92 protein-coding genes, 1 tRNA gene and 2 pseudogenes (1 of these 95 only partly in view) are annotated in these 115,343 nt (G+C 45.5%); 40 read left to right on the top strand and 55 right to left on the bottom strand.

What is annotated here, in order from left to right; genetic code table 11:
- Nucleotides 1–170 precede the first annotated feature (170 nt).
- The 17 genes from Q1V85_RS03275 to Q1V85_RS03195 form a co-directional block, all read right to left on the bottom strand.
- Entirely contained in the window at nt 171–1,880 is a 1,710-nt protein-coding gene (locus Q1V85_RS03275) for an alkaline phosphatase family protein (RefSeq protein ID WP_300597417.1), read from the bottom strand.
- Nucleotides 1,881–1,938: 58 nt separating this feature from the next.
- The gene (locus Q1V85_RS03270) at nt 1,939–3,960 is read right to left on the bottom strand and encodes a discoidin domain-containing protein (RefSeq protein WP_300597415.1); all 2,022 of its coding nucleotides are present in this window, start codon (nt 3,958–3,960) and stop codon (nt 1,939–1,941) included.
- Between the two features lie 37 nt (nt 3,961–3,997).
- Complete coding sequence (locus Q1V85_RS03265) at nt 3,998–5,911, bottom strand: DUF4983 domain-containing protein (protein WP_300597413.1); 1,914 nt, start codon at nt 5,909–5,911, stop codon at nt 3,998–4,000.
- 32 nt (nt 5,912–5,943) lie between these two features.
- Nucleotides 5,944–7,614: a DUF5008 domain-containing protein gene (locus Q1V85_RS03260; protein WP_300597411.1), complete on the bottom strand. Its 1,671-nt coding sequence runs from the start codon at nt 7,612–7,614 to the stop codon at nt 5,944–5,946.
- Between the two features lie 7 nt (nt 7,615–7,621).
- The gene (locus Q1V85_RS03255) at nt 7,622–8,353 is read right to left on the bottom strand and encodes a hypothetical protein (RefSeq protein ID WP_300597409.1); all 732 of its coding nucleotides are present in this window, start codon (nt 8,351–8,353) and stop codon (nt 7,622–7,624) included.
- Nucleotides 8,354–8,398: 45 nt separating this feature from the next.
- Nucleotides 8,399–9,871, bottom strand: a complete 1,473-nt coding sequence (locus Q1V85_RS03250; protein WP_300597407.1) for a RagB/SusD family nutrient uptake outer membrane protein — start codon at nt 9,869–9,871, stop codon at nt 8,399–8,401.
- 144 nt (nt 9,872–10,015) lie between these two features.
- Nucleotides 10,016–13,186 (bottom strand): SusC/RagA family TonB-linked outer membrane protein, encoded by a 3,171-nt coding sequence (locus Q1V85_RS03245; protein ID WP_300597405.1) that lies wholly within the window; start codon nt 13,184–13,186, stop codon nt 10,016–10,018.
- An 80-nt stretch (nt 13,187–13,266) separates the two neighbouring features.
- Nucleotides 13,267–14,181, bottom strand: a complete 915-nt coding sequence (locus Q1V85_RS03240; RefSeq protein ID WP_300597403.1) for a DUF5007 domain-containing protein — start codon at nt 14,179–14,181, stop codon at nt 13,267–13,269.
- A gap of 166 nt (nt 14,182–14,347) precedes the next feature.
- A complete protein-coding gene (locus tag Q1V85_RS03235; protein ID WP_300597401.1) occupies nt 14,348–15,040 on the bottom strand; it encodes a hypothetical protein in 693 nt (230 codons plus the stop codon).
- Nucleotides 15,041–15,069: 29 nt separating this feature from the next.
- Nucleotides 15,070–16,569 (bottom strand): RagB/SusD family nutrient uptake outer membrane protein, encoded by a 1,500-nt coding sequence (locus tag Q1V85_RS03230; RefSeq protein WP_300597399.1) that lies wholly within the window; start codon nt 16,567–16,569, stop codon nt 15,070–15,072.
- A gap of 124 nt (nt 16,570–16,693) precedes the next feature.
- Nucleotides 16,694–19,633, bottom strand: a complete 2,940-nt coding sequence (locus tag Q1V85_RS03225) for a SusC/RagA family TonB-linked outer membrane protein (RefSeq protein WP_300597397.1) — start codon at nt 19,631–19,633, stop codon at nt 16,694–16,696.
- Between the two features lie 835 nt (nt 19,634–20,468).
- Nucleotides 20,469–21,794, bottom strand: a complete 1,326-nt coding sequence (locus Q1V85_RS03220; RefSeq protein WP_300597395.1) for an alpha-L-fucosidase — start codon at nt 21,792–21,794, stop codon at nt 20,469–20,471.
- 63 nt (nt 21,795–21,857) lie between these two features.
- Complete coding sequence (locus tag Q1V85_RS03215) at nt 21,858–23,174, bottom strand: IPT/TIG domain-containing protein (protein ID WP_300597393.1); 1,317 nt, start codon at nt 23,172–23,174, stop codon at nt 21,858–21,860.
- 45 nt (nt 23,175–23,219) lie between these two features.
- Nucleotides 23,220–25,085 carry a RagB/SusD family nutrient uptake outer membrane protein gene (locus Q1V85_RS03210; RefSeq protein WP_300597391.1) on the bottom strand — a complete coding sequence of 622 codons (1,866 nt, stop codon included), beginning with the start codon at nt 25,083–25,085 and terminating at the stop codon, nt 23,220–23,222.
- A gap of 23 nt (nt 25,086–25,108) precedes the next feature.
- Entirely contained in the window at nt 25,109–28,543 is a 3,435-nt protein-coding gene (locus Q1V85_RS03205) for a TonB-dependent receptor (RefSeq protein WP_300597389.1), read from the bottom strand.
- 240 nt (nt 28,544–28,783) lie between these two features.
- Nucleotides 28,784–29,926 carry a FecR domain-containing protein gene (locus Q1V85_RS03200; RefSeq protein WP_300597387.1) on the bottom strand — a complete coding sequence of 381 codons (1,143 nt, stop codon included), beginning with the start codon at nt 29,924–29,926 and terminating at the stop codon, nt 28,784–28,786.
- 36 nt (nt 29,927–29,962) lie between these two features.
- Nucleotides 29,963–30,508: a sigma-70 family RNA polymerase sigma factor gene (locus tag Q1V85_RS03195; protein ID WP_300597385.1), complete on the bottom strand. Its 546-nt coding sequence runs from the start codon at nt 30,506–30,508 to the stop codon at nt 29,963–29,965.
- 1,100 nt (nt 30,509–31,608) lie between these two features.
- On the opposite strand from Q1V85_RS03195, the gene Q1V85_RS03190 reads away from it, so the two are divergent.
- From Q1V85_RS03190 to Q1V85_RS03170, 5 genes are all read left to right on the top strand, one after another.
- Nucleotides 31,609–32,370, top strand: a complete 762-nt coding sequence (locus Q1V85_RS03190; protein ID WP_300597383.1) for a helix-turn-helix transcriptional regulator — start codon at nt 31,609–31,611, stop codon at nt 32,368–32,370.
- Nucleotides 32,371–33,081: 711 nt separating this feature from the next.
- Nucleotides 33,082–35,337 (top strand): excinuclease ABC subunit UvrA, encoded by a 2,256-nt coding sequence (locus Q1V85_RS03185; RefSeq protein ID WP_300597381.1) that lies wholly within the window; start codon nt 33,082–33,084, stop codon nt 35,335–35,337.
- Between the two features lie 671 nt (nt 35,338–36,008).
- The gene (locus tag Q1V85_RS03180) at nt 36,009–37,499 is read left to right on the top strand and encodes a hypothetical protein (RefSeq protein WP_300597379.1); all 1,491 of its coding nucleotides are present in this window, start codon (nt 36,009–36,011) and stop codon (nt 37,497–37,499) included.
- A gap of 218 nt (nt 37,500–37,717) precedes the next feature.
- A complete protein-coding gene (locus Q1V85_RS03175; protein WP_300597377.1) occupies nt 37,718–38,290 on the top strand; it encodes a basic secretory protein-like protein in 573 nt (190 codons plus the stop codon).
- Between the two features lie 272 nt (nt 38,291–38,562).
- Nucleotides 38,563–38,814: a hypothetical protein gene (locus tag Q1V85_RS03170; RefSeq protein WP_300597375.1), complete on the top strand. Its 252-nt coding sequence runs from the start codon at nt 38,563–38,565 to the stop codon at nt 38,812–38,814.
- A 215-nt stretch (nt 38,815–39,029) separates the two neighbouring features.
- Here the strand turns inward: Q1V85_RS03170 and Q1V85_RS03165 are convergent, their stop codons facing one another.
- The 4 genes from Q1V85_RS03165 to Q1V85_RS03155 form a co-directional block, all read right to left on the bottom strand.
- Nucleotides 39,030–39,644: a cupin domain-containing protein gene (locus Q1V85_RS03165; protein WP_300597373.1), complete on the bottom strand. Its 615-nt coding sequence runs from the start codon at nt 39,642–39,644 to the stop codon at nt 39,030–39,032.
- A gap of 172 nt (nt 39,645–39,816) precedes the next feature.
- Nucleotides 39,817–40,647: a helix-turn-helix domain-containing protein gene (locus Q1V85_RS03160; protein ID WP_300597371.1), complete on the bottom strand. Its 831-nt coding sequence runs from the start codon at nt 40,645–40,647 to the stop codon at nt 39,817–39,819.
- A gap of 404 nt (nt 40,648–41,051) precedes the next feature.
- Nucleotides 41,052–41,168 (bottom strand): type II toxin-antitoxin system HigB family toxin, encoded by a 117-nt coding sequence (locus Q1V85_RS25150; protein ID WP_366913997.1) that lies wholly within the window; start codon nt 41,166–41,168, stop codon nt 41,052–41,054.
- Nucleotides 41,169–41,427: 259 nt separating this feature from the next.
- Nucleotides 41,428–42,636, bottom strand: coding sequence for an NAD(P)-dependent oxidoreductase (locus Q1V85_RS03155; RefSeq protein WP_300597369.1), 1,209 nt, complete (start codon nt 42,634–42,636; stop codon nt 41,428–41,430).
- Between the two features lie 256 nt (nt 42,637–42,892).
- Between Q1V85_RS03155 and Q1V85_RS03150 the strand changes: the two genes are divergently transcribed.
- The 10 genes from Q1V85_RS03150 to Q1V85_RS03105 all read left to right on the top strand — a co-directional run bounded on the left by Q1V85_RS03150 (nt 42,893) and on the right by Q1V85_RS03105 (nt 50,994).
- Nucleotides 42,893–42,976: transfer RNA gene (locus tag Q1V85_RS03150), tRNA-Leu, on the top strand.
- A 205-nt stretch (nt 42,977–43,181) separates the two neighbouring features.
- Nucleotides 43,182–44,255 (top strand): site-specific integrase, encoded by a 1,074-nt coding sequence (locus Q1V85_RS03145; protein WP_300597367.1) that lies wholly within the window; start codon nt 43,182–43,184, stop codon nt 44,253–44,255.
- Nucleotides 44,252–44,953, top strand: coding sequence for a hypothetical protein (locus tag Q1V85_RS03140; protein WP_300597365.1), 702 nt, complete (start codon nt 44,252–44,254; stop codon nt 44,951–44,953). The genes Q1V85_RS03145 and Q1V85_RS03140 overlap by 4 nt, the downstream gene beginning before the upstream one ends.
- 566 nt (nt 44,954–45,519) lie before the next feature.
- Nucleotides 45,520–46,575: an AAA family ATPase gene (locus tag Q1V85_RS03135; RefSeq protein ID WP_300597363.1), complete on the top strand. Its 1,056-nt coding sequence runs from the start codon at nt 45,520–45,522 to the stop codon at nt 46,573–46,575.
- Between the two features lie 173 nt (nt 46,576–46,748).
- Entirely contained in the window at nt 46,749–47,573 is an 825-nt protein-coding gene (locus Q1V85_RS03130; RefSeq protein ID WP_300597361.1) for a BT4734/BF3469 family protein, read from the top strand.
- An 11-nt stretch (nt 47,574–47,584) separates the two neighbouring features.
- Nucleotides 47,585–47,896: a hypothetical protein gene (locus Q1V85_RS03125; protein WP_300597359.1), complete on the top strand. Its 312-nt coding sequence runs from the start codon at nt 47,585–47,587 to the stop codon at nt 47,894–47,896.
- A gap of 3 nt (nt 47,897–47,899) precedes the next feature.
- On the top strand, nt 47,900–48,130 hold the full coding sequence (locus Q1V85_RS03120; protein ID WP_300597357.1) for a hypothetical protein: 231 nt from the start codon (nt 47,900–47,902) through the stop codon (nt 48,128–48,130).
- Nucleotides 48,131–48,167: 37 nt separating this feature from the next.
- Nucleotides 48,168–48,425 (top strand): hypothetical protein, encoded by a 258-nt coding sequence (locus Q1V85_RS03115; RefSeq protein ID WP_300597355.1) that lies wholly within the window; start codon nt 48,168–48,170, stop codon nt 48,423–48,425.
- A gap of 339 nt (nt 48,426–48,764) precedes the next feature.
- Complete coding sequence (locus tag Q1V85_RS03110; RefSeq protein ID WP_300597353.1) at nt 48,765–49,643, top strand: hypothetical protein; 879 nt, start codon at nt 48,765–48,767, stop codon at nt 49,641–49,643.
- Nucleotides 49,644–50,493: 850 nt separating this feature from the next.
- Nucleotides 50,494–50,994: an SHOCT domain-containing protein gene (locus tag Q1V85_RS03105; RefSeq protein ID WP_300597351.1), complete on the top strand. Its 501-nt coding sequence runs from the start codon at nt 50,494–50,496 to the stop codon at nt 50,992–50,994.
- A gap of 59 nt (nt 50,995–51,053) precedes the next feature.
- On the opposite strand, the gene Q1V85_RS03100 is transcribed toward Q1V85_RS03105, so the two are convergent.
- Nucleotides 51,054–51,284, bottom strand: a complete 231-nt coding sequence (locus Q1V85_RS03100) for a hypothetical protein (protein ID WP_300597349.1) — start codon at nt 51,282–51,284, stop codon at nt 51,054–51,056.
- Nucleotides 51,285–51,694: 410 nt separating this feature from the next.
- On the opposite strand from Q1V85_RS03100, the gene Q1V85_RS03095 reads away from it, so the two are divergent.
- The gene (locus Q1V85_RS03095) at nt 51,695–51,904 is read left to right on the top strand and encodes a hypothetical protein (RefSeq protein WP_300597347.1); all 210 of its coding nucleotides are present in this window, start codon (nt 51,695–51,697) and stop codon (nt 51,902–51,904) included.
- A 301-nt stretch (nt 51,905–52,205) separates the two neighbouring features.
- Here the strand turns inward: Q1V85_RS03095 and Q1V85_RS03090 are convergent, their stop codons facing one another.
- Nucleotides 52,206–52,664, bottom strand: coding sequence for a hypothetical protein (locus Q1V85_RS03090; RefSeq protein ID WP_300597345.1), 459 nt, complete (start codon nt 52,662–52,664; stop codon nt 52,206–52,208).
- Between the two features lie 62 nt (nt 52,665–52,726).
- Here Q1V85_RS03090 and Q1V85_RS03085 point away from each other — a divergent pair, with 62 nt between their 5' ends.
- From Q1V85_RS03085 to Q1V85_RS03060, 6 genes are all read left to right on the top strand, one after another.
- Complete coding sequence (locus Q1V85_RS03085) at nt 52,727–53,503, top strand: hypothetical protein (protein ID WP_300597343.1); 777 nt, start codon at nt 52,727–52,729, stop codon at nt 53,501–53,503.
- 801 nt (nt 53,504–54,304) lie between these two features.
- Entirely contained in the window at nt 54,305–55,090 is a 786-nt protein-coding gene (locus Q1V85_RS03080; RefSeq protein ID WP_300597341.1) for a hypothetical protein, read from the top strand.
- Nucleotides 55,087–55,482 (top strand): hypothetical protein, encoded by a 396-nt coding sequence (locus Q1V85_RS03075; protein ID WP_300597339.1) that lies wholly within the window; start codon nt 55,087–55,089, stop codon nt 55,480–55,482. Before Q1V85_RS03080 ends, Q1V85_RS03075 begins: the two co-directional genes overlap by 4 nt.
- Nucleotides 55,483–55,602: 120 nt before the next feature.
- Nucleotides 55,603–55,887 (top strand): hypothetical protein, encoded by a 285-nt coding sequence (locus tag Q1V85_RS03070; RefSeq protein ID WP_300597338.1) that lies wholly within the window; start codon nt 55,603–55,605, stop codon nt 55,885–55,887.
- Between the two features lie 35 nt (nt 55,888–55,922).
- Entirely contained in the window at nt 55,923–56,735 is an 813-nt protein-coding gene (locus Q1V85_RS03065; protein ID WP_300597336.1) for an energy transducer TonB, read from the top strand.
- Between the two features lie 204 nt (nt 56,736–56,939).
- Nucleotides 56,940–58,001: a hypothetical protein gene (locus Q1V85_RS03060; protein ID WP_300597334.1), complete on the top strand. Its 1,062-nt coding sequence runs from the start codon at nt 56,940–56,942 to the stop codon at nt 57,999–58,001.
- Between the two features lie 833 nt (nt 58,002–58,834).
- Here Q1V85_RS03060 and Q1V85_RS03055 read toward each other — a convergent pair.
- The 7 genes from Q1V85_RS03055 to rbsK all read right to left on the bottom strand — a co-directional run bounded on the left by Q1V85_RS03055 (nt 58,835) and on the right by rbsK (nt 69,139).
- On the bottom strand, nt 58,835–59,110 hold the full coding sequence (locus Q1V85_RS03055; protein WP_300597332.1) for a hypothetical protein: 276 nt from the start codon (nt 59,108–59,110) through the stop codon (nt 58,835–58,837).
- A 148-nt stretch (nt 59,111–59,258) separates the two neighbouring features.
- A complete protein-coding gene (locus Q1V85_RS03050) occupies nt 59,259–60,212 on the bottom strand; it encodes an alpha/beta hydrolase (protein ID WP_300597330.1) in 954 nt (317 codons plus the stop codon).
- Nucleotides 60,213–60,285: 73 nt separating this feature from the next.
- On the bottom strand, nt 60,286–62,058 hold the full coding sequence (locus Q1V85_RS03045) for a RagB/SusD family nutrient uptake outer membrane protein (protein WP_300597328.1): 1,773 nt from the start codon (nt 62,056–62,058) through the stop codon (nt 60,286–60,288).
- 18 nt (nt 62,059–62,076) lie between these two features.
- Complete coding sequence (locus Q1V85_RS03040) at nt 62,077–65,211, bottom strand: SusC/RagA family TonB-linked outer membrane protein (protein WP_300597326.1); 3,135 nt, start codon at nt 65,209–65,211, stop codon at nt 62,077–62,079.
- 47 nt (nt 65,212–65,258) lie between these two features.
- Entirely contained in the window at nt 65,259–66,260 is a 1,002-nt protein-coding gene (locus Q1V85_RS03035) for a GRP family sugar transporter (protein WP_300597324.1), read from the bottom strand.
- Nucleotides 66,261–66,292: 32 nt separating this feature from the next.
- Entirely contained in the window at nt 66,293–68,137 is a 1,845-nt protein-coding gene (locus tag Q1V85_RS03030) for a beta-L-arabinofuranosidase domain-containing protein (RefSeq protein ID WP_300597322.1), read from the bottom strand.
- A gap of 54 nt (nt 68,138–68,191) precedes the next feature.
- The gene (rbsK, locus tag Q1V85_RS03025) at nt 68,192–69,139 is read right to left on the bottom strand and encodes a ribokinase (protein ID WP_300597320.1); all 948 of its coding nucleotides are present in this window, start codon (nt 69,137–69,139) and stop codon (nt 68,192–68,194) included.
- A gap of 168 nt (nt 69,140–69,307) precedes the next feature.
- On the opposite strand from rbsK, the gene Q1V85_RS03020 reads away from it, so the two are divergent.
- The 4 genes from Q1V85_RS03020 (at nt 69,308) to Q1V85_RS03005 (ending at nt 74,069) form a co-directional block, all read left to right on the top strand.
- Entirely contained in the window at nt 69,308–70,789 is a 1,482-nt protein-coding gene (locus Q1V85_RS03020) for a hypothetical protein (RefSeq protein WP_300597318.1), read from the top strand.
- A gap of 102 nt (nt 70,790–70,891) precedes the next feature.
- Entirely contained in the window at nt 70,892–72,130 is a 1,239-nt protein-coding gene (locus Q1V85_RS03015) for a sterol desaturase family protein (protein ID WP_300597316.1), read from the top strand.
- 224 nt (nt 72,131–72,354) lie between these two features.
- A complete protein-coding gene (locus Q1V85_RS03010; RefSeq protein WP_300597314.1) occupies nt 72,355–73,608 on the top strand; it encodes a replication-associated recombination protein A in 1,254 nt (417 codons plus the stop codon).
- Nucleotides 73,608–74,069, top strand: a complete 462-nt coding sequence (locus Q1V85_RS03005; protein WP_300597312.1) for a GNAT family N-acetyltransferase — start codon at nt 73,608–73,610, stop codon at nt 74,067–74,069. The genes Q1V85_RS03010 and Q1V85_RS03005 overlap by 1 nt, the downstream gene beginning before the upstream one ends.
- A 962-nt stretch (nt 74,070–75,031) precedes the next feature.
- On the opposite strand, the pseudogene Q1V85_RS03000 reads toward Q1V85_RS03005, so the two are convergent.
- From Q1V85_RS03000 to Q1V85_RS02990, 3 genes and pseudogenes are all read right to left on the bottom strand, one after another.
- Nucleotides 75,032–75,130: pseudogene (locus Q1V85_RS03000) on the bottom strand (hypothetical protein); the annotation flags it as partial.
- A gap of 672 nt (nt 75,131–75,802) precedes the next feature.
- Nucleotides 75,803–76,225, bottom strand: a pseudogene (locus Q1V85_RS02995) (M56 family metallopeptidase); the annotation flags it as partial.
- Between the two features lie 551 nt (nt 76,226–76,776).
- A complete protein-coding gene (locus Q1V85_RS02990; protein WP_300597310.1) occupies nt 76,777–77,139 on the bottom strand; it encodes a BlaI/MecI/CopY family transcriptional regulator in 363 nt (120 codons plus the stop codon).
- 139 nt (nt 77,140–77,278) lie between these two features.
- Here Q1V85_RS02990 and Q1V85_RS02985 point away from each other — a divergent pair, with 139 nt between their 5' ends.
- The 3 genes from Q1V85_RS02985 to Q1V85_RS02975 all read left to right on the top strand — a co-directional run bounded on the left by Q1V85_RS02985 (nt 77,279) and on the right by Q1V85_RS02975 (nt 80,222).
- Complete coding sequence (locus tag Q1V85_RS02985) at nt 77,279–77,770, top strand: redoxin domain-containing protein (RefSeq protein WP_300597308.1); 492 nt, start codon at nt 77,279–77,281, stop codon at nt 77,768–77,770.
- A 333-nt stretch (nt 77,771–78,103) separates the two neighbouring features.
- Nucleotides 78,104–79,732 carry an alkaline phosphatase PafA gene (gene pafA, locus Q1V85_RS02980; protein WP_300597306.1) on the top strand — a complete coding sequence of 543 codons (1,629 nt, stop codon included), beginning with the start codon at nt 78,104–78,106 and terminating at the stop codon, nt 79,730–79,732.
- 232 nt (nt 79,733–79,964) lie between these two features.
- Nucleotides 79,965–80,222: an acyl-CoA-binding protein gene (locus Q1V85_RS02975; RefSeq protein ID WP_300597304.1), complete on the top strand. Its 258-nt coding sequence runs from the start codon at nt 79,965–79,967 to the stop codon at nt 80,220–80,222.
- Here Q1V85_RS02975 and Q1V85_RS02970 read toward each other — a convergent pair whose 3' ends face one another.
- Nucleotides 80,223–81,659 carry an ATP-binding protein gene (locus Q1V85_RS02970; RefSeq protein ID WP_300597302.1) on the bottom strand — a complete coding sequence of 479 codons (1,437 nt, stop codon included), beginning with the start codon at nt 81,657–81,659 and terminating at the stop codon, nt 80,223–80,225.
- Nucleotides 81,660–81,948: 289 nt separating this feature from the next.
- Here Q1V85_RS02970 and Q1V85_RS02965 point away from each other — a divergent pair, with 289 nt between their 5' ends.
- A complete protein-coding gene (locus Q1V85_RS02965; protein WP_300597300.1) occupies nt 81,949–82,992 on the top strand; it encodes a hypothetical protein in 1,044 nt (347 codons plus the stop codon).
- Between the two features lie 6 nt (nt 82,993–82,998).
- Here the strand turns inward: Q1V85_RS02965 and Q1V85_RS02960 are convergent, their stop codons facing one another.
- From Q1V85_RS02960 to Q1V85_RS02940, 5 genes are all read right to left on the bottom strand, one after another.
- Complete coding sequence (locus tag Q1V85_RS02960; protein WP_300597298.1) at nt 82,999–83,508, bottom strand: DinB family protein; 510 nt, start codon at nt 83,506–83,508, stop codon at nt 82,999–83,001.
- 129 nt (nt 83,509–83,637) lie between these two features.
- Complete coding sequence (rpsG, locus tag Q1V85_RS02955; RefSeq protein ID WP_300597295.1) at nt 83,638–84,105, bottom strand: 30S ribosomal protein S7; 468 nt, start codon at nt 84,103–84,105, stop codon at nt 83,638–83,640.
- Nucleotides 84,106–84,147: 42 nt separating this feature from the next.
- On the bottom strand, nt 84,148–84,522 hold the full coding sequence (rpsL, locus tag Q1V85_RS02950) for a 30S ribosomal protein S12 (protein WP_026310044.1): 375 nt from the start codon (nt 84,520–84,522) through the stop codon (nt 84,148–84,150).
- Nucleotides 84,523–84,807: 285 nt separating this feature from the next.
- Nucleotides 84,808–85,419: a hypothetical protein gene (locus Q1V85_RS02945; protein WP_300597291.1), complete on the bottom strand. Its 612-nt coding sequence runs from the start codon at nt 85,417–85,419 to the stop codon at nt 84,808–84,810.
- 155 nt (nt 85,420–85,574) lie between these two features.
- A complete protein-coding gene (locus tag Q1V85_RS02940) occupies nt 85,575–86,639 on the bottom strand; it encodes a branched-chain amino acid aminotransferase (protein WP_231008434.1) in 1,065 nt (354 codons plus the stop codon).
- Between the two features lie 81 nt (nt 86,640–86,720).
- Between Q1V85_RS02940 and Q1V85_RS02935 the strand changes: the two genes are divergently transcribed.
- The 5 genes from Q1V85_RS02935 to Q1V85_RS02915 all read left to right on the top strand — a co-directional run bounded on the left by Q1V85_RS02935 (nt 86,721) and on the right by Q1V85_RS02915 (nt 90,011).
- Nucleotides 86,721–87,266, top strand: a complete 546-nt coding sequence (locus Q1V85_RS02935; protein ID WP_300597287.1) for a hypothetical protein — start codon at nt 86,721–86,723, stop codon at nt 87,264–87,266.
- On the top strand, nt 87,263–87,856 hold the full coding sequence (gene rdgB, locus Q1V85_RS02930; protein WP_300597285.1) for an RdgB/HAM1 family non-canonical purine NTP pyrophosphatase: 594 nt from the start codon (nt 87,263–87,265) through the stop codon (nt 87,854–87,856). The genes Q1V85_RS02935 and rdgB overlap by 4 nt, the downstream gene beginning before the upstream one ends.
- A gap of 85 nt (nt 87,857–87,941) precedes the next feature.
- Complete coding sequence (locus tag Q1V85_RS02925; RefSeq protein WP_235556017.1) at nt 87,942–88,535, top strand: RNA polymerase sigma factor; 594 nt, start codon at nt 87,942–87,944, stop codon at nt 88,533–88,535.
- Nucleotides 88,519–89,364: a hypothetical protein gene (locus tag Q1V85_RS02920; RefSeq protein ID WP_300597281.1), complete on the top strand. Its 846-nt coding sequence runs from the start codon at nt 88,519–88,521 to the stop codon at nt 89,362–89,364. The genes Q1V85_RS02925 and Q1V85_RS02920 overlap by 17 nt, the downstream gene beginning before the upstream one ends.
- A gap of 197 nt (nt 89,365–89,561) precedes the next feature.
- The gene (locus Q1V85_RS02915) at nt 89,562–90,011 is read left to right on the top strand and encodes a thioesterase family protein (protein WP_300597279.1); all 450 of its coding nucleotides are present in this window, start codon (nt 89,562–89,564) and stop codon (nt 90,009–90,011) included.
- A 104-nt stretch (nt 90,012–90,115) separates the two neighbouring features.
- On the opposite strand, the gene Q1V85_RS02910 is transcribed toward Q1V85_RS02915, so the two are convergent.
- Nucleotides 90,116–92,023, bottom strand: a complete 1,908-nt coding sequence (locus tag Q1V85_RS02910; RefSeq protein WP_300597277.1) for a DNA topoisomerase IV subunit B — start codon at nt 92,021–92,023, stop codon at nt 90,116–90,118.
- Between the two features lie 460 nt (nt 92,024–92,483).
- Between Q1V85_RS02910 and Q1V85_RS02905 the strand changes: the two genes are divergently transcribed.
- Complete coding sequence (locus Q1V85_RS02905; RefSeq protein WP_300597275.1) at nt 92,484–93,248, top strand: hypothetical protein; 765 nt, start codon at nt 92,484–92,486, stop codon at nt 93,246–93,248.
- 106 nt (nt 93,249–93,354) lie between these two features.
- Here Q1V85_RS02905 and Q1V85_RS02900 read toward each other — a convergent pair whose 3' ends face one another.
- Nucleotides 93,355–93,609, bottom strand: a complete 255-nt coding sequence (locus Q1V85_RS02900; protein WP_300597273.1) for a hypothetical protein — start codon at nt 93,607–93,609, stop codon at nt 93,355–93,357.
- Between the two features lie 121 nt (nt 93,610–93,730).
- A complete protein-coding gene (locus tag Q1V85_RS02895; protein ID WP_300597271.1) occupies nt 93,731–94,546 on the bottom strand; it encodes a DUF6624 domain-containing protein in 816 nt (271 codons plus the stop codon).
- 304 nt (nt 94,547–94,850) lie between these two features.
- On the opposite strand from Q1V85_RS02895, the gene Q1V85_RS02890 reads away from it, so the two are divergent.
- Entirely contained in the window at nt 94,851–95,489 is a 639-nt protein-coding gene (locus Q1V85_RS02890; RefSeq protein ID WP_300597269.1) for a hypothetical protein, read from the top strand.
- Between the two features lie 217 nt (nt 95,490–95,706).
- Nucleotides 95,707–96,231, top strand: a complete 525-nt coding sequence (locus tag Q1V85_RS02885; RefSeq protein ID WP_300597267.1) for a DUF4943 family protein — start codon at nt 95,707–95,709, stop codon at nt 96,229–96,231.
- Nucleotides 96,232–96,487: 256 nt separating this feature from the next.
- On the opposite strand, the gene pyrR is transcribed toward Q1V85_RS02885, so the two are convergent.
- The 5 genes from pyrR to prfB form a co-directional block, all read right to left on the bottom strand.
- Complete coding sequence (gene pyrR / locus Q1V85_RS02880; RefSeq protein ID WP_300597265.1) at nt 96,488–97,015, bottom strand: bifunctional pyr operon transcriptional regulator/uracil phosphoribosyltransferase PyrR; 528 nt, start codon at nt 97,013–97,015, stop codon at nt 96,488–96,490.
- A gap of 51 nt (nt 97,016–97,066) precedes the next feature.
- Entirely contained in the window at nt 97,067–98,698 is a 1,632-nt protein-coding gene (gene pruA, locus Q1V85_RS02875; RefSeq protein WP_300597263.1) for an L-glutamate gamma-semialdehyde dehydrogenase, read from the bottom strand.
- Nucleotides 98,699–98,733: 35 nt separating this feature from the next.
- Nucleotides 98,734–99,309 (bottom strand): nucleotidyl transferase AbiEii/AbiGii toxin family protein, encoded by a 576-nt coding sequence (locus tag Q1V85_RS02870; protein ID WP_300597261.1) that lies wholly within the window; start codon nt 99,307–99,309, stop codon nt 98,734–98,736.
- A gap of 8 nt (nt 99,310–99,317) precedes the next feature.
- A complete protein-coding gene (locus tag Q1V85_RS02865; protein ID WP_300597259.1) occupies nt 99,318–99,617 on the bottom strand; it encodes a hypothetical protein in 300 nt (99 codons plus the stop codon).
- Nucleotides 99,618–99,620: 3 nt separating this feature from the next.
- Nucleotides 99,621–100,710 (bottom strand): peptide chain release factor 2 gene (prfB, locus tag Q1V85_RS02860; RefSeq protein ID WP_300597257.1). Its coding sequence is split into 2 segments (ribosomal slippage): nt 99,621–100,649 and nt 100,651–100,710, totalling 1,089 coding nucleotides; the frame shifts between segments, so codons are not numbered across the junction.
- A 305-nt stretch (nt 100,711–101,015) separates the two neighbouring features.
- Between prfB and Q1V85_RS02855 the strand changes: the two genes are divergently transcribed.
- Both Q1V85_RS02855 and Q1V85_RS02850 read left to right on the top strand, forming a co-directional pair.
- Entirely contained in the window at nt 101,016–102,347 is a 1,332-nt protein-coding gene (locus Q1V85_RS02855; protein WP_300597255.1) for a cytochrome ubiquinol oxidase subunit I, read from the top strand.
- A 129-nt stretch (nt 102,348–102,476) separates the two neighbouring features.
- Nucleotides 102,477–103,490: a cytochrome d ubiquinol oxidase subunit II gene (locus tag Q1V85_RS02850; RefSeq protein WP_300597253.1), complete on the top strand. Its 1,014-nt coding sequence runs from the start codon at nt 102,477–102,479 to the stop codon at nt 103,488–103,490.
- 259 nt (nt 103,491–103,749) lie between these two features.
- Here Q1V85_RS02850 and Q1V85_RS02845 read toward each other — a convergent pair whose 3' ends face one another.
- From Q1V85_RS02845 to Q1V85_RS02810, 8 genes are all read right to left on the bottom strand, one after another.
- Complete coding sequence (locus Q1V85_RS02845) at nt 103,750–104,316, bottom strand: YdcF family protein (protein WP_300597252.1); 567 nt, start codon at nt 104,314–104,316, stop codon at nt 103,750–103,752.
- Between the two features lie 894 nt (nt 104,317–105,210).
- Complete coding sequence (locus Q1V85_RS02840; RefSeq protein WP_300597250.1) at nt 105,211–106,797, bottom strand: DHA2 family efflux MFS transporter permease subunit; 1,587 nt, start codon at nt 106,795–106,797, stop codon at nt 105,211–105,213.
- 120 nt (nt 106,798–106,917) lie between these two features.
- Nucleotides 106,918–108,033: an HlyD family secretion protein gene (locus Q1V85_RS02835; protein ID WP_300597248.1), complete on the bottom strand. Its 1,116-nt coding sequence runs from the start codon at nt 108,031–108,033 to the stop codon at nt 106,918–106,920.
- 33 nt (nt 108,034–108,066) lie between these two features.
- Nucleotides 108,067–109,404: a TolC family protein gene (locus Q1V85_RS02830; RefSeq protein WP_300597246.1), complete on the bottom strand. Its 1,338-nt coding sequence runs from the start codon at nt 109,402–109,404 to the stop codon at nt 108,067–108,069.
- A gap of 34 nt (nt 109,405–109,438) precedes the next feature.
- The gene (locus Q1V85_RS02825) at nt 109,439–110,077 is read right to left on the bottom strand and encodes a TetR family transcriptional regulator (RefSeq protein WP_300597244.1); all 639 of its coding nucleotides are present in this window, start codon (nt 110,075–110,077) and stop codon (nt 109,439–109,441) included.
- A gap of 422 nt (nt 110,078–110,499) precedes the next feature.
- Complete coding sequence (locus Q1V85_RS02820) at nt 110,500–111,777, bottom strand: amidohydrolase family protein (protein ID WP_300597242.1); 1,278 nt, start codon at nt 111,775–111,777, stop codon at nt 110,500–110,502.
- A 17-nt stretch (nt 111,778–111,794) separates the two neighbouring features.
- Nucleotides 111,795–114,842 carry an amidohydrolase family protein gene (locus tag Q1V85_RS02815; RefSeq protein ID WP_300597240.1) on the bottom strand — a complete coding sequence of 1,016 codons (3,048 nt, stop codon included), beginning with the start codon at nt 114,840–114,842 and terminating at the stop codon, nt 111,795–111,797.
- A gap of 327 nt (nt 114,843–115,169) precedes the next feature.
- A protein-coding gene (locus tag Q1V85_RS02810) for an ammonium transporter (RefSeq protein ID WP_300597238.1) crosses the window boundary here: on the bottom strand, nt 115,170–115,343 show its 3' end. The gene runs 1,146 nt beyond the window's last position; 174 of the gene's 1,320 nt are visible here — the last part of the coding sequence; its start codon lies beyond the right edge, outside the window; it ends in the stop codon at nt 115,170–115,172.

Genomic DNA, 115,343 nt, shown 5'->3' with positions numbered 1-115,343 from the left:
CTCATCGCGACCTTTGTGAATCCTTTGCGGACATTGCGGTAAAAGCCCAACCACCATCAATTGTCAAAAGCCTTTTCATAACAACTATCACAAAGGTTCCAAAAATGTATGCGATCGCCTTAGGCCATGAAATCATGCTCGTAACACCTGCGGGGTTCGAGCAATGATCGTTATTTTATTTCGGCCGAAAAATTACTAAGCCACGAGTTAGAAAGGCCAACGGTCATTGCTTTCAGGTTCATCCAATACTTCATGTGTGCTGCAATATCGGTTACTGCGGCGTTGATAGAAACAGTAGCATCCGGCGGAGCCGGGGTTCTGCCCGGAGGCACATTGGGATCCAGTTTCACCCAGCGGAACGACCCGTTCAAAACCATATCGGACCCTGTAAGTGCATAGTTGTACACCACATTCCCCGTGGCGTCATCCAGCGGCCACCAACCGGTCAGGTTTTTATAATAAGGATGCCGGCTAAAATCAGCCAGGTTTACGTAATTCTTAATAATGCTGTCCGGCAGGGCCGTATTAAAATAGACCAGGTCCGACGCATAAAACTGCATGGGTGCAAAAAAGTTATCCACTCTTCTATAGCCCAGTTTTAGCGGCTCTGCAGGATTACTGAAATCAACATTTCCAATATCAAACACGCTCCCTTTGGGATTACCATCTACAAACATCGACACATTCCGGTTGGTGGCACTGGTAATCTTTACCCGCATCGTATAGGTATGCCATTCGTTAACATTAAAGGCCCCTGTATTGGTAGAATTATACTTTTTGGTTCCGCTACCCAAGTTGGGTTCATAATTAACATTTCCGCTGCCCACATTTAGCCACATCCAGCCTTTAATACTTAAATCGTCATTTTTCATTTTGGGAGTAGATTTGGAGAGCAATCCCGGATACTGAACCCCATTTAAATTGTAAGTACGTACCTGCACGGTAAACTCATCCGAGAATTTGGCATCATATAACTGGGGGTTGGGCACATAAGCGTAGGTACTGGTATCATCATTAAACAGTACTGTAGAATAGCCTACTTTTTTTACCTCCTGACTCGTAAAAGAGGGATATGCGCAGATTAAAAAACCAGGCAGCGGATTGGCAACCGCTCCGGGCCCCGAAGTAATCATTACCAGCCATTGTTCCTGGCTTTTACCGGGCCGGGCGTTCATGGCCTGTAAAATATTGCCAATATATCCGTCGGCCTTTTCAAGGGCTGTTTTATACGCAGGGTTGGAGAGCGAATAATTGCCGGCAGCTTTACCGGCCAGCGCTACCTCGTTGAAATTAACAACCAGTAGCGAAAGGCTTGTATCCCGTTTCAATAAACTAACTGCCGAATCCTTTACCACGGCATCATTTAATACGCCATAGCTGTAAGTGGCCGTTCGTGCAACATACCTGGCCAGGTTGGCCCAGGGGCTAACCAGGGCTGAAGTATAACTGGGTTTGTTAACATTTAAGATCCTGAAAATATCCATTGCATACGGCACCCTTCCGTCGGAGGATGCCGGGTCTGTATTATTAAATTCAAAACTACTATCGGTAATGCCATGGGTAGCCGGTATTACGCCCGTTAACAGGGAAGCCCAGCTGGCCCCGTCTGTAGCAGGTTTGGAAAGCCGGGCCTCTGCATAACTGAACTTAGCCGTTTTTAGAAGCGTGGCAATATTATTGAGCCCGGTTGCTGCTTTTAACTCATTACCCGGCAAACCATCAATACTAATGACCAGTACCTTGCGTTTAACACTGTCGGCATTTAATTCCTGTTTTTCAAAAACAGGGGGCACACTGGGATATTTTTTACACCCGGCCGCCAGTGCAACAGCAATCCCCATTGCGATGCAATACTTCCCTATGATCAATTGTCGTTTCATCCGCATATTTTTTCGATGGTTTAACAAAAGTCTGCCACCTCTTATTTAATGACTTTATTTAAAACGCCTGTATCTCTGCCATAACCGCATACGTGTCACTATAACCGCTTGCAAATACCAGTTTTATAAACCTACCCGTTACAGCGGTCGTAAAATTAACCCGCTGGGTGCTGTTATTATTCTGGAAAACACCCTGCGCAGCCAGGGTCATACCGGCCTCATCTGTAGTATTTCCAATATAAATCTTATAGTCCTTCGGTATATTCCGGCAACAATCACTTTGCCGCGGGGTAAATATCATCCCGGAAACAGGGAGCGTCTCATGCATATCAATCAGGAACCAGTGTGGAAATACGGGACCGCCTCCCTGCCATTGCGTGTGCCAGAAAGTAGCCGGATTGCCATCAATGGCGGAGATGGGCCAACCATTGGGAGCTCCCTCTCCGCTGGGCTCATAAGAATCTGCCGAAGCCGTCCATAAAGCCCTGGAAAAGGGCAGTCCCGGCAAATTGAGCACGGTAGAATCGCCCCCGGTTTTGGTAAGGGGATTATACTGCCATACATTTTTGGTGAGCATAACCGGGTACTTTAAAGCCATCTCCGATTGCTTTGCAGGACTTATACCGATCCCCCAGGCCCTGAAGAAGAAAATGCAGTTCAGGCCGGTATATTCACAAAGCGCTTCGTATACAAAATCCTTGCGGGCATCATCATTAATAAATATACGGAGCGGCGTATCACGGGTCTTTTTAAAAATATAGGTCATAAACCCATAACCATCTGATTTATTGTCGGCACTTTTAAGCTTTTCAAAGATCTGCAGGAAGGGTATGGTTTTCCGGATAGCGCTGTTCAGCCGGGAATCGTTATCAAAATTTTTAACCAGATTGGTATTGGGATCAATGGTGGGATCGTTCGAAAAACGTAGTGCTTCATTGACCACCTGCGCATCCAGCAGCTGCGGGTTAAACCCGGCCACATCGGTAACATTAAGCCTCTTGGCGCGCTCAAACAAAAACAGGTTGCCAATGGAAGCCTGGTACAATCCTCCCCATATCCACTTGGGCTGTGCATACAATGACCCCAACGCCGTAACCATATCCCACGACTGGCTGACCCCCGTTATCGTTTCGTCATTTACCGCAAGCAGTTTACGCATCCATTCGTCGGTATTTAATGCAAACAACGGATAGGCCCCGGTAAGATAAGAGGGCTGGGCATCAAGCGCTGTACGCCAGGGAAACTGTGGCGACCGGTGCGCCGGATCAACCGCCGCGTCTGTAAGCCCCGCCCAACCATTAAAGTCGGTTTGTATCATACGATCCCATAGCTGCATCACCTGCACGGGGTCAAAGTCTGGATGCTGGGTCAGGTAATCCTTCATTTTATCCACCGGCAATGTTAGCACCATCGTGGAGGAAGCCAGCTCAAACCAGGGCACTCCTGAACTTTGGATCGCCTGTTTCCATGCGGCGGCGGTAGTAGTACCCAATATGAAATCGGGGCTTTTACAAGCGCCCGAAATGCCAAGGGCCACCGGGTTCGCTACCGGGTAAGATGGCAGTATATACACATGTCCTCCAAACAGGTTTTTGACCTTATTAACCCCAGGGAACAGATCCTGTTTTGTAATGATGCGCGAATAACGCATGTTGCCCGTTATGGTGTTGGCCCAAATCCCTACCTGGCAGCTTAGCCCTGTAACGCCGGCCGGCACTGTAATGGTTATTTCCCCGCCTGGCGGTGCATACATACCTGTGCTGTAAATACGGCTGGTGCTATAACCCGGCTCCACATACATCATCAGGTAACTTCGCTGTGCTTTAAGGTAGTTGAGGTTAAGCACCACCTGTGTATTCTGCAGTCTTTCCTCACCCGACGCTACGAGGCCCGGAAACATCCGCACGTGCTGCAGAAAACTGTTATCTTCATTTTTACCGGAAGTATCAATGGTCACATTTGTTTTCAACGAGTCTACATTATATCCATCCGGTATATTAAACCCATATTTCTTACAACCCGATATAAGGATGACAGATACAGAGAGGATAGCCACTAATAAGCCATGTACCCTTTTCATTCTATTATTTTTAAATTAAATAATTCGTTTTTACCAGTTATTGCGGAGGTACAACATCTGTATACCCGGTGCTCCATATCCTGCCACCCAGTCCCCATGAGTTTGGTGTACCAAAGCCCATCCATTGGTAAATGAGCATGGGAACATCCAGCCCTGTAATGGTTGCTTTATAAAAATTGCCATTCGGATCGGGACATACTCCTTTGGCCGTTTCATTAAACGTTGTAAAATTGGCTCTTTTAGATGGGTCTACCACTATGGCATCCTGACCGGTGGGTGACAAGTCTTTTATCGCATTGCCGGAGAGTTTATTCAGCTTGTAGTAGGCCGCCAGTTTATCCAGGTAAGGATGGTCGTCCGGGATATAGGATTTGCAGGAGTATTTGGCTACGTCTGCATCTGTGAACGCCACATTCCAGTACCGCAGGTCTGTGATGTAACAATTATCAGAGTAAATATTCATTTGAGGGAGCGCGTCTGTGGGAGGGCCGATATAAAACTTACCTTTTGAAACAATGCTGGTAGCGTTTCCTGCATCATACTCTCCTTCCGTAGTAGCACGGGAGCCCTGCCGGTCATTAATGGTACGCAAGGTACCATCCATATAAAATTTAAACTTGATCAGATTGCTGTTTGCCGGCCAGTTAATGACCAGTGCAATATTATGCCACTGGCCATCATCCCCCGGTCTTTCTGCATCATACTGACCGTTATTACCTTCATCATGCCGGTCGGCCGTTGCAAAATTGATGAATAGCTTGGTATTGTTACACCAGCCGGCACAGGTCATAATATGCCAGCCTGCTGCCTGGTTATCGTTATTGGTTTGTGCCCTGAGTGTACCAAAAAGATTATAAAAGCCCTGACCACCAATCTCCGTTTTATAATTGGTTGCGGGTACCTTTAATTTAAATTCAAGGGTACGCTGGGTTCCTTTAACCAGGTCAAAAACATGTTTATCGTCATTACCATATACCCGTACCTGGTTAGCGCCTGCTCCCTGAAGCTGCAGTACCGAGTCGATATAATTTACATAACCTGCCGTAGAAACCGGTGCGCCATTGGGGTTTACCTGGAGTGCTTTAAACCGGGGGCTGCTGAATATAACAAAGTTGTTGCGCCGCGAGTCTCCAAAATAAGTAGCCGCTGCCGCCGTACCTGCATATTTGTTTACTGCTCCGTTTAAATTAGAGGCTACAACAACCAGCCAGTTCTCCTGTTTATAGCCTGGCCGTTTTTTTAATGTGGCCAAAATAGCCCCAATGTAATTGTCTACCGTAGTTACCGCATTGGAGTATTCCGTCGTAGCAGCCAGGTACCCGTATCGATCACCGGCGGCCGCAATGCTGTGAAACTGGCCTACCACAATGGTTGCATCCGGCTTGCCCAATTCACCCATCACATTTTGCGTTACCTGCTCATCGTTATTCTCAGTAAGCGTATTTACCGTAGCATCTTTTAACAGATACTGGCTAAACAAGGCAGACGCGGCAAAGCCCGCAGTACGGGTACCTGCTGCCATTGTTTTTATTCTTGAAATAAACGTTGGAAACTGGCTAAAATTGGCCGACTGAAAATCTGCGCCCACATTGGTTTTATCCGTAGGAATTCCGGTCATCATATTGGTCCAGGTAGCCGGCAACGTAGAGTCCGGAGGAAGGCCACCACTAACCCCTACCCAGCTGTATACGCCGTTGGCAAGCAGGGAACGGATATTGGGCGGGTTCAATGCCTGTATTTGTTTGCCCTCTGCCCCATCCAGGATCAGGTACAGTACTTTCCTGTTAAGGGCAGTCCCCTGGGCTGAATCGGGATAATCCGTCCTCAACTGGTTACCCTGCTCAGGAAATGTCCGGTTACAGGACATTATTGCATACAATGAAAGAAAAGCAGCCATAACAGCAAGGGTTACACCACTCTTTATCTTTTTATTTCTTTGATTATTCTGCATATCTAACCGCTTATAAATTGAATAAAATTGCACTATGGTGCTATTTTCAGCTGCACAATATTGCCCACCCGCGTATTGTCGAATAAGCTGATCGATCCAAAGATCATGAGTTTATCGGCGGCTACTTCATAAATGCCATAAATAGCTCCGGCAAAAGCTCCGGAGTTATTATAGCCGCTGGCCAGGGAGCCATCCGCATTTACAATTGCAAAGCCCTGGCGTACCACACCATCATACTTATTAAAGTAGCCGGAAAGAATAATCTTGCCGTTGCTAAGCTGACCGGCATAATTAATAAGCCCTCCCTCATACGATTTCAGGTTAAAAGTCGGATCCACTGTACCATCTTCATTGAGCATCACCACTCCCTTGGCCGGCCGGTTATTAAACTGTGTAAAATTGCCCGTCAGCAATATCTTTTTTGTAGCGGCATTATAGGTAATCTTAGTGATGTAACCATTGGCGCCCGAACCAATGGCCGAGGCAAAGGCGGTATTGATGCTGCCGGTACCGGTGAGCGCCATAATGCCGGGAGCAGCTGTAACCGGGGCTGCTGCATTCGATGGTGTATTGAACATGGTGAATGAACCGGCAACAACAATCGTTTTATCTGCCAACTGCACGGCATCATAGATATCCCCGTTCAGGTTGGGATCAAATTTTCCGGTTAAAAGGTCGTGGCTATAATTATAGGTAGTATCAAGGCGACCCGTTTCTGTTTCGCTCAGATTCATCCGTGCAAAATTCCGGATGCCCCTGTAATAGGGGTAATAATTCCCTTTTACAGAGTTGGCATAATCCACACGATAGTAAAGATCAAAATTGCCTACCGCTATTATTTTATTGGGATCTGCATCCGGGAATATACGCACCACGTTGCCGTTAAACAAACGGGCATTGAAATTGGCCACGGTGTCCGTATTGTTTTGCGGGGTATTTTCAGGATCGGGGTTTTGCACAGCCACCGTAACACTGTCGATCGAAAGATTGGTATTGATCTGGGTAATATTGGACACAAGAAAACGAGCGGAATAATAACCGCCAAAATTACCACCGATAATATACCGCGTTTGGCCCAGGATCGTTACCGGAACTAAGGACGCAATTCCGCCCGATGCCCCCAAGCCAGCTTTAGTGGTCATAAAACTACCGCCGGGGCTTATTTGAACGATACGGCCAACAGGAACACTTTGATTATTATAATTGGTAAACCCTCCCATCAGCAGGTAATTGTTATCCGAGTTTTTAAATACCGTACTTACATAACCATTGGCTCCCACAGTGGAAGAAGCGTTATTAAAATCAGGGTCTATAGACACCTTGCCGACAATGGTGATCGTAGGGCCGTAATAAAACTGCCCGTCGGCGGTGGCAATGCTTCCGGCCCCGGAGGAGGCACTGGGGGGTATTTTTACAGACAGGAGACTGTCTGTTGCACTTACAATAGTAGCCGAAACACCATTCAACAAAAACCGGTAGCCCGTTGCAAGTTGTTTGATGCCGGTTACCTGCAGCGTAATGGTATCCCCCTCGCTTCCCTGTATAACAGTTCCCGGCTTGCCATAAAAATTAATCAGGGGCTGGGGATGCGGCGGGTAAGGCTCTCCGGATAATTGGGCATTCTTAACGCAGGCGGTTACCAATAACAGCAATAGTCCTGCTGCTATTAAAGGTATTACACATATTCGACGGAGCGTATTCATTTTAAAATTATTTTTTTGAGTAGTCGAATCCAAAGTTTTGAGCGCTTACCATGAAATCGCTCGGTGAAAATCCAAAAAAGAAGGCATCCGAATAATTAAGCGCGTGCACAATTCCATTCGTGGGATTAATATCGACAGTGGCAACGCGAAAAATTTCCGGCAGTCTTCCGGCCGGTGGTGTATCGCCCTCCGGATACCCGATATATAACTGCCGGTACCCGGCGTACTGTACGCCTCCCGCATTATTAAACACCGCGCCTATCAGCATATTTTTGCCCATGTAGGAGGTATAGTACTCCCCCCCATAAACGCGAAAGTTATCAGGATCGAGCTGCGGGTAATCGCTTAAACGCCGTAACCCTTTAAAAAGATATTTTGAAAGCTGCTGCTTCAAAAAATCAGGATGCAGCTGTGCAAGATTGGAAATCGTATCTCGCCCCTGCGCCAACAAAGATTGGTTTAAAATCCGTATAGAATTAATGATCGATGGATCTGCGGGCGCAAAAAAAGTAATTTGCTCTTTCTGAAAAACATCTTCCATACCCGAAAGTTTTATAATCCTTAACAGGGAGTCGAAGAGGTGATAACGGTTACTTTGCAGATACTGTACTACGGTACCATCGAATTTGGGATTAATCGTCTTTGTATCTTCATAGTAATTGTCTTTTTTACAGCCGGCCATGCAGAGCAGCGCCGCAACTCCTAACATATAAATCGAAAGAAACTGAATTCTTTTCATGGTTCTCATTTTAACGTCCCAATTAAAAGTCCCTTTAAATACCTTTTATTGCCAATAATTGTTCAACCGCATACCCGGGTTCTGCGTGAGGGCCGAGGAACTGATGGGCCAGGTCCATGCCCCCAATGCAAAATCATTTTCGGAAATAGGATGATAACAAAATTTCGGATCGAGTATCCGGCCCGTTCTTACCAGGTCAAAATAATAATACCCCTCGCCAAACAGCTCTTTACAACGCTCGTAATAAATGGCATCCGACAGGTCAAGTCCCGGCGTTTCGCCTTCTACATATAAATCGGCCCCCGATCTCTTCCGCACCATATCGAGAAGCGTGATCGCCTTTTGTTTTTTAGCGCCGCCTATATTGGCACAGGCCTCTGCCTGCAGCAATATTGCATCCGGCAACCGGAATATCATCTGGCAGTCATCGGGGTTTACATCCTCACCCGGCACCGCGTAAATGTTCAGGAATTTAATACACTGTAACCGGTGCGGATCGGTATTGCCCTGTGGCTGGTAAAAAAACAGGCTCCACCGAAGGTCGTTCTTGTTGGTCGGAAACAACTGCTGCATAAATGCCGGATTATAGCCTGCATACGTGCGGGTGGTTCCATTGGGTTTATAAGGCGCTGTAAGTACGTTATCCGCAAAGGAGGCAAACAGGCCGAAGCGTTCGCCGGTATTCAGGTTCTGTCTTATTTCAAAAAGACTTTCCGGCGTACCGCCTTTAAATACTTCATGCATTTGGGTAATGGGCATTAACTGGTACGATCCATTGTTTTGGGTAAGTAATACCTCACCCAACGAATCGGTTTGCTTCCAGTATTTCTCCTTGTTCTCCTTATCAAAGCCGGCACACCACATATTAATGTTCATCATCAGATCCAGGGCACTTCCACGCATGGCCCGGGCTCCTTTGTCAACCGGATCGATGTAGGTCCAGGGCATATTGTTTACAACCGTACCCAGGTCTGCCAAACACTTTTGCAGTACCGGAACCATTTCCTGGCGTGGTTCTGCATTCCGGTTAAACGCATTGGTGTAATAAGGAATATCGCCATACAGGCGGGCCATCATAAAATAAACAAGGTTGCGCAGGAAAATAGCTTCTCCCAAAAACTGATCCCTTTTATCTTTCCGCAATACGTCTTTGTCGTTAGTTACTGCGTCTACCATAATATTGCAACCGGCTATAATATCGTAAAACGGCCCCCATTCGGTAATGCGCCCAAAAGTACCTGACCAGTAGTTATTGTTATAGCTGCCCGTGAGTGTTTTAAGGTCATTATTGGCCGCCAGCGTAATATAAGCCCTGCCGCCAGCGTCTACTCCAACAACGGGCGCACAGCGAAAGTCCCCCACTGCAGGAAAAAACTGGATATCACAGCAATCCAGCCCCGGGCCAGACTGCCCCATCGTTTTCCGGCGAAACTTGGCATAAAGGCCTGCGATGTATTGGTCAAAATCATCGGTAGTTTTCCAGAAATTGTTACCCGAAAGCGCCAGGGGCGGGTTCACATTTAAAAATCGTTTGCAACCGCCAATACCGCATACCATTGCAAGCACAAGGCATGTTATGGTGATTGTGCATATTAATTTATTCATCATACCGGTTTTAGAATTCATAGTTTGATCACTGTATTTTACAAATCGGTTCATTCCTTAAAATGAAATATTGACCCCGATAGAATACCGTTTGGGGTTGGGATAGGCCCCCTGGTTATCGAAGCCCAGTGTGGAAACGTTTTCAGGATTTGCACCTGAATATTTTGAAATAATAAACACATTCTGAAGTACCCCGTAAATACGCGCCGAGCTTACCCTGAACTTGCGCAATAGTTCACTCTTGATCATATAATTTAACGCGATCCGGTTCCATTTCCAATACGATCCGTCTTCCAGGAACAGGGATTGGTTGTACCGGTAAGGGTCGATGGTTCCATTCGTGCGGTAGTCAAAGGGGTTCGGATAGCGGGCTACATCACCGGGCGCCTTCCAGTAATCATATTGGTCAATGGGTATTGCCGCACCGCTTTTATACAGATCAAAACCAATCGGGTTATAAAACGTACGGAATTTATCGGCAAGAGCGGTATTGAGCACATCCCTGAACAAGGTATAGGTTACATCGGCATTAACGCTCCATTGTTTGTATCTGAAGTTTAGAAAAATACCTCCATTTACCTTGGGCAGCGGATCGTACAGGGCGGTCATGTCATTTTGATCAATAATATAGTCGCCGTTCAGGTCCGTCCACCGGGGACTGCCTCCCCGTAAAAAAACGTTGCCCACTCTTACGGGTTTACCGGTAACAGGGTCTACCTTTACATCTCTATCGGTTGCGTACACACCTACCGTATTATAGGCAAGCGTGGTAATGGGTTTGCCCCCAACCGTTACGAGGATGGGAAAATCAATATCTTTTTCCCTTAAAACAGTGGTAAACTGGCTAAGGCCGTTTTCCAGCTTGGCTACATAGTTTTTATTATAAGCGCCATTTATGGTAAGGTCCCAGCTAAAATCGCCCCGGTTTCCAGACCGGTAAGTGATCGCCAGTTCATGACCATACTTTACCAGCGACCGGTCGTTTACCTTGATGGAGCCAAACCCGGTCGTATTCGCCAACCCGATAGCAGCAACATCATTATCAATGGAAGTGTAATAAAAATCGTACACCAGCGATAACCGGTTCCTAAAAAACTCACCGTCATAACCAAAGTTGAACGTTGTATTGGTAATCGGCTTAAAGTCTACATTGGGAAGGGCATCCCGGTTGTACACAATGGTGGGTTTACCCACATAGGTAAATGCATAGGGTTCCAGCTTGCCATATACATCAAAAATACTACCGGTAGGTATCAATGTGTTACCATAACTTATCCTGAAACGGCTTTCATTGGCCCACTTAAAGTTTTTAAACCATTTTTCGCGGTGCAGGTTCCAGGTAAAACCGATATTGGGTGTTTTAACAAACCCGGTATTGGGCCCGTTGTTCGAAGATCCTTCTGACCGGTATTGAAAGTTCAATACATATCTCCGCTTATAATCATAGGTAAATACGCCGCCATATCCTACCGATCTGCGGTCAAATAAATTATTGATCACACCGTCTCTTGTGTTTACAAAATCGTAGGTAACGGGTCCATATAAATTATCATTGCCGGCACTATTTATCAGGTAATAATTTCCCCGGCTCACCGCCCTGGTAATTTCATTAAACAGGTAAAGACTAAACGTATGCACTTCTTCTTCATCTTTAACCAGTGACTTAACATAGTTCACATCAGTTAGCAGGTTCAGCATATTGTCTTTCTGGTTGCTGGTAGTATACGATGGCCGCCCCGAATTAATGAGTGAGGGCTTGAAGTTATCATACACATTTGAATTTAAAGAATAGTTAAACCGGGTATGCAGCACAAGGCCTTTAAGCGCGGTAAGCCTGATATCAAGATTGGGCGCTACTACCAGTCCCTTATTGTCGTTTTTTGACGCAATACCTGCAACCGCACTGGCATTTTCAGAAAATGCGGAAGGTGGCGGTAACAAAGAGGATGCGGCTTCAGCTGCGGCAATACCCCGCTGAGAATAAGCAGAACCAGACCCCACCTGCTGGCGGGTAATTCCGGAACTGACGTTAAAAATCACATTCAGTATTTTGTTATCATACCCCAGGCCGGAACTGATACTATACCTTGTAAGCCCGGTATTTTGCAGGATACCATACTCCTGGTAATAACCAAGATTAATTTTATATTTAAAGTCCTTCATCCCCCCGGACACATTCAGGTTCGTAGTAAAATTGGTAGTGGGCCTTTTAAAGATCGATTGCCAGTTTACACTGTTATTGAAAAACCGGTTCAAGCTATCGGAATAATACGGATACCGGTTAATATCTGCGAGCCCCTGCCAGTTGGCAAAAGAAGTGTCGTATGCTAAAATTTGCGCCAACCGGATATCTCTTTCTCCCCGTCCCCCGATCACCCGTCTAAGCTGGGGCACCGAATTATAAAAAACATTGGACGAAAAATTAAAAACAGGCCGAGGTCCCTTACCGGTTTTGGTGGTAATCAGGATCACACCGTACGCACCCCTTGAACCCCACAAAGCGGTGGATGCCGCATCCTTCAACACTTCAATTTCCTCGATATCATCAGGCGGAATAATGGATAACGGACTGGCGCCCTGGCCGCCGGCGGCATTTGCGTATTCAAAGTTCGTATTCATGTCGAAAGGCACACCGTCAATTACAAACAAGGGCGACGTGGGCGTTAAAATAGCGTCTGTACCCGATCCCATAATGCCGGTTGAGGACAAACCCCGCAACTGTACCACGCTACGTACACCCGGACTGCCGGAGATGTTTTGCACGTTAAGACCCGGTACCCTGCCCTGCAGCAGCGATTCCACACTGGATGCAGGCTGGTACCTGAGCTGCTCTCCGCTGATCTTAACCGTTGATCCCACATTGCGATCCTTGGAAACCTTTCTATAACCCTGTACCACGATTTCATCTACCTTCTTGGAGTCGGAGTCCGGCTCCTCCATTTCTATCGTTTGAGGCGATCCCAATACGGCCTTCAGGGTTTTATTCTGATACGATATATGCGTAACTGTAATAGAAGCGCCTTCAGCTGCAGCAACCGAAAAGTGCCCGCTTGAATCTGTAATACCCAGTACTTTTGAATCGCTACCAGCCAGGGCAATAGAGGCGCCCTGAACCGGCTGGCCCGTTGCTTTATCTATAACCACTCCTTCATATTTGCCTTTGTTTTGCGCAACCGTTGTAGCGGAAAAAACGAAACAGCAAAGCATGGCTAACAAAATATATCGCATAAGCAAAATTTCTCTTATAAATTCTCTCAACAATAAAGTTTTACAAACATTCCAGGTTCCCGGTGTTCCTGCCCTTAGCATCATCCATCCGTAAACCGTGGGTTATCCCGTTTAAACCAAAAGATGATCTGCCAGTCGCCCTTTTCATAAATCGCAAAATCAAACAGGATCTGCGCCAATAGGCGCTGATTGCCGAAACCCATCCGGTCCCAGCTGATTTCAGCATGCGCCATTGTTCCCGCTGAATTTGTATACTTTGTAGGGTACTGTGTGAGAAGCGGTATAGGGTATGCCACGCTGTATTTAACAGCAGTATCTGAAAGCTGCATATCAAAACCATGTACCAATGTGGCCCATTTGGTAAGATCAAATTTGTGGGGATCGATCGGCTTTTGGATGGTGTCTAAAAATTTAAACGTAAGGGAATTACCGTTCCCGGTCTTTAAAAAAATAATGTTCACATCACTTTCACTTAACCGTCCGCCCCGGCTTTCACCAAACACATTACTTACCAACCCGGGCGTAATCGCCCCTGAAGTAACCTGGCCTGTTAAGCGATCGAACCTGTTGGGCTCATAGGGCAGCTGCCGGAAGGGCTTCAGGCGCATGCCCGAAATAAACTTAGAGCCACCGGCATTGCTCACCTCCACATCAAAAACATATCCAGAATCGGGCTGGCACCTTATTAAATTGGAATTGGCCTCGGACCTCATAACAAACTGTCCGGAGTGCGATCTTATTTCAAATAACCGGTTGGAAGTGGTGACCCGTTTGTCTTCAATCTCCTTTAAAGAAGTTTCATTGCCGGTATAAAGTTCCTGCCAGCTTTTCACTTCAAAAACATTTTCAAGTTCCGGAGCCGGTTTATTATCATATGTGCGCAGGTTCAGAATTTTAAACGTAAGCGGCTGTGTTGATCCATCAAAATTAAAATCGGAGGTAAGCGTCACAAAGGATCTTCCGAGCGTAGGCTCCAGCACCGTTTGCTTAAACATTGCGTTCGTATTGTTGAATCGAACACGATCCTCCGGCACAAACTTTTTAACGCATGCTATAAAACAACCGAAACAAACCAGCAGCAAAAAAATCACCGTCGAAAACTTTATTTTCATTTCAAATATTTTAATCAATGTATTAAAAGGCCTCAGGCCGGTGTTATGATTATGTGTTTAACAATCTTGACAAAAATTCACCAAATCCAAACACATGGCCTGGCGAAAGATCAAATACAATTCCATTGGAGGCATTAATACCAGACACTACCGTGAATGTAGTAACCCAGAACCTGCTAAAAATTGAATTTTTAATATCCACAAATGAAAGTTCCAGTGGCCCGCCCTGCACATATCCGCCGGCGCTTTTCTTATTATAAATCACTTTCATTGTATACCCGTAGCGCAGCGAAGGAAAATTCAAACCTTCAAAATATTGTGTAAGCGAATCGATATTCACCGCGCTGCTCAGTACATACCTGCATAAAAGCGTATCCAGGTGTTTTTGGTCGATAGTGGACAACGAAAGCGCCGGCTTGCTTTGAAGCGCCCGCACCTGGTTAAGCCCTTTAAGTGCTGTGGCAAAGCTGGAATTATCGATTGCAAAAAAAGAAATACCGCTTTGATGCTGCAGTGAATCTTTGATTGCAGGCACCCGGTCGAGCACTAATAACAGCGAGTCAAAATGCCCCGCAGGCTGCTGCTTCAAATACATATAAATATTATCCTTGAACGTAGTACTATATTCAGCCGTATAATACGGGCCATTTGCTTTCTTGCTGCAACCGGTTCCCGCAACCACAATGATCAGTAGCAACAAGAAGCTGAAAGCTGCGGTTTTATATTGCCTAAGATTTTTCATAATCATTCATTTTTTTCAGATTAACGCAACTATTTATTGGTCCAATAGGGATACTGTTGAATGGAAGGGTTACTGGCAAGGACCGCTTTTGAAACCGGGCAATAAATACCCCCTTCGTCAATAAGCTTATTAAAGCCGGCGTTATTGCGTCTTAGCTTATAATAGCGTACCTGATCATACCATCGCCAGGCTTCACCAATCAGCTCCCGTCTGCGCTCCTTAAAAATAGCTTCCAAAAGATCACCGTCCTTGGTAGCGGAATAAGTATTGGCGCCCCGGCTGATCAATTGCTCGTTCAGCGCAGCTATTGCCCCATTGGTATTGCCAATTGCTGCGCTGGCCTCTGCCTTTAAAAGACGCATTTCATCCAACCGTGAAAAGGTAATATTGGAACTGTATACGGCAAAATTGACAGATCCGTCGGCATTGCTTCTGCCATTGTTGAATACTTTTATCTTGCTGAAAATAGGCGTGGACGAAAAGAAATTTTTAAAATACTCCCCGGCGGTAACAATCCTGAGGGTGCTGTCCACCACAGAAGTACGCACGGTATCAAACCGGAATCGCTGATCTGTAGGACTGGTGAAAACAGCAGTAATTAAATCGGCCGGAACGTACAGATCAGGAATCGATTTGGAGGTAAAGGGAGCAGCCATGGTCCAGCTTTCAATATGCCCATCTCCGCTGGTGCCAGATTCACCAAACTGCCAGGATAAAGGGAACCCCATCAACACCCTGGGGCCTCCATTTTCGGCACCCCGGTCATAAAAAACACCATTAGATGCCGTAAGCTGCCCCGTAGTGGCATAATCCAACTGTCCACTGCTTCTGCGATCGATTACAAACTGCGCGTATACTTCTGCATCGGCGTAATGTCCCTGCCATGCTGCAATATGCGCCAGCAAACCGTAGGCTGCCAATCTTCCAAAAAGCATCGTTCTATATTGATCAGAAGTTTGCAAATGAAAGTTACCCGTTTGCAGGGGATCTGATCCGCCATATATATAAGGCAAAAAGTCTACTGCTTTTAATACTTCTGCTTCGCAAAATTCAAGAATCTTCCGTTGGTCCGTTCTTGGAACCTGAGGAAATGCGCCGTCAAATGAACTGGTAAGAAAAGGTACATCCCCCCAGATACGCACCATCATAAAATACGCCCATGCACGCAGGCAACGCATATGCGCGATATCAAGGTTGTTCATAACCCTTGTATACCGGGTATCAACCATCGCTTCCCCTGAGCGCTCTATGTATAAATTGATGGCGTTAATTACGGCATAAAACCTTCTCCAGTCCTTCATTTCCTCCAATATCGGGAACTGGGTATTCAGCTGCCCTTCAATAACCGCTTTAAGATCAGCGCGGGCACTTGACAGGAAATCGCCATTGCGCAGTTCTCCCCATAACAAATAGTTATTATTGGTGGCCAATGCCGTTCTAAACAAGCTATAAACACCAAAAAAGTTACTGTTAATATCGTCGTAAGAATCCCATGCCACGGTTTCACCGTACAGATGTTGGGAATCCATATCAAGCTTTTTATTGCATGACAATGTGATCGCCAGAAAGAAAAAACCTGTAAATGCAATTTTCGTAAACCGGTTTGTTGAAAACTTTTTATACATAAGATTGCTATTTGATGGATCTGCCATTTTAATGTTTAAAAGAAACCCTTGCGCCCAGCGTAATGGTGCGTGGCAATCGCTGCGCATAACCGGTATAATAGCCCTGGTAATTGACAAGCTCGGGATCGCCATTTTTAAAGGGCGATACGGTAAACAGATTGGTTCCCGAAAGATATACTTCCAAATTAGAGAATACATTCTTGTGGCCGTTGCCAAAACGATAGCTCAGTGTTACGGCCCTAAGCTTTACGAAGGAGGCATTTTGAAGAAACAGATCCTGTTCAGACTGAAATGGGTCCACATTGCTCCAGGGATTGTATAAAGGGTAGTCGGACGGATTGAAGTTTTTTTGCCAATAGGTAATTTCTTTTACGGTTGACAGGTTATTGCTGTTATCATTATTAGCAAAATTCAACCGGTTCGAAATTTCCTGGTTTAGCAGTTTTTGACCCGCAGCAAAAAACAGGTTAATGCTTAATGAAATTTGTTTATAAGAAAACTCGTTGATAAAACCTCCCGATACTACCGGCAACGAATGCCCGGTTAAAACCTTATCATTTTCATCAATTATATTATCGCCGTTGTCTTTCCATTTTGGATCTCCGGGGCTAAGCGCAATTCCATTAAAGGTTTGAATGCGCCCGTCTTTTACCGGTATTTCGGACTGGGTATTATAAATGCCCTGGTTTTGAAGCAACCAGTACCCATCGATGGATTCACCGACCTTAAGCAACCGGTTGCCGATCACTACAGATTGCTTTCCATCCGGCAGTGCGGTGAGTTTATTTTTATTGAAATTTACATTAATGGCAGATACCCAGTTTACTGACCGGGGATTTGCTAAAAGGGTGGCTTCAATTGTTGCATCAATACCCCGGTTATTAACAGCCATGCCATTTTTGTAAACGCCTGAATATCCCGTTTCTCTTGGAGCCGGCATTAATAGCAACAGGTTTTTGCTGTCGTTATTATAAATATCCAATGCAAGACTTACCCTGTTGTTCAGCACACCAATATTCAATCCCAGGTTTGCCTTATGTGCCTTTTGCCATTCAACTCCGTAACTCACCCACCCCAGGGAATAGGGCCTTGCCGCTACACCGGAGCCTATATAGGACGGAATGACCGGATCGCTGGGCCAGCTGATACCAGAGGAGACATAAATGGGGCCCTTGCTGTAATAATCGGTGGAATAAGGCATACCGATGACACCATAAGATGCTTTTACAACAAAATTGCTAAAGGCTGCCTGTTCTTTCAACAGCGCATCTTTCAGGTTCCAGGATGCACTCAATATGGGTGAGGTAATCCATCGTTTATCGGGCTGAATGAATGATCCTCCGTCCCGGCGCACAATAGCGCTAACGTCAAAGGTTTTTTTGTATGAATAATTCAAACTACCATATATGGAGCTCACCCCAATCCGCTGCTTGTCGCTGGCAACGAGAAAATATTGAAAAGGCTGCTCGTTTATTTTATTAGGATCTATGTCGATGGGGCGTACTTTGATGTTATCATTGGGCGTATTGTACCCATACCCGTAATCATATTTTTGAACATCTGATTGATACGACTGACCGGCCTCAATGGTAAAACGGCTGTTTTCATCGAGCGGATACGCATAACGAAATGCATTGGTGATCAGTACCCGCTGGTTGTAGCCGAAGTAGTTGGATGTAAAGTTATTTTTTTCCAATAAAGCGCGCGGCCAGAAAGCGTCCCTGGTATTTTCGTTATAATCGATATTAAAGGTTGAAATAAACTTCAGGGCACGGGTAAGATCTGCATTGATCTCAGCCATTGCCTGCAATGCATTCACCTGGTTATCGTCGTGCGGTTCTTTACTTGCTGCAGAAAAAATATCCAGGTATTGCTGGTACGCCGCTTTATTCGGTGGCAGGGGGCTGCTTAATGAAGGCGTATACCGCACTTCCGAAAGGCGCTCCCTGAAGCTCCTGTTGCGATAGCGATCTAAATGTGTTCCGTTAAACAACGCTGTAAACGTCATCCAGTTAAATGGTTTTAAACTGGTGCGGGCCGAAAAGCCTGACTTTTTCAGCTTTGCATTATCCTGCCCTGAGCCATCCGTGGTGTGATTCACAGAAAGGGCAACATTTGCCCGCGGATGCTTTCCCAATAGCATGCCTGCACTTGCCGAATAGATGGGAACCGACTGATAATATAAATCAGTCCAGTTAGCGGGGCCATAATAATTCCCGTCTGCTATATCTCTTAAATAAGTAGGAATCACACGCAGATTTTCCGGCGAAGCATACTTGTCATAAAAAGGCTTTCTCCAGGCCGCTTCATATGCTGCATTAACCGGCGTTACGCGTTCATTAGATGCATATCCAAAATAAGTGCTTGCAAAGGATTCATTACTTCCTTTTTTTGTATTTTTTGTAGTAATCCATATAGCGCCATTTGCAGCAATGGGCCCTAACCTGGCAAGGTCTGCCGGATCCTTCAATATTTTAATGCTTTCGATATTCCTGCTGTCTATAACAGATAAGAAATTGGTAGCCGGTCCAATACGGGTATAATCAGTTACCTGTATATCAAACACCATATTGTTATCCGGTATCAGGGGAATACCGTTTACAAATACGGTAGGCTGCTGTGCATACAAATCCTTTTTGGATAAAAGCGGTGCCTGTAATCCACGAATGAACATATACTGCTCAGTGCCCGGTTCCCCGGAAGGTTCCTGCACATATACGCCCGCAACATTCCCTTTCACCATTTGCTGTATAGAAACATAGGGCTGGCTTCTGAAATACTTTAGGGGCAGTATTCCGGTTTTATAGGCTGAACTCCAGCTTACAGAATCGGATGTTTCCATTGTCAAACTGCTATCGGCGACCGATAAAGAATCTTCCGGAAGCTCCTGGCCATAGCTATACCCCGCGGTACATGCCAGGCACAAAGAGGATAGCGCAATAATGAGATAATAACCTTTTTTGCTCACAGTTAAATTAGCTTAAAGATGAAACACAAATTAAAGTTGCCTAAAAACGCCGCGACGCGCCTCAGCGCAGAATATAATTTCCGGCCATGATAGTTGATTTATGGTTTAAGTTTTTGTTTATGGTTTATTACAGGTCTCCATAGGGAACATTCCCCGGCCAGGCAATCACTACCGTCATTTTCCAGACATGGTGGTTATCGCCGTTTTCATATTCGCTCAACAATCTCTATCTACCTGCCTTGCGCATTCGTTTGAGCAGACAGGTTCAATACATCAACGCAAAAAACGGAGTTTCATATTTACCGTTCCTGCTTTACTTTTAATCAATCAAAAAAAAATCCAGGCTTAATGGGCAGCACATCGTTTGTTTAATATTTTCAATTTTATTTTTAGCAATCGAAAACAAATCTCTTAGGTCGAATCTTACACAAAATATAAAATTTTTTTAAAAAAAAAATATATTTTTTCAGCCGGGGTATTAATTTTTTTTTAGTAAGCCTGCCAACAGTATCCAACCCCTGTTTTTTGCAAGATGAATCAGCGCGTTTGTAAGCGCCGTTGTATATGAACGCCAGATCATAAAAACTTTTAGGCCAACTAAAATGACGAAACTCTTCAAATGGAAGAACTGGTGTTGTATGTTATTAATCAGTGCTCTTTTATTAAAGCACGCAAGCTCTGTAAGACTATTGAAGATACACGTACAACGGCTGTTGTAATAAGACAGCCTTACAGGAAATAAAAAAAACGGCCTTGCCGTTTTTTTTGTATTTAAAGTTTTGTACTACTGGCATTGGCGGCCAGGCGCTCATTGCGGTTAAAACGAAATGTGAAGCTAATTTAAAGACAGCCACCCGTTAAACCGAAAGGGTTTATCTAAACGGAGCGCTACTACCGGTATCAGTTCACCCTCATTTGCCGGCGGTAATTTTACTGAATATCCGGTAGCTGTTTTTATCAATGTCAATGGTTTTCCGGTGCCGGCATCTTTTGCCGACAAAATGCTATACCCCTTTAATGCACGGATCGCAACTTCATCCATATCCTTCCGCAGATGCAGGAACAATTGGTTGCCCTTATAAGTACTACCGCCCCAATCGCCCTGCCGGAACGGGCCGCCGCTGGTATTATAAATGGCTTGCTTGTTTTTTAACACCCAATCCGACAGCTCTAAAAAACGGGCAGTAAGGGGCTGGGGTAATGTACCATCCCGGTCGGGCCCGATATTCAATAAAAAATTTCCGTTCCCGCAAACCACCTTATCAAACATGGTGATCAGCTCTTTTTTGCTCTTCAACGGGGCAGCAGGATCATACGCGTATACCGGGTAGCTTACACTGGTACAGGCTTCCCAGGGATAAGCAGGACCTTCCGATGTTTTGGCTTCAATACACAGGTAGTCACCGGCAGATCCATCCGGTACAAAAACATCTTCATCATTCACTCTTGTCGACGACAATCCTCTTGACAAGGTATTTGGCTTTGTCTTTTTGATATCGGCATACAGTTTTCTTCCATCTTCATTTGTCCAGTATTGTTTCAGCCAGTATCCATCAAACCACAAGATATCCGGTTTATATTTTGTAAGCAGCTCTTTTACCTGGTTGTGCGTAAACTGTACAAAGTTCGCCTTGCCTCCCCTGGGTTCCGGCATAGTACCAATATCGAACGGCATCTTATCCCATCCCATCTGTTCAATATCAAGAATGGAATAATAGATCCCGAAAAGCAATCCCCGCCGGTGTGCCTCCCTGCCCAGTTCGCCCAGGATATCTTTTTTAAATTTCAGCCTTTCCTGGTCAAAAGAAGTATACCGGCTATCCCAGATGCAGAACCCGTCATGGTGCTTGGAGATTACCGTAATGTATTTACAACCGGCGTTTACTGCAAAATCCACGATCGTCTTCGCATTGAATTTTTCAGGGTCCCATGCCAGTGAAATAGAATCGGCAACCCGCTTGGGCGTTTTCCGACCAATTTCCCAGGAATCACCGGTAGCCGGTGTAAAACAAGCCATCCAGTGTACAAACAAACCCAGCTTTGCATCCTGGAACTGCTTCAGCAATTTTTTATCCGTACGTGGATTAACCAATGTTGTTTGTGATGACCCGGTTATGGTTATAAGGCAGAGTGCCGCCATCACCCATACTTTATTTATCATTGTTATTGTATAAGAAGTGAACTATATAAGTGTTATTTTTTTCTGCCGTAACCGCCTGGCCGGTTATTCGGAAACGATCTTCCGGACTGCATTATTCGTTTTGTCTAATACATACACGGCGCCATTTTTATCTACCGCAACCCCGATAGGACCGGAGAAGGTAGCTGCTCCGCCCACTCCATTGGTAAAACCGGGCGTACCGCTTCCGGCAAACGTGCTTACCTCCCGGGTATCGGCTTTTATAAACCGGATCGACTGGTCGGCATTCGCGCCTCCATCCCCCGTTCCGTTTCCGGCTACGTATAAATTGCCTGCATCGTCAGCGGCCAGCCCCCAGGGATTGGTAAAGCGCGCAGCGGTACCAATGCCGTTCACGTACCCTGCTTCGTTGTTCTTTGCCCCGGCGATAATGGATGTCTTCCATGTATTTGCTTCAATTTTCCATATTGCCTGGTTGCCCATTCCTACTGTATAAATGTTCCCGTCAGGGTCGCAGGCAAGACCTGTGGCCCATGTAAAGCCCCCTGCGATCACATCATGAAAGGACTGGTCTTTTTTTAACTGATATATCTGAGATGCCCATATGTTTGAATAATAAATATCTCCCGTTGCTTTATTTACGGTCATGTTCCAGGGCTCGTTCTTTGTCCAGGCGATAGTGGTAGCGGTTCCGTCCGGTGTAATTTTACGGATATCCCAGTTAATGGCGTCCACACAATATACATTATCGTCTGCATCGAGCCCCAGTGAAAACGGCCAGTAAAATTTTGCACCGGTGCCCTTGCCGTCGGCATGCCCCGGGTTACCAGGTGATCCTGCAAATACGGATACATTACCGGCGGAATCGATCTTGCGGATGCAGTTATTCCCCGCATCTGTTACATATACATTTAAAGACCGGTCTACCACGATCCCCGAAGCACGGATCCAGTTGTTGACCGGATCATAGAAATGAAACTCCGCATTGGTGCCATTGCCGTTTGCAAAACCCGGCGTTCCGCTTCCCGCCAGCGTAGAAACAACATGCACATATTGATAAGTGAAAACATCCGTACTGGTAGCGCTTTGTCCGCCCACCGTTACCGTAACCGAACCCGAGCCTGTTTTTTTGGGAACAATCGCCATGATCTGGTGATCATTGGACGCAATGATCTTCAGGCGCCTTCCGTTAATGGATACAGCGAGCTTCGAAGTATCCGCACTAAAGTTCTTCCCGTTAATAAGCATTTCTGTAGTGCTGCCTCCCTGCGTGGGTGTAAAGCTTTCAATACTCGGAGCGCCGCCCGCTATTTCCGGATCGTTTTTTTTACAGGCGGTAAAAAGAACCGATACTATTATATACCCGGCTATTGCTATAGAAGTAATAAATCTCTTTTGCATATCGTTTTTATTAAAGACCAGTTTAACTGCATTTAAAAGTCAGGATTACCATCCCGGATTCTGCACCAATCCTTTGGCATTATCCATCTCCGTTTGTGAAATAGGAAACAAATACATTTTATTGGCCCAGTACCGGGTTTCGAATAAATTACGGTTATAAAAATCCGTAAACCCGAAACCCTGGTTGTTATCATTGGCATTTACATTCATCCGGTAAATGGCCAGTTGTTTAGGATCGTTCATCATCAGCCGGCGTACGAGTGTAAAGTAGCGGTCTCCTTCAAAACACAATTCTATTTGCCGTTCCCGTAATATTGTTTTACGCATGGCCTCCTGGTTGCCCACAGAAGCGGGGTAAACCGTTTCAAATGCCGGCAAACCGGCTCTTGACCAAATCGCATTCAGGTATTTTAAAATATCGGGATTGCCCGGATCGTATTCGTTCAGTGCTTCAATATAATCCAGCAGTATTTCGGCATACCGCATATGGATATACGGGCGGTACGAAACCTGGCTGTTGCGGATATTACTGGCGGGGCTTACATATTTCTGTACCAGGTAGCCCGTCATATCCGGGCGGTTAGTGATCGGGGCACCTGATTTCCCGGAGTAATAAAATTCTGTTCTCCCGCGTCCGTCTGTATTTTGTGTTGAAGAAAAAAAGTTGCGGTCATCCGTCGTTGGCGCAGCCACAGCCGGCTTACCGTTGTACATGACTGATGCGTAAAACCGGGCCTCACGTCCTGCATACATATTACTATTGCCTTTCACATAACCTCGATTCACCCCATCTTTTGCAGTGCCCCACTGAGCAGGATCATCTTGCTGAACAAGCCCCTGTTCTGTATAACCAGAGCCGGGATCATCGATGGTACGGCCATTGCGCATATAAAAAGCATCTACTACGTTTTGTGTAGCACATTGCATATTGAAGCCGGCAGGCCCCGGAGCGCACCGTACTTCCATGCCCCATATCCATTCATGCCCGGCCAGGTTGGATGAAAAAATGATCTCCTTGTTCCAGTTAGAAACAAATACATTGCGGTAAGAGACCAACGGATCAAAATTGCCATCCCCGTCATCCGTGTTCCGGTATATTTTATAGGCATCCAGATCGATTACCGCTTTTGCCGCGTCTGCAGCCACTTTCCATTTGGCGGCATCATATGCCAGAGGAGCAAGGGCCGTGCCGTCATGATTCTTAAAACCGGCAAACATCGGGTTGCCATTCCACAACGGGCTTGCTGCCAGTAAGGCCAGCTGTGCCTTTACGGCCCAACAGGCACCCTTGGTGGCCCTTCCATAATTGGAAGTACTGGCCCATGCTGCCGGAAGCCCCGCTGCGGCCCGGTCCATTAAACGGTTGATCTCGGCCACACAGGAATCAAAAGGCGCACGGGTATACTGACTATAGTTTTCATCCAGGCCCAATGTACCTCTTAACAATACAAAGGGGCCATACTGGCGCAGCAAACGCCAGTAAAACCACCCTCTTAAAAACAGGGCCTCACTTTTATATTGTTGTTTTAACACATCGCTGAGCTCTTCAGACGGCACCTTGTCAATATGCTGATCAAACACAATGGACTGACGGATGCCCGCATAATAAGTGGGCCAGTAATTCCAGTAATTGCTTTGCACGCTCCAGTTGCCCGTTACCATTTTACGGATATCAACGTTGGGCAGGCTGCAGGAGGTTTCATCGCTGCCCCCCAGCGTTGTATAGTCGTCCGGCTGCAGGATCACACGGCTGTATACCTGATTCAGATAAGATTCTGTTGTGGATCTTTTTTGCCAGATCAGATCGGAGGTCAGCAGGTTATCCGGCTTTTCATCCAGGTATTTTGCACAGCTCCCCAGCAGGATTGCCGTACAGCAAATAAAAAAGAGGTATAAAAAAAACTTATTCATGGTAGATTCAGATTAAGAGTGATTTAAAACAACGCCCTGATCCCAAAAGTGCCCATTTTTGTGATCGGGTATTTGGCGCCGTTGGATCCCAGCTCGGGGTCCCATATTTTAAACTTGGAAAAGGTAAACAGGTTTTGTCCGCCTACATATACATAGAGGGAGCTAAGACCGATCTGTTTCATCTTATTGGAAGAAAAATTATAACCAACAGAAGCCTGCTTTAAACGGAGATAGGAACCGTCCTTCAGCCACCAGGAACTATTAAGATAATTATTATCCCCGGTACCGGCAATGGTCAGGCGGGGGTAGGCTGCATCCTGCCGGGGATTATCTGGTGTCCAGCGGTCCTTGATCACACTTAAAGAGTTGTTCGGATATTGCCCCATGCCTGAAAAAGGGATCGGGCCTACACCCGGGGCACCAAGCCGCCCGTCAATCATGTATCCATTAGCCATTATCCCTACATCTGCAATGCCCTGGAATAAGGCAGACAGATCAAAATTGTGATAGCTTACGGTAAAGCCGGTACCATACAACCATTTGGGGAACCAGGATTTACCCAGGTAGGTCCAGTCATTGGCATCGATCACGTTATCGCCGTTCAGATCTTTATAACGGATATCGCCCGGCGCTACCACGCCAAATTGCTGCACTGGACGACTCTTGATATCGTTTTGATCTACAAATAGCCCATCGGCAACATAACCCCTAAATTCTTCAAACATGTGACCGGCTCCTACCTGGTAGGCATTCTGACGGGCCGGTTCATCCGCATATATTTTTTTATTAACGGCGTAGGTAAAATTACCGTACAGGCGCAGTCCCACATTACCGAACTGGTCATTATATTCAATATTTCCATCTACGCCCCTGTTTCTTGCCTCTCCCAGATTTGCATATACCAGGGATCCAAAATACCCGGCTATATCCGCTACTGTCTTTCGCTCTACCAGTATATTTTTCCGGTGATCTACAAAATAGTCGGCCGTGATATTGATCTTCTTAAATAAGCCCAGCTCAATCCCCAGGTTGGTTTTATAAGAGCGTTCCCAGGTCAGGTTCTGAATACCGATGACGCTTTCTGAAATTCCGCCTGCCACTCCGCCGTTCAACCCAAAACCGGTACCGCGGCTGCCGTCCATTTGGGTAAAGTAGGGGAAACGGGCACCAGTACCGCCAATATTATCATTCCCCACCACACCATAGGATGCCCTGAATTTTAAAAGTGAGAAGGCATCCGAAACGCCCTCAAAGAATTTTTCTTTAGACACTACCCAGCCGCCCGATACGGAAGGAAAAAAGCCGAACCGTTTACCGGGCTCAAAATTCTCTGAACCGGTATAGCCGGCATTCAATTCCAGCAGGTATTTATCCAGGTATCCGTAATTGATGCGACCGGCAATGCTCTGATTTTTATACGGGATAGAACCAATCGCCGTACCAGCCGTACTTACAAGATGGTTGCGCATGTTATACAGCACCATGCCGCCAAACCGGTGCGGGCCAAATGACCGGTCGTAATTGATATTGGCCTCCAGGTACATCGTACGGTCGCCTTTCGCCTCCTGGGAGTAGTTGAGGAACTGCTGTCCTACCCGGTTCTGGTTATAGATCAGGTTACCATTCTCATCCCGCCCCAGGGCCTGGTACAGGTCATTTGTTCCCGTGCGGCGGTTATCAAACTCGCCGTAACTGTCAAACGCAAAACGACCGTAGGCAGATAATCCTTTCGTAATAGCGTCTAATTTTTGTGTAACGGTAAATACGGATTGCACCGTGGGGTGAAACTCTTTCGAATAACCATTATTCTGTACTTCGTTCAATGGGTTATTGCCATCTCTTGGGCCCGCCCATTTGCCATCGGGATATTGGATAGGAAATCCTACCGGTGTGGTGGCAAAAGTAAGGTACCAGATATTGCCCGCTGAAATACCGGGAAACCGCTGATTCACCAGCATGGCATCCAGGTTCAGCTGCATCAGTGTGGAGGGCGTTACATTAATGTCCAGGTTGGTTCTGAAGTCGTACCTTTTAAAAGAAAGGTTCGGGTTGTAATTATTAACGCTGTGCACCTTGTAGGGCCCTTCCTGGTCATAGAATGAACCCGATACAAAATAACGCACGTTCTCGCCGCCGCCTGTTACATTTAAGTTCACATTCGTAAGCGAGGAATGTTTTTTATATACTTCATCCATCCAGTTCACATTGGGATAGATATAGGGATCGAGCCCGCTGGCGGTTTTCTGGATCTGGTCCCGGGTATACACTTCGGTAAGTCCCATATTTCTCCGCGCTTCATTATAAAGCTCCATATAGCTGATGCCATCCAGCATCTCCGGCCTGAAGGCAAAACCCGTCAGCCCCGTTTCCGCTTTCAGGGAGATCCGGGGCTTGCCGGCAACACCTCTTTTTGTAGTGATGATCAGCACTCCATTAGCGCCCTTTGCTCCGTACATAGCGGTAGCAGAAGCATCTTTCAGCAGACTGATGCTGGATACATCCTCAGGGTCTATATTATTGAAAGCGCCGCCGTACGAACCGTTTACATCATCGCGCTGCACACCGTCTACAATGATCAGCGGGGAAACATTGCCGGTAAAACTTCCGATACCGCGAATGGTAAAAGTGGGATTATCATACCCCGGTTCCCCGCTCGATTGTACGGAGATGACACCGGCCACTTTTCCTGCCAGGGCATTGGTCAGATTGGGCACCGGAGTACGCATGTCGTTCATATTTACAGATGAAACAGCCCCGGTAACCGTTATCTTTGACTGTTTCCCGTAGCCGGTTACCACTACGTCTTTCATAGCGTCGGTCTTTACTGTTAGCGTAACTTTTACAATGCCTTTGTTGGGGATCACTACTTCCTGCGGGTTCATGCCCACCATCGACACTTCCAGTACATCACCGGGGCGGGCATCTACCAGGAATACGCCCATATCGTCGGTTGCGGTGCCCATTGTTGCGTTGCCTTTCCGGACAACAGTAGCCCCGGAAATGGGTGCACCGTCCACATCAATTACCATCCCCCTTACCAGATCGGTATCTTTTTGATGCATGATCCTTTGCTCCGGTACCGGCTCCTTTTTTGCCGGCGCCATTTCCGGTTTACGGCTTAATAATATTTTCTTTCCGCGTACCAGGTAAGTAATATCCCTGTCGCGAAACAGGTAATCCAGCACCGTTTCCAGGCGTGCGTTTTGAAAATTAACGCTTACTTTTTCTTTATCATTCAGCACCTGGTTGCTGTAAAAGAAAACGTAGCCGGTTTGTTTTTTGACCGATTGAAATACCTGGTAAAAAGTGGCACTTTGCAATCGTACCGTAACAGATGGCTGCGCCTCCCCCGATTGTGCAAGGCTGTTGGAAACAGCTAGCAGCCAAAGGCAGCAACAGCAAAGCAATCGCAGCATTGTACTGCGCAACACCTTACTTTTGATGTGTAGTTTACCCATAAAACATTTTAATTCGATGAATGAAACAGGAGGATGACAAGCACTCCTTTTGTATGAATACAAAAAACTGAAAAAACGGGTGAATCGGGTAAACGTTTTTTTTTAAAGTATAGAAAATACCTGGCAGATGCTATTTCCGGAGCTTCCGGGTTTAAGCTGAATGCTGGCAGCCCGCCCCCTTGTTCAAAAGGATTTCAGCGCTCTTTAAAGCTGTTTCCCGGGGAAACGCCGGCATAAACCCTAATAAAGATGCAGTGTCTGGCCTGAATAATAATACTTAATACCCAGTGAGGTCTTAAGATCATCCAGCAGCTCCGGAAGATTGTTCTTATCCATTACACCGGATACGGATTCCCCCGAAAGTGCAGCCTTATCTACAGATATGGTTACCCCATAGGCGCGCGACATCATAGTGATCAGCTCATGGAACGGCAGGTCGTGAAAATAACAGACGCCTTTCATCCACGCCACCACGTCGTCCGTATCAATCGGTTCAATTTTAAATCCGCTGGATGCATTGTACACAGCGGCATGCCCGGGTAGTAACGGCTGTGCCGTTCCTCCGGGCGTTCCCGTAAGCACTTTTCCTTCGATCAAGGCCGTTGCAACCGTTCCGGCCTTATAAGTATTTACATTAAACTCCGTACCCACTACTTCTACTTCGGTAAGAGCAGTATGCACGATAAACGGGTGTTTGCTGTCTTTGGCCACTTTAAAATACGCCTCGCCCTCCAGGTAAACATCCCGGGTTTGCCCCCAGAAACGGAAAGGGAACCGGAGCCTGGAATCTGCATTTAAGGTTACTGTAGTTCCATCCGACAAATGCAGTGTATAATTTTCGCCCCTGGGGATCGTAAGCAGGTTGGAAGCCGTATCTGCCGAGTGAAAATCAAGACTGTTGGAATCCACGTTTAGCACCGTTTGTCCCATCGTTAGTTCTTTTGGAGACCGGTTTAAATCGATCGATTCACCGGATCCCAACCGGAGGCTAACCGCCCCCCGGTTTCCACGGATCAGGGAGGCAATAGTTCCCCTATCGGTGATCTTTTTGTCTTTCCATAAAAAATATGCGGTAAACACAAGTACCAGCAGCGCTGCCGCCGCTGAAATCATCCATCTTATATTACGGGTGCGGGTAGCTTTTACCGGCACCAACGGCCGCATCTGTTCTTTTAAGGTCTGCAGCTCTGCTTCCGGATCCAGGTCTTTCAGGAACTGCTGCATTTCGGGGGCCTGCCCTTCCTGTTCCAATTGTTCCCATATCCTTTTAACGGCTCCGTCTGTTTGAAGCTGCTGACGGAGCAGCAGGGCATCTTCAGGACTGATGGTTCCTGTCAGATGCTCGAGGTAGAGTACCACTATTTTATCATAATCAATGGTCATGCTCAATAAATACAACAAAAACCCAAACCGGGTTAATTATTTTTTTCCGATCATTCCTAATCTTAATGTCTTTAATGCACTTTTTAAGTGCGTTTTCAGGGAATTAACGCCAATTCCCATTTCCTCCGCTGCCTCACTGTACTTTTTCTCTTTAAAGTACACCATGGTCAGCGCCGCCTTTTTTTGTCCTTTCATTTCTGACAACAGGACTTCCAGCCGGTCCTGGTGGTCAGAAACCGCATCGGGGTCTTCCGGCTTCTGAAGCTGTTCATCCAGGAACCGGTTAAACGATTCCGCCCGCGCATCTTTTACCTTCCGTCCCTTTATAAAATTCAGGCACCGGTTTTTCACTGCCAGGAAAAGATACCCCTTCACCTCTTTATGAAAATGCTCGTATAATTTTTTCTCCCATATATCCAGGAATAATGTTTGCACCAGGTCCTTGGCTTCATTTTCGTTTTTCAAATACAAAAAGGCATTGGCACAAAGGACCTTAAAGTATTTTAAATACAGTTCGTCAAACGCAGCACTGTCGTTCTCTTTTAAACGGGCAATCAATAAAATGTCCTGCTGCTGCGACATAAAGCACATTGGTTTAATCTAACGAACCGGAGATCAGCTGCCTGCACCTTCCGCTTTTCGTATGACACTGATGCCATCAGTCTTTATACTGTTGCGCTGTTTCAGTAAGGCCCGGGTACGGTTTTACAAGCTGTTCTCCCCAAATATAATCATAAGATCTCATCCAAAACGGATGTCTGGTAGTGCAATCGTTTTCACTGATATACCGGTGCTGTTTAAAACACCGTATCACGGTGGGAGGCCGGAAGCAGTACCCGCCTGGCCATACCTTCAGGTATAGAGCCGACGGTATCCCTGGGGATACCGGGGTTTTGGCATTTTATTTACAATGTATATGTACTGAAGTCGGAAGACGGTGTTGGTAAAACCGTCCGTAAGCGGGTGGTCTTTCCCCGGGAAAATACCCGAAGCCGCTTTTGATGATGCAAAGTTAATCGTACTACCCCCGTTCAAAAAATACCCATTTTAGGGTATTTTTAGCCGGTTTTTATTATTCCTCCGGAGCACTTTTTCTCAGCGGCCAATGCCCCTTACGCGGTGGATGCAGGTTCAAAAGAGCAAAGCCCATAAAACAGACCTGTTTCCGATTAAAAACAATTCCAATTCATGGCCATACATGCACCTTTTAACTTACCAGGTAAGATGGTAGTGTTCCATAGGTAGCAACGGCATTCAAATAACTCCGGAATAAGCAGCAACGCCATCCTCTACTTAGGAACGGATTGTGCACTTTTATATCGTCAAAGGCCAAACGAAAAAAAAATGCAACAAGAGCGTTTAAAGGCAGATCCATCAAACGTTTTTCATCAAAAGGTCATATCATACTATAAAGCTAACATGAAATTGTATTCCCGGGTTCAAAACCCACTGTATTTTTGGAAAAACTACACATAAGTGGGGGCATATCAAACAATACACATTCACACCCCTACACAAATGTGTAGGAACATGGATTAAAGCAGTTTCAAATACCGGGATACTCCATTGTCATTGCGCTGCTTCTGTTCTCAGCATTTTTAATTATCTTTCATAAAGGAAACTAAACGGCCCCGTAAGGAACCGGAACCTTTATTGTTTTTCTTAGACCAACGATTGTACCCATGAGCATAGATGTTCAGGATTTTTTCAGGCCGATCCGTTTTGACGATGATCTTGCAGACAGAGATTATGAGCAAGTACTTCCCCTGATCAACTTTGCGAAATCGGTAAGCCAGATTACCTACCAAAGCGTTTACCTCGTAGATTATTACAAGAGGGGGTTTATTTATGTATCCGACAATCCGATCTTTCTTTGCGGAAACACCCCCAAACAGGTACAGGAAGACGGGTACCTGTATTACCTGAAACATGTTCCGCAGGAAGACCTGGAGTTACTTTTAAAAGTTAATGAAGCGGGATTTGCTTTTTTTAAAACCCTGCCGCAGGAAGACCGGCTTAAATTTTCCATCTCCTACGATTTTCATCTGAAGCAACCCACCGGCAGCCTGTTGCTGATCAATCATAAATTAAAGCCGCTGCTTTTAGATCAACACGCCAATCCCTGGATCGCGCTTTGCCTGGTATCCCTTTCCTCGCATACAGAATCGGGCCATATCCGGTTTAAAAGTAAAGAATTGAAAAAAAGTTTTGAATTCAATCTTGCAACCAATGAATGGGAAGAAATGCCCAACATCCAGTTGAACAGGCGGGAGCGGGAGATCCTTATTTATTCCGTTCAGGGATTTACCATGGAGCAGATTGCTTCTAAAATTTATGTAAGCATCGATACCGTCAAATTTCATAAAAAGAACCTTTTTGTAAAGCTGGGTGTAAAGAATATTACGGAAGCCACGGCGGTTGCCATTGATCTGGCATTGATTTAAGGCCACCCCTTCCTGGTCACCCCGTTAACGTTTATTGGTTTTCAGATACAACGGTTAACAAACAAAAAGGACTGGCCCATGTAGAAACAGCCTCCTGGTAGATGCCCGTTAATCTCCGGTCCACAGCCGTGCCGCTTATTTTATTTTGTTGATCAATGCCGTTCAACCGTCTTCTAAATCAAAGCCTATAGACAGATGTTCTCCAGTCTTTCGCGATGCCAAGGCTTTATGATCGGAACAAAAAAACATGCGATAAAGGTTAAAAATCCGTTAAGACCAATTGGTAGCAAAACTTTACAGAAGCAACGGCGTTATTCATTACATAATTACAACAATAGAATATTCAGATAAAGATTTTCTCATAAGCAGTTAGTTTTGGTTTAAAGCCGCGCGTTTCAACGTGCGGCTTTTTTCATATGTAATAGTTGCTGCTGATTTTACCATATTGCACATGCGTCTTTGCTCTTTCGCTGTCCACCAAATGATCCTTATCGTCATAAAGTTTCAGCAGACATAAATGGATACCTGCTGCTATGTTAATGCGGAGATTATCAGGTTAGCAGTTTTCATAAAGCGTCAACAGCAATGACGGATTTCTATTTAAAACAACATGCTGTTGATTACTGAACAATAAAAATGTTTATCCGCTTTTAAGCCGCCGGAACTAATTATTTTCTATAATTTGCATCTCCCCAAAAAACAGCTCCATCCATGACGCAGGAATACATCGAAATCCGCGGTGCGCGGGAAAATAATCTGAAAAACGTAGACCTCCGGCTGCCCAAGCGGAAGATCAATATTTTTACAGGCGTATCCGGATCCGGTAAATCGTCCATCGTTTTTGATACCATTGCCACCGAAGCCCAGCGGCAGTTGTATGAGAATTTCAGCATGTTTATCCGAAGCCTGCTTCCCAAATTTCCGCAACCGGATGCGGATGCCATTGAAAAACTGGGAATGGCGGTAGTGGTTGACCAGAAGCGCCTGGGTGGCGGGTCCCATTCCACCATGGGAACCATCACGGATATCTCCCCGGTATTGCGTGTATTATTTTCGCGTGTGGGCAAACCCTGGGTAGGCTACGCCAATGCTTTTTCCTTCAATGATCCGCAGGGCATGTGCCCGGAGTGTAATGGTCGCGGCCGCAAACTGGGCTTTGATGCCTCAAAATTTATAGACCCTTCAAAATCGCTGCGGGAAGGAGCCATACAGGCTCCCGGGCTGGTTTCCTGGGAAAAGGACATGTACACACACAGCGGCTTTTTTGATGTGGATAAAAAACTGGCCGATTACACCAGGGAAGAAATGGACCTGCTGCTGTACAGCGGCCCGCGGAAGTTCAAGATGAAGTTTGGCAACAGCGATATGAATGTAACCTACATGGGGCTGGTTGAGAAATTTGAGCGGGCCTATATCCGGCGCGATATAAAAACGCTTTCCGAGCGTAAACAAAAAACGATCATGCCCTACCTGCAGGAGCAGCGTTGTTCTGCCTGCGGAGGTGCCCGGCTGAACGCAGCGGCGCTTTCCGCGGAGATCAACGGGAAGAACATCGCGGCACTGTCGGCCATGGAAGTAGCAGAACTGATCCCTTTTTTAAAAGCGATCAATGACCCCGTAGCCGCCCCGATGATCCGTACATTAACCGAGCGGCTGCAGCACCTGGTGGATATGGGACTCGGGTACCTGAGCCTGAACCGGGAAACGGATACGCTTTCCGGCGGGGAATCGCAACGGGTCAAAATGGTAAAACACCTGGGCAGCAGTTTGATCGATGTGCTCTATATTTTTGATGAACCCAGCATTGGGCTGCACCCGAGGGATGTATACCGGCTAAACGGCCTGTTGCAAAAACTACGGGATAAGGGCAATACCGTGATTGTTGTAGAACACGATCCGGATGTGATCCGTATTGCGGATCACGTTATAGACGTAGGGCCGAATGCCGGAACAAATGGCGGACAGATCATGTACGCGGGTGCGCTGGAGGGCCTGCTGCATACGGATACGCTTACCGGGAAATACCTGCGGCATAGCCTGCCGCTGAAGACGGACAGCAGAACACCGCGCGGGCAATTACCGGTGATAGGTGCGCGCGTCAATAACCTGCAGGGGGTGGATGTGAACATTCCCGAAGGCGTATTAACCGTTGTGACCGGTGTGGCAGGATCCGGAAAGAGCTCATTGATCCATCATGCATTTCTTAACGCATATCCGCAGGCCGTTGTCATTGATCAATCGGCTGTAGGCACTTCCACCCGCTCTAACCCGGCTACTTATACAGGTACCATGGACCTGATACGGAAGGCATTTGCCGTGGCCAATAATGTAGACGCCTCCCTGTTTTCCTTCAATTCTAAAGGAGCCTGTGAAAATTGCCAGGGAACGGGGGTAATTTACACAGACCTGGCCTTCCTTGAAGGTGTAAAAACGCGTTGCGAGGTATGTGAGGGCCGGCGGTATAAAGAGGAGGTATTGACTTACCGGCTGAACGGCAAATCCATTTCCGATGTGCTGGAAATGACCGTACGTGAAGCCGGCAGCTTTTTTACGGCAAAAGACATCCGCAAAAAGCTGGACACCATGATCGAGGTAGGACTGGAATACCTGACACTGGGCCAGCCCCTGAGCACCTTATCCGGTGGCGAGTGCCAGCGCATTAAGCTGGCCAGCGAATTGCACAAGAAGGGCAGCATCTATGTGATGGATGAGCCTACTACAGGACTGCATCTGTCGGACGTAGGACGTTTAATTGAACTAATGGAAGGATTGGTAAACAAGGGCAATACGGTGATTGTGATTGAGCATAACCTGGAGGTGATAAAAAATGCAGACTGGATCATCGATATGGGACCGGAGGGCGGGCATAAAGGAGGTCAGGTGATTTTTGAAGGCCGGCCGGAAGCCCTCATTGCTTTTCCGGCATCGCATACCGGTGTTTTCTTAAAAGCCGCCATGGAAGCCTGATACAAGCAGCACTTTTCCTTTTACGAAAAGAGAAGATCGAAGTGCTAGCTGCCTGCTGATTGTACAACACTTACTGCGCTGCTTTTTTACGCTGATGATCACTTTTGAAAAATATAAAAGAAGCGCTGCAACACTTGTCGATGGCAGCGAAAAGGATCCCGAAGGTTCGCATATGTACGGGGTTTAATTGAACTTAAAGCTCAAAGCTGCAGCGCAGCGTTGCTATTATTAGCAACGAACACAGGAATGAACAGAGGTGCAGCGCACCGGTAATATACACCGTCGCCCAAAAGATTCCCGCCGCACTGCGCCTTCTTGCTATCTAAAAATCAGATCCTTTGGATCCCAAAGGCCTATTCGTGCCACATTGTATGGCATAAAACTTCTTTTAACCCGACGCATATGCGAAGTTCGGGATAAGCGGAGTGGCGGCGGATGGTTTGGATAAGTGCCAGAGCCGGAAGACCGGAAAAGTGATAATATTCGAAATCATTGTACGGTTTTTCATAAGTTATCTACCTGGCCCGCAGCGTACCTTACAAACGATATTTGACCCCATTTTCTAAATCCTACAATTTCACCAAATGGCACTCAAAAAATTCCTGCTGATATCTATACTGCTCGTTAGCGTTGCTGGTTACACACAACGGGATAAGCTGCATTTTTTAACTATGAAAAATGAAGGAGCCCTAAGGTCCGCAAATCAAAAGATGCTAGCTTCCGGCGATAACACCACCTACGGGTATGAGCTTTACGATTTAGATCATACAACCGGCTCCGTAAGCGGCCCCAATGCCTATAATAAAATACCCGACGATAATGCGGGTGCGTTGGCGCTTGGTGTAAACACGGCTAATTATCTTTATTATATAACCCCAAATGAAACCTATAACGGATTTAATGTTTACTCAACCAACACCAGCGGGGGGTATCAGCCGGGTACCAGCCAGTTGGTTGCTACAGATTTGGGAACCAATGCCTATGACGGTCCGGCAATGGCCGTGGACAGATCTGACAAGGCCTGGTTTCTGACCAATACCCCGGAGTATGACGCAGATTTTAATACCACGGGTTTTATGGTTCAGGCCTATTCATTCCAAACCAACGGAAGCGGAAATGTATCCGGCTTCGCTTCAAATGGGAACATACAGGCCCGCGATCTGCGCTATGCAACGGTACAGGACATTTGTTTCGACAATAACGATAACATGTACCTGTTAGTGGCTAACGGCAGCCCCGCCAGCTGGTATTCCTATGCCACCACTTTAGACGATGTAACGTATTATATCTACAAGCTAACAGCGGCGCAATTAGCGGATCTGGCCACCGGCACAACCGTTAGTATGCAGCGACTCGGGCAAATCACCCGCGCCGACGGAACACCGGTAACCGGGTCTCCCTATGGTGTGCCTTACTACAACTACCCTGCCGGTGAATCCCTGCTTGCAGGATTGGCCTTAACAGCCACCGGTAGGCTTTTGGTACAGGCCACCGAATCTCCGGAAGAACATAGTTTTGGTCAGTATGTTTGGGAACTGGCCCCAAGTGGAAACAACCTGGTTATTACTCATACCAGCACAACTGATCTGCAAACCAATTCAGATAATGACATGTATTCTTTTTACGCCGGGGATTTAGCTACCAATATTTTTGATGTTCCACTACCCGTAAAATTTGGCAACATTGAAGGCCGGCTCATGGGGAGCCAGGTTGAACTGAACTGGATTTCCGAAACAGAAACGGATAATAACTATTTTGAAGTTCAGGCTGCTCGCAATGGAACAGACTTCAATATTATTGGAGACAGAGTATATTCGAAAGCACCTAACGGGACCTCGGGCGCACCGCTGCATTACAATTTCAGCTATACGATAAAGGATCAGCCCGGAATGACCGGGATGTATGGCTGGGGAAGCGGCTTGTTTACTTTACTACTCGCATTTTCATTTTTTGTACCAGGTCAAAAAAAAACCAGTCATATATGGTTCCCCGGTATAGTATTTCTTTTAGCAGGCACAACAGGAATAAGCTGCCAGAAAAAAGCAAACCCCGAAATGGATCAGACTTTTAACAATAAGTATTATATACGGATTGCCCAGGTAGATAAAAATGGAAAGAAAGATTTTTCGAAAGTCATTTCCATACACAATGAAAGTGAGTAACTGCAATAGCCGCCAGCAACTTCATGCTTGCGGCTATTAACAAAAATAAAGCTAAATAAATGCCAAAAATCCGGCTTGAGGATATCCAGGTGCTGTGCTATGTATGTTGGTTATGCATGGCGCTTCTCAATCACTCCTGTCACAAAAAAAATGCAGTCAAAAAGCAGGAAGTGTTCAAGAGCAATGGGCTTTGTTTACAAATACGAAATCCGGCAGTGTTGGATACACTTTCACGCCGCAGGCTGGTGGCTACTTTTTTTGACCGGTACCCCAAATTTCGCGAACAGTTCAACCCCAATGCGCCCGATACGATCACTGTAGTTGTTATAAGCGACACCGGAGCACCAGGCCCGGGCAGCTCCACCCGCGCCAGGATTGATCTGTATTCCGGTTATCTGCGTTATCATCCGGAGCAATTACAGGAAACGTTCTGTCATGAACTGATGCACCAGGTACTGCTTTACCATAACAATGTTGAAAAATGGCTTATTGAAGGGATCGCCGATTACGGGAATTATTACTACGGCGCAACCTCCCTGGCCTGGCGCAGCGACAGTTTCAATCATACGCCCCGTAGCGACGTATACTGGTATAGCGGGTACCAGCATACAGCAAAATTCCTGATCTGGCTGGATACGCAGTATCCTGGTTTCACCCGCTCGCTTCACAAAGCCTGCTTATCCGGCACTTATAAAAAACAGACTTACTTCGCCGATCATACCAACAAAACAATTGAACAATTATGGACCCTATATAGTAAAAACAATACTCACAGGATAGCCTCCGATTGAATAATCCGGCTATCCTATTTCAACAGTCTTTTTAATCATAGAACGTTCACCGTCATGAAAGCCTGGTGCATTCGTTTATAAGCATAAAGATCCATAGAAATAGGTGCAAGTCGCAACCATGCAACCGCCACAGTTCTCAAATTCAAAAACATGGAGACGATCACACAGGACAAGATGCTTTTTGCTATAGACCTTCAACAAAAAACGGTGCATAAATAACGAGGGTTTCTAAAGTTGGCCTTCCTTATATTTGTAATCAGACAACAGAACTAATGGAACATTATTTTGAACTACCTGTAACGTACAAGAATGAAGCACTGCTGTTTAATGGCCGGCTGGTAACCTTTGCCTATGATTATACGTTTTATGTTAAAGTAAACGGCCGGGAAGTGATCTTTGAACGGGATGATGCAGGAAACCTCCGGGCCATAACACCAATGGCAGAAACGGTACCCGCAACAGAAACGGAGCTGATCGCACATATCGGTGAGGTATTGAAACATATACAGGCGGTGCGGCAATAACCCTTCCGGTCATCCGGCGAATCATCAATGCTCCCCGTACTGTTACTATTGTACACAAAGGAAATGCTTTTAAAACAGGGAGCCTATAGTCACTTTAAACAAATAAGCTCCAACAAAAATATGGATCTAATTGCAGCAAAGCCTATTCTGCAAATAACCGCCGGTAATCGAATGACATTTCTAAATATTGAGTGGCGAACTATTTGTAATCCTTTTTAGTCACGCAATTGATATTTGTCAATGATCGCCTTCCGTTGATCGTGAAACCAGGTTACCCCAAATTTTTTATCAAGAGCAGCTATTCTGCCAGCAATAGCAGGTGTGGCAGGAGTCAGATTGCCTTTTACCATGTCAGGAATAATCTTATGGAATAATTCCTCCAGATAATCTTCAAAATTCTGATTGAAAAAACAATCAATAAATCTTAAGGGCTTATCCGAGGCATTCCAAAAAGAATGGACAATGCGGCTTGGCCGAAAGTTCCATCCGCCAGCTTCCACCTCGTATATCTTTTCTCCTATAAGTACGGTGGCTGTACCCTCCAGAACATACATTAACTCATCTAAATCTTTGTGCAGGTGAGGTGATGGACCCATTTGCTTTGGGGCCAGGGAAACCTCAACATTTGAAAACTGCTTATGCGTCTTATTGCCCTGTATAATGGTGCGAATGTCTACGTTACCGGCACCTGGTTTAAGCGCCTCCCGCGGCGGAACGTAAAAGGGCGCCAGGGGCGTTTGAGGGTCACTGTTTTGTGCAGATATAAAGCCAGGAAGGTTTAACATTGAAAAACCTGCTGCACCTGCGGAAAGAAAGGTTCTACGTTTCATACTATAACTTTTTAGGTAGTAAATAAGCTGTTTACAAACAAACTTACTTACATCTGTTTAAGCTATAGTGGTAAAAAAGTGACATTTCAGGTGATATATGAAAAACCGAAGCTGCGTTCAGGAGCATCTAATTCCAATTTGTATTTCACGGCGCAAAAAATCCAGACTTTATTTACATTTCAACATCGCCAAAGAAACGCTCAGGAGCTTTTGTTTCAAGGGAAAGAAAATCATTTGGAGTAAGGCCGGTAAAATCTTTATATTCTTTTGAGAGATGCTGATAATCATAATAACCGCAATGCACAGCAATTGTCAGCCAGTCTTTATAGACATACCGGTTCTTCATCCGGAAAGCCTGATCGAACCGGGCTATGCGTCCGTATAATTTGGGATTAATTCCCATCCACTCCCTGAATTTACGATCAAATTGCCGCCGGCAAAGACAAGCTTCTTTCATAAAATAATCAATGGGCGCCTTATTCTCAGCGTCGAGCATTTGTTGTGCGATCTCGCTTACTATATGAGTTTGCTGTTTTGACCTGTTAACAAGCGTCAGCAGGTATTTTTCAATAATGACAAGCATTTCCTTATAAGATACGGCATCATGTAACTGTTCGTTGATCAGAACGATCTCTTTTTGTAAAATATCTTTTGCGTCAAAATAATGGTTTATCAACTCACTTGCAGGCACGCCCGTTAAACGATATAACATGCCCGGTTTAAACACAACCAGCACAGTAAGAAAATTTTTACCAATATGTCTGTAGTTTACCTGTGTATGCTGGCCGGTAATCACGCAACCGGATTTAACTTTAAAATCAACGGTATGGTTGTAAGAAACACTTTCTAAATCCCGTGGAAAGAATTGCAGACATTCCTGGGGTCTGGGGGGATAGGCTTTATAAGGAGGGGTTTCTTCCGATGAAAATACAAATTCTGCAATCCTGTAACAACTGATAAAATCAGCCAACGCAGGCGATGGTTTTATATTTTCCAGGAGCATACGACGCTGTTTTCTCAAAATTAAGAAAAGATCTTTTTGGCAAGTGGTAGAAAACAGACTTTTCAAATTGTATGCCATTAAAAAGACCGCTTTGGCGAGTCTTTTTAGTCGATTGACAATCAAACACCCATAACAGGAACAATACTACAACCAACAAAACATTGATTATTCATAATTTATGATGATACTTTTGCCAGGTCCTTTCGCTTCAACTGGTTCTCGTACATTTTGAGCTGTAAAATGCCCTGCAGACTTTCTGGTATGGGAGAACATAGTGCTGTTCTTCATAAATCCGAACAGTTTCTGTATATTCATCCAGCAGTTTGCTCTCCTTTTGGGTAAGCGCATCAAAGCCACCTTTTGCAGTAGCTTTTGCCAGCAGCTTTTCCATTTCAGCTTCCGCCTTATTGTCTATGGGTGCCCACGAACCGGATATACAGGGCACGCCGGCCAAAGTGGATCATGGCTACTAACCGGTATTTATTGCCGCCAATATTGAATACAAACCGGTCATTACCCACGAGGCATCCACGCTGTTAAAGCTTTTCTAACATCCGAAAAGCCGCTCCAATCACTATTCAGCACTTCATAATACCATTTTAGCAGGGGTTCCTTTCAGGCTGCCCAAGCATTTTGGATGTTTTAGAATGATCTTGTTTGCTATTTCAAAATAGTGCCTGGCTTTTGCATACACGTCTTTATTATTATCAGTCACTCCAATCGCCACCCGCTATTTCGTATACATTCGGGCAACGGTCCCTTTACCCACCGCTGGTCTGCCTAAGCTTCATGTGCATAGTCCTGAAGATATGTATAATGTGCTCCAAGGCTGCCATTTGTTGCGATGGTAGCCCGGTTCAGCACCGGGTTACCGTTGCCGGTAAGGTCGTCCAGTACAAATTTGATCAGCTGTTCGCCAAAATAGCGGCTGGCATCGCGGGGCAATTCATTGGGAAGATTGCCTACAGCCATGATATCGATCGAGGTCTTTAAATAGGGAGCGGTGCGGGCGCCGGTTTCCCGGTCGATGCCATAGACGGGATCATCGATGGTCTGTGTTTTTTTATTAATGGGCACAGATCCGTTTTCATCATCCGAAACATCGGCGATGGTTTCAATAATGAAGTCTTCTTTCTGAATATCCGCTGCTTCAAACAAGCGGGGCACGCCTTCATACCAGTAAACCCCGTTTAGTAGAATATCCGTCTGCCGGGTATAGGGGGCAAACCGGCTGATGTATTGCTGCGGATGTTCGTGAAAATCCAGCCGGTTATACCTTCCAGTGGCAGCTTGCTCATAAAGATCGTACCCTTTTAACTGCGTATATACCGGGTAGTTAAAACGCCGTTCCAGGTATTCGTCCGGTTCTACTTCGTGCACGCCCATCAGGTTCATGATCTCCAGCAGGCCATGCGCCACCCGGCCGCTGCCGGTAATGGCAATTTTCAGGTTGGGCAGCCGCAACCCGAAATAGGTATGGATGAGTTCTTTGAAGTTTTTTTGTTTGTATACCCGGTCCAGCTTAAAAAGCCCTGTACGGTTGCCATAGGCCATCAGCCCGTTATGCGCTCCTACGATGCCCGCAAAAAAGCCAAAGCCGATGATCCGCTTTCCGTCTTCATGTTCCAGGCATTCGTAATCGATCAGGGTGATCTTCTTTTCCAGTATGGCCTGCAGCAGCCTTTGGTTATGGGGCTGTTTTTTCTTGGTATGGGAAAAAAAAAGATAGGTTTTGCCGGGGATCAGATCGGTTACCGGAACCTCTTTAATGCCCAGCAGGATATCGCAGCCGGACAGGTCTTCGCTGATCTCAATCCCTGCCCGTTCATACTCTTCATCCTTATAACAACGAAGGGGTGCCGGTTGCACCACAAACAGGAGATTGGAGCGGTGCGCCTGCAGCCATTTGCATTGAGCCGGGGTGAGTGCCACCCGGCTGTCTGTAGGAATTTTGCCCTCCCGTACCAATCCTATTTTTATCGGTTTCATGGCTATCCCGTTTTCCGGTTAAACAATACAGCAATTTAATTGTAATTTTATTGACCGGTTATGAAAGTACTGAATAAAATATTATCCATTCTGCGCAATATCCTGCTCCCAAAGAAAAGTTGTTGTAAATAACACCGGGCAGCGGCAAAAAATATGTTGCGGCAAATGCGGTGTTTTCCACCGAAAGGTTGTAATATTGCACCCCGTTCGCCTGTTTGGCCATACGGATGGATCTTTTGACATTGTTGAAGTACTTGCCCAGATGGCGGAATTGGTAGACGCGCTAGACTCAAAATCTTGTTTCCGCAAGGGAGTGCAGGTTCGATTCCTGTTCTGGGCACAATACCCCTCTTTTTGAGGGGTTTTTTTATGCCCTAAAATGCAGTGCTGCCGGGCATTACAGCTGATTTTAGCGATTTTTGTTTCCTTTCAAAATACTTTGATTTGACAAATTTTTGTTCCGCCTGTGTTCCATGCACGGAACATCGTATTTATATTTTTCATACCTTGGACGTGAAAATCCGGTAAAAGGAAACCAAAATACAATGAGTGTAACGCTACGAAAACGAAAAAATGCAGATGGGTCAATATCATTGAGGCTCGATATCTATAACAATGGTCAACGTTCGTATGAACTTCTTTCGCACCTGAGGCTGGAAAAGCCCAGCACGCCGATTGCCCGGGAGAACAATAAAGACCTGATGAAACAGGCCGAGGCGATCAGGGTGGCCCGGGCGGCAGAATTGGAGGCCGGGGGCTATAACCTGGTATCGGACGCCGGGAAAAGAACAGTTGTTATTGTCTGGCTTAAAGCGTACGCAGAGAACTATAAGAAAAAGGATGTGCGCAACGTTGCTGGGGTTATAAACCGTTTTGATGAGTTTTTAAGGGAGGAAAGGAAATTGCAGATTACCTTCCCGCAGCTTACCCCGGCGCTTATAGAGAGCTTCATTGACTTTTTAAATCACCATCACAAGGGGGAAGGGCCCGGGTCCTACTATGCCCGTTTTAAAAGGGCTATAAAGGCGGCATATAAAAAAAGACTGATAAAAGAAAACCCTCTAGATTTTGTCGAGAAGAAGCCTTTCGGTAAGGCTGCTGAAAAAGAGGTTTTAATAGCTGACGAATTAAAGATCCTGGCAGGGACACCGATACAAAACCCGCAAATAAGGGCCGCCGCTTTATTTAGTGCGGTAACCGGATTGGCCTGGATTGATGTTAAGGGTCTGAAGTGGCACAATATTGATCTTAAGAACCGGAATATTCGCAGGTATGCTCGAACTAAAACAAGAGAATCGATAACAGTAGCTTTAAACGACACTGCAATAAAATTGATGGGTGAGCCCGGGGCTCCTAACGATCTTGTATTTGAGTTGCCCACCGCCAACGGAGCTAACAAGACCCTGCAAGCATGGGTAGATCGAGCGAAGATTGAGAAAAAAATAACCTGGCATAACTTAAGGCACAGCGCGGGGACCAATCTGGCCCTGTCTGGTACAGATGTTCTGGGAATCTCAAAGGTACTCGCTCAGGCAAGTGTGAAACATGCGCAGCGATACATACACGCAGCCGAACAAATGAAACGCCGAGAGACTGATAAATTGAATATTGAACTATGAGTATAAGATGGCAGAATGAATTCTTAAGGGTTATATTAAGAACGTATACAGAAAATCCAATAAGGGTAAAAGAGGCATTGGAAGATCACCGTTTGATTTTTGAAAACAGTGGTCAAATTGAGGGACTTGCGTTTATTAAAATAGCGCAACTTGTAGTGGACCGTTTTGCTGAAAAACAACTGAGATCCCGTAGTAGATCTTTGGCTAAAATAGGGGGAACCATAGAAGCTGCAAAAATTGTAGAACTCGCTTATGCAATGCTTGCAGCAGGTGAAATAACGGAGGATGAATGTGTGGAAATGCTTGTAGGTGTTGTAACGCCTCAAATGATACAGGCATTAGAAAGAACGCGAAGCCCTTTGGAAATGCCACAAGATGTGACTGGGCTCGAATTAATAATTCCCATCAAACAGTCGCAGTATATTGCAGCAGAGGAAAAATTTTTTTTCGAACGGAGCCAGAGATCCGATGGACAAATACCTGACATAAGACTTGCTGCATTTATTGAGTACGCCTTTGCTAATGAATATTTTTTACCATCAAAAAAAAGAATAAAAGATTGTCAAACAGTAGCTGAGCGTCGGTATGCAAAAGATATTAGAAATTCACTCGCGAAAACAAAAGAAGATGCTCGTCGCAAACACTGTAGCAACAAGGTAGACGGTTTTCCTCCTATAAAAAACTATTTTTCGGATTAGGTGTACCGTACATGTACCTTGTTTTTTTATTGGCCCCAAACCTTTGACTGTACTTCGTTTCATGGGAAATGTATTGCTTGTACCCCTTCTGCAAGCATTTGAATTGTTGTTGACCTTCACACTACTTTTACATCGTTATCAATAGCGCTATTGTTTTTTTAAAAATAATAATTTTTTGAACGATGGACTTACACACTAGAGTGCTTAGAAAGGAGCACATTTTGGAGATGACCGGATTTGAGGAATCCTATTTCGACAAATTAAACGCAGCGGGAATGATCCCGGGTTGTAGCAAGCCGACCGGAAAAACATGCTTTTATGATAGGCAGATAATAGAAGATTGGCTATTATCTAAGCCAAAGCGAACCTTGAGCTCAAATCAGTGTGCGGCCGCAAATTACATTTCATCCAAATAGAAATCGCTTCATCTTATGAAGAAGAAAATAAAGCGGTAATGATATTGAGGACGTTTCTATCATCAAAAGGAAAAGAACCGTCAAGCGCACCCCGCGGCATTTGTCTTTCATACACAGAACCGTTACGAGAATAAATCTAAGAGACTTTTCATGACAAAATCGAAAAAAATATCAATACACCCCGGAATGAGTTTAAACAACTTGTTTAAAGCAAACAGTCTTGCCGGAAAACTGGACGCGGCACTCGTTATACCCGGCGTTGTGCCGCCCCAACCACAAGCGGTAATAGCTGTTAATGATGTAGGGGGAATAACGCCCATGCTCACTCGCGGCAGCATTAGCCTTGTCAAGGGCGCAGCAAAAGCAGGTAAGAGCGGCGGCGCTATTATCCTTTGTGCTACCGTGCTAAAAGGCTCTCTGATGGCTAATGATGATATCGGATACAGTTTGCAATGCGATAGCCCCGGCGCTGTCATATACGCTGACTGTGAGCAAGGAGCCTACTATGCAGCGTTAACGGCGCAGAGAATCAGCCGCATTACTCCCGACTGTACCGGCCTTAAATACTATGACCTGCGACAGTTTAGTGCTGCAGAACGCCTGCAAATGATTGAAGCGGCCATCGCAGCGGAAAGCAATGTAGCGTTGGTTGTTGTGGATGGCCTGCGAGACGTGCTGTTAGATTTTAACGATCCGAAAGAAAGCGCCACAACTGTAAACAAACTAATGGCATTAAGCGTACAGCATGGCTGCCATATCAATCTGGTGTTGCACACCAACAAAGCGGACGGTAACGCCCGTGGACATGCGGGAGCCGAAGTAACCAACAAAGCGGAAACAGTTTTGCAGATTGCTGCCGGTGAGGACGTAACAACGGTGTCACCCGAGTTTACCCGCGGTCCCAGCTTCACCGGTTTTGCATTTGACCGGGACGCAGAGGGCGTGCCCCGGCTTTTAATCAAAAAAAATAAAAAAATGAAAAAAACAGAAGCGCAGGACGGCCTGCATGAGGATGTCTGCGCCTCCATATTTGACCAGCATACAGAGTGCAGTTATGCGGACCTAGTCCTGCATATTAAGGCTGCATTAGGCGTCGGGGGCAACAAGGCCAAAGCCCTGATAAAAGAGTGGAAGGCGCAGCTGATAATATACGACAATGACAGCACCGTTAACCAAACTAAACGGTACTATTACAATGATCTTTAGTCTTATTCTGCCCGGGGGCGTTGGTTTAACAATTCGATGGTCTAAACCAACAAACCAACGAAAGGTTAAACCTACAAATCCGTTAGTTTATTGGTTTAACCCCCTATATATAGGGGGTAACCTAAACCAACGGAATTAAACCAAGCCCTGCAACTCGTTAGTTTATAAAAAATATGCAAGTCTCATTATTTACCAAGGTGGACCTATCCGGCAAACCGAAAAGCACGGTAGAGCTGTTCGACTGGTTGGGCAAAACAGCCCCAACAAATACAACAAAAGAAACCGCCCCGGCCATTACGCCGTGCGGGTTATTTAGCGGGGCGCGGAAGCGGGAAAATCTTGTAAAGCATTCCGGCTACGCCTTCATCGATATAGATGCGAAAGACAACAGACATATTCCCAACTTCGCCGGGGTGAAACCCGAACTGTGTAAGCTGCCCGAGGTAGCCTACTGCGCTACTTCGTTTAGTGGGACCGGTTACCACATGCTGGTCCGTATAGGCCACGCCGGCAAACATGCTGAACACTACCGGGCGCTAATGCAGGCGTTCAAGTCCATCGGCCTGAACTGCGATCACTCCTGCAGCGACGTCACCCGCCTTAAAATAATGAGCAGAGACCTCGAGCCGTACATAAACGAAAATGCAAGGCCTTTTAACGGCGCGGCAGACAAAGCGCCTGTGAGGGCTAAATATGCTGCCCCGGTCGATGTGGAAGCGAACCTACATACGGCCAATGCCATTTTATCGGCAGTAGAAGCCTTGAATTTCGATTTTGCGCCCGAGTACAAAGATTATATCAAAACGGCCTTCGCGTTGGCTCACGGACTTAACGAAGCGGGAAGAGATCTATTCCACCGAGCCTGTCAATATTCTCCTAAATATGACCCCGATCATGCGGACCGACAGTTTGATGACGCCCTGGCCAATGGCCGCGGCGATGTAACATTTGCATCATTCGTTGCAACCGGGCAACCCCTTTTAGATTTTAAACCTTAAACCTTTATAACATGACCACAAAAACCAACGCCCCTAAAGTAGGCAAAAATGGAGGTCGGACGCCCGGGAGCGGTCGAGCTAAAGGCACGCCGAATAAAGCCACCGTCGACCTCCGCGAATTTGTAACGAGTTTCATAGCGGCAAATGCAACAAACCTGCAGAAGGAGTTCAACAAAATGTCCCCAGCGCAGAAGTTCGCTGCTTTCGAGAAACTGTTAAGCTACGCACTACCCAAACCGCAACAGATGGAGCTCCATACCAGCCTAGATAAGATCAGCGACAGCCAAATAGATGCCCTTTTTTTAAAAATTGTAAATCAATAAAATATGTTACGCTTTATTGAAACTACCGAAGACAAAAGGCAACTGATTCAAGATATTTCAAAAAACAAAGTGTTGCTAAACGACATTCAAAAGTTCAAAGGCACAACGGTTGAAGATTTTATCAGCGCCATGGAGCACGAATCAACGATTTACCTGATAAGCGTGAAAGCCTTGACTGATGAACAACTGCTATTTGTAATAAGAGAAACGCTTACTTACCTGCAACCAGATTAACAAAGTAAAAATATTCATTAACCCCAAAATGTATTACATGAATCCTAAAAAGGTTCTCCTGAAAATAGATATGCAGGTTGAAAGAGAAGACCCGCAAACTTTTGAAATAGGTGGCACTTTAGAAAGTCTGCCAGGTAAAGTGAAATTTTTTTATAAAAAACTCGAAGCAGAATTTAAGTATCAGCGCCTATGTCAGCCCAAAAAATATTATTCACAAGCAATTGAAAAAGTACAAAACGGAAACAATTTTAGCAGCGCTCGGAAAAATGCAAAGCGACTTAGACACCAGATTTAACACTCTTTCCGGCGAATCAATATAAAGCTGAATTTAAACACTTTTTTGAAATGATTAAGCCATTTCGAAAGGGGCCACCTTTTTTAACAACAGCCCTGCTTTTATTTTCGGCTTCATTGTTGTACTTTTGGTCCAACATAATTAGCGTTAGCTTTTCGGAAAGGAAAACTGGTAACTTTCAAATGAACCGAAAAATAGCTGAACGCTCACGTCACGGCGTGGGCTTTAGTTATTTGGGTTCAGGTATACCAGTACCTCCTTTCCGGTAGCTATATGTCCCACGCTTATTTTATTTAAACTTATTGCTTCGGGACTTGGCAATACCTAAATATTCAGTTTGTGAGAAAACTATTCTTTTTAGCATTGGTTGCCTGTTTCTTTTATTCGTGTTCTAAGAGCGATTCGCGACCAGACCAGACAGACGCAAAACAAAAATTTGATATAACATCTGTATTAAGTCCTGACAGCGTTGCTATAAAACAAACATTCGATGCTGATGTTTCAACAAGCGTACAGGGGCAATACTCATACAAACATAAGTTGTCAATAGACGGCCAAGTTGTGGCAACTAAAGAAGGCAATATTAGCAAGATGACATTTGAAACAACTGGATTTAAAGAGGGCGTTTACAAACTCGAAGTTTCGGCAAAAAATAACGACGGTACTATAAAAGTATCATCCAAAAATATAACAATACTTAAACCGATTTTTGGAGTTGCGATTTTTGGAAATACAAAGCAAAAGGTAGTGGAAGCCGAAAAAGGTATTAACGCCAGGGACCCGTATAATGTATTAATTGGACTTGAATCAAAATTAAATAGCACTGCGGGAGTTGAAAAGGTAATGTTTAAGTACGGTCAAACATCTGCACTCGATGTTTACTATTTTAAGGATAATAAATTCATAGGTGCGGAGTCATATCCCCCATTCCTAAGCAACGGGAATTATTACGCAACTTATTACGGAATCAAGCAGAATTTTGATGAACTTTTTAACGTAACTGGAATTGTGGATAGCGAAAAGTTCTCTTATTTTACAAAGACCAAGCTAGATGACCTACTAAACAAACACGATTATGCAACAATTAGCACATATGTCTCTAATGGCCAATACTCAGTTTCTCATAAATGGGATAATGGAAAAATGTATGCTGATTCATACATAAAGATAGGATACCAAAATGCAGTTATAGCGCATTCCGAAATAGCGCTAAAGTAGTAATCCCACCATATTCAAAAAAGCAAGAGCAAGTTGAAAATTAAAACATGGGAAATCAAATTGTATAATCACCGGCATGAGAGAAGTAATATGGGTTGTGATTTTCTATCATTTTCAAAGTATCGGTCTTACGGATTTCCGTAAATCGGCAATCAAACGAGGTTTTATTTTTGCGTTCGGTGTGATTTTTTGTTTTAAACACATCTAAACTAAAGTTATGAGAAGGGTGGTTCTGTTAGCTGTGATTATTCTGTCTATTGCTCTACTAACGCTAAAGACAATAAAGGGAGGCGTTCCATTGAACCAAGAGGTTCTATTTCAAGACCACAAAACGGTCTATTATGAGGCGAAATACGTTTCGAAGCTAGTCCCATTTAATACCTTGATCGGATTGCTTGACCAGGCCAGTGTGTCTGCTAGTAAGGCATTGAACATGTTGGGTTATTTTCGCTCAAAATCGGACACATCGACGGAGGGCCCTTATTTCGACTCAACTTTAATTGCAAGGAATCCCGAAAAACTGACTATCGGAGTCGGCCTTGGTCACTATTATTTAATTAAGATGCCCTGTATACGTATGTTCAGGGATGCATCTAACTTCGATATGATATATTATTCATTTCCCATTGCGCATTTGGCGAATTTCAAGAAATCTCTATTAAGTCATAAGGATATTGCCCAGAAATCTCAGGAGGTGCTATATTATGAAAATAAAAACCTGTACTACGTGAACGAAAGTTTCTCTATACCAGATTATTTGCAAAAGCATTATGACATATCAATTAATTATACAGATTCTTTTGCAACAGCTGTCGTATATGTATTTAAATAACACTCAGAATTTGCATTTATGAAAAAGATACTGATTGTCATGATGGTTATGCCTTTATTATGCTTTTCTCAAAAAAAGAATGATTCACTGGTTACATCGATTGGCTGGGTAATTCGTCAGGGAGATTACATTCAGCTAAGGAATGGGACTATGGATAATGGTCGATTTAAATTTATTCAATCTCCGGAAGCTGTTGGGGGATCATCAGCCTTATCACATCTACCTAATAAATTTGGGAATAAAAAGTATAAAGTAACTAAAATCAAAATATTTAGGGGATCTCAGATTCCGGTTATATCCATAGGAAAGATTATGGGATTTGAAAATAGATTCGATGTTGAAATTGAGGGGGCCATCTCTAGCGGTGAAATCATCGTTCCCGAGGAATACAGGAAATCGCAATCGGCCACTGGCCCTTCCAAGGCTGACGAACTGGCGAAATTGAAGAAACTACTGGACGATGGTGTTCTGACAAAGGAAGAGTTCGAAAAGGAAAAGAAGAAACTACTGGATAATTAATACCCCCGATGGGATTTATCACTGGGTAATATTGGTCTCATGATACTCTGCTTTTGTTATTATTTTACTTCCATTACTTTCTTCATTTCATCCAGCATTGAAATTCTTACTTCAATAATCAGCTCGCACAGATCTCCGGCATACAGCATTTTGAGATTTTCCTTCACAAATACAGGTGCATTGTTTTGGGTAGTGCTGGCATTGAGTTGCAATACTACCGGCGGCGGATTATCTTCGTAAAAATGAGATAGAATATCAACACGGGCTTTTTGTCCAGGGGTAAGTTCCATGCGCGCAAGGTATCACTTTCCTTTTATGTATTTCACCAGCTGTACAGCTATTTCTGGAAAGCGCCCTTTGTCCGTCGCGAACACCCATTCTCCATTAGGTAAGCGCCATAGGTCCCCCAGCAGAGTACCAGGAAAAACCACATTTCCCATTTCTAAACATCCGAAGCGCATAGCGATTGGATCCGGCACCTAAAACCTCGCTCATCTCCGTCATATACGCCTTATCCTGATAGACGAATCCCACTGCCTTATCCTTCATAGGGTAAAAATACTAATAAGTTTAGCATTTCAAAACATTGGCGATTTGATTTAATATTTTGGTTTATTATAAAAAAAAATATATTACAGTATAATTATTAGATTTTCCACGGCCGGCGGTATCTACCCTGGCCTACTTTAAAACCAAGCTTATGAATATCGAAAAAGAAATAGCATTTCTGCAGATGCGCATGTACATGATGGAGGCGATCCAGGCAATGCATATGGACGAAATGGAAAAGCTGAAGGCAGCCGCTGAAAATATCAGCATTGAGGAGTCCCGGAAGTATTATGAAGACCTGCGGGACAAGATTGTGTCTGACGCCGAATTACGCTTTTCCTGGTTGAATAAGGGAAATTAGAATCCTGTTCACTACCTCCCACGCCCTATCCTCATCTTCCTGCCGGACCGCTATCTGCCAATCTATTCCGGAACGAACTAGGAATAATTCAAAGCCTCCCAGCTGCAGGGCTTTCTTTACCTGCTCTAATGTCTCCATCTCCCGCCGGGTAATGTATACCGTGCTCAGCCTTACCATACCGCAATGTACATACCCATGGCTGATGATTTTTACGGTAATCCGGAACTATTTGAAAAGAGCGATTATAGCCAAGATAATCGCGACAATTAACGGTGCAGTTGCGGTCCGGTACCGTCTGGTATCAGTTTTCATTTTCTGAACTTCCCGCTTTTCCGCCCGGACCTCTCGTTCTACCATTATCCGCACTATTATGGTTATCCCAGTACTCCTGCGCCTTGTCCTTAGCTTCACCTAAACTATCTGTCTTGATTTTATCTTCGTCGTAATTATTTGCTCGGTCAACAATTTTTAATCCATCTACTTCTGCTAAAAATAAAAAGTTTCCGGCTTCAGCTTGCCACCGGTCGCCAGGTGTCATAGGTACTGCACTCCAAAATAAGCGTATATCATCATCTTCTTCTTCTATTTTCAACTCCAGGTCAAGTAGGGTTTTATACTGGTCCTTAATAAATCTAAACTCTGGATGGGTATTACCCTTTTTTATAACAAAATAAATAACGCCATCGTAGCTTTTTATAAATATAGCGCCTTTTACTTCCATGCTTTCTTTCAACTTGGTAAAATATTCTGCTTTAGTCATGTAGCAATTTTTTACTTCAATTTATGGTTTTACTTAGATTTGAGGAAATATACAAATAATTTATGCCAAATCTACATCAATCATTTTCTGAGCTAAAATTAACTGCTACATATTTGTGTGAATCGATTTCCAGAACAGAATCTCTTATGGGAAGCAACAATCATTGTTGGAATAACTTTTTAATACACTTGCAGCTTATATGGAAAAAATTGTATTACGGCGTAGAAGACATAAAGGAAAGAGCGTATCCTTTCTTGGGTAATAAAGCCAAAGAAATAAAACAATCTCCATTATTAAATTACTTCATTAAAGCGCGAAATGCGTCGGAACATTCCTGTAAACCACTCATTGGGTCAATTCCAGTGCATGAACGACATCGATTAGTGGCACTTATGGAGTATGTTCCTGTCGGTGGAAACCAAATTGAAATAATGCCAATTCGTGGCCAACTATCAAGACTGATTGCACTACCAATTATAGACCGAGACGGCATACACAACCCGCCAATTCACTTCAATGGACAAAGATTGAGCAAAGAAGATGACCCTATTGAAATGGGAATTATTGCTATTACATATTACTTTGGTTTGTTAAAAGAATTTGACTTAAAATTCAATAATAAAATACTGTTAAATGACTTATCAAAATTCTTTTCAGTCTATAATTTTGCCAAGCTGATATCTGAGAACAAGCAAACTTTTTATATTGGAACATCCGAACTCCCCAATGTGCTTCAACTTAAAACTACACCCCTGTTAGCTAATCCTATTAGAAGTGATTTATCATTTATCGATGCCAATGGGAATGTTATAGAATCACACGGCCAAACGTTCAAGTAACTCTAAAATACTAGCTTCCTCTTAGCCAGGACGGTAGGTGCCGGTTCTTAACTAAAGCCATTTTCCATAAAAAGATCTTAGTCGAAGCTCTCACATTCAGAGAATATAACATCATTGATAGTCTCGTCGCTGGCCTGAGAGAAAAATATAAATTTATTGATGGCCTCCGAATGTTCTATTTCGCCATCGACGTTTCTATCAAGCTTAACAATAACCCTGTATCCTGAATCTTCTTTAAAAATATCGATTCGGAAGTTCAGACCCTTTTTTGAGGTATACTTTATCGGTTTCCTTTGAATCAATGACATAAGCAACATGTTTTTTTAAAGATAGCAAAAAATACTCGCATAAGCCCCCTGTCTAAGTACCTCTTACGCGCGGGCGCGGGGGAGTGGAGAATCTAGGATCGAGATTGCCTAAAATTCAGGAAATAAGCAAAACTTAAAAAAATGGTAGAATCGGTTGTACATATCGTCGGCGTCAAAGTAAAGGACCGGATACTTGTTAATCGCGACCAGTTGTGTCAGGTTCTTGGGATTCAGAGCAACACTCTTACCAACCGGTTGAAATACATGCGCGATGCAAAGGTAGAGACCAGATTGGGTGTAACAATGTGCGATCTGGAACGTGCGCTTTCAATTAAAGTACTACCAAAATAAGAGTAACGCGTAACAACAGAGCAAGGACTGTTGATATAGGAATTTCGCACAGCTTTATATTACTGTTTTCCGTTAATAATAAACAAACAAAATATTAAATTTGCTACAGGAATGAAGTATCATTTACTCAAAACTCACTATTATGAAGTCCGTTATACCCGTTTTCATTCTACTTTTAATAACTCTTTCTTCAGCGGGCCAATTAAACGACAATTCACGACTTTTGAAAGAAAAGTATCCGGAGTTATATTCATATTTAAATGCAAAGGCATCTAAAAAGTGGAATGATGACTACGAGATGATAATCTACGATTTAAATACCCAGTCTGATGCGTGGAAAGGTATGGTTCTTCATAGTGATCTGTATACAAATAGAAATATTTTTTTGTCTGTGTTAAAAAAATGGACAGACAATTCTTGTAGTGGGTGCAAATTGTACAATAATAAACTATTTGAAAAAGCAAATGCTAATATCAAAACAGGAAATTGGAGTATAATACTTTATGGAGTCAAAGGTGATTGGCAGATGATAAAATATGAGTATGAAAATCAAGTAAAAGCCAAGGAAGACTTGGACTTGGCAAATGAAGATGAATATACCAAATTGAGAAGAAATATTTTCGATCAAAATGTTTCTAAATACGATATTTCATCGGATGAGTTCAAGAAAATCATAGAAACACAATTTAAGGCATCTGAATGGGTCATTGACAATAGAAAGCAGATAATAAATAATTGGAAGCCGTTTTTAGATATCATTATCAAAAACCTCGACATGGATTATAAGGAGTACAATTTAACAGTGCTAAATGTAGCCGCTAAGAAGACCACCAAATACGATTGCTTTTATCAATTATTAAGATGCAAAGCAGACTGGGTGTCAATAAAAAATAATTTTATTGAATCATTAAAGAAAACAGCCAAATGAAGAAAATTATAGTATCTTTTTTAGTTATAGGTTGCCTCTCTTGCACGAACGCGACACAAAACAAAGCACTACGCCTGTCATCTGTGTTGGGCAACAAGGAATATCCTGAATTAGATACTATGGTTTGGAGGGGAAATGAACCTATCGATAAAGCGCTATTTGCACAGACCAAGCGATTTCTCGACACTTCCGAAGTGTTTATAAAGGCCGGATTTGAAAAAACAAAGAATCGAAAAAGCTCACAGAAGGAGGTAGCCAGGTTAATGGATAGTGTATTTAAATATACTGGCATAATGCAAGGAATTGACTCTATTGTCTTTAAAGACTACCGAAAGGCAAGATTAGAAGAACTGCTAAACTGGATGGTTCAAAACGGATATACTGGCAAATAAAAGTCTAGGAGGGCAGTAAAAATTATTTTCCAGAGTGTTTAATGGATGATTGGTCGGGTTTGTTTTTTTACTAGCTTTATTGTCAGAATACCAAGATGATTTGCTTCAAAATGATATATTATGAGCTTAACCTTGTTTTTGTTGATAATTGGATGTGTTATATTGGCTCTTATTGTCTCTTCAATAAGACAAAAAGTGAAAGAGGATCAAGAAAAGCGACGATTGCAGGAAGAAAGGCAGCAATTGGCGGAAGAGCTAAGACGGGCTTACGATGAAGCTCTACGCTCCGGTAATAAAATGGACGCCCTTGCTGCAGGTAGAGCTTACTATTCTCATTTGCGAGACGGGCAGCTTACGTTATTCGATGAGCAGGCAATCGCTAATGATTTAAGTGCAATGAGTTAAAACAAAAAGTAATAGGCACTAAAAAACTAAATTAAATGAGGTATTTAGTTCTCCTTTTATTACTACTCCCTGCAGTTGGTTTTACTCAAACAGATCCTGTTAAGGATTCAATAGAACGTATTGTAGAAGACCTTGCTAAGCCTGTGTATATCGAAACCTACAAAATTGTAAATACTGCAAAGTATAAAATAAACAACGCGATAAACGGCAGGTATCCTGCGAAAGAAGCAATGAGCTACTATAATGAAAATCTCTCGAAATACATGGGGAGCTATAAAACAATACAGGCAGTAAAAAAGCGACTCGATACTGCCGGGGATGCCTTTGTCGAGGTTATGTATCTTACGGCGAAGGGGCGAATTGCAAAAGAGTTAGCCGATCGGGCGAATGAAGAAGCTTTGGTGCTGCAGGCTGAAAGGAGTTTTGAGTCAAAAAGAAAAACGCAGAGTGTAAAGGATGCCAGCTTAATCACGCCGCCTGAAGCTAGTAATAGCGATGAGGAGTTAGTAATATCGAGATCTATAGATTATAGCTCTGTAATATTTACCAAAGTTGAAAAAGAAGCGCAGTATCCGGGCGACTGGGGACGGTATCTGACCACCAACCTGAGAGAGGAAGTGCCCGTGGAAAACGGAGCTTCGCCAGGCAACTACCAGGTAATTGTTCAGTTTGTTGTGGACGTACAAGGCAACGTGAGCGATGTGAAGGTTATTAAAGATCCCGGATTTGGAATGGGTGCAGAAGCTGTACGTGTAATTAAAAAATCCGGTAAATGGAAGCCCGCTATCCAGAACGGACGGGAAGTAAAGGCCTACTGTAAATTACCTATTGCCTTTATTGTACAGTAGCGTGCCCTCAAGGCAAACATAAAACGATATGGAATCTTACAACGAACAGGATTAATAATTGCAACCGCAGCTGGCGGCGCGACGTTATAGGGTCAATTTTATAGGCAGCAGTTTCTAAAAATACCGAATTTTGAAAGTGGGACCTGTTTCTGGGCTGGTGAATGACTTCTGACTTTTTCTCGTATATTTGAAAAAACTGCTAATATGAGTAATATTGACGAATTGCTTGAAGACATTATTGCAGCTATCGAAGACGAGTCAAATAAAAATTACTGGCTTATTCGATCTCAGGGAGGCACTCTGTATTCTAACTTTTTGGAGGTTGGATATGTTGGACTCGAACATGATGGCATTGACGCTGAATTTATTAAAGAAATTTCTGAAAAGCACATCAATTCGGGTGCTATAATAAAGCAATTACTAAAGGTAAAAATTAATGAATACGCAAATTTAAACCTCGAAGAGGGGGAAGATCTTTCAGCAAGGGCGCTATCCCTGATAGTTAATCAGGTGTATAAATTCATGTACACCATCAAATCCGGAGATATTGTGGTTTGCCCATCCGCAAACTCAGATTTTATTTCTATTGGGGAAATTGTCGGAGATACTATTGATTTAAATATATCTAATGAAGAACGTAGAAGAATGGAGGTTAAAACCCCGTTCATTAGGCGTGTAAAGTGGAAGAAGCATGTCTCGAAAATGGATATTGACCCCTATTTCTACAGAATGTTTACCGCCCATCAGGCGCTGAATGATGCAGGTGCGTATGCAGAAGTTATCGAGCGGACTTTGAAGGACGTCTTTTACCTTGATAATGAAACGCACTTCATAATAAATGTATCCCAAAGGGGAGAATTGCCTGCTAAAGATATATTTGGCATGGGATACAACCTGCTTTCGCTGCTGGATGAAGTGTCCATTCACTTTAATCTAAATATTTCATCCGATCAGTTGGCTTCCTCAATAAATTTAAACAGTCCTGGAAAAATTGATTTAAAATCGAAAATCAAAAAGGCGACATTAATGGCGGGGATTATTCTTTTTATTTGTGGTGGAGGATATGAGAGCAAAGAATTTACATTAAAAACAGATGGCCTTCCGGGTGTATTAAAATCCATCAATGATTTTATTAATGAGAGCAACGATAGGAAAATGAAAAAAGAAATATTTGAAAAATATAAGGATTCACTTTCTATAAAAGCCCCCGAAGATCTGATCAATTTATTGAAACAAGTTGACAGAAACAAGGACATAGCCAAATGATGTATATTTGTAGTATGGGTATTTTGATTTTAAATACAATATCTATTATTTCCGCCTTTATTTTTGGCGTAGGTGTTTTGTATATTGCTATGGCCCATTTACTTAAACTTGTAGACCATAATAATCACAAACAAATTCTTTGGGGGTTCTCTTTACCAGACATTGTGATACTTATCATTTCCGCAGTAATTGTGTTAAGTGGTTTTACTTTGTATAAGCCGTATTAGGATTAATGCTCTTTAACCAAGATGCCGGCATCCCATGCCCGTGGCGCTTACCGAGCTCGTCATTCAGGAAAACGCTTTTGATGTAGCCACGATGCCAGGCGATCCACATTGCCGGCGTCCGCGAGCCTACCCTGGCATTTTTAAAGTCACTAAATAAAAAATTGGGGGTAGATAGAAACTTGCTGAAACTGGCATAATGTTCCAAAAATGAGCAAAACTGAAAAATTTGTTCCTCTGGTGTTCCGCACGCCTTTAAAATTTTATACAAACAATTGATAATCAACTTTTGGCAATGTATAGTATTGTTCCTGTTCTGGGCACTTTGATTGTTAATCAGTTAGAAAAGACTCGCAATGCGGGTCTTTTTTATTTGTATGCCATTTGAAAACAATCCATAACGGTAAGTTGAGAAATAACTTTATATAGCCCGGTTAACCATTTTTACCCTCGTTTGCAATCTACTGTATTTCGGAGAAATCAGATTCATCCATCTGAGCCGCCATTGACGGAACAGCAACCACCCTGTTAAAAATAAGCGCTACCAGTAATCCCTTACAATCTGAAGGCCGTACAGCTCTTCCAGCTGTTTAAAATACCGGTCGCCAATTAGGCGCCATTTTCCTCATCCTGCCAGGTAAGTTCCAATACTTCTTCCAGTGCTTCCGCATCATCTTCCTGGTCGCCACGGTAATACCCATACAGTACAATAGAAAGATAACGGCCTTTCTCCTTTAAATGAAACCAGTACTTACCATACAGGCCTTCCAGCTCGCAGCTTGCTTTGGCCTGTTCACAGATGCCGCTGATCGCTTCTATATTCTTACCAGCCAGTGTTCCATCTTTAGGTATCAGCCGGATCTCAAAACCAATATCGGTTGCCATGATCGGGTTGGTATTTTGTTGTACATCGCCGGAAAATCGGTTCCTATGAAGGTATTAAAAATAAACGGACAAGGGCTCACTGCCGTATCAAATGGGTGCTTCACATTTTCCGGACGGATCGCCCTTCAATCTACATCGGCTCCGGCATTCATAACGAAGAAGATGTATTCAGCCATCCGGAGACCTGCATCCAGTAAATACAGCTGCCAAACCATTGTTCAAAAGCCGGCAGGTTATTTAAAAAACCATGATCGCCCAATGCATAAATATGCATTTCTGCGGCTACTTTCTTCCGTTTCAATGCGGTGAAAAGATCCATACTGTTTGCCAGCGGCACTACTTTGTCATCCGCCGCATGCGCCAAAAAAGCGGGTGGCGTATCCGGGCGAACATTGCATTCGGGCGAGAAAAAGCGAACCTGGTCTTTTGAAACCATGCTGCCCAGCAGATTGGTGCGGGAGCCCCGGTGCCCGGTACTATCCGAAAAACTGACTACGGGGTTGATCAGTATCATAAAACTGGGACGCAGACTGATATCCGCCGGATGCCGGATAGACGCTGTGTCAAAATGCGTACCGGCCATGGCAGCCACATGTCCGCCTGCAGAAAACCCCATGATCCCGATCGCCCCGGTATCAATACCCCAGGCTGCCGCATGTTTCCGCACCTGCAAAATGGCCTGCTGGGCATCCTGTAAAGGCGCGATGGATTTATTGGTTATATAGGCATCATCCGGCAACCGGTACTTCAGCACGATAGCGGCCACCCCTTTTTGATTAAAGGCCTCTGCCACCTTCCGCCCTTCCCGTTCGATCAGTAAGGTATGATATCCACCACCCGGACAAATAATAACTGCCGGGGCTTGGGGTGGTAAATGTGCCGGCCGGAAAACCGTAAGCGTGGGTACCGATACCTTACTGATCAGGCTGTCCACCACCGGATCAAAGCGATGCTCCTCTTTTATATCCGTATGCTTTGCGTTGGGGATCGCTCCCTCGTACAATGGAATTTCCTGGCCCTCACATGGCCCGTTAAAAAGTAAAAACACCAGGATACCAGCTGCGGCCTTCATCCACCGCCTGTGTTGTCGTATTCGTTTCATATCGTTATTGCTCCCATCGCCACAATTTATGAAACATCTTCCAATACAGCATCCTGATCTGTACCGGAGTGCATCAATACCCTTCGTTTTGCCGGAACACCGCATCGGTATTGGAATTGATGATCGCCTGGGGAACCGGGTATACCCATTGATGTGGCTGGATATTGGGCCGGGATTCTTTGGGCAGGTCCGGGAAACCCCAGCCGTACTTGAGCACCCGTTGTACCAATACCGGGTTTTCTTTCGAAGAAAGCCGGCTCAGCGTTACCAGGCGATACTCTTCTCCAAACAATTCCCGCGCCCGTTCATCGAGGATATAATCCATATTTACACTGGCTGCGGTAATGAGCGGGGCATTTGCTCTTGCCCGTACTTCATTGATATCATCCTTTGCCTGCGACAGCTGGTCGTTTTTCATATAAGCTTCGGCCCTTAGTAAATAGGTTTCCGGCAGCCGCATCACGTAAATATCCGCATCATAGAATTCAGGGTTCCCGTTAATATGTTTATCCGTTGAAAATTTCCAGATCCGGGGATAAATGCTCCGGATAGTATCGTTGGGAATGATCTTATTCCAGTCGCCCCTGCTTTTTATTTCGTCAAACACTTCTTTCCAGGGCCGCCCGCCGGCCTGTTTAATATTGCGCTCGATATTGGCTTCCGAATTCCGGATATCGCCTCCGGCACCCTCCCAGATGGTATACAGGAAATAGTTGGTGGGCCGGTTCTGAGCCGTTCCCACACCGCGTTCATCGTTTCCGGCCTGGCTCGACTTTCCATTTGGAAATTTCACCGCCCCATCTCCAAAAAAGTAATATGATTTCCCACTGGCGTCTTTCAGTTGCCTGTCTACAAAATAGGAGGTCGACTGAAAGGCAAATTCAAGCAGGAGTTTATTAGTGGTGGCAGAACCAGGCATGCCTCCTGTTCCACCGATCGCATTGTTGTAATCATACTGAACCGTCCAGATCGATTCCTTATTCCCATCCTGGTAGTTGAAATTACCCGCCCGGAACAGGTCCCAGTACACATCTTTGCCGGCCTCACCGGCTCTTTTCCCAAACCGGTTCTTCATCAGCTGATAGTCGCCGTCTGCGCCGCTGATCACATTGGTAGCGGCATTAACAGCCTCCGTATAGTAGTGCTTATCTTTTGTATGATCGCCCAGGCTGATGCAAATCTCGGCCAGCAGATGATCTGCCGCCGCACGCACGATGCGCCCGGGCCGGATTGTTGTTTTGGGCAAACCGGCCGCCGCCACAAGCAGGTCTTCCCGGCATTGCTTCCATACCTCTACCCTCGGCGCCCGTGTGTAATCCAGCCTGGGTGTTTTTTCTACTTTGGTAACTACCGGCCAGTCGCCAAACATGCCCACCAAACAGCGATGGCCCCAGGCCCGGAAGAACAGGGCTTCTCCCAGCAATTCCTTCTGTTGCTGTTCACTTACAAATTTCACGGCGGGGTTATTACAAGCCTCAATGATCGTATTTGCATACGTAATGATCTGGCTCATGCCGGTAGCCCAATAGGCATTGTAGCCCGGCTCTGAAGGTGTCATCAGTTTCCAGTTGCTGGTAGTAAACTCCGTATTGGTGCTAAAAAACGCATCCAGTCCCAGGCCGGTCATCATATAGTTGTGATACTGGTAAGATGAGATACTTAAATACTGCATCCGGTTATGCAGGTAGTTGATGGCAAGATCAATTTGCGCCGGTGTTTTATAAGCGGTCTGCGTGGTCAGCTGAAATACCGGCTCATCAAGGAAGGCATCATTGCGGCAGCCGGTCATGGCTAAAAACAGGCAAACGGGTGCGATCTTTTTGATGCTATTTAAACGAAATTTCATAACAATCATTTTTTGGAATTAAAAAGAAAATATCAGCCCGAAGGAATAGGTGCGCAACACCGGGAAGCTGCCGTAGAAGATGCTTCCTGGATTTGCTGCGATCGTACCACCGTCTTCGGGATCCAGCCCCGTCCATTTGGTCAGTGTGAACAGGTTATTGGCACTGGCATACAGCTTCAGGTTCTGATACCGGATCTTTGCATCCGGCCGGCCATCCAATGTATAGGAAAGCGTAAGGTCTTTTAGTTTTACAAACGACCGCGTATTCCAGAACCAATAGTTCAGGCTGTTTACCCAGTCTACCCGGGGGTATACATTCGTAGGATTATCCGGCGTCCAGGGATCTACCCGCTTTAACTGCGATCCGTTGGCAATGGCCATTGAGGCCATGGTTCCATAGCGGTCTTTTCCCAGGTAATGTTCATCATCACCCGCCACCCATTTAAAACTGAAATAAAGGGCAAGTTTTTTATAAGAGATGGTATTATTAAAATTGAGCGTAAACAGGGGATCGCGGGTACCCTGGTAATGATAGTCGTCTGCATTGATCTTGCCATCATTATTATAATCAAGAAATTTAACATCGCCCGGTTTGGCTTTATACCGGTCGATATATTCCTGGTCATCCTTTTGTACAATGCCGATCATCTTATAATCCCAAACACTATGAATGGATTTGCCTACGATATAGGCATCCCCAGCCGGAGCACCGGAGATATCGCTCTTGGGCCGGCCATTTGCATCATAGGTACCATACAGCTCCACGATCTTGTTGCGGTTCCGGGAAAACACGATCCCGCTTTGCCAGCCCAGGCCTTTTGTACGCACAGCATCCACCGGTACCGTATTTAATACGAGTTCCACTCCCTGGTTATCCACGCGGCCCACATTGGTCCGTACTGTTAAAAAGCCATTCATATAGGGCAGGCTGCGGGTCAGCAACTGATCCTTTGTCTGCGACTTGTATACATCAATATTACCGAACACGCTTCCCTTGAGCAAGGTAAAATCAACCCCAAGATTTTGCGTGGTGGTAGTAGACCAGCTTAGTTTTGCATTACTCATCCGGTTGGGATACAGGGCCAGTCCGGAGTTATCTCCAAAAACGGTATAATCCAGTCCTACGGTAGACAGGGTTTCGTAAGGCGCAATACTTTGATTGCCGGTGGCGCCCCAGGAAGCCCTTAGTTTCAGATATTCGATCCAGGTATTTTTCCGGAAAAAGCCCATTTCAGACAAGGCCCATCCCACCGATATACCGGGGAAATTGCCATATTTATTTCCGGGAGCAAATCCTGAAAATCCATCCCGGCGAAAGGTAGCGGTGAGGTAATACTTACTATCATAGTTATAGTTGGCGCGTACCATCATGGCCAGGTTCTGGTACCGCGATTCCGCTTTACTTACCTTTTGCGTAATGGCCATATTGATACCGTTCCATTTCAGCGGATTAGGCATACGATACCCATTGCCTTCGGTGCTCAGTCCATTGTAGCGCATGGCATCCCGGGTATACCCGGCCATAACATCCACACTGTGTTTATTAAAGGTATTGGTATAGGTCAGGATCTGGTCGATAAGCCAGGTGCGGGTATTGGCAGTACGCGCCGTGGAATAGGCCATGGACCAGAAATTTTCCACATTATCCATATTGGCGGTATTGCGCGTATCTACAAAGAGCTGGGGACCTACATCCAGGTTGTATACCGAATACGTCTGTGTGCCGTTTACTGTTAGCTTATACTTCAGTCCTTTAATCCAGGGTGCCTGGATTACCAGCCAGCCGGCCCCATCGATGTTCTGCGATTTGTTTTCATCCGATCCGTATGTGGGTCCTACCTGCCGCTCAAAACCCACAAAGGGATTGCGTGCGCTGGATCCGGAAGGATTGGAAGGGATCCATTGTTCATAGCCTGGTGTAAAGGTTTGATTGGCACTGAGAGGCGACATCCAGGTAGCCAGCTGCATGCTCGGCGTTAAACCGGAATTATCGGCACTGTAATAGTTGGCCTTTGCGCCAAGTGTGATATACCGGTTAATCTTTGTTTCGATCTTTCCTAAAAACGTGGCCTTTTTATAGTGGTCGTTATAGATCACTCCCTTCTGGTCCAGTATCCCGGCTGATAAATAATAGTTTACATTCTGAGCGTTCCCGGATACACTCAGGTTATGATTCTGCACGGGCGCATACTGTGTAATTTCGTCCAGCCAGTTCGTTTTAATGCCTTTATTATATGCCTCCAGTTCCTGTGGTGTTAAGATCAGCGATGCATTAAACTCGGTATTGGCGGGAATTCGGCCGGCATTGATAAAATAATCCCAGCGGTTCTTTAACAACTTATCAATGTCCATTTGCATCTCCGGTTTACGCGACCAGTTTTGAAACGCATAGGATGAATTGAGGGTGAGTACCGGCTTGGGCGATCTTCCTTTTTTAGTAGTAATGATGATTACTCCATTGGCCGACCGGGAACCATAGATTGCAGCAGAGCTGGCATCCTTTAATACATTGATGGATGCCACATCCTGCATATTAACCTGGTTCATGCTTCCGTTAAAGATGATATCATCGATCACAATCAGTGGGCGGTTCAACCCGGAACCCGAAGGATCAATAGAATGATCGCCGCGGATATTGATCGATGCCAGGGGATCCTGTCCGGCCTTGGACTGCGGTGGCACTACCAGCCCGGAAACCGTACCGGACAAAGCCTGCAGCGCATTGGTATTGGGCAAAGTGGCCAGTGGCGAATTTTCGAGGTTTACGGTTTGCACCGCACCGGTCAGATCTTTTTTGCGGGCAGATCCGTAACCGATCACCACTACTTCACTGAGTGCATCTTTCTTTTGCACCAGAACAACAGCGTATTCCCGCTGACCATTGATCCGCAGCTCCTGGTTATTATAACCCGTGGCGCTGATGAGCAGCACACCGTTGGATGGTACATCCATAGCAAACCGGCCCAGGCTATCGGTAGCCTGCCCGCCGGATGTTCCTTTAATGATCACGGAGGCTCCTGATACCGCTTGCCCGGCATCATCCGTTACCACGCCGGCCACGGGTTTTAATTTTTTTTGGGCGAACGACTGGAAACTGAGGAAAAGTAAGGACAAAAGAAGGGCTGCCCTTACGGGATATGTATTAAATGACATAGAAACCGTTTAAAAAATGGAAAAATAAAAGCAATCAGACCCAGCCTTTAGGCGCCCGCGTAAATCAGCGCCGTAAGTCCCAGTATGAATAAAATAAACATACCCAGGTTGAGCCGGTTTGCTGCAGGCGGTGCCTGTTTAAATTCTTTCCAGATCAGGATGCCCCAAAGTGCAGACACCAACGTAGCACCCTGGCCCAGACCATAGGAAATAGCCGCACCTGCCTTGCCGGAGGCAATGAGACTGAAGGACTGGCCTACACACCAGATCATTCCGCCCAATACGCCTACCAGGTGGGTTTTAAAACTTCCTTTAAAATACCCGGAAATAGAAAGTGGCGCTCCTTCCACGGGCTTTTTCATAGCAATGGTGTTAAAAAGAAAATTACTGATAAAGATCCCCACCGCAAAGATCACCACGGCCGTATAAGACGTCATCTTTCCGGCCGCCGGATTTTCAAAATTGGAAAGATCCATCGATGCCGCTACAAAGCGATAGAAAAAGGCCATGATAAAACCCGCAACGATGGATAACACAATTCCCCTGGCCGAAGCCTTCCGCGCACCAACCTGTGCTTTCCGGTAGGCCATTGCATTAAACAAAATGGCCACCATGATGAGCCCGATCCCCAGCCAGATAAACGTGGAATCGCCCTTGGCTGCACCAAAATAATTAACGATCACACCCAGCACCAGGGCTATACCGATCCCCACCGGGAACGCTACCGACATACCGCATAATGCAATGGCCGCCGATAACAGGATATTGGCTGCATTAAAGACCACACCGCCCATGAAGGCACTCAGCAAATTTTTTGTATCGGCCTGTGCCAGGTCTTCCAGGAAACCACGCCCCTGCGCTCCATAACTGCCCAGCGTAAAAGCCGATAGCAATGAAAACAGCAGCACCCCGATCACATAATCCCAATAGAAAAATTCATACCGCCAGGTTTTAGCTGCCAGTTTTTGTGTGTTGGCCCAGGAACCCCAGCAAAACATCGTGATCACACAAAAGAACACGGCCAGTGAGTAATTATCTACAATGTACATAAGGCAATTTTTTGATCGTTAGAAAAGCTATTTTATTTCGACGCTGGTATCCAAACACTGGCATCGCCACCGGTTTGACTGGCCTCCGCATATGGCACCAGCACCACCGGCTGTGTTTTGTTTGCTGCGGTCTTCAGTTGAGCGATATACGCCTGCTTGCCGATCCACTGTGCCGGAAGCTTTGCAGCAGCATTGGTAAGCTGCAGCACAGACGGCATTTGGAAGGTTAGTTTTGTAATATCAAAAGAGGGATTCAGGGACTGGTCAACAGACAATACCTGCGGGCCTCTTTTCACGGCTATAAAATTGGGATAGCTCTGACCGCCTGGCAATACACTTACAGGAATTTCAAATGATACCGCAATCGTATTTTCCCGGCTCCAGTTACGGTCGATCCGGATAAGTTCATTGGCATTGCCGGTATATGTTTTTCCGCCAACCGTTGCCTTAAACTTTGTTGCCCAAACCGGCACCCGCAGCTGCAATGCAAAGCGGGCCGCGGAGGGAAGCTGCACCTGGATGGCGGCCTTTCCCGCTGCAGGAAACTCAGACCGGATCTGCATGGTAAGGGGAAGCGTTTGGCCGCCGGCCGTTTGAATCTGGTCCCTGATATCCGCCGCTTCATACATCAGTACGGTAGGGCGGCTATTGAGTTTTCCATAGTTGAGGTAAGGAATCAGCGCAATACCCCGGGGAACGCTGGACAAACAGCAGGTAATATGACAACGATAGGGTTTTACACCAATCAGTGGTGTATAATAGCTCACACAGCCGGTTTCCGGATTTTCAGCACCCAGTAAATGGTTGTACACCGCTTTTTCAATTTCATTATAATATTTCAGGTCCCCGCTGATGGCAAACAACTGCATATTCAGCTGGATCCAGGTAGTGGTTACACAGCCCTCGCCCATATGTGCGGCGGTGTCTGCCTGCAACACATAATCCGGCTTAAAGTGTTCATGATCGCTGGTGCTTCCGGTAATAAAAAGGCGTTTGGCGGTAATATCATCAACCGCATACTGCACGGCTTTCAGGTATTGATCTTCCCCCGTAAGGCGGTATAGTTTAGCTATACCTACCAGGTTCGACATCATCTCATAGGCCTTGCCATTTGCTACCTTGTCTACCTGTTTTTCCCGCAATAAGGTTTTAACAATGGAAGGACCACCTTCATGTTCGTACGATTTGATGATATACCGGCAAAAATCAAGGTACCGCTGGTCACCCGTCCACATATACAGATCCGCCATGGGGTCAATTACAGAAGTGGCGGCCATGCCCACATGCGATCCGGCTTTAATGATATCCTTTTGTCCGGCAGCGTCACCAAAATTTTTAACCAGCAGGTTGCCCACCTTTACAGCTGCATCCAGTGCCCGGTGATCTCCTGTTACCCTGTAATAGGCCAGCAGTCCCAGCAGGTCGTATTTATGCACCCATACATCCCAGGAGGTCCAGTAACTATCGGGCAGATAGGTACCCAGGTAACCATCCGGCAGCTGGGTTTTGATCAGCTCATTAAAAATACGGTCCATCTGGGTTTTCAGCGCTGCGTTCCGCGTGATCATCCAGGTATTGGCGGCGGTTTCCAGATATTTTCCTACATGCTCCCCTACCCAGCGTTGTTTGCCCGGCCGGGACTGAAACCCTTCCAGGATGCCCTTTTCGTCGATTTTCAGCAACCGGTTATTGAGGTTATAATCATAACGCATTCCCAGGTAACCGGTCAGCCGGTCGTTTTCCGGCAGCTGAACAGCATAAGCAGCCGGCACGGTATAATCTGTTTTATAAACCGGCAGCGATGCCTGCTGTGCCTGAACCGGTGAAAGCACCGTTCCTGTAAATAAGAATGCAGCAAGGAGTTTTTGAATCAGCATGATCGTTATATTTTAATAGTCTTGAATAATGGGTTCTATATGATCCGGGAATGGTTAATCCTTCCCGATAAAATGTGCAATCACTTCGTTGTAATAAGGTATGGATGATTGTGCACCTTCGCGGGTTACCGAAATGGCAGCAGCCCTGCAGGCGAACCGTGTAGCCTCCGCCAATTCCATACCATTGGAAAGGCCTACAACCAGTGCGCCGTTAAACACATCCCCGGCGGCGGTGGTATCTACCGCCTGAACCGTTTCGGAGGGTACCAGGGTCATCCCTTCCTCCTCACAAACCAGGGCTCCCTGTGCGCCCAGTGTTATAATCACAATGGAAGCACCCATTGCACGGATAGCCTTCGCCGCTTTTTTTGCGGTCTCCAGGTTTTTAATCGGTATGCCGGTGAGCAATTCCGCTTCGGTTTCATTGGGTGTGATGATATGTGTATATTCCAGTAACTGCGGTGGAATCGCCTGCACGGGGGCAGGATTGATGACCACTTTTATATTTCTTGATGCCGCATACTGTGCCACATGCAGGATGGTTTCCATAGGGGTTTCAAACTGCATCAGCACCATCTTACATTTTTCCAGCTCCTTCAGCACCTCTCCCGTAAAATCTTCCGGAAGCAATGCGTTGTTGGCGCCCTGACTTACAACAATGCTGTTCTCTCCTTTTTGATCTACGGTGATCAAAGCCACGCCCGAAGGCAGGATATCATCCGACAGCATAAAGCGCGTATCAATACCTTCCTCATGAAACAGCTGTGAAGATTGCCGGCCAAATACATCATTGCCCACTTTGGAGATAAACAGGGTGTCTCCTCCTAAACGGGCCACCGTTACTGCTTGGTTGGCGCCCTTGCCTCCCGGGTTCATAAAAAAATTATGTGCCAGGATCGTTTCGCCTGGTACAGGAATGCGTTCCGCATTTACCACCATATCCATATTGGTACTGCCAACCACAGCTATCCTGGGAACATTGTTCTGTTGTTTTTTCTGCATGGTATACAATCGTGTTTCAGTTTTCGAAAATAATACACCGTCCCTGCTTTCTTAAAACCTTGTTTCTTAAAAATAAATATTCATAACTAACAAAAAATAAACAAACCATGATTCAATCAACTGGTTATTATATATTTATAAAATAAAAAGAATAAAAAACACATATTTATGACGGATACATTAGTGCGTTTGATCCAATCCCTTTCTGCCGCGGAAAAGCGGCAATTTAAAATGGGCGCTAAAAAACAGCAGCAGGAAAAAGCATATGTAATTCTTTTTGACCTGATTGACCGGTCGGATAAAACAGACTGGAAGTATTTAAAACAGCAGTTCCAGAAACGCTGCCCGGCCTCCTCTGCAGAAAGCACAGCCAGCTATTTATTTCAGTCGGTGACGGATGTGTTGATCCAAAATAAAATAAAGGCCGATGACGGGTTTAAATTGATGTATGGCATAATGAAGGCCGATCTGTTCCGGCAACGAAATCTCTTAGAACAGTCCTTTGCAGAGATCCGGACCTTGCTGCCCATCGCCGAAAAGATTCAAAAACTTCCGCTCCGGTATCTCCTGAAAAGGACACAGCTCAATTATTTTTCCGAAATCAATTTTGAAGGCATCAATGAAAAAACATTGATTGCCGAACAACAGGACGCCCGGGATCTGTTGAAAGATCTGCGGAACGAGCAGGAGCATCATTCACTGTATGAAATACTGAAACACCGGCTGGGCAACCAGTTGCAAAAAGGAAAGGCCGAAAAGAAAATGGTACTGGACGACCTTGTGCTTAGCGAGCTGGCCATCGTAAACAACAAAACAAAACACCACCTGGAATCCCGTAAACTCCATCTGCTCTTCCAGTCTTTTTATTTTACCCGTATCGGCGATTATCAATCTGCATTGAAGACATTTTATGTGTTGAATACGCTTTTTGAAAAGAATGCACCACTGCGCCCTAATCCGCCAATCGATTATTACAGTACACTGGACGGCATCCTCGACAGTTTGAAAATGATCCGGCACTATGACGAAATGCCTTATTTTATTGACAAGCTGCACCAGCTAAACCAGGACCATTACCCGGATTACTTCAGGTTCCTCGTAAAGAAAACAGCACTGTTATATGAGCTTAGCCAGTACGCGTACCTGGGGCAATGGGAAAAAGCGGTGGATCAGATCCGCATCACCCCCGTTTCCAGCTTCCGGAACTTTTCGCTGGTGCATGAAAAGAAACAGGCAGAGCTGATCTTTTATGCATCCCTGGCTTATTTTCATATGCGTAATTTTAAGAAGGCGGTAAAATTTTTAAACGAAGTGCTTTTAAAGAAAACACAGAACTATGCGTTACCCTATTACCGGGTTTGCCGGCTCCTGAATATCGTTTTACATTATGAGCTCAAAGACCTGGAATACCTGGAATACGAGATCCGTTCTTATAAGCGGTTCTTTAAAGGAAAAAACGCCCTGTACCCTCTTGAAAAATATATCTTCAGGATTGTGGTGCTTGCTCCTTTCCGCAATCCACGGTATAAAAATCAACAGCTCTGGAACCAGTTGCAGCCGCTCCGGGACGCCGCCGGAAAGGCCTCCGGGGAAACGGAGTTGCTGCACTATTTTGATTTTATAGAATGGGGAGCCGGAAAATTCCCGTAGGACACTTATAGAAACAAGAGCAGCTGCCAGCATACGTAACCTGCCCCTGTTCAAAACACCCGGTTTTTTTGGTACATTTGGTAAAGCCGCACGGGGTGTTATATGGAAACTTACGGAAAGATATTACTGATCGCAATCCCTGCATTTCTGTTACTGGTATTACTGGAAATGGCGTACGCTTATCGTAGGGAACGCAAGGCGATGCGTACCAACGATATCATCAGCAGCCTGTTGAGCGGCGTTACCAATATTACCAAAGATGTGCTGGGGCTTAGTATCGTTATCTACTCTTATTCCTGGCTGGTGCACCATTTTGCATTGATGCATATTGAGGCCACCTGGCTTACCTACCTGATTGCCTTTATCGTACTCGATTTTTCCGGGTATTGTATACACCGCATTCAACATGAATATAATTTTTTCTGGAATGGTCACCTGGTGCATCACAGCAGCGAAGAATTTAACCTGGCCTGCGCCCTGCGGCAAAGCATTTCCGGCTTTACAAATATTTTTGTCATCTTTTTGCTGCCCGCCGCGTTGCTGGGTGTACCGGAAAAAGTGATTGCCGTAGTAGCCCCGCTGCACCTCTTTGCACAATTCTGGTATCATACCTCGTTTATTAAAAAGATGGGGGTATTTGAAAAACTGATTGTAACCCCTTCCCTGCACCGGGTACATCATGCGATCAATCCCGAATACTTAGATAAGAATTATTCGCAGATCTTTATCTTCTGGGACAAACTATTTGGCACTTACCAGGAAGAGCTGCCGGATGTTCCGCCGGTATATGGCATCACACGTCCGGTACAAACCTGGAACCCGGTAAAAATAAATTTTCAGCATGCAGCACTTTTAATAAAAGACGCCTGGCGCACACGAAGCTGGCGCGACCGGTTGCGCATCTGGCTGATGCCCACGGGGTGGCGGCCTGCCGACGTTCAGGAAAAATATCCCGTTTATAAAATTGAAGACGTCTATCATTTTGAAAAATACAACCCTTCGCTCTCCACCGGCGCAATCGCCTGGCTTTGGGTGCAACTGACCGCCCTGTTATTTTTCATCTGTTTTCTGTTTGGCAATATTGCCGCTATCGGGTCTCCCGGTATTTTTTATTATGGGTTGTTTATCTTCCTTTTTGTGTATGCGTTGGCAGAGTTAATGGATGGAAGCCCCCGGGCATGGGTTTGGGAAGCCCTGAAGGGATGCTGTGGTATCGGGATCCTCTATTATTACGGCGATTGGTTTATGCTCAGCACCTATTTTCCGGCCGGCCGGATCTTTATAGCGGGTTACCTGTTGCTTTCATTTGCAGCAACCGTACGCCTCACAAAAAAAAGCTGACTTTTTTATCCCCCCCTCAAAGATTTATATCCACCCTTATAGATGATGCATCACAACATCCGGGCTTTACCGGCCTGCAACAATACATTAAGAACCAGGAGCGCATAGCAGACCAGCACCACCCGCTCTACCCGGATCTTTGAAACATCTTACACAGAATACAGGATCCCGTTTTTCTACTAAATTAATTAGTATTACCTTTGAATGCTTTAATCAGATCGATTATGACTCCACTGGCAGAACGGCTACGGCCGCATCGTTTGGAAGACCTGGTCGGGCAGGAACATCTCACCGGCAATGGCAGCATTCTTCAAAAGTCTATCGCTACCGGAAATATCCCCAGCATGATCCTTTGGGGCCCGCCCGGCGTGGGAAAAACGACCATTGCTACCATTATTGCCAATACGGTAAACCGGCCATTCTTGTCATTGAGCGCCATTTCAGCCGGCGTAAAAGACATCCGGGACGCCATTGCAACAGCAACCGCCGCGCGGGGCGCTATTTTGTTTATTGACGAGATCCACCGTTTTAACAAAAGTCAGCAGGATGCCTTACTCGGCGCCGTTGAAAAAGGCATCATTACCCTCATTGGCGCTACAACCGAAAACCCGTCATTTGAAGTAAACAGCGCCCTGCTCAGCCGCTGCCAGGTATATGTATTAAAAGCACTGGAAGAAAAGGACCTGGTAAAACTGCTGCACCTGGCCATGGAGCAGGATGCACAGATCCACAGCAAGCAGGTACAGCTAAAAGAAACCGGCGCCCTGATCCGGATCTCCGGCGGCGATGCCCGGAAGCTTTTAAATCTTTTTGAAATTGTGTGCGACGCATTGGATACACCTGCGGTCATAACCGATGGCGCGGTGATGCGCATCGCTCAAAAGAAAGTGGCCATATACGATAAATCGGGCGACCAGCATTATGATATCATTTCAGCATTCATCAAATCCATCCGGGGCAGTGATCCCAACGGCGCTGTATACTGGCTGGCACGCATGCTTGAAGGAGGGGAAGATATCAAATTCATTGCCCGCCGCATGGTCATTTCCGCCAGCGAAGATATTGGCATGGCCAATGCCAATGCCCTGTTACTGGCCAATGCCACATTTGAAGCCGTTAATAAAATCGGGAATCCCGAAGCGCGGATCATCCTGTCGCAATGTGCCATTTATCTGGCCTCTTCCCCCAAGAGTAACAGCGCTTACCTGGCCATTGATGCGGCACTGGCCACTGTTCGCAAAACAGGCGATCTGCCGGTTCCCCTGCACATACGCAATGCGCCCACCAAACTGATGAAAAATCTTAACTATGGAAAAGACTATCAATATTCACATAGTTTTGAGAATAACTTTAGTGAACAGGAATACCTGCCGGATGGCATTACAGGTGCCGCGTTTTATGAACCGGGCAACAATCAGCGGGAAAATGAGCTCAGAGGACATTTAAAAAAATTGTGGAAAGATAAATATAAGTATTAATGCAGCAACAACCGGTTATTGAATGGGCATGCCGATCTTTTGACCAGCTGTCAGCAACGGAATTATATGCCATCCTGCAATTGCGGGCCGCTGTTTTTGTGGTAGAACAAACCAGTATTTACCAGGACCTGGACGGAAAGGATTTTAAGGCGCTGCATTTAACCGGCACCGATAACGGACAGGTGATCGCTTATACCCGGTTGCTTCCTGCCGGCATTTCGTATAAAGAGCCATCTATCGGGCGGGTAGTGATTGCACCATCGCACCGCGCTTACGGGTTGGGAAGGGAACTGATGAAACGCAGTATAGACGCCTGCCAGGAGCAGTTTGAACAAAAAAGCATTCGCATCAGCGCACAATTATACCTGAAAAACTTTTATGCCTCCCTGGGGTTTGAACCCGTTGGCAATCCTTATGATGAGGATGGAATTCCGCATATTGAAATGGTAAAAAAAGGGTAACGGGGCATATACCAGTCCGGGAGCCGGCAATGTCTTTCGATCAACCCTACGCTTAAAACAATCGTCATCAGTTGGCATTTCTGTATTAAGCTAACGCCCTGCATCCATTCCTCCTTCAATGATTGCGCGTAGCAGCTATACCCTCATAACATTCTTTCAGGATGGCGGCAACCGCTCTGACATTTCAATATATCCGCTATCGCTTACTCTGGTAAATCAGGAAGATCATAAATCCGGGAAGTGTCTTTAACAGCAGCAGCAATCTTTTTTGCAACAGCTGCTTTACTTTCGCCAGAACGAAAAACAATCGTGTGTTTGGCTGCTTTTGTAGCTTCCGCTTTTGCCGTATAGGCATAGGTAACAGTACCGTTAAGTGTAACTTTATTTTTTGCTGCCGGTTCTTCGGAAGCAGCTAAGGGTTGTACGGTCACTGCCTGAATTGCTTCAGCTTCCTGCCTTAGTGGCCTTCCCTTTACCATTATTACAGGACTTACAGAAGAAGCGTTAGCAGGAGCGGCCCCTGCCTGCCGTACACCATAGCCCACTACAACCACCTCCTTCAGCTCCGTTGCAGGTTTGGGTGTTTCCTTATTTCCGGATTCTTTCATATGAATCTCAATTACTCCGTTCCGGGCTTTTTCTCCATATGTGGCTTCTTTTACTTTATCGCCCTTAAATACATTGATCGTTTGAATTTGCTCAACGGGAAGATCCCTTATCTGTCTTACTTCCTGTACGTTCCCATCTACTACATACACTCCTTCAAATTTTTCGCCCACAGCAACCGTTGCCGTTTTCGAACGTATTACACCGGTTCCATCGGCTGTATGAATGCCTTTCACATTGCCTCCTGCAATGATTTGTACACCGCTTGTTTTCCCTTTCAAATTAAGAGTTGATGAAGGTTGCGCGTCGCCGTGCAGTTGCAGGCGATACCCGGAAGAATCACCGGTAATGGTTGTACCCTTTTTTGTAGTAATGAGCACCACTCCATTTTGTCCCTTCGAGCCGTACAATGCCCTGGCAGATGCATCTTTCAAAACAGAAACCGATGCTATGTCCTCCGCACCTACCGGGTTCTTTTCAAAACCAGATTGCACCGTACCGTCAATCACCAGCAAAGGAGGCAGTCCTGTTTTGGGATCTCTGAACTGGCCAAGAAAATCATCATTTTTATGAATCGCGGAATCCGCCACAGATTTTAGCACGATATATTTTTGAGGGACGGTATCCTTCATCTTTCCCGCCATTTTCAATTGCATCAGGTGCTCCATTTTTTTGTTAGTCGCCAACAACAGCAAATTTGACCGTACCCCAAAGTTTTCAAGCGATGCCGTTCTTGGTGAAGCTCCAACGGACAGGATCTGAAACCGGTCGATCACTTTGTTCGCTTCACCCATGGTCAGGATCTTATTATTTACCCATATTTTAAAATCATCCGGCCCGCTCACATCATTCCGGTCGAGGGAGGCGACCGCCCCTGCTCCAAGCACTACGGCTTCGCCGTCTATGAACCACACCGGCTTGTGAGAGTTACCGGCCATTTTTTTGGCTTTTTGAAAAATATCATCCGGAGTATTTTGGTTTGCATACGCCTCCGGAAGGTTGCGTTCTTTCTCCAGTTGTATCACTTCCTTCCGGAACGCGAGCAGCAATACCGCTACCACCGGCAGCAAAAACAAAAATTTAGTCAGGTGTACCTTTGCAGATCTGATGCTGTTCATCATTGCAATCCTGTTTTTCAATGAAGAAAAATTAAAATGATTGGCAAAAGCAAACTGCTTATTCCCCATCACCTTTAGCAACAGGTATTGATACTCTTTCTTATCCATCCCATTTTGCAGCACCTGTTTATCGGCAAGAAACTCCAGGTTCTGCTTCATGCTTTTACGCAACAGCCATACAAAGGGATTAAACCAAAGCAGGATACATAAGAGCTCACTCCAGATGATATCAATGGTGTGCTTTTGCCGCACATGCACAAATTCATGACGGATGATCTCTTCCAGCTCCTCGCCGCTGTGCAGCTCTGTGTTTACAAAAATGGCATTCCCGAAGGAAAAAGGACGCACATCCTCATCCAGCTGGTAAATCCGTGTACGGTCATCCGATATCAGCTGCGACCGTTTTTTGATCCGCAAAAAGGATAGATACATGATCCCAAAACGGAACAGCAACACCAGGGATCCAATTCCTCCCACAATCAGGATCCAATCCCAGGTAGACAGGGACTCCAGCAAAGAGGTTGTCTGCGTCTCCGGTGAAAAGCCCAATACCGGTATCATCTGCACCAACGTATTGCGATCGAGTTCTTTTTTCTGCAATTCCGGCATGATATCGATCAGCGGGATCATAAAACTCAATACACCATACCCCAGCAGGTACCAGCGGTTCCAGTTATAAAAAGTAAGCCTTCTTAAAAACAGTTGATAAAACAGGTATACAACGGCCAGGCAGATACTCAGCTTAAGAATATAATCAATAATGACAGGCATACACAAATGTTTAAAGTTTCGGATTTAACGTTTAAAAGTGCCGGGGTTCATATTCAATATTTAAAGTCCCGGGGATTGTCAGCATACCAGGAGCATATACCTGGAATCCAATCGGAACATTGAGCCTTAAACATGCAACCGCAGACAGAACTCAGCATCCGGCATATGCACTCAGAACAGTACATACCATTCTGAACACAGATAGCCAACAACTATTTCTTCTTTCCGCTTTCAATCATCTTCACAATATCTTTCAACTCCTGCGCGGATAATTTTTTCTGGTCTACGAAAAAGCTTACCAGCTCTTTATAGGAATTACTGAAATAATCCTTTACCACACCTCCCATAAAACGCTTTTTATAATCATCTTCGGAAAGAGCCGGCTTGTATACATACACATTGCCAAACAGCCTGCTGGTTACATAGCCTTTTTTTTCCAGGTTTTTAATGGTCGATGCTACCGTAGTATATGGCGGCTGCTCCTCCAGCTGTTCCATAAATGCTTTTACATTGCCCTCCCCTACCTGCCAAACGGCAATCATCAGCTGCTCTTCCTGTGCGGTTAATTTTTTCATCTTTTATACGATTTTCGAGTAAACTTACGAATAATTCGTAATACCGTAAAATTTTTTTCTCTTTTTTAGACAACCCTTACAACCGAATCCGCATCCTATTGTTATCTTTGGTAGCATTTAGTTTCATAAAATCAACAAGATGAAGTATTTACTTGTATTACTGGTAACCGTCCTGAGTTTTAGCAACGCCCAAAGCCAGGCCCTCCCTCCTTATAAACAATACAAAACCCTTCCGGCCGTAAGGTTATTTTCTGCCGATAGTACCGGATGGGAACTAAAAACCAGGGTTCAAAAGAACAAGCCGGTCATGATCATGGCATTCAGTCCCGAATGTGATCATTGCAAACACGAAACAGAAGAACTGATAAAAAATATAGATAAGTTTAAAGACATCCAGATCGTAATGATTTCATTGTTACCGCTGAAGAATATGGCAGCCTTTGCAGCGCATTATCAGTTACAAAAATATCCCAATATCGTTATCGGCAAAGACAATGCCTTTGTAACCCCCAGCTATTATGGTTTCAGCAGCCTGCCCTTTCATGCCTTTTATAACAGCAACAAACAGTTGATCAGTGGTTTTGAAGGAAGCATGTCCGTTGCAACGATTTTAAAAATTTTCGGCAAATAGTTTTTTAATTGTTTTTTTGGAGCAACAGCCTGGCAGAAGAGCATTTCCGCTTTTCTCCAGGCTTCTTCATTATATATGCCTTCAAAACGGCCGTATCCGGAATGTATGGGAGTACCACATCTACCCCTGGCAGGCCGGCCAGAGTTGCAACAGCACGCACCATAAAAGAACGCCATCCCTTCCGTATCTTACGTTTTAAAGGATGGACGGATCGTATGGCTCCTACATTTCCGGGGTAAAACTGCTATTACAAGCGGTATACCCCTAATCTTTATGCAAACGGTGTGTATTATCTCCCTGCTTTTGCTATTTTTGACCAAATTGATTATTAAGATGAAAAAAATTCACCTCTCGCTGATTGCACTGTTCATTGCCATTACCGGATTGGCACAAAATGCCGTAAAACGTCCAAAGCTGGTAGTGGGCATAGTGGTAGACCAGATGCGCTGGGATTACCTTTACCGTTATTCCGACCGTTATGGTAACGGAGGATTTAACCGGATGCTCAAAGAAGGATATACCTGTGAAAATACATTTATCAGTCACCTTCCATCCTTTACCGCAGTAGGACATACCACGGTGTTTACCGGGTCGGTTCCAGCCATACATGGTATTACCGGTAACGATTGGGTAGATCAACTGACCGGAAAATCGGTTTACTGTACGGATGATTCTACTGTGCAGGCGGTAGGCAGCAATTCAAAAGCCGGAAGAATGTCGCCCCGGAATAACCTGGCCACAACGATTACCGATGAATTACGGCTGGCCACCAATTTCCGTTCAAAAGTAGTAGGCGTTTCTCTCAAGGACAGGGCATCGATCCTGCCCGCGGGGCATAACCCTACCGCCGCTTTCTGGTTTGATGATGAAAGCCGCCAGTTCATAACCAGCACCTGGTATATGAAGGAATTACCCACCTGGGCTTCACAATTCAATGCAAAAAAAGAACCCGAGGCCCTCACTTCAAAACCATGGACCACCTTATACCCCATCAATACCTATACACAAAGCACCGCCGATGATGTAAAATGGGAAGGGAAATTTAAGGGCGAAACAAGTACCAGCTTTCCGCACGATCTTAAAGACATCTTTAAGCAGGACCCGGATGTGATCCGCACCTCTCCTTATGGTAACACACTCACCCTGAACTTTGCCAAAGCAGCTGTTGAGGGATACCAGTTAGGTACAGGCACATTTACCGATTTCCTTACCATTAACTGCGCTTCTACCGATTATGTTGGTCATAAATACGGCCCTAACTCAATAGAAGTAGAGGACGTTTATCTTCGTTTAGATAAAGACCTGGATGCCTTTTTTAAATACCTTGACCAAAAAGTTGGCAAAGGCAACTACCTTGTTTTTCTGACGGCTGATCATGGCGCCGCCCATGCAATCGGATTTATGCAGGAACACCAGATGCCGGCCGACTTTTTCCAGAACGGCAAGGTGATCCGCTCGTTGAACGACTTACTGAAAGCACAATTTGGCGAAGATAAGCTCGTTCGCTCCGGTGCTAATTACCAGGTACATTTTAACTATGAGGCCATCGAAAATAAAAAACTGGATTACGCCGCTATTAAAAAAGCAACGGTTGCATTCCTGCAAAAGCAGGACGGCGTACAGTTTGTAGCGGATGTTGAAAATATCGGCAGCGCTTCCATTCCGGAACCCATTAAATCGATGATCATCAACGGGTATAATCCCAAACGCTCCGGGGCCATCCAGATCGTTTTAGATCCCGCATGGTTTAGCGGCACGCCCGGCGGCACCGGAACCACACACGGCACCTGGAGCCCGCACGACACACATATTCCGCTGGTATGGTTTGGCTGGGGCATTAAACCCGGGAAATTAACCCGCGAAGTACATATGACAGACATCGCGCCTACCCTGGCCGCTTTGCTGCAGATTCAGCGCCCGAACGGATGTATCGGGAGTGTGATCCCTGAAGTAGGACAATAGCAGATCCTCATAGATTATAAGAGCCGTTCTCATTCAACTGTAAATGAGAACGGCTCTTATGCTATTACAGCGCGCTCCTGACGCTGTGTGAGACCTCCTCGTCTCACACCCACACCCACTGTGCGAGATGTCCTCATCTCGCACCATCACGCTCTTGACTCCAGACAAGAAATCCATCTGCCCGAACTATACCCTCTCACAAACTGTATTTTAGCAATATAAAAAATAGCATATGGACCTGATTCAACAATTTGAAGCTGCTGTTGCGGACAGCAAAACCCTAACGGAAAAGCCTTCCAATGAAATCCTGTTGCAACTATATTCACTTTACAAACAAGCAACAGAAGGAGATATTCATACGGAGGCGCCTTCCAATCCGTTCGACTTTGTAGCAAAGGCCAAATACAATGCCTGGGAGGAACAAAAAGGAAAATCAAAGGAAACGGCGATGCAGGAATACATCGCAGCGGTCAGCAAACTTAAAGGATAGTTATATAAACAGATCCGCCATCGTTACCTCCGATATAATACGCCCGGTGTAATAGATATTTTGTTTGGTACCATAGGTCGTAATCATGGTAGGAAAAACCGTCTTCCGGGTTCGTGTGCGCTCCCTGAAGACCGCTACTTTGCGATCAAGTTCCAAAGCGTACTTTTTATCAATGACGAATGCTTTATCAGCGAACTTCATTTCACACATATTAATACAATAGTCCTGGCGATCCAGCAACAGATCAATCTGGGCACCGGCTTCCCCCGGCTTCGGCGTATACCGCCAGCCAGAAGCTTCTGTGTATACACCGCTGATGCCCAGGGCCACTTTAATTTGCGCCACATGTTTCTGGCAGATGGCCTCGAATGCATAACCGCTCCAGCTATTGTAAGATGATCCCGCAGCAATCTTATGCCAGGTGCCGGCGCCCATTGCGCGGGCCCGGTCAACGAATTTCAGGTAAAACAGGGAATACTCATCGGATAGCTTATACACCGCATCGCGTGAAGTTTTCTCAAATGGTATGTATTGAGTAATAAATCCCGACTGCTCAAGCTCTTCAAACAACCTTGTTGTTGTGCCTCCCGTGGTAAATCCACAAGCCGCTATGACTTCATTCCGGCTCATTCCGCTTGCTTTTTTTGCAAGTTGCCGAACGATGGATTCATGGTGACTGGCATTATCAAACAACGACCGGTACAATACGTTAAATTCCGTTTTTAACATTCCATCCTTTTCAAAAAAAAGTTTATCGATCACCTGGTTGGCACTTTCACCTTTATTTGCCTGCTTCAGGTACTGGGGTATTCCACCCATTGCCATATATAGCTGCAACACCTGGTACCGGTCTAACCGGATGCCGCGACTTAAAAGATATGCTTCCGATTCTTTCAGGCTAAAGGGTAATAAACGGATCGTCTGGCTTACCCGGTTATGAAGGCCACCCCGGTTGTGCAGCACATTTTCAATCATCCAGGAAGCCGCAGAACCGCAAATAACCACTTTCAGTTTTGGCTGCCGTGATGCCCAGGTATTCCACCAATGCCCGAAAGCCGTTAAAAAGCCGGATTTGGGCGTATGCATCCATGGAAATTCATCAAACAGCACCACCACGGGTTGCTTGTTAATTTTTGTTTGCAGAAAATCGCTGAGGAACGTGAAGGCCTGCATCCAGCTATCAGGGGTTGCCGGTGGTATGGCAGACTGCATCGCCTGCTGAAGGGCCTGGCTGAAATTCAGCAATTGGTCGGCCAGCCCCGCTTCATGAAGCCCCGTGCACTCAAACACAAGCTGTTGCTGGTAATACCCGCGCACCAGGAAGGTTTTGCCTACACGGCGGCGCCCCAGGATCGCGATCAGCTCCGCTTCCTTCGAATCCAGCATTTCCTTGAGGATCTTCTTTTCGGCATCCCGGCCGATGATGGCTTCAGACATATTTGTGGACAAATTTAATTTATTATAATCGTCCATAAATATACTTACAAACACAGTTATGGACAAATATAAATCATCATTTCTGTCCACATCCCATCAATGCCTGGGCAATTTCTAAATCACCGGATCCTGCTATCAAAAAAAAGGCATCCCGTTTACAACGCCGGAAGGTATACGACCCAATTCGATCGCATTTAACAGCAGTTCATACACTAAACCGGCCGTTGCTGCACTTCAGGTTTGGCAGACCATTTGGAGGCATTAATTTTATCTTCTTAAATTAATTGCAATGAACCGCTGCCTCAGAAGGAACCTGTTACCGGTATTCATCATATGCCTCATTTTTAAAATAACTGCCTGTGTAAAAAAAGAACCGGAAGCACCTCCCCCGCCGGATCCCCCGTCCAAAAACGTATATATCGCAGGATCTGTATACAACGGTTCTAAAGATGTAGCCGTACTCTGGAAAAACGGCGTGGCCACCAACCTTACCAACGGAGCAACCGATGCCTATGCCACTGGTGTTTTTGCATCAGGAAGCGATGTATATGTTGTAGGAAATGAGTACAATGGTACCAAACAACTAGCCCGCCTCTGGAAAAACGGCGTCCCCTCCAACCTGCAAGAAGCTTCCGGTAATACGGGTGCACTGGCCGTATTTGTACAGGGCAATAATGTTTACGTTTGCGGATATGAAAGCGGCCAGAACGGGAATATTGCTAAATACTGGAAAAACGGCGTTGCTACCAATCTTACCAATGGTGCATCTGATGCGGAGGCAAAAGACCTGTTTGTAGCTGGCAAGGACGTATACATTGTGGGGCATACACAAAACGGCCCCCACCCGGTTGCCACTGTGTGGAAAAATGGCATAGCCTCCTATCTCTCCGATGGTACTAATGAGTCTGGGGCCTCCGGTATTGTCGTACGCAGCAACACGGTTTATGTTGCTGGTTATGCGTTCAACGGTACAAAACAGATTGCCCAACTCTGGAAAAACGGGGTACCATCCAATCTCACGAACGGTGCTTTCAACGCAGAAGCCAACTCCATTTTTGTGAAGGATACAAACATTTATACAGTGGGACAAGAGCAGACCGGAACAAAAAGAGTGGCCCGGCTCTGGAAAAACGGGGTTTCATCCAGTCTTACCAGCGGAACATCCAACGCCGGGGCATCCGCCGTTTTTGCAAGCGGCCCGGATATCTTTATAACCGGCTATGAATACAACGGGATGATAAAAACAGCCCGCTTCTGGAAAAACGGGATCCTGGTCAACCTTACCCAACAAGACCAATGGACAGCAGCAAACCGTGTTTTTATCACCGACTGATACCGGTTAAATCCCCTTCCGCACAACAGCTACGGTAACCAGCAGTTGCCCGGTATGCCGCATGGTATGCTCGGCAGCATGAAAACAAAGTCCGATCACCGTAGATGGCAGGCCGGCCCTTCCCACTTTCCGGAATGCCCCTAACGATCCGGCATCCAGTTTCCGGTACCGGCGGATCGCTTGCCCGATGCCCGCCTGTACAACCTGTAGCAGTTCCTGTGTGGTATGACCCTGATCGACCGCCTCATTTTTAAGATATGCTAACTGCACGGGCGTAAGCAGTTGTTCTTCCGCATAGCTTAGCAGCCGGTCCAATACGCCTGCAATATGTTTCAGGTGAAAACCCACCGCCGCTACCCCCGCAGGTTGCACCCACAGCGCGGCATCCGGAAAATCCGCCAGCAATAGCTCCAGTTCTTCACCCGCCTGCAATAAGGCATCTGCTGCCGGCTGCAGCCCGGCCGCCAGTAAAGGATCACGTTCTCCCCGCAGCCATACTTCTTTTTTTGTTTCCAACAGATCGTTATTTATAAGGTAAAAAAACATACACATCCCTGCCTTATAAAAGTACCCCTTTACCCTCAGCCAACAAAAAACCCGCTCCTTTCGGAACGGGCTCTTGTTTAAAGCATCTTTAGTATATAGTTATACCCGGAAGTGTGCAAATGCCTTGTTGGCTTCTGCCATACGATGGGTATCTTCTTTCTTTTTGAAAGCAGCGCCTTCGCCCTTGCTGGCCGCAACGATCTCATTCGCCAGTTTATCTGCCATGCTACGACCGTTCCGGTCACGGCTGTAACGGATCAACCATTTAATGCTCAATGAAATTTTACGGTCGGGACGTACTTCCGAAGGAATCTGGAAGGTTGCACCACCAATACGACGGCTGCGTACTTCAACAGCAGGCGTTACATTGGCCAAAGCTTTTTTCCACACCTCGTAACCATCTTCGCTGGTTTGTTTTGCCACTTTATCCAGGGCATCGTAAAAAATAGTGAATGCTCCACTTTTTTTACCCTCCCACATCAGGTTGTTCACAAAACGGGTAACCAGTTTATCGTTGAATTTGGGATCCGGTGCTAACGGAAGTTTCTTGGCTTGTGCTTTACGCATTTTATTCTAATTTTTCTGAAATCTGATAATTGTTACAGCTAATTATTTCTTAGCTTTTTTAGTTCCATATTTGGAGCGGCTCTGCTTACGGTCTTTTACACCGGCAGTATCCAGGCTTCCGCGTACGATATGGTAACGTACACCTGGTAAATCCTTCACACGACCACCTCTGATCAGTACGATCGAGTGCTCCTGCAGGTTATGCCCTTCACCCGGAATGTAAGCGATCACCTCTACCTTATTGGTTAAACGAACCTTCGCTACTTTACGCAGCGCAGAGTTTGGTTTTTTAGGCGTGGTAGTATAAACACGGGTACAAACACCACGACGCTGCGGACACTGATCCAACGCTCTGGATTTGCTCTTTGCCCTTATGATTTCTCTTCCTTTACGAACTAATTGATTAATAGTAGGCATTCTTTAATGCTTTAAATTTAGGACGGCAAAGGTAGCATTTGTTGATGAACTTACAAAAATAATTCTCATTTTTTCTGCTCCGCCCTTATTTTTTAAACCGGCTGCGGGAATACTGCTCATCATCCTTGTGTCACTCCCTTGTACTGCAGAATTACTAATCATCTGTTTTTCATCAAATTACAGGACGCCGGCTTGCAAAGTTAATACAATCGCTGTTTTGGTGGCAACACCGGCGCCTGCACGCGTTCCAATCATGATTGAACGCAGAAAGAAAAAGCACTTTTGTCAGAACCGGTACTTCAACGCTATATTACTTTCCAACTGATGTTTTTTAGAATAACCGCTTTTGTACATACCTACTTCGGGCTCCAGAACAAACTGATCTTTAAACCGAATGGCTTTTCCCACTTTAAACTGGTAACCTACATCTAGTGTATTAAAAGGCTTTGCAAACCCTTTAACCCTGTCATAAGACTGATTGCTCTCCATTTTTCCAGTCATGATGTTTAGCAACGGTCCCCCGGCCAGGTTTACAATCCTGGAAGTATACTTGTACAATACCGGCATCGAATAATAATTGTACCGCTCCCTGGACCAGAAATTCACTTTTTCCCCATCACTCATCATAAATCCATGGCTCTTCATCCGGTAAAAAGACCAGCGTACAGCCGTTTCCAAACTGCTATGCTTTGTAAATTTCCGTTCATATTCAAGTCCAACCTGTGGCCCCAACCCAAGTCCGGTCATCCAATGGCCACCCGTAATGATCCCTGCCATATGCTTGCGGTTATCCGTTTGAGCATCGGCATCAAAACAAATTAAATTAAATAGCAGGAACCCGGTTACATAAAAGTGTTTTTTCGTACATAAGCGTTTTGTGTTTAATACAGATCTCATAATTATTATCTATTTGGTGAATAATCAACAGCAGAAGCCAAAAATAGCCCGGGCTACGTTAGCAATAACCTAATGAAATCCAAAGGGTTTGTTATTTAACAAAAAACGGGCCCGGAGTTTAATCCCGGACCCGTTCCTTACCAAAAAATGGTTGGTTATACCTTTTCAAGCCATCCATAAGGATCGCCGTGCTTGTTTTCCTTATAATCCAGCAGGTATTTTTTCATCTCCGCAGAAACCGTCATGCTGTCCACATCAAATTCCATCACAAAATCTTTATACTTCAGCTCTTTTACATGCGAAATAGTAGCCGCCGTGCCACATCCGAATACTTCTTTTAAGTTACCGGCTTTATAGGCCTCGATCAGTTCATCAATAGACACCCGGCGTTCCTCTACCTTAAAGCCCTGGTCGCGGAACCGCTCCAGCAGGCTCAGGCGGGTAATACCGCTTAAAATAGTGCCATCGGTCAAATCGGGGGTCACCAATGTGTCTCCAATAATAAACATGATATTCATCGCACCCACTTCCTGTACATATTTGTGTTCCAGGGCGTCCATCCACAATACCTGGTCGTAGCCTTGCTTTTTAGCCTCTGCGGAAGACAGCAGGGAAGCCGCATAGTTACCACCGGTTTTTGCAAAACCGGTTCCACCGGGAGCCGCCCGGGTATATTTCTCCTCTACATAAATACGTGCCGGAGCAGAAAAATAAGAACCGGCAGGCCCTGTAATGATCAGGAACTTATAGGAAGACGATTCTTTTACCCCCAGTGTTTCTTCTGTGGCAAAAAGAAATGGCCGGATATAAAGCGACTCATCATAACCGGAAGGAATAAAATCCTTATCCAGTTCTACCAGTTGTTTCATTCCATCGATAAAAATTTCTTCCGGAACGGAGGGCATGGCCAGGCGTTCCGCAGAACGGTTCATGCGCTTCCAGTTCTCGTGCGGCCGGAAAATATGAATGTTCCCGTTTTCGTCTTTATGTGCTTTTTGTCCTTCAAATATTGTTTGAGAGTAATGGAGTACAGATAGGGCCGGTAGAAAGCCGAGCGACTGATAAGGGCGGATGTTAACATTTGTCCACTGACCATTCACATAATCCGCTTCCAGCATGTGGTCAGAAAAATACTTTCCAAAACCCAGATGGTTGAAATCCACCTGTTCCAGGTTGCTTTTACCGGTTTTCGTTACCGGTATACTCATTGCTTCCACCATAAAATATTATTTTTGATCCCGATACCTTTTCGGGAGTATAGCGAAGGTACGAACAGTGCTGTTAGGAAAAAAGTAAAACGTATGAGTCTGAACAAAATTGATCTGTCGCCGCAGTTGATCGCGCGATTGTATCCCAAATCCCTGTCGATAGATCCTGCAACCCAGGCCCCGCCTGCTGCACAGCCGGAACCCGTTGCCAATACCGGTGAAAATGCACCGGCCATGGCAGCTCCCGCCGAATGGAAATCGCTGGGCGGTAATAAAAAAAATATACTGGTGGTAGTGCAGTACCCGGAAGACCTGCACCTGCCCGATACCTCGTTTCAATTTCTTTCACAGTTGCTGAATGCCTGTAAGTTCACCCCCAATGATGTGGCCATCATCAACCGCCATAACTATCCCGGGTTGGACTATAAAGCCATTACGGAACATTTTCAAAGCACCCGGCTCTTATTGTTCGGTATTACGACTACCGGCTTTGGACTTCCCTTCGAAATTCCGCAATACCAGGTACAATCGTTTGCCGGGCTAACGGTGGTACATGCCCCTGCCCTGCATGCCCTCCAGGAAGATAAACCAGCAAAAACCCAGCTTTGGTCCAGTCTTAAAAAAATGTTCAATATATGATCGAACTCATTTTCGCCACAAACAATGATCATAAAGTGCGGGAGATCCGGCAGGCCTTACCCGATGGATTTTCCATTATCAGTTTACAGGAGGCCGGTATCTTGAAGGAAATACCGGAACCCCATGCTACCCTGGAAGCCAATGCCACTGAAAAATCAACCGTTATTTATGCGCTAACAGGAAAAAACTGCTTTAGCGAAGACAGTGGACTGGAAACGGAGGCCCTGGATGGTGCCCCGGGAGTGCGGAGCGCCCGTTTTGCCGACGGCGAGCCGGAATATGCTTCCAATACGGATAAATTACTCGCCCTATTAAAGGACAAGGAGCACCGGGAAGCCCGGTTTAAAACCGTTATTTCATTAATAATCAATGGTAAAGAGGAACTTTTTGAAGGTATTTGCGAAGGAACCATTGCGCAGGAGCCGCTGGGTACCGGTGGTTTTGGCTACGATCCTGTATTTATTCCTAATGGAAGCAGCAAAACATTTGGCCAGATGACCCTGGAAGAAAAACAGGAATTTAGCCACCGGAAGAAAGCAGTTAAAAAACTGGTGGTATATTTGACAAATCTTGCTGGTAAAAAAGGGTAAGTCTGCCGGCTGAAAAGGGTTCATTTGTTTCCCGTAACCCGCATACAGCCTGGCTAATGACCTACTTTTTAAAAAATTTAAAAATTTGAATACAGAAAGCAACCATATTATACCGGACAACGACTTAATAAAAGGATGTATTGACGGAGATCGAAGGATGCAGGAAGAACTATACCGGCGCTTTTCTCCCAAAATGTACGCTGTTTGCCTGCGTTATGCTTCCAATGCTGAAGAAGCACAGGATATATTGCAGGACGCGTTCATTAAGGTTTATAAAAAGCTGGATAGTTTTCGCGGTGACGGATCATTTGAGGGCTGGGTGCGCCGTATTTTTGTAAACACGGCCATTGAGCATTTCCGCAGAAAAAAATACCTGCAACCGGTAACAGAAAAGGAAGAGAATACTATTGAAGGGAAATATGTTTCCGTATTGGACGAACTAGCTGAAAAGGATATTTTACAACTGATCACGCAATTATCTCCCGGTTACCGGACCGTATTCAACATGTATGTGGTGGAAGGTTACTCCCACAAAGAGATCGGAGACATGTTGGGTATCAGCGAAGGAACCAGTAAATCGCAGCTTTCGCGCGCAAAAGCGATCCTGCAGGACCTGGTAAAAAAATACATTGAGAATAAAGACAAAATAGATACCGTAAGCAATGAACAGCCAACATAAATTATATGACTATCAGGTAGCGCCGCCGGCTGAGGCTTGGAAAAATATAGCAGGAGAACTGGATACCCTGCAGGCGTTAAAACCACTGGCACAACAATTACAGGCATTGGAAACACCTCCGCCTGCAGCTGCCTGGGGTAATATCCTGAATCACCTCGAAGAAGAGCATTCGTTCAGCAATGTTGCCGAAAGACTGAGAAGCCTGGAACTGGCGCCACCTGCTGCCATCTGGGATAAAATAGATGCAGCGTTGGATACAGTAAAACCCATTTCAACGTTGGCACCAGTACGGAAGGGTAATTTCAACTGGTCGAAGTATGCCGTAGCAGCCTGCATTGTAGGGTTACTGGGATTTGGTATTTTTCACATGGTTGAAAAATCCAATAAGGATACGGTAAGCATTATGGAAGATCTTTTTCATGAAAAAGGAGATTCTGCTGCTCCCCAAATGGCGTTGCAGGACGATCCTCATAGCAAACCGGTTATTAAACCGCATGCTGAAAACGGCAATAGTCTCGCCCTAAACGAAACACCTAAATCGTCACAGATAAAAACCGCAGCAGGTAATACTTATAAAACTACCCTGGAACGGAACAAGGCCATCCAGGGCCGGTATATTATGCTGATGACCGAAGATGGAAATGTAGTGCGGATGTCGAAAAAACTGGGCAATATGGCCGATTGCGTAGCGGGTGAAAACAGCGGCGAGGCCTGCAATTCCCAGATAGAACAATGGCAGAAGGAAATGGCCAAGGCCCCTGTGGCGGCCACCCCTGATAATTTTCTCGACCTCCTGGAGCTGGCTAAAACGGAAAATGCCGGATTATAAGTAATCCCCGAGTTTTTCCCCCTGTTATGCAATAAAATGATATTGAAAATCTTATCTCCGGATAAGATTTTTTTATGTGCAATAGGCATGGCTTTTACCATAACTAACATATACGCTCCGTATTCACAAGTTCTGCGTTGGCCGGCAATTACCTTGAAGAACAATAACTGTTTAAATTTGCAACACGAATCCATTTTATGGCAAGAATAAAGATCGCATTACCTGCAACATTCCCTTTTTCCTGCGCTATACAGGTAAGGGTTACAGATATTAACTATGGCGGGCATGCAGGCAATGATGCGCTGCTGGGAATGCTACACGAAGCCCGGGTTCAGTTCCTGAACCGGATGGGATATACCGAACTTTCAATGGAAGGTGTGGGACTGATTATGGCCGATGTAGCCATTGAGTTTAAACAGGAGGCATTTATGGGCGAAACGCTCATGGTATCTGTAGCCGCCGGCGACTTCCAGCGGGTGGGTTTTGATTTGTATTACCGGGTTGAAAAAGAGGTTGAAGGTAAAAAGATCGCGGTCCTATTTGCAAAAACAGGCATGGTTTGTTTTGACTATTCTCAACGTAAAATTGCTCCTATTCCAGGGTTGGCGTTGCAGAAACTGGAACAGCTGGCTGCCGGCAGCCGGTAACTACGGCTTCAGCGATGCCATTTACCAGTGTTGATCACAAAGAAAATGGCTGTACCAACGTTTATTGATACAGCCACGCACTATTTTAATACAACTGGCGGTACTTAAGCCGCAGCTTCTTCCTCTGCCTGATCGATTTCCACCACCAGGTTATCGATGATAAATTCCTGGCGATCCATGGTATTTTTACCCATATAATATTCCAGCAATTGCTGAATATGATCTCCCTGCTCCAATCGCATCAATTGCTTGCGCATATCGCCGGCAATAAACTGGGCAAATTCTTCAGGACTGATCTCTCCAAGGCCTTTGAAGCGGGTCACTTCCGGTTTACCGGACAACTTGCGTATTGCCGCTTTTTTTTCTGCTTCACTGTAGCAATAAATGGTTTCTTTTTTGTCGCGCACCCGGAACAGCGGCGTTTCCAGCACATATACTTTTTCCTGTTTTACCAGTTCGGGGAAAAACTGCAGGAAGAAGGTCATGATCAGCAGCCGGATGTGCATACCATCCACATCTGCATCCGTTGCAATAACGATATTATTGAACCGCAGCCCTTCCATACCCTCTTCAATATTCAGCGCATGCTGCAGGAGGTTGAACTCTTCATTTTCATATACCACTTTTTTTGTAAGCCCGAAACTGTTCAGCGGCTTTCCCCGCAAACTGAATACGGCCTGTGTTTCCACATTCCGGGCCTTGGTTATGGAACCGCTGGCGCTATCCCCCTCCGTAATAAAAATAGTGGTCTCGTTCTGTTTTGCTACAAACTCTTCCTTTCCTTTTGAAGGCACATCATCATTCAGGTGATAACGGCAATCGCGCAGCTTTTTATTATGCAGGTTGGCTTTTTTTGCGCGCTCGTTGGCCAGTTTTTTAATCCCTGCTAGGTCTTTCCGTTCCCGCTCGCTCTGCTCGATCCGCTTTTTAAGCGCTTCCGCTATTGAAGGGTTCTTGTGCAAAAAATTGTCCAGTTCCCGGGAAAGAAAATCCCCTATAAACTGTTTCATGCTGGGACCGTTAATATCCACATTTTGTGATCCAAGCTTGGTTTTGGTCTGACTTTCAAATACCGGTTCCACTACCCTAACGGCAACGGCTCCCACGATGGCCCCACGGATATCTGAGGCTTCATAGTCTTTTTTATAAAATTCGCGGATGGTTTTTACAAACGCTTCCCGGAAGGCCTGCTGATGCGTCCCCCCCTGCGTAGTGTGCTGACCATTTACAAAGCTGTACAGTTCTTCACCATAATCATTCCCGTGCGTAACGGCTATTTCAATATCCTCCCCTTTCAGATGGATGATCGGATAGCGGATCTCATCCTCGTTGGTCTTACGCTGCAACAGGTCCAGTAACCCATTGCGGCTCAGGTAGGTTTTGCCGTTAAAAACGATCTTCAAACCGGCATTCAGGAAACAATAGTTCCAGATCAGGTTTTCCAGGAACTCCGGATGAAATTTGAAATTTTTAAAAATGGTATCGTCCGGGATAAAGGTTACCATGGTTCCGTTACCCTCCCCGGTCTTTCCTTCCTTACTTTCTTTTATCAGGACACCGCGCTCAAATTCAGCAGTTTTGTCTTTACCGTCACGTACCGCAACCACTTTAAAATAATTGCTCAGTGCGTTTACCGCCTTGGTACCCACCCCGTTCAATCCAACGGACTTTTGGAAGGCCCTGCTGTCGTACTTGGCGCCGGTATTGATCTTGCTTACCACATCCACTACTTTTCCCAGGGGAATACCGCGTCCATAGTCCCGAACGGTAACGGTGTTATCTTTAATGGTTAACTCGATGGTTTTACCGTAGCCCATCATGTACTCGTCGATACAGTTGTCCATTACTTCCTTTACCAACACATAGATCCCGTCATCCGGACTACTACCGTCTCCTAATTTCCCGATATACATCCCCGGACGGAGGCGGATATGCTCTTTCCAGTCCAGGCTTTTGATACTATCCTCATCGTATGTTACTCCTGCCTTTGGTGCTGCCATTTCTTTTGCCATGAATCAAATCCTTTTTAAAATGCTGTATTTCAGTCCGGTTAATTGTACAGCCCGGAATGAAACGCTCAAATGTAAAAAGATTTTGGGAGATTGATGGCTGATTTTCCAAACAGGTTTTTTACCAGGTTTTTGAGGGACCGGGTGCAACCTTTTATTCCGGTAAACCACACCGGATGGCCGGCTTTATGCAACCAGGAATGAGCGCCGTAAGGAGCTCATCTTGTTTACAGCTTTTTGAGGGAACCGATACGTTGTCAACAAATCTGTTTGCTGTTGTTTTGTTGACAGCTTTTTTGTTTACATTTTTTTTGTACACAAATTTCTTGTAAACAACTTTTCACGGAATCTGTGTATTAATGCTGCTAAAATTTGAGTGAGAGCCTGCTCATTCCATCGTATTTATTATTTTCATATACCTTTGCTTTTATATATTACAAGTGTACCATTTTAAAATACCAAAATGATGAAAACAAGCTTTTTCATTCTGTTGCTGCTGCTAGCTTCCTGTAGTAAAAATGCCGATAAGACTCAACAAAATACGGTTCACCCCCCCGATAAAGAGCCTGTCACTGAAGAGTCTGCAACAATTCCGGGCGATTTTATAATAAAAAATTATTCCAGCGATGCCGTACAACTTTATCTCCGGGAACTGCAGCAAAATGTACAGCACAAAAACTATAACACTCCTGAAATTGATTCCCAACACCTTACATCTACGCTAAAACTGCTCCAGACCGTTTATGAATTAAATACGCCTGAAACAAAATATATTTTCAACACACGAAAAGTTCATGCGAGGCATTGCTTCAGTACAAGTTCTATCCTTTTAAAAGTAGACACGACCCAACCGGAAATTAAGCAGCTTGCAGCCCGAAAAATTCCCACCGGCAACAGGATGCTTGACAATATTCTCTCAAAATATCAGTTTGATTCCGTACGGCTGGTTTATGGATATCCACAGTTCAACTGGCTAACAATAAACACCACTCAATCGCTCAATACCATTCCCATTGTCGATGAGCTAAAACAGCTTCCTTTCATTTTAACCGCGGAACGAAATGGCGGATGTATCGATGGAGACGATATTGTGTTGGCCCGGGAACAGGATGCCGTAAAGATCATCTTCTCCGAAGGCGGCGGCGATTGCCCCGCAGGCTGTACTTTCCGAAAGTATTGGGATTTTCGGGTTAAAAATGGTGTTGCGGTTTATTTGGGCGCACACTAATCACCGTTTTGTGCATCAGCTACAAAAGGCTTCTGTTGATACGATCATTTGGAGCGCAACTGAATTTCTCCTTTGACCGGTTTTTCACCCCTGCCGGCATTTGGGCCTAAGAAGTAATTTTATTTTTCTCAGCAAAGGAATCAATAACGGCACCGATGGCTTTTACTTCTTCATCACTCAAATCGCCCCAGATCTGCTTCCAAAAGCCTTCGTCATTCCGGATCTGTGTAATTTCCTCCGATCCGGCCGTGCACTTATAAAAAGTAACCCCATCGGTTGTTTCCGCGGGTGTTACTTGTATTTGAGTCCGTTTGCCATCAATGGTTGCTTCGATCGAAAATGGTTTATTTCCCGTTTCCATAACATTTTTTTTAAATGATGAAAAAGCCGGGCGGTGCCGACAGGTATCTCTGAAAAACTACCAAGATCAGGCCAAAGAACCCTGCAGCCTGTTAAGATCCCTGCTCAAAAACGGTTCGTTTTCAGAATAAACGGATCGCATCATAAAATACTTCTGCCTTTTTATTAAGAAACCGGTACCTGAAAACCCGGTATCCCGCTCCTTTGAATAACAGCCCTTTCTGCAACGCCCTCCGGCTCGCCAAAACCCTGAAATATCCTTTTGAACCGGTTTTTCCGGCAATCTTTCCAGATGGCTCACAGATCCGGACGCCGGGAAGTCCGCGCCCCAGCGAATCACTGACCAGCCCATAAAAAACAATTTTCCCGGCCAGCGAATCATAAGCGGGTTCCGACCAGGAAACCGGGTAATTTTTAAGGTCCTCTTTTATCGGGCTCAATCCCATCGCCTTCCTGCGCGCATCCAGGTGCAGCAGGTCTTTCACGGGCCATAATATGGTATTGCCGGCATAATCGCCTCCCAGCTGGGTTCCATAAAGCTGAAACTGTTCCCGGAACATCTGCACCCGGTCATACAGGTAAGCCGCATATATTTTAGAGGCCTTCCCCTCCGAAGCCGCCTGATCCAATACGGGCAGGTATTTTTCGCGGGTAAGAGAATCTGCATGCTGAACAACAAGCCATAACGCTTTTGAAGCTGCCGGTGAAATCAGCCGCTGATCCGGCCATCCATATTGATCGATGATCCGGGAAACCTTTATGGTATTGAGCGAATCTGCCTTACGGATATACGCCCAGTAATGGTTTACGGTATCCGCGTTGGCGCCGTAGGTTGCCGCCAATATATTTAACGTATCCCGGGGCCCCTGATCCTTTTTTAATAATGCTTCTAACTCATTGGAAATCTGACCAAATGGAATTACCGCCTGACTTAGCATTCCCTTATAAAAAAAGAGACACAGGAAGCACCCAAACAATCGTATACGATACAGCCGCATGTTACCAGCAACAATGTTATCGTTTTAAAGTTCAGGCCCTGGTTTAAAATGGCTGTGGAACAACCAAATTTTCCTTTTAACCGCCGCCCATTGGCTGATTAAACCTGTGCATTTTAATGGTTGCGGTCAGCAAAACCGTTCCGGACTCTTCAAACAGGACTATTTTTTAACGGAATGTCCTACTTTCGGGTATCCCTGTTGCATCCTGCCAGGGTTTTCCGTCTTGAATAAGAAACTGTTTTGTATGAGTAAGATATATTTTCTGATTGCTCTGGGTATGATTATTTTATCGGGTTGTAAAAAAGACAAACCGGAACCACAGCCCTGTAAGAACTGCACCATCGCCTACAAACCGAATATATACCTCTATCCATTAAAGGAAACGGATATACAGGTGCAATTGAGCTTTCCCCTGGGTGGGTCGGTTATTGCATCCATCCCCGCCTACCATACCGGCTGGAATGTAAGGGTAGCACCCTCCGGGGAAATCGATGGGCAATACGATTATCTTTTCTATGAAAGCCAGCAACCCGATCACTGGCAGAAAAATGCCGGCCGGGTAGTATCGCGCGATAGCCTGCAACAATTTTTTGAGGCGGATATGGCAGCCAGCCAGTTTAAGCCCAATGAGATCCGCGATTTTATCGATTATTGGATTCCCCGGTTAAAAGACGCACCTTATTATGCGGTGTATCCACAGGAAAAACCAGTGATCGAAAAGCTGATCCAATTGCATTTTTCCAGGCAGCCGGATGCTGTTTTAAGATTATTCTACCTGGTAAAGGCGCTTGATAAGCCCATACAATTGCCTCCTTATCACAAACAGGAAACCGTTCGCAGAGAAGGATTTCATGTAGCGGAATGGGGCGTTATACTGGAATAATAAGGCAACTGACATATCGTTTGACCATGTACTTGTTCCGACCTTTATCGAATTATTCATCAGCGACTCAATTGCCCGCTGATCCCTGCAGATTGAAATGCAGCGCAGATTTTCGCAGATTCTTTTCTGTCTAGTTAGCAAGCAATCAGCGTTCGTCTGCGGGAAATTGCTGTCATAAAGAACATTTAAACAACTTGCTTATAAAACCAGGATTATTATGAAAAAATGGATGTTGTTTACTGGCGTACTACTGTTCTTCATGAGCTGTAAAAAAGACGGCTTCGATATCAATCATCCAAATGTTGCAACGTTTGTGCAGCAACTGAAAAACGGCACCTATAACCAATACGAGCTTAATGAAAAAGGCGAACGCCTATGGCTTCAGCGGCCAACGTTCCGGCAGGAACATATTGCGGCGCTCATTACATTATCGAAAGATACCACGCATATACAAAAATTTCCGATCAACCCCTGGTCTTCGCACAGCCCGTATCCGGAAGGCAGAAATTATTTTATTTTGGGTGAGTGTTTGTTATGGCTGGTGGATGGCGTACGGGGCGCCTCCTCGCTTGATCCTTACCTGGTCGATACGTCCAAAGAGGTGAACGAACGATATAAAGGCGTTACCACTACCGAAATACTGATGCTCAGCGACCGGTACCGCCAGTGGTGGAATGAACATAAAAATGGCGATTGGAAAACAAATGGCGCATTAACCGGTACTTCGTACATATGGCTATAATGCAACGGTGGACGGGCAGACCGGGTATTTTGAAGCAATGCTGTTTTCTTACACCAGGTCCCCCTATAATGTTCACAGATTTCCCAAATATTTACAGAATGCCTGGTTGTCTGAAAACCTGCGAGCGTTTCGCTGCGATCCCGCTTAAAAGACGACCGGTTAATGTTGCGAATGCTCCTATTCCATCCCAAAATTTCGGATATAAAAAAAGGGTATAAGTCGTCCTTACACCCTTTTCTTTATGCGATCAATTATTTTATCCTTCCGTCATGGTTACATGATCTTTATCGCTGTTTTCTGCCCAGCGCACCAGCACTTTCTGGGTTTCAAAAGAGTCGATGTACTTGCCCACATAGTCGGCCTGTATCGGAAACTCCCGGGTAAACCGGCGGTCGATCAATACACAAAGCTCCACTTTCTTTGGCCTTCCATAGTCCAGGAGGGCATCAAAAGCGGCTCGGGTGGTACGGCCTGTGTACAATACATCATCAATAAGGATTACATCTTTTCCTTCAATTGAAAACGGGATATCGGTTTCATTGGCGGCATGCAGCTCATTGCGCACATCGTCCCTGTAAAAGGTAATATCCAGTTTTCCGTAATCGATCGGCTGTCCTTTCGATATTTTTTGTACCTCCGCATAAATACGGTCCGATAAAAAAATGCCCCTCGGTTGCAAACCGATAATGACAATCTTTGAAAAATCTTCATGATTTTCCACGATCTGGTGGGCCAGCCGCCTGATCGTAATGGCGATCTCTTCTGCTTTTAAAATCAGTTTCAAGACTAAACGGTTTCAGGTTTAACGTTTCAGGTTCCAGACTTTACACAACAATTACTCCGTTGCCATGAACGGGTACCGGTAATCAACCGGCGGGTTAAAGGTTTCCTTAACCGTGCGTACGCTCAGCCAGCGATAAAGGTTCAGGATGGAACCGGCCTTATCATTGGTGCCTGAGGCACGCGCGCCACCAAAGGGCTGCTGCCCTACCACTGCGCCCGTAGGCTTGTCGTTGATATAAAAATTACCTGCAGCATTGGACAGCCTCCTGGTTGCCGTTTCAATAGCGGCACGGTCCGTTGCAATAATGGATCCGGTTAACGCATACGGCGAGGTGCTGTCTACCAGGTCCAGCGTTTTTTCAAAACTGCCCGCCGGGTATACGTATACTGTCAGCACCGGTCCAAAGATCTCCTCACACATAGTTACGTATTGCGGGTCTTTTGTTTCGATCACGGTAGGCTGTATAAAATATCCTTCTTTTTTATCACAGATGCCTCCGGCAACAATGCTTGCTTTCGGATCTTTCTTTACCTTATCGATATATCCTTTTATTTTATCAAAGCTGCGTTCATCAATCACGGCATTGATAAAATTACTGAAGTCTTCCACCGATCCCATTTTAAAGGAGTTAATGCCTTCAATCAGCCGCTTCTTCACCTCTTTCCAAAGATTGGACGGAATGTACGCGCGCGATGCCGCGGAACATTTTTGTCCCTGGAATTCAAAAGCACCTCTTAACAGCGCTGTTGCCACCACATCCGGATCGGCGCTTCTGTGTACCATCACAAAATCCTTACCACCGGTTTCGCCCACAATGCGCGGATAACTCCGGTATTTGGGAATATTTTTCCCGATGGTTTCCCACATATGATTAAACACCCCGGTAGACCCCGTAAAATGTACGCCTGCAAATTCCCGGTGATTAAAGCAAACCTCACCTACCACCGGACCATCCACATAAATCAGGTTAATAACGCCATCCGGCAGTCCGGCTTCTTTTAAAATGCGCATAAAAAGCTGCGCAGAATAAATCTGCGTATGCGCCGGCTTCCATACCACCACGTTACCGCACATTGCAGCCGAAGTAGGCAGGTTTCCGCCAATGGCCGTAAAATTAAACGGAGTAATGGCCAGTATAAACCCTTCCAGGGGCCGGTACTCCAGGCGGTTGTGCATGCCTGCGCCACTGATGGGTTGCTGGGTATAGATCTCACTTAAGAAATGTACATTAAACCGCAAAAAATCGATTAGCTCACAGGCACTGTCGATCTCTGCCTGGTAGGCATTTTTACTTTGGCCCAGCATCGTAGCCGCATTCATTTGTCCACGGTATTTGGTAGCGATCAGGTCGGCCGCTTTTAAAAAGATGCCCGCGCGGCTTTCCCAGCTCATATTTTCCCAGGATCTTTTTGCTGCCAGCGCCGCATCCACCGCCTGCTGCACATGTTTCTTTTCGCCGATGGAAAACTGCCCCAGCACAAATTTGTGTTTATGCGGAGGACGGATGGACTCCTTTTTGGAAGTACGCACCTCGTTGGCTCCGATATACATGGGCACATCCAGTTTTTCACTCTTCAGCAACGCAAGGGCCGCCTTCAGGTTTTCCCGTTCTTTACTTCCGGGGGCATAATTCAGTACCGGTTCGTTGGCCGGCAAAGGGTAAGAAAATGATCCCTGATGCATATTATCTTAATTTGAAAATTTGAAATGATATTCTTTTACTTCAGATAATTGTTTATGTGTTGTTGTATGTTCTTTTTTACAGACTTCCAGGTTTGCCCTTTAAGACTGACGGGGTCTTCATCTGATTCTGCTTCATCGAAGAACAGCATTGCTTGCGGTATAGAAATCAATGTCATGTTTTCAGGAAATTTTTCAAAATAGAACCCAATAACTCTTTCAGCGCCAAATACATCTAACAACAAACTTAAATCATAAAAATCCTTCTTTTTAGCTCTTTGCATAATCGCGAAGATTTTCATTGCCGCAATATCTTCGGAACTTATCAACCGGATTCCTTCAACTACTTCAATTGGTCTGATCTCTTTATGATAATGATACTTTACAAAATCCACTTTAATATCGTCAATATAAGAGAAAACTCCCGGCGCAGCGTTGCTGCTGGTGGACTCGAATGATCTGGTAAAAATCTTAGCTAGTTCCTCCTTTAATTGCCGATTGTTAAAATCAACATTTGAAAACAAATCTAAATCAATAGACTTCCTATGACCATATTTCAAAGACAATGCAGTGCCCCCGACTAACACAAAGGTGCATAGTAACTCCAATTGCATTAATCGTCTTAATAGAGCCAGGGTATTCCCTTCGATTGTCTCATAATATAACATCTAAATGCTTCGGATTTTAAGTTAAATAAATTCTTTACAAAAAGAAATATATCATACCTGAGCCATTTTGCATTTGTCAATATGTCTATAATTTTTTCATCCCCATAAAACCGTCTTATCTGCCGTATATCCTCTACATCTCCTCTTTCAAAAACCCGTTCAATAATGGAAGCTGCATGACCTTCATAATCCAGCTTTAAGAAATCTGTGTCCCAGAATATCCGCTTATTTAATATGGGTTTTGTTTTTTCCATTATCTAAACCGTTTCTTTACGCTGCATCAGATAAGCCTTGATAAAGCCATCCAATTCACCATCCATCACGGGTTGCACATTTCCCACCTCGTATTCGGTACGGTGATCCTTGATCATTTTATAGGGATGGAATACATAACTGCGGATCTGGCTGCCCCATTCTATTTTTTTCTTGTTGGCGTTGGCCGCATTTTTCAGTTCCTCCCGCTTGCGCAGTTCTTCTTCATATAACCGGCTCTTCAGCATCTGCATGGCTTTTTCCCGGTTTCCCATCTGGGTGCGTTCGGTCTGACAAACCACTACAATGCCCGTTGGTATGTGCGTAAGGAATACTTTTGTTTCTACCTTGTTCACGTTCTGTCCGCCGGCTCCGCCGCTTCGCGCCGTTTCCATCTTTACTTCGGAATCTTTGATCTCGATATCGATCGTATCATCTACCAGCGGGTACACAAATACCGATACAAAGGAGGTATGCCTGCGGGCATTACTATCAAACGGAGAGATCCGCACCAACCGGTGCACACCGCTTTCCGCTTTTAAAAAGCCATAGGCAAAAGGCCCTTCAAACTGCAGGGTAGCCGTTTTAATACCAGCACCATCGCCCCATTGCCAGTCCAGTTCTGTGATCTTCCAGCCCTGCTTTTCGCCGTACATCCGGTACATCCGGGCAATCATCTCTGCCCAGTCCTGGCTTTCCGTTCCGCCGGCACCCGAATTGATCTGGATCACCGCCGGCAATTCATCTTCGGCTTCGTTCAGCGTGCTTTTAAATTCGGCATCTTCCAGTACATTCAGCGCATGATCGTACGCTTCCTGGGTTTCCGCTTCAGTAGCATCGCCGGCCTTCCAGAAATCGAACAAAACCGCAAAATCCTCTACGGCCGTTTCGGCTTCCCGAAACAGGTTCATCCAGTATTCATTGGTCTTTAGGTTCTTTAAAATATCTGTGGCACGTTGATTATCGTCCCAGAAACCGGGACTTAACGAAAGCTGTTTATCTTCATTGATTTTCTGTTGACGGTTCTCGACGTCAAAGAAACCTCCTTATCCCGAGAACGCGGGACCGCATATCCTGTAATTTTTCCTGTGTCATAGGCTGCAAAGATACATCCTATTTCCGATTTGCCATCGGTTGCACAAACGATTGTTCAATATTGAGGCCAACAGTTTGCAGATTCCATCCAAAGAGTAACCTGGATTTTGATTATTGGCCGGGCGCCGGTACTGCTATTGAGCTTTGCTTGCGACGCTCCGTTCAGCTATGGTGCTATCTTCCTGGGGACATGGGTGACGGGTGTGACATGAAAGTAGATTCCTTCGATTGGTTTGATCAGCTGGTTGGACTATCTTTGCAAGTGCCGTTGACCTACGGTTCATTTTTAAACCAATCCATATATTATGGATGACTTTATCGCAGCGCGGTCGCAGATGGCGCTATCACTGGGATTTCACATTATTTTCTCCTGCATCGGCATGATCATGCCGTTCTTTATGGCGGTTTCGCATTTTAAATGGCTCAAAACCGGGAATATTGTTTACCGCAATGTAACCAGGGCCTGGAGCCGCGGTGTGGCCATTTTCTTTGCCACGGGTGCCGTTTCGGGAACGGTGTTGTCTTTTGAACTGGGATTACTCTGGCCGGAGTTTATGAAACATGCGGGGCCTATTTTCGGGATGCCCTTTTCGCTGGAAGGCACGGCATTTTTTATTGAGGCCATTGCACTGGGCTTTTATTTATACGGGTGGAATAAATTTAATAAATGGTTTCACTGGGTTACCGGTGTCATCGTTGGCGTAAGTGGTCTTGCATCCGGCATCCTGGTGGTTGCCGCCAATGCCTGGATGAACAGTCCTGCGGGGTTCGACTATGTAAACGGACAGTACCTGAATATTGATCCCATTGCGGCTATGTTTAATGATGCCTGGTTTTCGCAGGCCCTGCATATGATTCTTGCAGCGCTTACCGCCACCGGGTTTGCCGTGGCGGGGGTACATGCACTGATGATCCTGAAACGGAAAAATGTACAATTTCATACAAAGGCCTTTCGTATTGCAGCCGTATTTGCCTGCGCCGGTGCCATCCTTCAGCCCCTCAGCGGCGATATTTCCGCCAAGGATGTAGCAAAACGCCAGCCGGTGAAACTGGCCGCTATGGAGGCCCATTTTAAAACAGAAGAAAAAGCCGCACTCATTCTTGGTGGTATTCCCGATGAACAGCATGATACGGTGCATTATGCGCTGAAAATTCCCGGTGCCTTGAGTTTCCTGGCACATGGTGATTTCAAAACGCCTGTAACGGGACTGGATGCATTTCCTAAAGAAGTACGCCCTCCGGTTGCCATTACGCACTATGCATTCCAGGTGATGGTAGGCCTTGGCATGCTGATGCTGCTGATTGCTGTTTTTTATTTTTTTATGCTATGGCGAAAACGGAAATGGCTGGAAAAGCGATGGTTGCTGAAACTGTTCACCATTGCCATTCCTATGGGCTTTATTGCTGTGGAAGCCGGGTGGACGGTTACCGAAGTGGGACGCCAGCCCTGGATCATTTATGGCATCATGCGCACCCGGGACGCCGTTACACCCATGCCCGGTATCGTTTATTCCTTTTATATTTTTACGGCCGTTTATGTTTCGCTGAGCATGATTGTAATGCTGCTCTTATACCGGCAGGTGAAGATGGTGGGTAAATTATATGATCTGCCGGAGGAAAGAAAAGCAGGTATATAGGACATCCGTTCCGGTTGCGTGGAGCGGCAAATCAGCCTTCAGCTATTAGCTGTCAGCTGAGGGCTAAGCACTGAAAGCTAATACCATTTCAATGGAAATCATAAATATCAAAACATAAATGAATTCAGCATGCTTTACGTAGTCATGGCCTATTTGTGGGCATCGATCCTTCTTTATGTATTAATGGGGGGCGCCGATTTTGGTGCGGGGATCCTGGAATTTCTTTCTACGCGTAAAAGTAAGGATCAAACCCGGAGGGTCATGTACCGGGCCATTGGTCCTATATGGGAAGCCAATCATATGTGGCTGATCATTGCCATCGTGATCCTTTTTGTGGGATTCCCGGTGATCTATGCCACCGTGTCTGTTTACCTGCACATCCCGCTTACCATCATGCTATTGGGCATTGTAGCACGGGGAACGGCTTTCAGCTTCCGGAATTACGATGCGGTACAGGATAAAATGCAGGTGGTCTATTCCAAAACCTTTATGTATTCCAGTGTGATCACGCCCCTGTTCCTGGGGATCATTGCCGGAAGTGCGGTATCCGGCAAAATTGATCCGGAGGCTACGCATTTCCTGGATGCTTATATTTTCAGCTGGCTGGGATTCTTTCCTGTTTCGGTAGGTGTTTTTACAGCTACCATCTGCGGATTCCTGGCGGCCATTTTTATTATCGGCGAAACAAAAACAGAAACCGAACGGCAACGGTTTATTCAAAAAGCCAAACATATGAGCCTGGCCGCTATTGCAGCAGCAGCATTGGTGCTGATAGCCGCCTACCAGGAACAGATTCCCCTGGCGCACTGGCTTTTTGGCAACCCCATAAGTATTGCCTGCGTGGTGCTGGCCGCGCTTTCATTAACCTGGATGTGGGTTTCGCTATTCCGTGGATCTACCCGGTGGCTGCGGATCATTGCCGGAGCACAGATCACGTTGCTGCTGGTGGCCATCACTTATGAGCATTACCCGGTATTGATCAACCTGAAAAACACCGGCGGTCTATCGCTGTTACTACACAAAGGTTCCGATAAAACCATCCACGCATTAGCCGTTGCGCTACTGGTGGGAAGTATTTTTATTTTACCCGCATTGTTTTACCTGCTGTACAGTTTTAACAAACAGGAGGAGCCTGCACATTAACTTAAACCATTCACATTCATTGGTGATCATAGAATACCACAGGGCAGAAAACCTATGTGCTTAAATATTCTGTTATTCATCGGATATTGAAATGGTTTACGCTTATTTCTGCCACGGTATCTCCCGTAGATAAGCGCTGATTTGTTCGCAGATAAACGCGGAATGCCTGCTGGCGAAAATCTGCGCCTCGTCCTGATCTGCGAAGATCAGCGGGAAAACTTTGTCTGCATAACTAACGCTGATACATAAGCCATACGCACTACAGAGGCCCGGCTTTTCTCCGCCACTTATCTTCCCAGGGAATAAACGCTCCCAATGTACCGCGAAACCGGCGAAAGAAGCGTTCCCGTTCGAGGATCGACTGAAAGGGCTGCACATAGGCCGGCGACGGATCAATAGCCACATCCACATGGTTGAGACGTTTTAACGTGTCTACCATAAAGGGAATGTGCGTAATCCGGGTACCGAACCTACGCCGGGTAAAGCCTTTCATCATTGATGACTGGAAGGGGTCCGTAACCAGTGCGATCGATTTGAATCCCTGCTGCCGCGCGATCTGGTAGGAGTAAAAAACGTTTTCAGTACTATGCTCCGCTTTTGTTTCATAAAAAATATGCGCTGCCGGCATGCCTAATTGCTGCGCGTAAAGTCCCATGATCCGCGCTTCAGCATAAGGCGAATAAACAGCACCGCCGGAAAATATAATATTCCGGATAATGCCCTGTTCATACAAATAAACAGCCCAGAGCACTCTTCCTTTCATCACAGAATCCCATTTTCCATCTTTAAACGGATAACCGGGAACAATGCCTGCATCAAAGGTCATTTTTTTTGTCAGCACTTCTTCGTATAAACGCGTTGGGCGTTTCCGGTACGAAACAACACATCCGCTTATAGAAACAAGTATCAAGAAAACACCCAGTGCAGCGATTATTTTTTGCAACATCGGGATTAAAAATACGGGAAAGAACGCATTAAATTTTAAATACTAAAATCTAAAGATCGTGATATGGCGTGAGGAAGCAGGATTAAAATTCCAAAAATCAAAAGACAAGAAACAAATAAAGGAAATAAGCTCTAAATCGTAAATACTAAATTCTAAACTATAAGAATCGTGACTTGACTTCGGAAAGTAAGATTAAATCTCAAAATCCAAAAGACAAGAAACAAATGAAGCATAAAGAACTAAATGATAAATTCTAAAATCTAAAGATCATGATCTGACTTCGGAAGTAAATTAAAATTCCAAATATCAAAAGACAAGAACCAATTAAGCCGTTAAGCACTAAATCATAAACACTAAATTCTAAAAGTCTTGATCCGGGGCTATGGAGAAATACCAAAAATCAAAAAGACAAATAACAAGAACTAAACACTAAATAATAAAATATTAAATTCTAAACTATAAGAATCGTGACTTGACTTCGGGAAGCAGGATTAAATCTCAAAATCCAAAAGACAAGAACCAAATAAGCGTTAAGCACTAAATTATAAACACTAAATTCTAAAAGTCTTGATCCGGGCTATGGAGAAATACCAAAAATCAAAAAGACAAAACAAGAACTAAACACCAAATAATAAAATACTAAATTCTAAGAATCAACCAGGGAAAGAAGCTTTCTGCTATCAGTTTTCAGCAATCACATATTCTACCGGCAACATCAAGCCCAGACAGTATCTGACCTGAAACTTTAAACCTGCAACCTGAAACCAGACTTCGTTAATGCATCATCTCGCCCATATCCATTTTTTCCTGTTTTCCTTTTTTCTTCTTAATAAACAGGATGAAGGGAATACAGATCAGGAACATTAAACCCAGGTACAGGAACACATCCATATAGGAAAGTACGGTGGCCTGTTTGGTAACGGTAAAATCGAGGATCTTATGCGCCGACTCCAGGGCGGCATCCGGCGTCATACCTTTTGCCGTGAAACTGTGCTGCAGCGCACTTACGCGTTGTTGTACATTCAGATCGTTCACATCCAGCTTCGACACCAGGTCGTTGCGGTAAAGCATATTCCGGTTGGCAATAAATGTGGTGATCGCAGCTACGCCAAAGGAGCCGCCCAGCTGCCGCATCATCCCTGTAAACGCTGCCCCCTGACCAATTTCCTGCCCCTTGAGGGTTGACAGCGCCAATGTGGTAATGGGAATAAACAATAATCCCAAACCTACACCTCGCACAATCAGCATCCAGAAAAACGCATCCTTACCCGTATCCGGTGTAATGATCTTATACCCCCAGAAACTATACACAAAGAAGAGGAACAGCCCCGCAGCCACCATGTATTGCTGAGGAACTCCCTTTGCAATCATCCGCCCGATAAAGGGCATCATGAATGCAGTGGCCAGTGTGGCCGGGATCATCAGCATCCCCGCCTGAAGTGCCGTCCACCCCAGGATACTTTGCGTATAGAGCGGTACAATAAATGTAGAGCCATACAACCCGAAACCCAGTATAAAAGACATAACCGTACCGATCCGCAGGTTCCCGTTCTTTAATACCCGCAATTCCACAATGGGATTCTTATACGTAAGTTCCCGCCAGATAAAAAAGAACAATCCCAAAACAGCTGTGATCGTCAATACCACAATTACTTTGCTCGAGAACCAGTCGTCTTCATGTCCCCGCTCCAGGATATACTGCAGCGATCCAACAGTGGCACTCAACAGGAAGATACCCAGCCAGTCAATTTCATGTGCCGCTTTTTTTTCAGCATACCTGGGGCTGCGTACAAACTGCAGAGTAAGCAGTATGGCGATAATACCCAGGGGAATATTGATATAAAAGATATAGGGCCAGCTAAAATTATCGACGATATAACCACCGAGGGGCGGACCCAATGTAGGACCCGCAATTACACCCAAACCATAAATTGCCTGGGCCATGCCCCGCTTTTCTATCGGGTATGATTCCGTGATGATCGTTTGAGAGGTTACCAGCAGGGCGCCGCCACCTACCCCCTGTAAGAACCGGAAGGCGACCAGCTCCCAGATATTGGAGGCATTACCACACAAAAAGGAACAAACGGTAAACAATGCAATCGATACCGCAAAATAGTTCCTCCGGCCAAACTGCTGCGAGAGCCAGCTGGTCATGGGCACAATGATCACATTCCCGATGGCATAGGCCGTAATTACCCAGCCCACTTCAGACAGCGTGGCGCCAAGGTTTCCCTTCATGTCGTTCAATGCCACGTTTACAATGGTGCTGTCTACTATTTCGAGCAACGCACAAATGATCGCAGTCACGGTAACAATCACGCGCCGCGCACCATATTCTACAAGGGAGTCCTGCTGTTGCATAATTTCGATATCTGTTTATGGTGAATAGGCAATAGCGAATAAGGAATAGTGCTGGAGAAAGACAAGGAACACAGGTGTAAAACGCCTATTGACTATTGCCCATTAACTATTCACTGGTCACTAATTAAGATGCACATCTACCAGTACGTTCATACCGGCACGTAATTTTTGAATCAGGGAGTCATTTTTATTTACGAACTCAATTCTTACCGGAACCCGCTGTACCACTTTTACAAAGTTACCACTGGCATTATCCGCCGGCAGTAAAGCAGAAATAGATCCGGTTGCCGGGGCGAACGAGCCCACCACTCCTTCAAACTGATGTTTAGGAAATGCATCTACACTGATTTCAACTTTTTGTCCGGTTACCATTCTCGACAACTGGGTTTCCTTAAAATTAGCCACTACCCATTTATCATTGTTCAGTATAATGCTAAACAGCTGGGCACCGGCCTGTATAAACTGACCGATTTGCACCGGAACTTTAGAAACCACGCCGTCTTCATGCGCTACAATAGCCGCATAGCTCAGGTTCAGCTTTGCATTTTCCACATCCACTTCCCGCTGATGAGCCGTTGCCGAAGTAACGCCAATTTCCTTGGAGGTTGCTTTAGTCTGTGAGCTAACCGCTCCGGTTTGCGCCGTTGCCTGTCCCCGCTGTTCTTTCAGGATCGCAAGCTGCCGGTCTGCGGTTTGCTTTGCCGCAAGCGCCTGCTCATATTGCTGCTGGGTAATGGAATGATCTTTTATCAGGTTCTCATAACGTTTCAGATCTTCCGTTGTGCGCCATACATTTACTTTGGCAGCCTCAATCTGTGCATCGGCAGTAGCAACGGCCGCGTTGGCGGTACTGATGCTTTTATGAGCGGCCTCTGTTCCTGCCCGGGCCGCCTCTACATTGCTTTGCGCGGTAGCCAGGGCCGCTTCGGCCTGTTCCAGCGCCATTTTGAGATCCTTTGTATCCAGTAATAACAGGGTATCACCCTTGTGCACAAACTGGTTATCTTTTACCCTCACTTCGGAAATATAGCCGGAGATCTTGGAAATAACGGGGTTTACGTTGGCCGCTACCTGGGCATCGTCCGTATCTTCATGGTGCTTGCCATAGATATACGATTTGATCCCAAAATAACCGCCGCCCAATACCAGTACTGCAAGTATGATAAAGAATACAGGGCTTCTTTTTTTCTTTTGATTTGTTTCGTTTGGTTGGTCCTGAACTTGTCCGTTTGCCATGGTATAACGATTTATAGTAAGCTTTTTAATATATTACTGAACTAATGCGCCCGCGCTTTCCAGCAATTGCTGATAGGCCAGGGCTGCATCGGCCTTTGCATTTAACACATTGATCTTTGAAGACAACAACGCTACGTTCGCATCCAGCAGGTCGGTAATGGTTACCAAACTGTTGTCATATTTATTTTTTGTGATGCGGTAATTCTCTTCTGCCTGTACCAGGGATTTGTTGTGCACTTCAATCTTTTTCTTTGCCAGCAATGCATTCTGGTAGTTCCTGTTGATCTGCAGCCGGATATTATCGGAAAGCATTTCCTGCGAAGCATACAATTGCTGCGCCTGTGCCTTTGCTTTTTTGATGGAAGCACCGGTCTTCCAGAGGCTGGAAAGATTGTATTGCACGCCGATCCCTCCGTTTACCGCATTGGTTACCGTCAGAAATTTCGGAATGTTTACCGCAACATAACCGCCTGTTAATGCCAGTGAAGGCAGGTAGTTCGCCTTTGCAGCCTTTATTCCCAGGTCTGCTGCTTTTTGCTGATAATCGAGGGCCTTGATATCTTTCCGGTTTGCTATGGCCTGCTCCTCATAATAGGTATACGGATGCTCTTCCTGCGCTTCGCTGATAAATGCGGGATCCACTTCAATCACCGTGCTTTCGGGCAAACCCAGCAACAGATCCATATTTACGTTGGCAATATTGTAATTATTTTGCGCTTCCAGCAGCCGCAACTCAATATCGGAAGTTTGCAGCTGTGCCTTTAACCGGTCGTTACGGGCCATCAGACCGTTATTCTCCAGCCGTATAAAATTAGAGTCCCGGCTTTGGGAGGCCGCCAGGTTTTCTTTGATCACGTTGATGACCTGTGCCGCCTTGAAGAGGTTGGTATAGGCTTCAATGAGGTTAAACACAATGGCGTTCTGATCATTGCCTGCACTCAGCTTTTCGGCTTCCAGCAGGTATTTGGCAGATTGGATGCCGTATTTGATCTTACCGCCCGCATACAACGGAAGCGAAAGGCTGGCCATACCGTACATCGCCTGCGAAATGCTTGGCACACCACCACCAGAACTGCTTCCGGAAGACTCCCCCTGCTTTTGCGCGGTCTTCAAATCAATGTTGGCCGTTGTTAAACGCAGATAGGATCCGCTGATCTTAAAGTCGGGTAGCTGGCGGTTCTTTGCTTCTTCCAGCGCCGCTGTGGCTTCCAGTATTTTTGCCTGATCGATCTTTAAATGCTTGCTGCTTTGCACGCCCAGCTCCACTGCTTCTTTTATAGAAAGCCGTTTCACTTCCTGGGCAGCAAGATGATTGCCCAACGCCATAAACGCCATAAAGAAGGCTGCAATGGCTGCTATTTTTTTATTCATATACAAAATCAGCTTTTACGATTTATATGTTCTTTTATTTGTCTGTTACCAGCAGGTAACTTTTAACAACGGCTTTCAGATGTACTTTTAACCGGGGAATGATCACCTTTAAAAATTCTGCTTCATTGTCCGGATCAAGCCGGTATTGTTCACATAAAAACCGTTGTGTATTAAACGCCTGGTTAATGGTACCAAATACCGTTAATGCCAGGATGGTGATATCTACATTCTTTTTAAAGATCCCCGCTTTAGCACCCGCCTTTATGGCGCTTTTGATCAGCGACGTATTTTTCAGCTTCAGACTCTTTACACCATCATACATCACTTTATTCTTCATCACGCCCTGCTCCCGCACCATCAGCAAATGAAAATGCCGGTTGGCGGCAATGGTATCGATATAGGTTTCAATGATCCGGTCGATCTTTTCCTCCGGTGTAACATCACTGGCAAAAACGATCTCCTCCAGTTTTCCCCGCATGGTTGTTACATATTTTATAAATATGGCTTCCAGCAGCTTTTCCTTTGAACCAAAATAATAGGAGATCATGGCTACATTTACTTCTGCAGCTTTTGCAATATCGCGAACAGAGGTATTGTCGAACCCCTTACCGGCAAAAAGCTTTACCGCCGCCTCCATAATTTCCAGTTGCTTCTGTGTAAATGTTACTGACACTTCTAAAAAATTTCCACCACAAAGGTATTAAACAGTTGTTTAAAAATTCAAACACTTGTTTAATTTTTTACAAACCGAACCAAAAAATTAACTCACATCAAGCCGTGAGTATCAGTCACTTGAACACAAAATAAGCTTGGCTGTAAAAGGAGGTTTTTGTCTATTTAATTGAAATACAAACCCAAACAGGATATCTCCCGCAGTTGGAGATCATATTTTTAAAGCATCTTAATACATTAAATAATTTGCGTTGCAGCGCCATGAGGACGCCCTCAATTTTTAAGAAGGAAATGAAAATCAGGAACCGGCATAGTTGCCCGGTCAATTGCAACATGCATATTATGGTTCCCTGTATTCGCAGAAAGCATGAGGGATACTACTATTTGATCTGAACCAATGTTTTGGCTTTTGCGGCGGGGGTATTATTGCAATTGGTATTTGTGCCGGTACCGTTCGTATAGTTGTTTGTGCTTGTTGTTCAGATCGATCGTTCTTCCCTGGATCAGGGCATCGGTTACCACGCTGCTTTTCATATCCAGGAGATCGCCCGTGGTTATTACAATATTGGCATCCTTACCGGCTTCCAGGGAACCCGTCCGGTCTTCAATGCCCAGGATCCGGGCGGCATTGAGTGTAACCGCCTGCAGGGCTTCCTCTTTCGATAAGCCATAAGCCGTTGCGGTACCGGCAAAAAATGCCAGGTTGCGGTAACGGCTCGAGCCTTCATCGTCATTGAGCGCAAAAAGCACCCCGGCTTTTTGTAATATGGCGGGTGTTTTAAACGGCTGATCTACATCGTCATCTTCCATCGTGGGCAGGGCATGAATTGAGTTCAGGATAACCGGTATGTTATTTTGTTTCAGCAGGTCTGCCAACAGGTAGCTATCGCTTCCGCCCACGATCACTACCTGAATGTCAAAGGCCTTTGCCAGATCAATGGCCATTAAAATCTGCCGGGAAATATCGGCATTCACAAATAATTTCTGTTTTTTCTCAAAGAGCGGACGCATGGCTTCAAACTTAAGATTGGTTGCTTTCTTTTCCGCTCCTTTTAAATAGGCCTTCGCTTCCCGGAAGAAGGTTTTTAGCATTTCGATCTTTTTCATATCCTCTTTTACCGGATCCGAACCTGTGGATCGCGGCGAGCGAAACAATGCCGGCAGGTTAAGGAACATACCAATATCTGCCGTATACAGCGCATCTTCCCAGCTCCAGGCATCCAACTGTACCACCGATGAAGTGCCGGTTAGAAAACGCCCGCCGGGTACTATGTTCGCCAGCAGGATCCCATTAGACCGGAGCGTGTTGATGATCTTTGAATCGGCATTGTAAGCCACCACCGACCGCACATCAGGGTTATAATCACCCAATTCATAATAGTCGTTGCTAGCTCTTACGCCGCTGAGGATCTCACGCAATCCAAGATCGGTGTTGGCCAGTATCAACCCGGGATAAACATGCCTGCCGGCGGCATCGATTACTGTGGCTTCCGGAATGCTTTCCGGCCGGTCGCTCACCTTCAGGATCTTTCCGTCCTTAACAACCACGCTCCCTTGCGGTATTATCTGTCCCCTGCCTGTATGAATAACGCCATTACTAATAACGATCGTTCCTTCCTGCTTTTTTGCAGGATAGATATCATCCTGGGCAAATGCAGGAACTGTTAGCAGCAATAAAAAAATGTATATCAAAAATTTCATGGAATATTTTTTTACAATTAAAGATCAAATGCGTCCACGTCCAGTATCCCCTCCGCCTGTTCATGTTCTTCACAATGCAGCACTACCTGCGCGGTGGGCTTCACCGGCACCGTAAGCGCCCCGTTTTTTGTGGCAGACAGCATTTTTTGCAGCAGCCGGTTGCGTTCGGCGGCGGCCTGTACCCGCGATTCCCGGTCCTGCTCCCGGTTAAAGTAGACGGCCCCATCTACCAATGTATACATTGCGCGGGCATAAATACTCAATGGATGATCACTCCATAACACCAGGTCGGCGTCTTTTCCAACTTTAATGCTCCCCACCCGGTTATCGATATGCAGGGCCTTTGCAGGATTCAGCGTTACCATTTTCAGCGCATCTTCTTCTGAAACGCCTCCGTATTTAATCGTTTTGGCAGCTTCCTGGTTAAGCCTCCGGGCCATTTCCGGATCATCGCTGTTAATGCAAACATTCAGCCCCAGTTGCTGCATGAGCGCAGCATTATAAGGAATGGCATCCTGCACCTCATTCTTATAAGCCCACCAGTCTGAAAAGGTAGATACAGTTGCCCCGTGTTGCCGGATGCGGTCTGCTACTTTATATCCTTCCAGTACATGGGTGAAGGTATTTACCTTAAACCCATATTTATCCGCTATGTTCATGAGCCCCAATATTTCACTCTGTACATAGCTATGACAGGTAATAAACCGCTTCCTGTTCAGTATTTCTACCAGGGCATCCAGCTCCAGGTCGCGCCGGACGGTTTTATCACCGGATTTCAGCGCCTTTTCATAATCCCTTGCCCGCTGGAAAGCATCATTCAACACTTCATACACCCCCATGCGCGTATCCGGGTACCGGTTGTTTCCCTGTGTTACGGTGGTACGTTTTACATTTTCACCCAACGCAAATTTGATAAACGGATCAGCGTCTTTAAACTTGAGGCCTTCGGCATCCGCCCCCCAGCGCAGTTTGATCAGCTGGCTTTGTCCCCCGATGGTGTTGGCCGACCCGTGCAGGATCTGCGACGTTGTTACGCCACCACTCAGCTGCCGGTAAATATTGATATCCTCCGGATTCATATTGTCACCGATCCGCACCTCTGAAGTAACGGACTGTGCGCCCTCATTTATAGAAAATACGGCGATATGTGAGTGTTCATCGATGATGCCCGGTGTAAGGTGTTTGCCGGTACCATCGATCACCCGTGCACCGGTAGCGGAAATCCCTTTTCCTATTTGTGTAATTTTGCCGCTTTTTACCAGTACATCCGTTTGCTCCTGTTTACCTCCGGCTTCATTGGTCCATACCGTTGCATTTTTTATAAGGATCGTTTCCTGCTGCGGCAGCCGGGCATTTCCATAACTGCTGAAGGGATATACGATGAGCGTTTCCGGTTTTTCCCAGGTCTGGCGGGACGAATCTTTTCCAGTTACCGTTTCTTTCGTCAATGTTGCTACCCAGCTTACCGGCGTTCCTTTTTCGCTGGAACCTACTCCCTGCCAGTTATAACCATAATTAACGCCACTTAACCGGATCAATGCACCCGCCTGCCGGTTTTCAAAAACAGAATCTTTTTGACCTGTTCCTATTATTTTAGTGGTAGGTTTTAAAGAGAAACTCAGCGATACCAGGTTGCCATCTGAGCTGAATTTGGTGGTGAGCGCTTCCGTTGTTTTCACGGTAGCCAGACTGTTGCTTTTTACTTCCAGTTCGTATTGCGTGCTTCCATTGGCCCCGGTAATATTCAAAGTATAAAGCCCCTTTAATTCCGTACTGTTTTTTGCGTTGATATCATAACGCTCGCCCTGGATCCAGTTTTCTAACAAGGTGGTTTTTTCTGCAAAAAGATCACCATTCGTGATCAGGAAATTGGCCAGGTAACCGGGTTCCAGGCGGCCCACCTTATCTCCTATTTTCAAAAACGCCGCCGGTGTAGTCGTTAGTGCTTCCAGCGCCGTTTTCTTCGAAAGTCCTGCCAGGATGGCTTTCCGGAGATTCGGCCAGAAGGTTTTCAGATCCTTCAGATCAGCGGCCGTGAGGGCAAACGGGATCTTTTGTTTTTCAAAGGCCGCCGGGTTGGTGGGCGCCAGTTCCCAATGTGCCAGGTCCTTCCATGCCACAAACCGAGCATCCGCGGGGTCTTCTACTTTTTGGGCATCCGGAAAATTCAGCGGGAGAATATAGGGTGCCTTGGTCGCCTCAATTTCATTGATCCGCTGGTATTCATTTCCTCCTCCCTTTATAATATATTGTACGCCGAACTCATCGCCGACCCGGTCTGCCTGTAAACCCGCCCATTTATCGGAGGTTTCAAAGATCTGGGGCAACGCCTGTATCGCATTCCATGCTTCCAGGGTTTTATTAATGCCTTCTTTTTCCGGCCGGGTCTTATACCATTGTGCATCCAGGTAATTTTGCCGTAACAACGCTACAGCGCCCATCGTACTGGAGGGATAGCTTTGTTTGGATGTTCCCTTCTTAAATGAATAAAAGGCCGCGGCCTTTTCCTTTATAATGGTCAGGTTCTCTTTTTTTGCAGACAACGTAGTAAGCACACCGGTTCCCCTGGCAATTCCATCCTTCTGATGTACTAAAACGGTTCCAAAACCCAGTTCCCGTAAGGGCTGTGCCGTTGCGTCGTCTGTACTAAAAAGATCGGCGGCATTCACCTCCGTTTTAATGGCCTGGTTCCAGTTGTAGGCGCCCTTTGTGGCACTGTTGAACTGCTGGGGTACGGTATAATCGAATACTAAATCTGCGGTGCGTTGCGATACGCCATAATCGCTGTACATATCAATGAGGGATGGATAAATATATTTCCCTTTACAATCGATCACCACCGCATCCGCGGGAAGGGCATTGCTACCCACACTTACCACTTTTCCCTCTTTTACGAGTAATGTGGCATTTTGCAAGGTAGTTGCCGGATCCTTAACAATCGTAGCATTTATAAAGGCATAACTGCCCGACCGGGGGTCTGCTACTCCATTTACCGGGAACGTAGTTTGGGCAGTAGCAGTCAGCGTCAGCAGCCAGCTCACTGGCAGCAGGAGCAATTTTTTCATTCGCAAAGAAATTTTCAGGAAAATAGGAAAAATAATCCGTTTCTATAGATTCATTGCCCTACAACCGGGAAAACCATTCATAGAACAGCCGCTAATGCGCGGATACGTCCTTTAAGTCTAATGATTAAAACAACCCGCAAGCGGGTGCCTGAAGACCAGGTGTAAACCGGTTAAACATTCCTCTGCCTGCGCATCGGCGGCTATCTGATCATCCTAAATGCACACAAAGTTTGTTTCCATTTAACAGTATACGCTAAAAATAGTGTAGGAGACCAGGCCGGTCTCCTACGAAGTCGCCGCACAGCGACCATCCTTTGGATATGGTGTTTATAAGCTTTCTCCGTGCTGAGACCGGTCCAGCCCTTCCAGCTCTTCATCTTCACTGGCACGCAGCGGTGTGATGAGGTCTGTTATTTTCAAAAGAATGAACGAAGCGGCCAGTACAAAAACGATCACCCCCAACAGCACCAACACATGGGTGGTGAATAACTTGGTTTCACC

The sequence above is a fragment of the Niabella sp. genome (assembly GCF_030150205.1).
In the GTDB taxonomy this organism is placed as follows: domain Bacteria; phylum Bacteroidota; class Bacteroidia; order Chitinophagales; family Chitinophagaceae; genus Niabella.
Note: the sequence above shows the minus strand (reverse complement) of the source record. Positions and strands in the feature narration are given on the sequence as shown.

Coding starts and splice junctions, on each gene's coding strand:
- Q1V85_RS02905 (WP_300597275.1), top strand. CDS start 92,484: ATGATGAAAACAAGCTTTTTCATTCTGTTGCTGCTGCTAGCTTCCTGT.
- Q1V85_RS03165 (WP_300597373.1), bottom strand. CDS start 39,644: ATGAAACGTAGAACCTTTCTTTCCGCAGGTGCAGCAGGTTTTTCAATG.
- Q1V85_RS03265 (WP_300597413.1), bottom strand. CDS start 5,911: ATGCAGAATAATCAAAGAAATAAAAAGATAAAGAGTGGTGTAACCCTT.
- Q1V85_RS03170 (WP_300597375.1), top strand. CDS start 38,563: ATGGAACATTATTTTGAACTACCTGTAACGTACAAGAATGAAGCACTG.
- Q1V85_RS03050 (WP_300597330.1), bottom strand. CDS start 60,212: ATGAAACGAATACGACAACACAGGCGGTGGATGAAGGCCGCAGCTGGT.
- Q1V85_RS03205 (WP_300597389.1), bottom strand. CDS start 28,543: ATGGGTAAACTACACATCAAAAGTAAGGTGTTGCGCAGTACAATGCTG.
- Q1V85_RS03135 (WP_300597363.1), top strand. CDS start 45,520: ATGACAAAATCGAAAAAAATATCAATACACCCCGGAATGAGTTTAAAC.
- Q1V85_RS03145 (WP_300597367.1), top strand. CDS start 43,182: ATGAGTGTAACGCTACGAAAACGAAAAAATGCAGATGGGTCAATATCA.
- Q1V85_RS03190 (WP_300597383.1), top strand. CDS start 31,609: ATGAGCATAGATGTTCAGGATTTTTTCAGGCCGATCCGTTTTGACGAT.
- Q1V85_RS03090 (WP_300597345.1), bottom strand. CDS start 52,664: ATGACTAAAGCAGAATATTTTACCAAGTTGAAAGAAAGCATGGAAGTA.
- Q1V85_RS03230 (WP_300597399.1), bottom strand. CDS start 16,569: ATGGATTCCCAACATCTGTACGGTGAAACCGTGGCATGGGATTCTTAC.
- Q1V85_RS02815 (WP_300597240.1), bottom strand. CDS start 114,842: ATGAAAAAATTGCTCCTGCTGCCAGTGAGCTGGCTGCTGACGCTGACT.
- Q1V85_RS02855 (WP_300597255.1), top strand. CDS start 101,016: ATGGATGACTTTATCGCAGCGCGGTCGCAGATGGCGCTATCACTGGGA.
- Q1V85_RS02910 (WP_300597277.1), bottom strand. CDS start 92,023: ATGGCAAAAGAAATGGCAGCACCAAAGGCAGGAGTAACATACGATGAG.
- Q1V85_RS02945 (WP_300597291.1), bottom strand. CDS start 85,419: ATGAGATCTGTATTAAACACAAAACGCTTATGTACGAAAAAACACTTT.
- Q1V85_RS03115 (WP_300597355.1), top strand. CDS start 48,168: ATGAATCCTAAAAAGGTTCTCCTGAAAATAGATATGCAGGTTGAAAGA.
- Q1V85_RS03245 (WP_300597405.1), bottom strand. CDS start 13,186: ATGCGATATATTTTGTTAGCCATGCTTTGCTGTTTCGTTTTTTCCGCT.
- Q1V85_RS03185 (WP_300597381.1), top strand. CDS start 33,082: ATGACGCAGGAATACATCGAAATCCGCGGTGCGCGGGAAAATAATCTG.
- Q1V85_RS03015 (WP_300597316.1), top strand. CDS start 70,892: ATGGAAACTTACGGAAAGATATTACTGATCGCAATCCCTGCATTTCTG.
- Q1V85_RS03215 (WP_300597393.1), bottom strand. CDS start 23,174: ATGCAAAAGAGATTTATTACTTCTATAGCAATAGCCGGGTATATAATA.
- Q1V85_RS02865 (WP_300597259.1), bottom strand. CDS start 99,617: ATGGAAAAAACAAAACCCATATTAAATAAGCGGATATTCTGGGACACA.
- Q1V85_RS02870 (WP_300597261.1), bottom strand. CDS start 99,309: ATGCAATTGGAGTTACTATGCACCTTTGTGTTAGTCGGGGGCACTGCA.
- Q1V85_RS03005 (WP_300597312.1), top strand. CDS start 73,608: ATGCAGCAACAACCGGTTATTGAATGGGCATGCCGATCTTTTGACCAG.
- Q1V85_RS03095 (WP_300597347.1), top strand. CDS start 51,695: ATGAATATCGAAAAAGAAATAGCATTTCTGCAGATGCGCATGTACATG.
- Q1V85_RS03160 (WP_300597371.1), bottom strand. CDS start 40,647: ATGCTCCTGGAAAATATAAAACCATCGCCTGCGTTGGCTGATTTTATC.
- Q1V85_RS03040 (WP_300597326.1), bottom strand. CDS start 65,211: ATGTCATTTAATACATATCCCGTAAGGGCAGCCCTTCTTTTGTCCTTA.
- Q1V85_RS02830 (WP_300597246.1), bottom strand. CDS start 109,404: ATGAATAAAAAAATAGCAGCCATTGCAGCCTTCTTTATGGCGTTTATG.
- Q1V85_RS03010 (WP_300597314.1), top strand. CDS start 72,355: ATGACTCCACTGGCAGAACGGCTACGGCCGCATCGTTTGGAAGACCTG.
- Q1V85_RS03235 (WP_300597401.1), bottom strand. CDS start 15,040: ATGAAAAATCTTAGGCAATATAAAACCGCAGCTTTCAGCTTCTTGTTG.
- Q1V85_RS02895 (WP_300597271.1), bottom strand. CDS start 94,546: ATGCTAAGTCAGGCGGTAATTCCATTTGGTCAGATTTCCAATGAGTTA.
- rdgB (WP_300597285.1), top strand. CDS start 87,263: ATGATCGAACTCATTTTCGCCACAAACAATGATCATAAAGTGCGGGAG.
- pafA (WP_300597306.1), top strand. CDS start 78,104: ATGAAAAAAATTCACCTCTCGCTGATTGCACTGTTCATTGCCATTACC.
- Q1V85_RS03045 (WP_300597328.1), bottom strand. CDS start 62,058: ATGAAATTTCGTTTAAATAGCATCAAAAAGATCGCACCCGTTTGCCTG.
- Q1V85_RS03200 (WP_300597387.1), bottom strand. CDS start 29,926: ATGACCATTGATTATGATAAAATAGTGGTACTCTACCTCGAGCATCTG.
- Q1V85_RS02835 (WP_300597248.1), bottom strand. CDS start 108,033: ATGGCAAACGGACAAGTTCAGGACCAACCAAACGAAACAAATCAAAAG.
- Q1V85_RS03140 (WP_300597365.1), top strand. CDS start 44,252: ATGAGTATAAGATGGCAGAATGAATTCTTAAGGGTTATATTAAGAACG.
- Q1V85_RS02820 (WP_300597242.1), bottom strand. CDS start 111,777: ATGAAATTTTTGATATACATTTTTTTATTGCTGCTAACAGTTCCTGCA.
- Q1V85_RS03275 (WP_300597417.1), bottom strand. CDS start 1,880: ATGAAACGACAATTGATCATAGGGAAGTATTGCATCGCAATGGGGATT.
- Q1V85_RS03080 (WP_300597341.1), top strand. CDS start 54,305: ATGAAGTCCGTTATACCCGTTTTCATTCTACTTTTAATAACTCTTTCT.
- Q1V85_RS03070 (WP_300597338.1), top strand. CDS start 55,603: ATGAGCTTAACCTTGTTTTTGTTGATAATTGGATGTGTTATATTGGCT.
- pruA (WP_300597263.1), bottom strand. CDS start 98,698: ATGCATCAGGGATCATTTTCTTACCCTTTGCCGGCCAACGAACCGGTA.
- Q1V85_RS03220 (WP_300597395.1), bottom strand. CDS start 21,794: ATGATAAATAAAGTATGGGTGATGGCGGCACTCTGCCTTATAACCATA.
- Q1V85_RS02975 (WP_300597304.1), top strand. CDS start 79,965: ATGGACCTGATTCAACAATTTGAAGCTGCTGTTGCGGACAGCAAAACC.
- Q1V85_RS03060 (WP_300597334.1), top strand. CDS start 56,940: ATGAGTAATATTGACGAATTGCTTGAAGACATTATTGCAGCTATCGAA.
- Q1V85_RS03105 (WP_300597351.1), top strand. CDS start 50,494: ATGAAAAAGATACTGATTGTCATGATGGTTATGCCTTTATTATGCTTT.
- Q1V85_RS03130 (WP_300597361.1), top strand. CDS start 46,749: ATGCAAGTCTCATTATTTACCAAGGTGGACCTATCCGGCAAACCGAAA.
- Q1V85_RS03260 (WP_300597411.1), bottom strand. CDS start 7,614: ATGAATACGCTCCGTCGAATATGTGTAATACCTTTAATAGCAGCAGGA.
- Q1V85_RS02850 (WP_300597253.1), top strand. CDS start 102,477: ATGCTTTACGTAGTCATGGCCTATTTGTGGGCATCGATCCTTCTTTAT.
- Q1V85_RS03255 (WP_300597409.1), bottom strand. CDS start 8,353: ATGAAAAGAATTCAGTTTCTTTCGATTTATATGTTAGGAGTTGCGGCG.
- Q1V85_RS02940 (WP_231008434.1), bottom strand. CDS start 86,639: ATGGTGGAAGCAATGAGTATACCGGTAACGAAAACCGGTAAAAGCAAC.
- Q1V85_RS03180 (WP_300597379.1), top strand. CDS start 36,009: ATGAAAAATGAAGGAGCCCTAAGGTCCGCAAATCAAAAGATGCTAGCT.
- Q1V85_RS02985 (WP_300597308.1), top strand. CDS start 77,279: ATGAAGTATTTACTTGTATTACTGGTAACCGTCCTGAGTTTTAGCAAC.
- Q1V85_RS03075 (WP_300597339.1), top strand. CDS start 55,087: ATGAAGAAAATTATAGTATCTTTTTTAGTTATAGGTTGCCTCTCTTGC.
- rpsL (WP_026310044.1), bottom strand. CDS start 84,522: ATGCCTACTATTAATCAATTAGTTCGTAAAGGAAGAGAAATCATAAGG.
- Q1V85_RS02885 (WP_300597267.1), top strand. CDS start 95,707: ATGAAAAAATGGATGTTGTTTACTGGCGTACTACTGTTCTTCATGAGC.
- Q1V85_RS03035 (WP_300597324.1), bottom strand. CDS start 66,260: ATGTACATTGTAGATAATTACTCACTGGCCGTGTTCTTTTGTGTGATC.
- Q1V85_RS02990 (WP_300597310.1), bottom strand. CDS start 77,139: ATGAAAAAATTAACCGCACAGGAAGAGCAGCTGATGATTGCCGTTTGG.
- Q1V85_RS02900 (WP_300597273.1), bottom strand. CDS start 93,609: ATGGAAACGGGAAATAAACCATTTTCGATCGAAGCAACCATTGATGGC.
- Q1V85_RS02890 (WP_300597269.1), top strand. CDS start 94,851: ATGAGTAAGATATATTTTCTGATTGCTCTGGGTATGATTATTTTATCG.
- Q1V85_RS02845 (WP_300597252.1), bottom strand. CDS start 104,316: ATGACCTTTGATGCAGGCATTGTTCCCGGTTATCCGTTTAAAGATGGA.
- rbsK (WP_300597320.1), bottom strand. CDS start 69,139: ATGCAGAAAAAACAACAGAACAATGTTCCCAGGATAGCTGTGGTTGGC.
- Q1V85_RS02970 (WP_300597302.1), bottom strand. CDS start 81,659: ATGTCTGAAGCCATCATCGGCCGGGATGCCGAAAAGAAGATCCTCAAG.
- Q1V85_RS02920 (WP_300597281.1), top strand. CDS start 88,519: ATGAACAGCCAACATAAATTATATGACTATCAGGTAGCGCCGCCGGCT.
- Q1V85_RS03120 (WP_300597357.1), top strand. CDS start 47,900: ATGTTACGCTTTATTGAAACTACCGAAGACAAAAGGCAACTGATTCAA.
- Q1V85_RS03155 (WP_300597369.1), bottom strand. CDS start 42,636: ATGAAACCGATAAAAATAGGATTGGTACGGGAGGGCAAAATTCCTACA.
- Q1V85_RS03240 (WP_300597403.1), bottom strand. CDS start 14,181: ATGTTTAAGCAAACGGTGCTGGAGCCTACGCTCGGAAGATCCTTTGTG.
- Q1V85_RS03085 (WP_300597343.1), top strand. CDS start 52,727: ATGCCAAATCTACATCAATCATTTTCTGAGCTAAAATTAACTGCTACA.
- Q1V85_RS03210 (WP_300597391.1), bottom strand. CDS start 25,085: ATGAATAAGTTTTTTTTATACCTCTTTTTTATTTGCTGTACGGCAATC.
- Q1V85_RS03270 (WP_300597415.1), bottom strand. CDS start 3,960: ATGAAAAGGGTACATGGCTTATTAGTGGCTATCCTCTCTGTATCTGTC.
- Q1V85_RS03195 (WP_300597385.1), bottom strand. CDS start 30,508: ATGTCGCAGCAGCAGGACATTTTATTGATTGCCCGTTTAAAAGAGAAC.
- Q1V85_RS02915 (WP_300597279.1), top strand. CDS start 89,562: ATGGCAAGAATAAAGATCGCATTACCTGCAACATTCCCTTTTTCCTGC.
- Q1V85_RS03100 (WP_300597349.1), bottom strand. CDS start 51,284: ATGGAACTTACCCCTGGACAAAAAGCCCGTGTTGATATTCTATCTCAT.
- Q1V85_RS03020 (WP_300597318.1), top strand. CDS start 69,308: ATGACGGATACATTAGTGCGTTTGATCCAATCCCTTTCTGCCGCGGAA.
- Q1V85_RS03030 (WP_300597322.1), bottom strand. CDS start 68,137: ATGCTGATTCAAAAACTCCTTGCTGCATTCTTATTTACAGGAACGGTG.
- Q1V85_RS02965 (WP_300597300.1), top strand. CDS start 81,949: ATGAACCGCTGCCTCAGAAGGAACCTGTTACCGGTATTCATCATATGC.
- Q1V85_RS03055 (WP_300597332.1), bottom strand. CDS start 59,110: ATGGCAACCGATATTGGTTTTGAGATCCGGCTGATACCTAAAGATGGA.
- Q1V85_RS02840 (WP_300597250.1), bottom strand. CDS start 106,797: ATGCAACAGCAGGACTCCCTTGTAGAATATGGTGCGCGGCGCGTGATT.
- Q1V85_RS03125 (WP_300597359.1), top strand. CDS start 47,585: ATGACCACAAAAACCAACGCCCCTAAAGTAGGCAAAAATGGAGGTCGG.
- Q1V85_RS02935 (WP_300597287.1), top strand. CDS start 86,721: ATGAGTCTGAACAAAATTGATCTGTCGCCGCAGTTGATCGCGCGATTG.
- rpsG (WP_300597295.1), bottom strand. CDS start 84,105: ATGCGTAAAGCACAAGCCAAGAAACTTCCGTTAGCACCGGATCCCAAA.
- Q1V85_RS03065 (WP_300597336.1), top strand. CDS start 55,923: ATGAGGTATTTAGTTCTCCTTTTATTACTACTCCCTGCAGTTGGTTTT.